This is a genomic window from Candidatus Villigracilis proximus, from assembly GCF_016717045.1.
In the GTDB taxonomy this organism is placed as follows: domain Bacteria; phylum Chloroflexota; class Anaerolineae; order Anaerolineales; family Villigracilaceae; genus Villigracilis; species Villigracilis proximus.
The window spans coordinates 1-115,343 of sequence record NZ_JADJUO010000011.1 but is presented as its reverse complement, the minus strand read 5'-3'; the positions used below and the strand labels follow the sequence as shown (position 1 = coordinate 115,343).

The 115,343-nt window shown below is 48.1% G+C and carries 116 protein-coding genes, 1 tRNA gene, 5 pseudogenes and 2 riboswitches (1 of these 124 running past the window's edge); of the genes and pseudogenes, 66 read left to right on the top strand and 56 right to left on the bottom strand.

Translation table 11 applies throughout. The features are described 5' to 3' along the window. Positions 1–295, top strand: partial view of an SET domain-containing protein gene (locus tag IPL71_RS13835; RefSeq protein ID WP_345322515.1) — the 3' portion only. Its footprint begins 296 nt before the window's first position; the window shows 295 of its 591 coding nt (coding positions 297–591); the start codon falls outside the window, past its left edge; the stop codon is at positions 293–295. A gap of 39 nt (positions 296–334) precedes the next feature. On the opposite strand, the pseudogene pckA reads toward IPL71_RS13835, so the two are convergent. From pckA to rpmF, 6 genes and pseudogenes are all read right to left on the bottom strand, one after another. Next, positions 335–1,798 (bottom strand): annotated as a pseudogene (gene pckA, locus IPL71_RS13830) (phosphoenolpyruvate carboxykinase (ATP)); the annotation flags it as partial. 24 nt (positions 1,799–1,822) lie between these two features. Continuing rightward, a complete protein-coding gene (locus IPL71_RS13825; RefSeq protein ID WP_345322513.1) occupies positions 1,823–1,981 on the bottom strand; it encodes a hypothetical protein in 159 nt (52 codons plus the stop codon). Between the two features lie 18 nt (positions 1,982–1,999). Beyond that, positions 2,000–3,217: a pyridoxal phosphate-dependent aminotransferase gene (locus IPL71_RS13820; protein WP_345322511.1), complete on the bottom strand. Its 1,218-nt coding sequence runs from the start codon at positions 3,215–3,217 to the stop codon at positions 2,000–2,002. Between the two features lie 216 nt (positions 3,218–3,433). Then, a complete protein-coding gene (locus tag IPL71_RS13815) occupies positions 3,434–4,681 on the bottom strand; it encodes a phospholipase D-like domain-containing protein (protein WP_345322508.1) in 1,248 nt (415 codons plus the stop codon). 59 nt (positions 4,682–4,740) lie between these two features. Continuing rightward, positions 4,741–5,691, bottom strand: coding sequence for an ACP S-malonyltransferase (gene fabD, locus IPL71_RS13810; RefSeq protein WP_345322506.1), 951 nt, complete (start codon positions 5,689–5,691; stop codon positions 4,741–4,743). Positions 5,692–5,754: 63 nt separating this feature from the next. After that, positions 5,755–5,955: a 50S ribosomal protein L32 gene (gene rpmF / locus IPL71_RS13805; protein ID WP_345322504.1), complete on the bottom strand. Its 201-nt coding sequence runs from the start codon at positions 5,953–5,955 to the stop codon at positions 5,755–5,757. Positions 5,956–6,159: 204 nt separating this feature from the next. Between rpmF and IPL71_RS13800 the strand changes: the two genes are divergently transcribed. The 9 genes from IPL71_RS13800 (at position 6,160) to IPL71_RS13760 (ending at position 12,808) form a co-directional block, all read left to right on the top strand. Beyond that, a complete protein-coding gene (locus IPL71_RS13800; protein WP_345322502.1) occupies positions 6,160–6,867 on the top strand; it encodes a SpoIIE family protein phosphatase in 708 nt (235 codons plus the stop codon). After that, entirely contained in the window at positions 6,860–7,909 is a 1,050-nt protein-coding gene (locus IPL71_RS13795; protein WP_345322501.1) for a potassium channel family protein, read from the top strand. Before IPL71_RS13800 ends, IPL71_RS13795 begins: the two co-directional genes overlap by 8 nt. A 9-nt stretch (positions 7,910–7,918) precedes the next feature. Next, entirely contained in the window at positions 7,919–8,050 is a 132-nt protein-coding gene (locus IPL71_RS13790) for a hypothetical protein (RefSeq protein ID WP_345322499.1), read from the top strand. After that, positions 8,047–8,283, top strand: coding sequence for a hypothetical protein (locus IPL71_RS13785; RefSeq protein WP_345322497.1), 237 nt, complete (start codon positions 8,047–8,049; stop codon positions 8,281–8,283). The genes IPL71_RS13790 and IPL71_RS13785 overlap by 4 nt, the downstream gene beginning before the upstream one ends. Continuing rightward, positions 8,280–8,558: a hypothetical protein gene (locus tag IPL71_RS13780; protein ID WP_345322495.1), complete on the top strand. Its 279-nt coding sequence runs from the start codon at positions 8,280–8,282 to the stop codon at positions 8,556–8,558. The genes IPL71_RS13785 and IPL71_RS13780 overlap by 4 nt, the downstream gene beginning before the upstream one ends. Beyond that, complete coding sequence (locus tag IPL71_RS13775) at positions 8,555–9,748, top strand: M1 family metallopeptidase (RefSeq protein WP_345322494.1); 1,194 nt, start codon at positions 8,555–8,557, stop codon at positions 9,746–9,748. The genes IPL71_RS13780 and IPL71_RS13775 overlap by 4 nt, the downstream gene beginning before the upstream one ends. Before the next feature lie 71 nt (positions 9,749–9,819). After that, positions 9,820–11,169 (top strand): protein translocase subunit SecD, encoded by a 1,350-nt coding sequence (secD, locus tag IPL71_RS13770; protein ID WP_345322492.1) that lies wholly within the window; start codon positions 9,820–9,822, stop codon positions 11,167–11,169. 11 nt (positions 11,170–11,180) lie between these two features. Next, on the top strand, positions 11,181–12,134 hold the full coding sequence (secF, locus tag IPL71_RS13765) for a protein translocase subunit SecF (protein WP_345322490.1): 954 nt from the start codon (positions 11,181–11,183) through the stop codon (positions 12,132–12,134). A 65-nt stretch (positions 12,135–12,199) separates the two neighbouring features. Then, positions 12,200–12,808, top strand: a complete 609-nt coding sequence (locus tag IPL71_RS13760; RefSeq protein ID WP_345322488.1) for a LysE family translocator — start codon at positions 12,200–12,202, stop codon at positions 12,806–12,808. Between the two features lie 140 nt (positions 12,809–12,948). Here the strand turns inward: IPL71_RS13760 and IPL71_RS13755 are convergent, their stop codons facing one another. Continuing rightward, the gene (locus IPL71_RS13755; RefSeq protein WP_345322745.1) at positions 12,949–14,094 is read right to left on the bottom strand and encodes a glycerate kinase type-2 family protein; all 1,146 of its coding nucleotides are present in this window, start codon (positions 14,092–14,094) and stop codon (positions 12,949–12,951) included. Positions 14,095–14,340: 246 nt separating this feature from the next. On the opposite strand from IPL71_RS13755, the gene IPL71_RS13750 reads away from it, so the two are divergent. The 5 genes from IPL71_RS13750 to IPL71_RS13730 all read left to right on the top strand — a co-directional run bounded on the left by IPL71_RS13750 (position 14,341) and on the right by IPL71_RS13730 (position 21,247). After that, the gene (locus IPL71_RS13750) at positions 14,341–17,094 is read left to right on the top strand and encodes a PAS domain S-box protein (protein WP_345322486.1); all 2,754 of its coding nucleotides are present in this window, start codon (positions 14,341–14,343) and stop codon (positions 17,092–17,094) included. A gap of 29 nt (positions 17,095–17,123) precedes the next feature. Next, the gene (locus IPL71_RS13745; RefSeq protein WP_345322484.1) at positions 17,124–18,476 is read left to right on the top strand and encodes an ATP-binding response regulator; all 1,353 of its coding nucleotides are present in this window, start codon (positions 17,124–17,126) and stop codon (positions 18,474–18,476) included. A 1-nt stretch (position 18,477) separates the two neighbouring features. Beyond that, entirely contained in the window at positions 18,478–19,545 is a 1,068-nt protein-coding gene (locus tag IPL71_RS13740) for an ATP-binding response regulator (protein ID WP_345322483.1), read from the top strand. Further along, positions 19,542–20,192 (top strand): response regulator transcription factor, encoded by a 651-nt coding sequence (locus tag IPL71_RS13735; protein ID WP_345322481.1) that lies wholly within the window; start codon positions 19,542–19,544, stop codon positions 20,190–20,192. The genes IPL71_RS13740 and IPL71_RS13735 overlap by 4 nt, the downstream gene beginning before the upstream one ends. Before the next feature lie 74 nt (positions 20,193–20,266). Then, positions 20,267–21,247: an HD-GYP domain-containing protein gene (locus tag IPL71_RS13730; protein ID WP_345322479.1), complete on the top strand. Its 981-nt coding sequence runs from the start codon at positions 20,267–20,269 to the stop codon at positions 21,245–21,247. A 94-nt stretch (positions 21,248–21,341) separates the two neighbouring features. On the opposite strand, the gene IPL71_RS13725 is transcribed toward IPL71_RS13730, so the two are convergent. From IPL71_RS13725 to IPL71_RS13715, 3 genes are read right to left on the bottom strand one after another with little or no spacing between them, the layout of a single operon-like run. Next, positions 21,342–21,638, bottom strand: a complete 297-nt coding sequence (locus tag IPL71_RS13725) for a diguanylate cyclase (RefSeq protein ID WP_345322478.1) — start codon at positions 21,636–21,638, stop codon at positions 21,342–21,344. After that, on the bottom strand, positions 21,610–21,903 hold the full coding sequence (locus IPL71_RS13720; protein ID WP_345322476.1) for a GGDEF domain-containing protein: 294 nt from the start codon (positions 21,901–21,903) through the stop codon (positions 21,610–21,612). Before IPL71_RS13720 ends, IPL71_RS13725 begins: the two co-directional genes overlap by 29 nt. Before the next feature lie 38 nt (positions 21,904–21,941). Beyond that, entirely contained in the window at positions 21,942–22,766 is an 825-nt protein-coding gene (locus IPL71_RS13715; RefSeq protein ID WP_345322475.1) for a PAS domain-containing protein, read from the bottom strand. 226 nt (positions 22,767–22,992) lie between these two features. Between IPL71_RS13715 and IPL71_RS13710 the strand changes: the two genes are divergently transcribed. From IPL71_RS13710 to IPL71_RS13690, 5 genes are all read left to right on the top strand, one after another. Beyond that, a complete protein-coding gene (locus IPL71_RS13710; protein WP_345322473.1) occupies positions 22,993–23,613 on the top strand; it encodes a TetR/AcrR family transcriptional regulator in 621 nt (206 codons plus the stop codon). A gap of 28 nt (positions 23,614–23,641) precedes the next feature. Next, a complete protein-coding gene (locus tag IPL71_RS13705; protein WP_345322471.1) occupies positions 23,642–24,436 on the top strand; it encodes an ABC transporter substrate-binding protein in 795 nt (264 codons plus the stop codon). Between the two features lie 32 nt (positions 24,437–24,468). After that, the gene (locus IPL71_RS13700) at positions 24,469–24,651 is read left to right on the top strand and encodes a hypothetical protein (protein WP_345322469.1); all 183 of its coding nucleotides are present in this window, start codon (positions 24,469–24,471) and stop codon (positions 24,649–24,651) included. A 70-nt stretch (positions 24,652–24,721) separates the two neighbouring features. Beyond that, positions 24,722–25,477, top strand: coding sequence for an ABC transporter ATP-binding protein (locus tag IPL71_RS13695; protein WP_345322467.1), 756 nt, complete (start codon positions 24,722–24,724; stop codon positions 25,475–25,477). Next, a complete protein-coding gene (locus tag IPL71_RS13690; RefSeq protein ID WP_345322465.1) occupies positions 25,464–26,204 on the top strand; it encodes an ABC transporter permease in 741 nt (246 codons plus the stop codon). Before IPL71_RS13695 ends, IPL71_RS13690 begins: the two co-directional genes overlap by 14 nt. Before the next feature lie 6 nt (positions 26,205–26,210). On the opposite strand, the gene IPL71_RS13685 is transcribed toward IPL71_RS13690, so the two are convergent. Beyond that, positions 26,211–27,113, bottom strand: coding sequence for a 1,4-dihydroxy-2-naphthoate polyprenyltransferase (locus IPL71_RS13685; protein WP_345322464.1), 903 nt, complete (start codon positions 27,111–27,113; stop codon positions 26,211–26,213). A gap of 89 nt (positions 27,114–27,202) precedes the next feature. On the opposite strand from IPL71_RS13685, the gene IPL71_RS13680 reads away from it, so the two are divergent. Further along, positions 27,203–27,898, top strand: coding sequence for a ubiquinone/menaquinone biosynthesis methyltransferase (locus tag IPL71_RS13680; RefSeq protein ID WP_345322462.1), 696 nt, complete (start codon positions 27,203–27,205; stop codon positions 27,896–27,898). A 68-nt stretch (positions 27,899–27,966) separates the two neighbouring features. Here IPL71_RS13680 and IPL71_RS13675 read toward each other — a convergent pair whose 3' ends face one another. Beyond that, positions 27,967–30,873 (bottom strand): DPP IV N-terminal domain-containing protein, encoded by a 2,907-nt coding sequence (locus IPL71_RS13675; RefSeq protein ID WP_345322460.1) that lies wholly within the window; start codon positions 30,871–30,873, stop codon positions 27,967–27,969. Positions 30,874–31,406: 533 nt separating this feature from the next. On the opposite strand from IPL71_RS13675, the gene IPL71_RS13670 reads away from it, so the two are divergent. Next, complete coding sequence (locus IPL71_RS13670) at positions 31,407–32,192, top strand: ABC transporter substrate-binding protein (RefSeq protein ID WP_345322458.1); 786 nt, start codon at positions 31,407–31,409, stop codon at positions 32,190–32,192. A gap of 127 nt (positions 32,193–32,319) precedes the next feature. Here the strand turns inward: IPL71_RS13670 and IPL71_RS13665 are convergent. Both IPL71_RS13665 and IPL71_RS13660 read right to left on the bottom strand, forming a co-directional pair. Continuing rightward, a tRNA-Gln gene (locus tag IPL71_RS13665) sits at positions 32,320–32,390 on the bottom strand. Between the two features lie 80 nt (positions 32,391–32,470). Beyond that, complete coding sequence (locus IPL71_RS13660; RefSeq protein WP_345322456.1) at positions 32,471–32,809, bottom strand: hypothetical protein; 339 nt, start codon at positions 32,807–32,809, stop codon at positions 32,471–32,473. A 175-nt stretch (positions 32,810–32,984) separates the two neighbouring features. On the opposite strand from IPL71_RS13660, the gene IPL71_RS13655 reads away from it, so the two are divergent. From IPL71_RS13655 to IPL71_RS13635, 5 genes are all read left to right on the top strand, one after another. Further along, positions 32,985–34,655 carry a glutamine--tRNA ligase/YqeY domain fusion protein gene (locus tag IPL71_RS13655; RefSeq protein ID WP_345322455.1) on the top strand — a complete coding sequence of 557 codons (1,671 nt, stop codon included), beginning with the start codon at positions 32,985–32,987 and terminating at the stop codon, positions 34,653–34,655. Positions 34,656–34,915: 260 nt separating this feature from the next. Next, complete coding sequence (locus IPL71_RS13650; protein ID WP_345322453.1) at positions 34,916–36,667, top strand: ABC transporter ATP-binding protein; 1,752 nt, start codon at positions 34,916–34,918, stop codon at positions 36,665–36,667. Positions 36,668–36,761: 94 nt separating this feature from the next. Next, entirely contained in the window at positions 36,762–38,558 is a 1,797-nt protein-coding gene (locus tag IPL71_RS13645; protein ID WP_345322451.1) for an ATP-binding cassette domain-containing protein, read from the top strand. 193 nt (positions 38,559–38,751) lie between these two features. Next, on the top strand, positions 38,752–40,053 hold the full coding sequence (locus tag IPL71_RS13640) for an RtcB family protein (protein WP_345322449.1): 1,302 nt from the start codon (positions 38,752–38,754) through the stop codon (positions 40,051–40,053). A 113-nt stretch (positions 40,054–40,166) separates the two neighbouring features. Further along, on the top strand, positions 40,167–40,787 hold the full coding sequence (locus IPL71_RS13635; protein WP_345322447.1) for an adenylate/guanylate cyclase domain-containing protein: 621 nt from the start codon (positions 40,167–40,169) through the stop codon (positions 40,785–40,787). A 49-nt stretch (positions 40,788–40,836) separates the two neighbouring features. Here the strand turns inward: IPL71_RS13635 and gltX are convergent, their stop codons facing one another. From gltX to IPL71_RS13585, 10 genes and pseudogenes are all read right to left on the bottom strand, one after another. Further along, positions 40,837–42,336 (bottom strand): glutamate--tRNA ligase, encoded by a 1,500-nt coding sequence (gene gltX, locus IPL71_RS13630; RefSeq protein WP_345322743.1) that lies wholly within the window; start codon positions 42,334–42,336, stop codon positions 40,837–40,839. Continuing rightward, positions 42,330–42,605 carry an FtsW/RodA/SpoVE family cell cycle protein gene (locus IPL71_RS13625; RefSeq protein WP_345322445.1) on the bottom strand — a complete coding sequence of 92 codons (276 nt, stop codon included), beginning with the start codon at positions 42,603–42,605 and terminating at the stop codon, positions 42,330–42,332. Before IPL71_RS13625 ends, gltX begins: the two co-directional genes overlap by 7 nt. Then, positions 42,538–43,458, bottom strand: a complete 921-nt coding sequence (locus IPL71_RS13620) for an FtsW/RodA/SpoVE family cell cycle protein (RefSeq protein WP_345322443.1) — start codon at positions 43,456–43,458, stop codon at positions 42,538–42,540. The genes IPL71_RS13625 and IPL71_RS13620 overlap by 68 nt, the downstream gene beginning before the upstream one ends. Positions 43,459–43,530: 72 nt before the next feature. Then, on the bottom strand, positions 43,531–43,782 hold the full coding sequence (gene minE, locus IPL71_RS13615; RefSeq protein WP_345322439.1) for a cell division topological specificity factor MinE: 252 nt from the start codon (positions 43,780–43,782) through the stop codon (positions 43,531–43,533). Position 43,783: 1 nt separating this feature from the next. Next, positions 43,784–44,580, bottom strand: a pseudogene (gene minD / locus IPL71_RS13610) (septum site-determining protein MinD). A 20-nt stretch (positions 44,581–44,600) separates the two neighbouring features. Beyond that, positions 44,601–45,278 (bottom strand): septum site-determining protein MinC, encoded by a 678-nt coding sequence (minC, locus tag IPL71_RS13605; protein ID WP_345322438.1) that lies wholly within the window; start codon positions 45,276–45,278, stop codon positions 44,601–44,603. A gap of 90 nt (positions 45,279–45,368) precedes the next feature. Next, positions 45,369–47,570, bottom strand: a complete 2,202-nt coding sequence (locus IPL71_RS13600; RefSeq protein ID WP_345322437.1) for a penicillin-binding transpeptidase domain-containing protein — start codon at positions 47,568–47,570, stop codon at positions 45,369–45,371. Next, a complete protein-coding gene (locus tag IPL71_RS13595; protein ID WP_345322435.1) occupies positions 47,567–47,965 on the bottom strand; it encodes a hypothetical protein in 399 nt (132 codons plus the stop codon). The genes IPL71_RS13600 and IPL71_RS13595 overlap by 4 nt, the downstream gene beginning before the upstream one ends. Before the next feature lie 124 nt (positions 47,966–48,089). Then, a complete protein-coding gene (gene mreC / locus IPL71_RS13590; protein WP_345322433.1) occupies positions 48,090–48,914 on the bottom strand; it encodes a rod shape-determining protein MreC in 825 nt (274 codons plus the stop codon). Positions 48,915–48,951: 37 nt separating this feature from the next. Next, the gene (locus IPL71_RS13585; RefSeq protein ID WP_345322431.1) at positions 48,952–50,025 is read right to left on the bottom strand and encodes a rod shape-determining protein; all 1,074 of its coding nucleotides are present in this window, start codon (positions 50,023–50,025) and stop codon (positions 48,952–48,954) included. A gap of 147 nt (positions 50,026–50,172) precedes the next feature. On the opposite strand from IPL71_RS13585, the gene IPL71_RS13580 reads away from it, so the two are divergent. The 11 genes from IPL71_RS13580 to IPL71_RS13535 all read left to right on the top strand — a co-directional run bounded on the left by IPL71_RS13580 (position 50,173) and on the right by IPL71_RS13535 (position 56,596). Continuing rightward, on the top strand, positions 50,173–50,607 hold the full coding sequence (locus IPL71_RS13580) for a DegV family protein (RefSeq protein WP_345322429.1): 435 nt from the start codon (positions 50,173–50,175) through the stop codon (positions 50,605–50,607). An 11-nt stretch (positions 50,608–50,618) separates the two neighbouring features. Next, positions 50,619–51,023 carry a DegV family protein gene (locus IPL71_RS13575; protein WP_345322741.1) on the top strand — a complete coding sequence of 135 codons (405 nt, stop codon included), beginning with the start codon at positions 50,619–50,621 and terminating at the stop codon, positions 51,021–51,023. Positions 51,024–51,044: 21 nt separating this feature from the next. After that, a complete protein-coding gene (locus IPL71_RS13570) occupies positions 51,045–51,719 on the top strand; it encodes a Crp/Fnr family transcriptional regulator (protein ID WP_345322427.1) in 675 nt (224 codons plus the stop codon). An 81-nt stretch (positions 51,720–51,800) separates the two neighbouring features. Further along, a complete protein-coding gene (locus tag IPL71_RS13565; RefSeq protein ID WP_345322425.1) occupies positions 51,801–51,998 on the top strand; it encodes a YgaP family membrane protein in 198 nt (65 codons plus the stop codon). A 51-nt stretch (positions 51,999–52,049) separates the two neighbouring features. Then, positions 52,050–52,142, top strand: coding sequence for a thioredoxin family protein (locus IPL71_RS25980; protein WP_514130785.1), 93 nt, complete (start codon positions 52,050–52,052; stop codon positions 52,140–52,142). 31 nt (positions 52,143–52,173) lie between these two features. Next, positions 52,174–52,548 (top strand): thioredoxin family protein, encoded by a 375-nt coding sequence (locus IPL71_RS13560; RefSeq protein ID WP_345322740.1) that lies wholly within the window; start codon positions 52,174–52,176, stop codon positions 52,546–52,548. Positions 52,549–52,623: 75 nt separating this feature from the next. Beyond that, a complete protein-coding gene (gene udk, locus IPL71_RS13555; RefSeq protein WP_345322423.1) occupies positions 52,624–53,247 on the top strand; it encodes a uridine kinase in 624 nt (207 codons plus the stop codon). 75 nt (positions 53,248–53,322) lie between these two features. Continuing rightward, positions 53,323–53,832, top strand: a complete 510-nt coding sequence (locus tag IPL71_RS13550) for a peptidylprolyl isomerase (protein ID WP_345322422.1) — start codon at positions 53,323–53,325, stop codon at positions 53,830–53,832. Between the two features lie 83 nt (positions 53,833–53,915). Further along, on the top strand, positions 53,916–54,479 hold the full coding sequence (locus IPL71_RS13545; protein WP_345322419.1) for a VTT domain-containing protein: 564 nt from the start codon (positions 53,916–53,918) through the stop codon (positions 54,477–54,479). A gap of 10 nt (positions 54,480–54,489) precedes the next feature. After that, positions 54,490–55,848: a M20/M25/M40 family metallo-hydrolase gene (locus IPL71_RS13540; RefSeq protein ID WP_345322417.1), complete on the top strand. Its 1,359-nt coding sequence runs from the start codon at positions 54,490–54,492 to the stop codon at positions 55,846–55,848. Positions 55,849–55,954: 106 nt separating this feature from the next. Further along, positions 55,955–56,596, top strand: coding sequence for a CBS and ACT domain-containing protein (locus IPL71_RS13535; protein ID WP_345322415.1), 642 nt, complete (start codon positions 55,955–55,957; stop codon positions 56,594–56,596). A 68-nt stretch (positions 56,597–56,664) separates the two neighbouring features. Here IPL71_RS13535 and IPL71_RS13530 read toward each other — a convergent pair whose 3' ends face one another. Together IPL71_RS13530 and scpB are read right to left on the bottom strand one after the other, a co-directional pair. After that, positions 56,665–57,747 carry a pseudouridine synthase gene (locus IPL71_RS13530; RefSeq protein WP_345322413.1) on the bottom strand — a complete coding sequence of 361 codons (1,083 nt, stop codon included), beginning with the start codon at positions 57,745–57,747 and terminating at the stop codon, positions 56,665–56,667. Positions 57,748–57,872: 125 nt separating this feature from the next. After that, positions 57,873–58,457, bottom strand: a complete 585-nt coding sequence (gene scpB, locus IPL71_RS13525; protein ID WP_345322411.1) for an SMC-Scp complex subunit ScpB — start codon at positions 58,455–58,457, stop codon at positions 57,873–57,875. Between the two features lie 49 nt (positions 58,458–58,506). Here scpB and IPL71_RS13520 point away from each other — a divergent pair, with 49 nt between their 5' ends. From IPL71_RS13520 to rsmD, 13 genes are all read left to right on the top strand, one after another. Continuing rightward, positions 58,507–59,079 (top strand): hypothetical protein, encoded by a 573-nt coding sequence (locus tag IPL71_RS13520; RefSeq protein WP_345322410.1) that lies wholly within the window; start codon positions 58,507–58,509, stop codon positions 59,077–59,079. A 19-nt stretch (positions 59,080–59,098) separates the two neighbouring features. Further along, entirely contained in the window at positions 59,099–60,685 is a 1,587-nt protein-coding gene (locus IPL71_RS13515; protein WP_345322409.1) for a G5 domain-containing protein, read from the top strand. A gap of 22 nt (positions 60,686–60,707) precedes the next feature. Next, on the top strand, positions 60,708–61,664 hold the full coding sequence (locus IPL71_RS13510; RefSeq protein ID WP_345322407.1) for a UDP-glucuronic acid decarboxylase family protein: 957 nt from the start codon (positions 60,708–60,710) through the stop codon (positions 61,662–61,664). A gap of 112 nt (positions 61,665–61,776) precedes the next feature. Further along, on the top strand, positions 61,777–62,124 hold the full coding sequence (locus IPL71_RS13505; RefSeq protein WP_345322405.1) for a GtrA family protein: 348 nt from the start codon (positions 61,777–61,779) through the stop codon (positions 62,122–62,124). Positions 62,125–62,133: 9 nt separating this feature from the next. Continuing rightward, positions 62,134–62,520, top strand: coding sequence for a 4-fold beta flower protein (locus IPL71_RS13500; RefSeq protein WP_345322403.1), 387 nt, complete (start codon positions 62,134–62,136; stop codon positions 62,518–62,520). Between the two features lie 63 nt (positions 62,521–62,583). After that, positions 62,584–62,997 carry an acyl-CoA thioesterase gene (locus tag IPL71_RS13495; protein ID WP_345322401.1) on the top strand — a complete coding sequence of 138 codons (414 nt, stop codon included), beginning with the start codon at positions 62,584–62,586 and terminating at the stop codon, positions 62,995–62,997. A gap of 8 nt (positions 62,998–63,005) precedes the next feature. Continuing rightward, positions 63,006–64,550, top strand: coding sequence for an ArnT family glycosyltransferase (locus IPL71_RS13490; protein WP_345322399.1), 1,545 nt, complete (start codon positions 63,006–63,008; stop codon positions 64,548–64,550). A 193-nt stretch (positions 64,551–64,743) separates the two neighbouring features. Beyond that, positions 64,744–66,735, top strand: coding sequence for a tetratricopeptide repeat protein (locus IPL71_RS13485; RefSeq protein ID WP_345322397.1), 1,992 nt, complete (start codon positions 64,744–64,746; stop codon positions 66,733–66,735). Positions 66,736–66,778: 43 nt separating this feature from the next. Further along, complete coding sequence (locus tag IPL71_RS13480; protein ID WP_345322395.1) at positions 66,779–67,630, top strand: polysaccharide deacetylase family protein; 852 nt, start codon at positions 66,779–66,781, stop codon at positions 67,628–67,630. After that, positions 67,611–68,633 carry a GNAT family N-acetyltransferase gene (locus IPL71_RS13475; RefSeq protein ID WP_345322393.1) on the top strand — a complete coding sequence of 341 codons (1,023 nt, stop codon included), beginning with the start codon at positions 67,611–67,613 and terminating at the stop codon, positions 68,631–68,633. Before IPL71_RS13480 ends, IPL71_RS13475 begins: the two co-directional genes overlap by 20 nt. Before the next feature lie 120 nt (positions 68,634–68,753). After that, positions 68,754–69,356: a GNAT family N-acetyltransferase gene (locus IPL71_RS13470; RefSeq protein WP_345322391.1), complete on the top strand. Its 603-nt coding sequence runs from the start codon at positions 68,754–68,756 to the stop codon at positions 69,354–69,356. Beyond that, the gene (locus tag IPL71_RS13465) at positions 69,353–70,330 is read left to right on the top strand and encodes a uroporphyrinogen decarboxylase family protein (RefSeq protein ID WP_345322389.1); all 978 of its coding nucleotides are present in this window, start codon (positions 69,353–69,355) and stop codon (positions 70,328–70,330) included. Before IPL71_RS13470 ends, IPL71_RS13465 begins: the two co-directional genes overlap by 4 nt. Next, complete coding sequence (rsmD, locus tag IPL71_RS13460; protein ID WP_345322388.1) at positions 70,327–70,881, top strand: 16S rRNA (guanine(966)-N(2))-methyltransferase RsmD; 555 nt, start codon at positions 70,327–70,329, stop codon at positions 70,879–70,881. Before IPL71_RS13465 ends, rsmD begins: the two co-directional genes overlap by 4 nt. Before the next feature lie 116 nt (positions 70,882–70,997). On the opposite strand, the gene IPL71_RS13455 is transcribed toward rsmD, so the two are convergent. After that, entirely contained in the window at positions 70,998–72,386 is a 1,389-nt protein-coding gene (locus tag IPL71_RS13455; protein WP_345322386.1) for a GAF domain-containing protein, read from the bottom strand. A gap of 120 nt (positions 72,387–72,506) precedes the next feature. Between IPL71_RS13455 and IPL71_RS13450 the strand changes: the two genes are divergently transcribed. Both IPL71_RS13450 and IPL71_RS13445 read left to right on the top strand, forming a co-directional pair. Continuing rightward, positions 72,507–72,800: a hypothetical protein gene (locus IPL71_RS13450; protein WP_345322384.1), complete on the top strand. Its 294-nt coding sequence runs from the start codon at positions 72,507–72,509 to the stop codon at positions 72,798–72,800. 39 nt (positions 72,801–72,839) lie between these two features. Further along, positions 72,840–73,059 (top strand): annotated as a pseudogene (locus tag IPL71_RS13445) (YdbC family protein). 68 nt (positions 73,060–73,127) lie between these two features. Here the strand turns inward: IPL71_RS13445 and IPL71_RS13440 are convergent. Then, positions 73,128–74,150 (bottom strand): alkaline phosphatase family protein, encoded by a 1,023-nt coding sequence (locus IPL71_RS13440; protein ID WP_345322382.1) that lies wholly within the window; start codon positions 74,148–74,150, stop codon positions 73,128–73,130. Between the two features lie 176 nt (positions 74,151–74,326). Between IPL71_RS13440 and IPL71_RS13435 the strand changes: the two genes are divergently transcribed. Together IPL71_RS13435 and IPL71_RS13430 are read left to right on the top strand one after the other, a co-directional pair. Further along, positions 74,327–75,421, top strand: a complete 1,095-nt coding sequence (locus IPL71_RS13435) for an ATP-binding protein (protein WP_345322380.1) — start codon at positions 74,327–74,329, stop codon at positions 75,419–75,421. 59 nt (positions 75,422–75,480) lie between these two features. Next, entirely contained in the window at positions 75,481–76,278 is a 798-nt protein-coding gene (locus IPL71_RS13430) for a hypothetical protein (RefSeq protein WP_345322378.1), read from the top strand. On the opposite strand, the gene IPL71_RS13425 is transcribed toward IPL71_RS13430, so the two are convergent. Next, positions 76,275–76,583, bottom strand: coding sequence for an NUDIX domain-containing protein (locus IPL71_RS13425; RefSeq protein ID WP_345322376.1), 309 nt, complete (start codon positions 76,581–76,583; stop codon positions 76,275–76,277). The two genes, IPL71_RS13430 and IPL71_RS13425, sit on opposite strands and share 4 nt — an antisense overlap. Before the next feature lie 197 nt (positions 76,584–76,780). Then, the gene (locus IPL71_RS13420; RefSeq protein WP_345322374.1) at positions 76,781–78,103 is read right to left on the bottom strand and encodes a class II fructose-bisphosphate aldolase; all 1,323 of its coding nucleotides are present in this window, start codon (positions 78,101–78,103) and stop codon (positions 76,781–76,783) included. Positions 78,104–78,216: 113 nt separating this feature from the next. On the opposite strand from IPL71_RS13420, the gene IPL71_RS13415 reads away from it, so the two are divergent. The 11 genes and pseudogenes from IPL71_RS13415 (at position 78,217) to IPL71_RS13365 (ending at position 88,179) form a co-directional block, all read left to right on the top strand. Then, complete coding sequence (locus IPL71_RS13415; RefSeq protein ID WP_345322372.1) at positions 78,217–78,741, top strand: hypothetical protein; 525 nt, start codon at positions 78,217–78,219, stop codon at positions 78,739–78,741. 49 nt (positions 78,742–78,790) lie between these two features. After that, positions 78,791–79,834, top strand: a complete 1,044-nt coding sequence (locus IPL71_RS13410) for an FAD binding domain-containing protein (protein ID WP_345322370.1) — start codon at positions 78,791–78,793, stop codon at positions 79,832–79,834. After that, positions 79,801–80,199 carry a (2Fe-2S)-binding protein gene (locus IPL71_RS13405; protein ID WP_345322368.1) on the top strand — a complete coding sequence of 133 codons (399 nt, stop codon included), beginning with the start codon at positions 79,801–79,803 and terminating at the stop codon, positions 80,197–80,199. Before IPL71_RS13410 ends, IPL71_RS13405 begins: the two co-directional genes overlap by 34 nt. 10 nt (positions 80,200–80,209) lie before the next feature. Beyond that, a complete protein-coding gene (locus IPL71_RS13400) occupies positions 80,210–80,632 on the top strand; it encodes a hypothetical protein (RefSeq protein WP_345322367.1) in 423 nt (140 codons plus the stop codon). A 158-nt stretch (positions 80,633–80,790) separates the two neighbouring features. Continuing rightward, positions 80,791–82,827 carry a xanthine dehydrogenase family protein molybdopterin-binding subunit gene (locus IPL71_RS13395; protein WP_345322738.1) on the top strand — a complete coding sequence of 679 codons (2,037 nt, stop codon included), beginning with the start codon at positions 80,791–80,793 and terminating at the stop codon, positions 82,825–82,827. A 66-nt stretch (positions 82,828–82,893) separates the two neighbouring features. Further along, positions 82,894–83,769, top strand: coding sequence for an alpha/beta fold hydrolase (locus IPL71_RS13390; RefSeq protein ID WP_345322366.1), 876 nt, complete (start codon positions 82,894–82,896; stop codon positions 83,767–83,769). Positions 83,770–83,856: 87 nt separating this feature from the next. Continuing rightward, positions 83,857–84,318 (top strand): annotated as a pseudogene (locus IPL71_RS13385) (DinB family protein); the annotation flags it as partial. A 45-nt stretch (positions 84,319–84,363) separates the two neighbouring features. Continuing rightward, complete coding sequence (locus tag IPL71_RS13380; protein ID WP_345322364.1) at positions 84,364–85,065, top strand: DUF1361 domain-containing protein; 702 nt, start codon at positions 84,364–84,366, stop codon at positions 85,063–85,065. Positions 85,066–85,155: 90 nt separating this feature from the next. Further along, entirely contained in the window at positions 85,156–86,499 is a 1,344-nt protein-coding gene (locus IPL71_RS13375) for a DUF1361 domain-containing protein (RefSeq protein ID WP_345322362.1), read from the top strand. Continuing rightward, a complete protein-coding gene (locus tag IPL71_RS13370) occupies positions 86,468–86,698 on the top strand; it encodes a hypothetical protein (protein ID WP_345322361.1) in 231 nt (76 codons plus the stop codon). The genes IPL71_RS13375 and IPL71_RS13370 overlap by 32 nt, the downstream gene beginning before the upstream one ends. Positions 86,699–86,934: 236 nt before the next feature. Then, complete coding sequence (locus IPL71_RS13365) at positions 86,935–88,179, top strand: class I SAM-dependent rRNA methyltransferase (RefSeq protein WP_345322359.1); 1,245 nt, start codon at positions 86,935–86,937, stop codon at positions 88,177–88,179. Positions 88,180–88,187: 8 nt separating this feature from the next. Here the strand turns inward: IPL71_RS13365 and IPL71_RS13360 are convergent, their stop codons facing one another. The 26 genes and pseudogenes from IPL71_RS13360 to IPL71_RS13235 all read right to left on the bottom strand — a co-directional run. Next, positions 88,188–89,891 (bottom strand): S-layer homology domain-containing protein, encoded by a 1,704-nt coding sequence (locus tag IPL71_RS13360; RefSeq protein ID WP_345322357.1) that lies wholly within the window; start codon positions 89,889–89,891, stop codon positions 88,188–88,190. A 53-nt stretch (positions 89,892–89,944) separates the two neighbouring features. Then, positions 89,945–90,034: riboswitch (cyclic di-GMP riboswitch) on the bottom strand. An 82-nt stretch (positions 90,035–90,116) separates the two neighbouring features. After that, positions 90,117–90,209, bottom strand: a riboswitch (cyclic di-GMP riboswitch). Positions 90,210–90,445: 236 nt separating this feature from the next. Beyond that, the gene (locus IPL71_RS13355) at positions 90,446–91,138 is read right to left on the bottom strand and encodes an S-layer homology domain-containing protein (RefSeq protein ID WP_345322355.1); all 693 of its coding nucleotides are present in this window, start codon (positions 91,136–91,138) and stop codon (positions 90,446–90,448) included. Beyond that, entirely contained in the window at positions 91,135–92,052 is a 918-nt protein-coding gene (locus IPL71_RS13350) for an Ig-like domain-containing protein (protein ID WP_345322736.1), read from the bottom strand. The genes IPL71_RS13355 and IPL71_RS13350 overlap by 4 nt, the downstream gene beginning before the upstream one ends. After that, a complete protein-coding gene (locus IPL71_RS13345; protein WP_345322354.1) occupies positions 92,019–94,901 on the bottom strand; it encodes an Ig-like domain-containing protein in 2,883 nt (960 codons plus the stop codon). Before IPL71_RS13345 ends, IPL71_RS13350 begins: the two co-directional genes overlap by 34 nt. A 142-nt stretch (positions 94,902–95,043) precedes the next feature. Continuing rightward, a complete protein-coding gene (locus IPL71_RS13340) occupies positions 95,044–98,868 on the bottom strand; it encodes an MBG domain-containing protein (RefSeq protein ID WP_345322352.1) in 3,825 nt (1,274 codons plus the stop codon). A 73-nt stretch (positions 98,869–98,941) separates the two neighbouring features. Beyond that, entirely contained in the window at positions 98,942–100,651 is a 1,710-nt protein-coding gene (locus IPL71_RS13335) for a right-handed parallel beta-helix repeat-containing protein (RefSeq protein ID WP_345322734.1), read from the bottom strand. A 104-nt stretch (positions 100,652–100,755) separates the two neighbouring features. Continuing rightward, positions 100,756–101,595, bottom strand: coding sequence for a hypothetical protein (locus IPL71_RS13330; protein WP_345322350.1), 840 nt, complete (start codon positions 101,593–101,595; stop codon positions 100,756–100,758). Positions 101,596–101,660: 65 nt separating this feature from the next. After that, entirely contained in the window at positions 101,661–102,647 is a 987-nt protein-coding gene (locus IPL71_RS13325; RefSeq protein ID WP_345322348.1) for a hypothetical protein, read from the bottom strand. A gap of 283 nt (positions 102,648–102,930) precedes the next feature. After that, complete coding sequence (locus tag IPL71_RS13320; RefSeq protein ID WP_345322346.1) at positions 102,931–103,155, bottom strand: hypothetical protein; 225 nt, start codon at positions 103,153–103,155, stop codon at positions 102,931–102,933. A gap of 383 nt (positions 103,156–103,538) precedes the next feature. Beyond that, a complete protein-coding gene (locus IPL71_RS13315) occupies positions 103,539–105,362 on the bottom strand; it encodes a polysaccharide biosynthesis tyrosine autokinase (RefSeq protein ID WP_345322344.1) in 1,824 nt (607 codons plus the stop codon). Then, the gene (locus tag IPL71_RS13310; protein ID WP_345322342.1) at positions 105,319–105,705 is read right to left on the bottom strand and encodes a DegT/DnrJ/EryC1/StrS family aminotransferase; all 387 of its coding nucleotides are present in this window, start codon (positions 105,703–105,705) and stop codon (positions 105,319–105,321) included. Before IPL71_RS13310 ends, IPL71_RS13315 begins: the two co-directional genes overlap by 44 nt. Continuing rightward, on the bottom strand, positions 105,687–106,319 hold the full coding sequence (locus tag IPL71_RS13305; protein WP_345322340.1) for a DegT/DnrJ/EryC1/StrS family aminotransferase: 633 nt from the start codon (positions 106,317–106,319) through the stop codon (positions 105,687–105,689). The genes IPL71_RS13310 and IPL71_RS13305 overlap by 19 nt, the downstream gene beginning before the upstream one ends. Before the next feature lie 5 nt (positions 106,320–106,324). Beyond that, entirely contained in the window at positions 106,325–107,044 is a 720-nt protein-coding gene (locus IPL71_RS13300) for a sugar phosphate nucleotidyltransferase (protein WP_345322338.1), read from the bottom strand. 14 nt (positions 107,045–107,058) lie between these two features. Then, positions 107,059–107,998 (bottom strand): annotated as a pseudogene (locus tag IPL71_RS13295) (GDP-mannose 4,6-dehydratase). A 121-nt stretch (positions 107,999–108,119) separates the two neighbouring features. Continuing rightward, positions 108,120–108,488 carry a nucleoside-diphosphate sugar epimerase/dehydratase gene (locus IPL71_RS13290; RefSeq protein WP_345322336.1) on the bottom strand — a complete coding sequence of 123 codons (369 nt, stop codon included), beginning with the start codon at positions 108,486–108,488 and terminating at the stop codon, positions 108,120–108,122. A gap of 166 nt (positions 108,489–108,654) precedes the next feature. After that, a complete protein-coding gene (locus tag IPL71_RS13285) occupies positions 108,655–109,053 on the bottom strand; it encodes a hypothetical protein (RefSeq protein WP_345322334.1) in 399 nt (132 codons plus the stop codon). An 89-nt stretch (positions 109,054–109,142) separates the two neighbouring features. Beyond that, a complete protein-coding gene (locus IPL71_RS13280) occupies positions 109,143–109,403 on the bottom strand; it encodes a sugar transferase (RefSeq protein WP_345322332.1) in 261 nt (86 codons plus the stop codon). Continuing rightward, positions 109,400–109,693 carry a sugar transferase gene (locus IPL71_RS13275; protein WP_345322330.1) on the bottom strand — a complete coding sequence of 98 codons (294 nt, stop codon included), beginning with the start codon at positions 109,691–109,693 and terminating at the stop codon, positions 109,400–109,402. The genes IPL71_RS13280 and IPL71_RS13275 overlap by 4 nt, the downstream gene beginning before the upstream one ends. A 50-nt stretch (positions 109,694–109,743) precedes the next feature. Further along, positions 109,744–110,190, bottom strand: coding sequence for a hypothetical protein (locus tag IPL71_RS13270; protein WP_345322328.1), 447 nt, complete (start codon positions 110,188–110,190; stop codon positions 109,744–109,746). Between the two features lie 96 nt (positions 110,191–110,286). Next, a complete protein-coding gene (locus tag IPL71_RS13265) occupies positions 110,287–110,577 on the bottom strand; it encodes a hypothetical protein (RefSeq protein WP_345322326.1) in 291 nt (96 codons plus the stop codon). Between the two features lie 12 nt (positions 110,578–110,589). Further along, positions 110,590–111,225 (bottom strand): hypothetical protein, encoded by a 636-nt coding sequence (locus tag IPL71_RS13260; protein WP_345322324.1) that lies wholly within the window; start codon positions 111,223–111,225, stop codon positions 110,590–110,592. After that, entirely contained in the window at positions 111,222–112,487 is a 1,266-nt protein-coding gene (locus IPL71_RS13255) for a glycosyltransferase family 4 protein (RefSeq protein WP_345322322.1), read from the bottom strand. The genes IPL71_RS13260 and IPL71_RS13255 overlap by 4 nt, the downstream gene beginning before the upstream one ends. Positions 112,488–112,759: 272 nt before the next feature. After that, complete coding sequence (locus IPL71_RS13250; RefSeq protein ID WP_345322320.1) at positions 112,760–112,948, bottom strand: hypothetical protein; 189 nt, start codon at positions 112,946–112,948, stop codon at positions 112,760–112,762. 77 nt (positions 112,949–113,025) lie between these two features. Beyond that, on the bottom strand, positions 113,026–113,631 hold the full coding sequence (locus tag IPL71_RS13245) for a glycosyltransferase family protein (protein WP_345322318.1): 606 nt from the start codon (positions 113,629–113,631) through the stop codon (positions 113,026–113,028). Between the two features lie 21 nt (positions 113,632–113,652). Further along, complete coding sequence (locus IPL71_RS13240) at positions 113,653–115,140, bottom strand: pectate lyase family protein (protein ID WP_345322316.1); 1,488 nt, start codon at positions 115,138–115,140, stop codon at positions 113,653–113,655. After that, the coding region (locus IPL71_RS13235; RefSeq protein ID WP_345322315.1) for a hypothetical protein at positions 115,140–115,343 on the bottom strand (204 nt) is incomplete at its 5' end. The genes IPL71_RS13240 and IPL71_RS13235, both read right to left, overlap by 1 nt.

Below are 115,343 nucleotides of genomic sequence, written 5' to 3'. Positions count from 1 at the left end.
TGCGATGCGAGACATCAAGATTGGTGAAGAAGTATGTTTTGATTATGCCATGAGCGACACCATGCCCTACGATGAATTTAATTGCGGGTGTGGGAGCTCAAATTGCCGCGGGTTGGTAGGCGGCAGCGATTGGCAGAAGCCAGAGCTTCAAAAACGTTATGCAGGTTTCTTTGCTCCGCATGTTCAGCGCAAGATCGACGCGCAGCACGCTGAGAGACGCAACTTTGAACACGCGATGCAATTGGGCAAAACTGCAAAACTTGCCTCACCGGCAACAACTCCTGTGTACAAATAGAAATAAAAAATCCGAGTGCAAGCACTCGGATTTTTTTATTTAAACTTTAGGGCCTGCGTCAATCACATCCTGCGGGGTGCCAACTTCAAACTTGCCAAAGTTTTGTTTAAATCTCATCGCCAGGTCTTTGTATCTTCGATCATATTCCTTTTGATCATGCCATGAAGAGGCGGGATTTAAAACCTCGTCGGGGACATCCGGGCATTGGGTTGGGACTTCAAAGCCGAAGATCGGATCTTTCTTAAATTTGACCTGATCCAGTTTCCCATTGAGTGCGGCATTTAATAGGGCTCTTGTGTATCGAATCGAGATGCGCTTCCCAACACCGTACGGTCCGCCCACCCAGCCAGTGTTGACCAGCCAACAAGTGACGCCGTAGCGCTCGATCTTGTTCTTGAGCAGCTCTGCATATTTATATGGATGATGCACCATAAACGGTCCGCCGAAACAGGCGCTGAAGGTGATCTCCGGTTCCTTGCCAAGCCCTACTTCTGTCCCTGCGATTTTGGATGTATAACCGGAGATAAATTGATACAAGGCTTGATCGGGTGTTAACCGCGCGATCGGGGGCATGACTCCGCTGGCGTCACAAGTGAGCAGAATGATGTTTTTTGGATGCCCGGCTTTCTTTTCGGGCATGGCGTTATTAATAAATTCAAGCGGATACGAAGCGCGCGTGTTCTCGGTCAACGAATCATCTTCAAGATCGATCATGCGCGTGATGGGGTCAAAAGTCACATTTTCAAGGATGGTACCGAAGCGTTTGGTGGTGGCGTAAATTTCAGGCTCGGCAGACTCTGAAAGCCCGATGACTTTGGCGTAGCATCCGCCTTCGAAGTTGAAAACACCGTTATCGCTCCAGCCGTGTTCGTCGTCACCGATCAGGCGGCGGGTAGGATCAGCCGAGAGTGTAGTTTTGCCTGTGCCGCTTAATCCAAAGAATAAGGCAACATCGTCTGAATTATTTGGATTTACATTTGCAGAGCAGTGCATGGAAAGTACACCTTCCAATGGCAACAGGTAATTCAAAATAGTGAAGACAGATTTTTTGATCTCGCCCGCATAAGCAGTGTTGCCAATGATGGCGAGTTTCTTTTCAAAGGACAGACAAATAAATGTGTCGCTATTTGTGCTGTCCACTGCGGGTGCGCCTTTGAAAGACGGCATGGCAATGATCGTAAATTCAGGAATGAAGCGTTTATATTCTTCAAGGGACTGCGGCAGGATAAACATATTGCGCACGAAATGACTGTGCCACGCCAGTTCTGTCACAATGCGGACAGGCAGCCGATAGGACTCATCCGCACCGCCGTAGACATCCTGCACAAAGACATCCCTGCCCTGCATGAATCCCAGCAGCCGGTCATACAGGACTTCAAACTTGTCTGCTGCAAATGGACGGTTATACACGCCCCACCAGATATTATTTTCCGAGTCTGTATGGCGCACAACAAATTTATCGTTCGCACTGCGAGCAGTGTGCTTGCCGGTATTTGCAACAAAGGGTCCGCCGGAACCAGAGAACCTTCATTGCGAAAAAGTTGCTTCTTCCACCAATGCTTCAGTAGTTAAATTCCAGTAGGCCAAACGCAAATTGATGACGCCTTGATTCGAGAGGTTAAAGTCCGCTTTGCGTGATTGCGCAATGGATTCGGCGGGAGTTTTGATATTAAGTATATTGTTCATAATATTTTCTCCGATTCCCTACATCCAATCCCGAATCATTTTCTTGTCACCAATATAAATTTCATTGGGAGAAGTTGGGTCAAGGGCCCACTTGATGCGGGCGATGCCTTCGGTAATATCTTTCACCGAGCCCGCAAATGAAATGCGGATGTGACCTTCCATGCCAAACTCTTTGCCGGGGACAGTCACCACCATGGCCTTCTTAAGCAGGAATCTGGAAACCTCCACAGAATTTCCATTGAAAGCACGCAGGTCAGGCAGGGCATAGAAGGTTCCTTTTGGTTCGATCAAACGTACTCCATTGAAAGTCCGCATTTCCTGTAAAACCACATCACGATTATTTTGAATTTGCAAACGCAGCGCATCCACAATGGACTGCAAACCATTCAGTGCCCCTTCCGCAGCCGCTTGTGCAAGAGGCGAAACACAGGAAGTTGTTTGCGCGAGGACATTGGTCATCACTTTGACCAGTTCACGCGGAGCGACCACCCAACCAATGCGAAAACCTGTCATACCGTATAACTTCGCCACGCCGTTGACAACGATCACGTGAGAGTTATCAATATCTTTATTTGTAAACGAATATGCCGGCGGAGCGACATTTCGATCAAAGGTCAGTTTGTGATAGATATCATCACAGATCATGAAGATGCCTTTACGCTCACACATATTGACGATCTTCTCGATCAACTCAGCTGGGTATATTGCGCCTGAAGGATTATTCGGGCTATTAACAATGATCGCCCGCGTGGATGATGTCACTGCACGTTCAATATCTTCGAAGCGTGGTGTAAATGTCCCATCTTCGGGAGTGACAACTACAGGAACTCCCAAACACATCTTGATCATTTCAGTATATGAAACCCAATAGGGTGCAATCACGATCACTTCATCCTGTGGATTCAAAACTGAATAAAAAATATTGAAGAGTGACTGCTTTGCACCGTTGGTAATGATCACATTTTCAGGCGCAGCCAAACGGCTATAGTTTTCTTCGGTGTAACGAATCACGGCCTTCTTCATTGCAGGCAGGCCGTCTGGCGGTGCATATTTTATGTCCCCGCTCGTCAGTTTTGCGCCCGAAGCCAAAACAGCGGAAATGGGGGTTTTATTCTTCGGCTCCCCAATTCCTAAATTGATCACGGCCTCGCCACGCTCACGCAACAAGCGGGCTTCTTCATTCAAGGCAAAGGTTGGGGATTCGGCGATGTCACTTGCGAGTTTGCTAAGTTTCATGTTTCTCCTTGCGTAAAAACTTCCGAAGTCTGGATTAAAAAAAAATCTGGTCAGGCAAACTGCACTGACCAGATATGGTTCCACAACCGCAAAATGAAGCGGCGCTGACAATCAAATTGCCAGACAAAGCATTCATATTTTCATTATACTACTCACAGCCAACAAGGTTCAATATGGAGGTAATGATTTCCTCATTATGAATGTAACCTGTTCCATTTACTGACAGGCAAAGGTACCCGGCTCCACATCACGCGCCTGCCCCCAAAGCTTTTCGAATTCCTGTAAGTACAACGACGCGATCTCGGCGTTATCCAAAATCACTATATTTTCATCGTTTGCTTCGTCCGCATTCGTGGAGTAATTTAAAGAACCTGTCACCACAATGCTGTTGTCAATAATGATGATCTTATCGTGCAGGAAACTGCTTGAATTCCCATCCTGCCGCGCCGGAACCTGCGCACACCAAAAATTCATTAACTCTGAATTGATGCTTTCACTGCCGGTGGTTTCAAACACACCTTTCACATCCACGCCGGCTTTTGAACGGTCGATCATCGCTTGAGCGAGCGGATAATCGGTGAAACTAAAAGCCAGAAACCGAACACTGATCTTTGCATCATTTACCAATGCGATTATGTTGCTTAACGCATGATCTTCTGCAGAAAACACAACTTGAATTGGAGTGCCATCCAAAATAGCCCATTGATTACTCATTGTTGAAGGCGCACGCGGACCGAACTGTCCGCTCCACATTTCCTGAAATTCACGTTCATAAATAAATGCAATTTCAGGGGAATGAATTACCAGCACATTATTGTTCTGTTTATAAACCCCATTGACCGTAATATTCGTGGACCCAGTCCAGGTGATCTGCTGATCGAAGATCCAGAATTTATTATGCATCAAAGCAGACCGCCCCGCATCATCCTTGACCTCGATGCCTGCTGCGGTTAAAAGGGCAAATTGTCCACGTTCGGGTTCGCGATCAAACTCCAGGCCATATTTATTATCCGTAAGCCACTTCACATCCACGCCGCGATTCTTGGCCGCGATCAGCGCTTCTGCAACGGGAGTCAGGTTAAATTCAAAAGATGCAATGTGGATACTGGTCTGTGCGTTATTAATAAACTCAATTAATTTTGCTGCGACTGAACCCTCGATCACATTGGGATTGTTCGTCACCAACGGGTCAGTGAAATACACTTCCCACCATTTTGATGTTGGAAGAAACGGTGTTGGCGTTTCAGTATCAGGCAAAGGGATGACAAAGGCCGGTGTATCTGTAACAGGCGGAGGGACGATTATTGGCGTATCAGTAACCGGGACAATAAAAGGAGCAGGCGTGTCTGACGCGTAAAACGGGATTTGCGTGACAGGCACAGGATACGCCGTGGATGGAGTATCCACCGGGGCGCAAGCCGTGAGGATGAAGAATATCGTGAGGAAGCAAAGTTTACGGGTCATTGAAAATTCTTCTTTTTATATGGAATCAAAAATGCAGGAGTAAACTCCTGCATTTTATCTTATTCGGCGAGCGCCGCAAAATCCTGTGGATTTCCCAAAGGCAAAATGGTCATCCCATCTGCGATGCGTTTGACGAGACCACCAAGCACGGTGCCAGTGCCCACTTCTACAAACGTGTTGATTCCATTTGAAATCATATATTGCACCGACTCTGTCCAGCGGACGCGGGATTGCATCTGCGCGATAATGTCGGCGCGGATCGAGCGTTCATCACTCAATGGCAAAGCGTGGACATTGCCAATCACGGGAATCTGCAAGGCAGATAGATGAGCAGCAACCACCACTTCATTCCACTCTTGCTGAATGGAGGCCATCAAAGAAGAGTGTGCAGCAATCGACACAGCCAATGGCAGGGCACGTTTTGCACCGGCTGCTTTTGCGCCAGCCATGGCACGCTCCACGGCCGCTCTTGAACCGGAGATAACAACCTGACCAGGGCAATTGTCATTGGCAACTTGCACAGACTCTTCATGTGTGCTGGCATCGTCACAGACCTGATCGAGCAGATGAATATCCAGACCTAGGATGGCGGCCATACTTCCGGGGGCAAGTTCGCCGGCGTGTTTCATTAATTCAGCACGTTTGCGAATGAGGCGCAAACCGTCCTCGAAAGATAATGCTCCGGATGCGGTGAGGGCAGATAACTCTCCCAGCGAATGACCAGCCAACATGGCAGGGCCAGTTGTCAGATTGGGATAAAGATGCGAGAAGGCGCGGTAGGAAGCCAGTGAATGGACGAACAGGGCAGGCTGGGTGTTGATGGTGTCGTTGAGTTCATCCGCAGCACCTTCCATCATTAATTTGGAGAGTGCAAACCCGAGGATCGAATCTGCTTCTTCAAAGGTTTGTTTCGCCACAGGATATTGCATGGCGAGGTCTTTGCCCATACCCACTGCTTGGGAACCTTGACCCGGGAAGATAAAAGCTGTGCTTTGTAAATTAATTTTCATAGTGTCTCCGTAGTCATTAAAACACAAACGGGTCGTGATAGTCACGACCCGTTTTGCAGATTCCTACTCGCTGGCTTTCTTTTCTTTCTTGACCTGAATAACTTCACGGCCATTGTAGAAGCCGCAATTCGAGCAGACGGTGTGTGGCAGGCGCTTGGAACCGCAGTTGGAACAGGCAACGGTATTTACGGCGGTCAACGCGTCATGCGCGCGACGGCGGTCACGACGGCCTTTGGAATGCTTGCGTTTTGGATGTGGGGTCATTTCTTACTTTCTCCTTTTACATACATCAGACGGGCCTAGTGCGCCCGTCTGGTTGGTTTTGAATGAAGCGGGCTGATTATAGCGGTAGGCGGTGGATGCGTCAAGTAAAAACATTGAAGAAAGAGGGGCAAGAAACAATTTGATAATCAGCCTGCGCTTTTTTTCCTGTTTACGGTTTTACCTGCCTGCATGTATACTTATCGAATGGAAATTCAAATCGCTGTTGCAAAGATCAATAAGTACGCTGTTTCTGAAAGCGGAGATACGCTCGAAGTCGTGGAGCGCCCCACCGGCGGACTCTCAGTTGTGCTGGCAGACGGCCAGACCAGCGGACGCGGTGCGAAGGCGGTTTCGCAGTTGGTGGTGCGCAAAGTGATTGGCTTGCTGGCAGACGGCGTACGAGACGGAGCCGCCGCACGTGCCGCTTCAGATACTTTATTTGCCGACAAGACCGGCAAAGTGACCTGCACGCTCAATATCGCATCAGTAGATTTACATAGCAAAACCATTGTACTCACCCGCAACAATCCAGCGCCGCTTTTCATTTGTCGCGGCGAACAGATCGACGCGCATAACGAAGATAGCGTTTCATTAGGTACATCGCGCAACGTAAGGCCGGTCATCACTGAAATTGGGGTTGAATCCGGGTTGACCATTGTGATCTTTTCAGACGGCATCAGCCACGCAGGCGAGCGCCGTGGACAACCGATGAACGTCGGGGAAACCATCCGCTCATTGATCGAGGATCAAGACCCGGCGCCGCAACAACTCGCCGACGCGCTCCTCGCACACGCGGTCAGCCTGGACGATAACCGCCCCGCAGACGATATCAGCGTGGTTGTGTTAAAAGTCTCATCACGCGCCGGAGACGAAGTAAGGAGAATGACCGTCAGGCTTCCGATCAATGGCTAAAAAACGCAGACACAAACCAGACACACGCGCACACCGTTGGCAGCATCTACGAGCGTCCATTCGTGATACAAGCATATTGTTGAGCGAATTCCGCTCTGCAATCGTATGGTTTTCCATTGCGATTTTGGGCGGCGGCATAATTTATTATTTTCTATCAAATCTACTTAATGAACCGATCAATAGTCTGACCGAAGCCATTTACATCGTTCTGACCATCACATTTTTACAACCGCCCAATCGTGATTTTCCAACTCATATCGTTTTACAATTATTTCACTTTTTAATGCCCGTCATTGGGATCGTTATGCTCGCGCAGGGATTGGCAGATTTTGGAAGCCTGCTCTTCAATCGCCGCGCACGCACAAAGGAATGGGAAATGGCAGTCGCATCTACATTAAACAAACACGTTATCCTCGTTGGGCTGGGACATCTCGGCTATCGCGTCGCGCTTAAATTACATGAAATGGGCGAACAGATCGCAGCGATCGAATTCAACGCAGATACAGACACACTCAGCGTTGTGCGTAATCTCGGCATCCCGGTCATTCACGAAGATGCCACACGCCCATCCTCACTGGAAGCCGCAAATATCAAAGACGCGCGCACCATCATCATGGCAAGCCAAAACGATGCCATGAACTTGCAGATCGCGCTCAAAGCCCGCAGCATCAATCCTAAAATAAAAGTTGTCGTCCGCATTTTTGATGAAGACTTCGCGCACGCACTCCAGGATCAATTTGGCTTCATTGCCTTGAGCGCCACAGAAATGGCCGCACCTGTTTTCGCCGCCGCCGCTTCTGGCGTGGATGTTACCAATCCCATTTCCATTGAAGGCCAGCTGCTTAGTCTTGCGCGTCTGGTCGTATCGGAAGATGCGTCCTTTGCAGAAAAAACAGTCGGCTATGTGGAGGATAATTTTCATCTAAACGTTGTCCTGCTCCGGCGTGACCATCAATCTGAAATGCACCCACCGACAGCAGTCCCATTCACGCGGGCGATACCCTCGCCGTACTCGGCGGCCCCGATGAATTGCATCGCCTGATGCACGACAATGAATGACCTTGAAAAAAATCTTCTCATCGGCCTCGTCGGGCCGTGCGGCTCGGGCAAATCCACGCTGATGGCCGGGCTTGAAAAAACGGCTATCGCTGCCGGCACATCGCGCAGGAGCATTCCTACGTGAAACACATGTGGCAGGCGATCACCACACCTGACGTCCTTATTTTTTTACAATGCTCGTTTCACAACTCCACAACCCGTCGAAATTTAAATTGGAACATCGCCGATTACGAAGAACAACAACGCAGACTTTCCCACGCGCACGAGCACGCCCACCTTATCATTGACACCGAAGGCATACCAGCGGAAGAAGTCCTCGCCCGCGCATTAACCTTCTTAAAGGAAAATTACCCGTGAAAAATATTTTCCTGTTCTCAATCACGCTTCTTTTTTTAACCTCATGCCTGCTCTTACTACCCCAAGCAGACTCCACCCCCGAACCGACTCCACCAGCCATCTCGCCCACAGATCGTTCTGTCTACAAAGATGGACTCATCCCCGAATATCAAAACATACTCAATAAACTGCCCTACGCCAGCATGTATGATATTAAATTCATATTGCCGATGACCTGTATCACATCACCGGCCAGGAAACTGTACTTTACACCAACGCCGAAGATATCGAATTGAAGGAAATAAAGTTCCGCTTGTTTGGAAACATCCTCGGCGGCGAAATGCATGTGGCTGAAGTCAATGTAAATGGCGAAGTCATTACGCCCAATTATTCGCTAAACGACAGCCTGTTGACCGTGCCGCTCAAAAATCCGCTGCAACCGAAAGATACCATCACCCTTAGCATGGACTTTGAGCTTGAGGTGCCGCAATCTGTTGAATTAAATTACGGTGTGCAAGCCTATTACGATGATGTACTTGCGCTGGCACATGCCTACCCGATGATCGCAGTCTACGATGACGAAGGCTGGAATGCAGAAATCCCGCCGCAATCTGGCGATGTGACTTATGCAGACATGTCTTTTTTCATTGTCACAGTGGAAGCGCCGAAAGGAGTCACTCTGGTCGGCTCGGGGCGCGAGATCAACCACAACGAAAGCGGGAACAGGCAAACGGTCAGATATGAAGCGGGGCCGGTGCGTGATTTCTATCTGGCGGCGAGTCCGGAGTATGAAGTCTTCACGAAAGAAGTGGATGGAGTCACATTAAGATTTTATACGCGTGATTATTTGCAGGCAGGCGCAGAATCTGCATTGGATGTTGCGGCACGCGCAATTGAAGTCTACGGAAAAAGATATGCGCCTTATCCATACACCGAATTGGATTTTGTCTCCACGCCCACTTACGCCTTGGGAATTGAATATCCCGGCATGATCGCCATCACCGAATGGATCGTTGAGCCGGATCAATTTTATCTGGAAGGAACCGTGGCGCATGAAGTGGGTCATCAATGGTTTTACAATCTGGTCGGCAATGACCAGCTCGATGACCCGTGGCTGGATGAATCATTAACACAGTTTGCCACCCTGCAATATTTTACTGACACGTACGGGCAATCAGGCAGCGCAGGGTTCCGTCAGGATCTGGAAGGACGTTGGAACAGCATTGGGCAGGAGGAAATCCCTGTCGGTTTGCCGGTCAAAGAATATAGCAACGAAGAATACAGTGGAATTGTCTACGGTCGCGGCGGTTTGTTCTTTGAAGCTCTGCGTGAAGAGATGGGTGAAGAAAATTTTGATGTATTTATAAAAAACTATGTAAAAAATAATGCGTGGGATATTGCCACGCCCGAAAAATTACAAACAGCAGCAGAAGCCCAATGTGGGTGCAATTTGACCCCGATTTTTGAAAAATGGATATTCCCGTAAACCTTTTAACCGGAGTATAATGGCTTCCGCGCCAGCCTTAGGCTGGCATTTTTGTGGATGGAGTGAGAAATATGCGTAATAAAAATAGTTGGTTGGTTCTAATTGTTCTATTGGTCGCTTTTTCGCTTTGGGTTGACCTGAGTAAAACCCTCCTGGTTTACAACCCATTTAACGATCAGCCTCTCATTGAACGGGATGTGGATACAAAATTAGGTCTCGATTTGCGCGGCGGCCTTCAGGCTTTGCTTGAAGCTGACGTCCCTGCTGAGACCGAAGTCACTGCTGAAGATTTACTCAATGCCAAGAACATTCTGCAGAACCGTGCAAATGCCCTTGGCGTCAGCGAAGTTGTAATGCAGACCGCTGGTGATCGCCGCATTGTGGCAGAGTTCCCCGGCGTGACAAACCCTGAAGAAGTAGTTGCTGCCTTAAAGCAAACCGCTTTGCTTGAATTTGTAGATATGGGCACAACCCCGGTGTTGGAGGGAACAATCGTTCAAACCGACTTTGGGATTGAAAATGCGCCTGCTGTCAATGAAGCTGGTGAAACCATTTATCATACAGTGATGACGGGTGCCGCGCTCCAGACCGCTTCGGTTTCGCGCAGTGACACAGGACAATATGCGATCTCATTTGTTCTGAAATCTGATGCAACAGATATTTTCGGTGAGTATACAACCTCTCATCAAGGTCAATATCTGGCAATTGTTTTGGATAAACAGGTCATTTCTGCACCGGTCATTCAAAGCCCGATTACAAGCGGTGAAGGTCAGATTTCCGGCAGTTTCACACAAGATGCCGCTCAAACGCTTGCCGTACAACTGCGCTCGGGTGCATTACCCATCCCGATCAAAGTTGTGGAAAGCCGCACCGTTGGCCCAACCCTCGGTGAAGAAAGTCTACGCAAGAGCGTGCTGGCCGGACTCATTGGTCTGGCAGTTGTAATTCTCTTCATGGGAATTTACTATCGCGTACCCGGTGTCGTTGCGGATCTTGCCTTGATCTGTTACGCCATATTCACTTTGATGTTATTCAAACTGATCCCGGTGGTACTCACTCTGCCCGGCATCGCCGGTTTCATCTTGAGTGTAGGTATGGCCGTGGATGCAAACGTGCTGATCTTTGAACGCCTTAAAGAAGAACTCCGCAACGGACGCAATCTGCGTCAGGCCATTGACCTGGCTTGGAGCCGCGCATGGCCTTCGATCCGTGACTCAAACACCTCAACTTTGATCACCTGCGTCATCCTCTTTTTCCTTGGCAGCAGATTCGGAGCTGGTATGGTAAAAGGCTTTTCGATCACGTTGGCATTGGGTGTGGGTGTAAGTTTATTCACAGCCATCATCGTTACACGTACGTTTTTACATACACTGCTTGACAGAGTCAAACTCGAAGACCACCCGAATTGGTTTGGTCTTTAGGAGCGCGCGCAATGAACATCATTAAGAATCGTTACGTTTACTTTTTCATCTCCCTGCTTATCATCATCCCTGGGATCATATTTATGGGAATTAATTGGGTCCAGTCAAAAACAGGCCCGTTCCCTCTCGGGATCGATTTCCGCGGCGGCTCATTACTTGAAGTGCAGTTTGAAGGCACACGCCCAGCGGTTGAAGAAATTACAGCGCTTTACAAGGAATTCTCTACAACGGACGAACAGATCTCCGAACCCGTTGTTCAGCCATTGGGCGAAGACTCTTTAGCGGTTCGCTCAAAGTCTATGACAGATGAGACCAAAGGCGCGATTGTAGCCGAAATGGAAACCCGCTTTGGCTCGAAAGTGACTGTCTTAAACTTCACCTCTGTCAGCCCCTCCATCGGCGCGGAAGTTACTGTCGCGGCTGGCTGGGCAATATTTTTTGCCGCCGCCGCCATTCTGCTTTATATCTGGTGGGCTTTCCGCGGTGTTGAACATGCCTATCGCTACGGTACTGCCGCCATTCTCGCCATGCTGCACGATGTGCTCGTTGTGGTCGGCGTGGAAGCCATCCTCGGATATTTCCTCGGCTGGGAAGCAGACGCCCTCTTCCTGACCGCCCTGTTGACCGTCATCGGCTTTTCGGTGCATGACACCATCGTGGTATTCGACCGCGTGCGCGAAAACTCAAACATCCTGCGCCGCATCGACTACGAAACCATGGTCAATCATTCCATCGTGCAAACTTTGGATCGCTCCATCACCACCCAGTTGACCGTCATGCTGACACTTTTCGCTCTGGTCTTATTCGGCGGCGACAGCACCCGTCACTTTGTGATCATTTTGCTTGTGGGTATTTTCAGCGGAACATACTCCTCCATTTTTAACGCGGCTCCCATTTTCGTTGTTTGGGAAAATCGCGAATGGACAACCTGGTTCAAGCGCAAAGAAGAAGCAGCAACAATCTAACTCATTTCAAAAAGGGACATCAGCAATGATGTCCCTTTTTGATTTAACAAAGAGGATGAAATTTTATGACCGAAAACCTAGCTCTATTCTTCACCAGTTTTTTGATCGGCATTTCCATCGCAGCTCCCGTTGGGCCGATTGGTGTGTTGTGCATTCGGCGCACGCTTTCTCATGGAAAACTGATTGGCTTTCTATCTGGCATGGGTGCCGCCAGCGCAGACACAGTCTATGGTGCGGTCGCAGCATTTGGGTTGACGGTCGTTACAAATCTGTTGACTGAAAACACTTTCTGGCTGCGCATCATCGGCGGATGTTTTCTCTTGTATCTTGGCATAAAGACATTTCTTGAAAAGCCCGCCGACCACGCGGCAAAAGCCAGTCAAAGCGGATATTTGAGCGCGTATCTTTCGACCTTTTTCCTGACCATTACCAACCCAATGACCATTCTTTCATTCGCGGCGATCTTCACCGGCCCCTGGTTTATCAACAAAACCGGTTCGCCGCTCGCAATGGTAGCCGGAGTATTTGCAGGTTCTGCGGTCTGGTGGCTGACTCTTAGTTTTGGCGTTGGTCTATTTCGTGAGCGCCTCACGGCAAATCACATGGCCTGGATCAATCGTATTTCAGGCGCGATCATTGTTATCTTTGCTGTCACAGCACTAGTAACAAAATAAGCTAGCCACCAGACAGTTTTAAAATGGGACGCAGATGAACGCTGAAAACGCTGACAAAAACTATTTTTTCTCACGTTTTCCAAAAAATCTGCGCTTATCAGCGTCCAAAAACAAAGCGTCAGGTGGTTAGAAAATAAACATTAATACGCAAAGCAGATTACCAGATCGTTGACATTGGTACCGCTCGGACCGATTCGGATTAGATCATTCAACGCGTCAAAATAAGAATACGCATCATTCCTCGACAGATAGCCTGCCGCGAACATCCCAAGCAACTCAGCCCTGTGAGCCGATTCGCCCGTCACAATGGCTCCAGCCGCGTCTGTGGGGCCGTCTTCGCCATCAGTAGCAAGTGAGATCAGCATCACATCTTGCAGACCAGACAATACATCTACGGCGGCAAGAGCAAGCTCCTGATTTCTGCCGCCCTTCCCATTCCCTTTTAACTTAACTGTGGTTTCGCCGCCGGCCAGTAAACAAAACGGGCGTTTCATTGTCTGTGTTGATTCTTTTAACTGCAAAGCGATCTGACGCCCAATGTCACTGGCTTCGCCCTGCATTCCACGGCGAATGATCACGGTTTCAAAAGATTCTTTTTGTGCCTGTGCTTCCGCGGCGCGTAAAGCAATCTCATTACTGGCCATTATTGTATTTTCTACATATTCAAAAACAGGGTCACTCGGCTTTAATGTTTCAACAAAAGCAGGAATAATGGAAGCGGGGATTCTATCCTTCAGATCATATTTTGCGATCACACTCAAAGCATCAGCACAAGTTGACGGGTCTGGCGCAGTTGGGCCGGAGGCAATGGCTTCCATCGAATCGTTGACCACATCTGAAAGCAGCAGGCTGACAACGCGCGCGCCATTTGCCATCCGAATCAATCCCCCGCCCTTTAGTTCATCGAGATGACGGCGCAATATATTGATCTCATCAATGCGCGCTCCACACGCCAACAATGCGGATGTGAGTATTTGCAAATCGGCGAGCGGTACACGCGGTGCAGTCATCAAAGCAGAGCCGCCGCCTGAGATCAGACAGATCAGCAGGTCATCCTGTGTAAGTTGTGACACAAACTTCAACGCAGCAGCGCCCGCTTTCAAGCTGGAACTGCCCGGGACTGGATGATCTCCCTCGATAACCGTAACAGGTTCAATGTTAAGAGGCGAAGCGTGTTTGGTAATGATGAGGCTGTTGGTCAGGCTGGTTGAGTCAGCTAATGCCGAGGTCATGGCGCAGGCCGCTTTTCCCAATCCAAAAGAAAAATACGTTTTGCTTTTGGCAATGGATTTTCAAGCACATATTTTTTTACCGCCGCGCCCGGCTCCACGGCAGAAAACATGGCCGAAAGTATATGTATAACAGAGATTCTGCGGGCATGGTTTTCAAGAAATTTTTGTGAAGAAAACATGGTTTAAGTATACACGGGAAATTTTGCGATGATATTGTAGGGTGTTTCCCGATGGGTTCAGGCGTATAATGATGTAAAAATGGGATATTAATACCGTTCATGCATGTTGATGGAGTTTAATATGACCGAAAAAAAGAGTAAACCAGCGGCGGAACAAGATATTCATAAAACTCAACTTCAGAGACCTGTTTTGAAGAAAAAAACCAAAGCTGCAAGGACTCAAAAAGAAAAGAGCGGGAAAAACGAACTCGCCTTTCAAATGCTTTTTCAAAATCACCCAATGCCCATGTGGGTCATTGATATTAAGACGCATGCATTTTTACGAGTTAACAAGGCGGCGATCGAGAAGTACGGCTATTCGCAGACTGATTTTCAAAAACTAACCCTTAAGGATATTCATCCTGAAGAACGTATTACGGGGCAGTGGCATCACAAATTAAAAAGTGGGAAGTTGATCGATGTGGAAGTTACATCATGCACTTTTGATTTTCAAGGGCACGAATCAATACTAATGACCGCGCAGGATATTACTGCGTGCAAGCAGACAGGGGATTCACTGCGCGCAAGTGAAATTTTCAATCAGGCAATTTTAGATTCTGTAACTGCTGAAATCGCCGTACTGGATCACAGCGGAATCATCATTGCTGTAAACCAGACCTGGGAAAAATTTGCGTTGGAAAATAGCGCAGAGGCTGGCATTCCGGCGCCGCGGACTGGGATCGGAGTTAATTATCTGGAGATCTGTAAAGCTGAAAACGGCCTGGAAACAGGCACAGAGGGAATGAATGGCTGTGATGGCATTCGAGCGGTAATGAGCGGCAAGTTGACCAGATTTAGCATGGAATATGCCTGTCATTCGCCGGAACAACAGCGCTGGTACACGCTGACGGCTACTCCGTTCGGTGAGGGCGTCGCGGGGGTGGTGGTAACACATAACAACATTACCGAGCGTAAACTGGTGGAGGAATCGCTGCATGAAAGCCAATCCACATTGCAGGGGATTCTACAATCCACTGCAGATGGAATTCTGGCTGTCAATCTGGAAAACAAAGTACTTTTTGCAAACGAGCAGTTTTATAAAATGTGGAAAATTCCGCGTGAGATCGCCTTGAATCAAGACGAGACCGTATTGCTTAATTTTGTACTTGAACAATTGATCGAGCCGCAAATTTTTCTGCAAAAAGTGCAGGAGCTTTATCAATCAAAGCAGAAAAGTTTTGACACGCTCTATTTTAAAGATGGCAGAATTTTTGAGCGCCAATCAAAACCCATTGTGAATGGTGAAAATCTGGAGGGGCGCGTCTGGTCATTTCACGACATCACGGAAACGAAAACAATTGAAGCGGCGCTGATTCAATCTGAAGGCAGATACCGCAATCTGTATGACACAATGACAGATGGCTTTGTAAGAGTGAATATGCAGGGCTTTGTTCAAGAGTCGAACAAGTCGTATCAGAAGATGACCGGGTATAACACCAATGAACTTGCCCATCTGACCTATGAAGAGATCACGCCTAAAAAGTGGCATGAGTTTGAGCAAAATATCGTCGAAACACAGATATTCCCCGAAGGCTCCTCCAATTTTTACGAAAAGGAATATATAAAGAAAGATGGAACGATCTTTCCGATCGAAATTCATTCTTTCCTGATCAAAAACGATGAAGGCGAAATCGAGGGAATTTGGGCAATTGTGCGAGATATTACCGAGCGCAAACAGGCCGAAGAGGCATTGCATCAGCGCATTATGGAATTGGAATTGCTCTACGAAAGCGGATTATCATTCAGTCAGCTATTAAATCCAAAGCAGATCGCGCAACAAATCATTAAGTTATTGGACCAAAAAATGGATTGGCACCATACCGCCATTCGTTTACTTAACCCAAAAAACAATACGCTGGAACTGCTGGCTTTCAATCAAGCGAACTTAAGCAGTCAGAAGGAACGCAATGCGGCTGAGGAAAAATTAAAAACAAGCGTGGCGTACCTCGACCAGGGGTTAAGCGGCTGGGCTGTCCAACACGGCACAATTGTGCATTCAAATGATCTAGCAAACGACCCGCGCTATCAGGAAACTTTTTCGGGTTTGCAATCCGGTCTATATGTCCCCATTAAAACCGGCAAACAGGTAATCGGAGTGATCAGCATTGAAAGCGAAAAGGCAAACGCCTTTAGGAAACCAGATGAGTTATTGACCACAACTCTGGCCGCACAGGCAGCCAGTATGTTTGAGAATGCGCGTCTGTATGAAGAAACCACCCGCCATGCAGACGAACTGGAAAACCGCGTAAAAGAACGCACTGCTCAGATCGAATCGACAAAACATCGTCTGGAGCTCGCCACTCATGCCGGTCAGATCGGCGTATGGGAATACAATCCCAGAGAAAACAAGGTCATCTGGGACGAACGTATGTACATACTTCACCATATCCCCGATGGCAGTTTCGACGGTACGTATCAATCCTGGGTGAAATTGATCCACCCCGACGACATAGATAAATCGCAGCTCAACATTCAACTCGCGGTAACAAAATACCTGCTTTTAAATAATGAGCACCGCATTATCTGGCCTGACGGCACGATACGGAATATAGCCGCGAGCGCCGTCACCGTTTTTGAAAATGACGGCAGGCCGGAACGCATCATCGGCATCAACATGGATATTACGGATCGCAAACGCACCGAGCAGTCTTTACACGAAAGTGAAACCTATGCCCGTCTGTTATTTAACGCCGTGCCAGACCCGATCTCCGTAACAGATATTCACGGGGAAATTATAGATATCAATCAGGCGTTTGAACAGCATTACAATTTTTTACGCGATGAAATTCTGAAAAAAACATATCAGAGATCGGTCTGTATCCAAAGGCAGATCTGATAAAAAGGGAAAAATACCTGATGGAGATCGTGAAAAATCAACCAGGAAATTCCCGGCAACACTCCATTCAGCTTAATGTATCCTCAACAAATGAAAGCATCCAAACTGTTGAATTGCATTCCTATTCAATCGAAGTAAAGGGCAGGCAATTGATCATCAGTGCCGGGCGCGACATCACCGCCTATAAAAAAGCCGAGGATACACTGCAGCTTGCCAACATGGAAATGAAACACGCCCTGCGTATTAAAGATGAATTTCTTGCAAACATGAGCCATGAACTGCGGACTCCGCTTAATGCCATTTTGGGGATCTCTGAAAGCCTGGAAGAGCAGATCATCGGCGCTCTGAATGAGAAACAACTAAAATATATCCGCATCATCAACGAAAGCGGACGCCACCTGCTGGAACTCATCAATGACATCCTCGATCTTTCCAAGATCGAAGCTGGAAAACTGGAACTCAATCTTCAGGGTATTTCAGTCAAAACTCTGTGCGATTCAAGCCTGCGTTTGGTGAAGGAACTTGCACAAAAAAAATCCTTAAAAGTATCCCTTAAAATTGACGAAATGGAGATCACTTTGCTGGGCGATGAACGCCGCCTGAAACAATCCCTGGTTAACCTGCTGAGTAATGCCGTCAAATTTACCCAGGAAGGAAAAGAAATCGGTCTTCAAGTACAGACCAATACGATCGACCACGAAATTACCTTTACAGTCTGGGATCAAGGCATTGGCATTGAGCAAAGTGATATCAAACGTCTCTTTAAACCATTTGTGCAATTGGATGCGGGGCTGGCCCGTGAATACCCCGGTACCGGACTGGGCCTGGCAATCGTCTCGCAAATGGTGCGTTTGCACGGCGGACACATCAATCTGGAAAGTGAGCCTGGAAAAGGCAGCCGCTTTATCGTCACATTACCCTGGGCTGAAAAACAGCAAACTGCACAAATTGAAATCGAATCTCAAATCACGCCGACCAGCCCAAAGTCGGCTGCGAAGTGCAGCGTCAAAGTCCTGCTTGTGGAAGACACCGAGGTAGTCATCACACTGACGAGTGATTATCTGCACTACAAAGGATATGAAGTATTTATCGCCCGCAATGGCATGGAAGGTGTACTTCTTGCAAAGGAAAAAAAACCGGATGTGATTCTTATGGATATTATGATGCCGGTCATGGATGGCATGGAAGCCGCCCGCCGCATCCGTGCTGATAACATGCAGAAAGACACGATCATCATTGCGCTCACAGCACTCGCCATGCCCGGTGACCGTGAACAGTGTCTGGCTGCCGGCATGGATGATTACATGAGCAAACCAATTCAAATGCATGATCTTACAAAGATTATCGAAAAACATTTAAGCGCCCGGCAGGAAAAAAAATAAAATGGCAGGCAGCGTATTGATCGTTGATGATGACCAAACCAGTCTCGCCGCACTTGAATCGATTCTCGATGGGCAGGGCTACAATATCATCAGGGCATCCAACGGGTCAGACGCCCTGCAAAAAGCGGATGCGCTCATCCCAGACCTGATTCTAGTGGACGTGATGATGCCCGTCATGGATGGCTTTGAAGTATGTAAACGCATCCGTGCCACGCCGAAACTTGCTGAAATGCCGATCATCATTCTCACCGCCCTGGATGACCGCGCCTCACGCCTGCTGGGAATTGAATCTGGCGCCGACGATTTTCTCACCAAACCAGTTGACCGGCAGGAATTACGTCTGCGGGTACATACGATCATCAGACTCAATCGATATCGCACCCTGCTTACCCAGCGTGAAAATTTACACCGTCTGGCAGAAAGTGTGATCACCGCACAGGAAGAGGAACGGAAAAGGCTCTCACGTGAACTTCATGACGATCTCGGACAGGCATTGATCGCTCACATTCTAAATCTGCACAATTTGCAAAAAGACCTGCCGCTGGAAGTTGATCTATTAAATAAAAGAATCGATGCGCTGACAACCGATACCAATCAAACCCTAAATAAAATGCGTTTCCTGGCTCAAAATATCCGCCCGACCCTGCTGGATACTCTTGGGTTGCGCACAGCATTGGAAACATACAGCTACGAATTCGGCCTGCGAACCGGGCTGCGTGTTTTATTTGAAGCCGATCCTGAAATCCCCGAAATCCCCGATGCGCACGCCATAACGCTCTATCGCATTCTACAAGAGACACTCACGAATGTCCTCAAACACTCCAAAGCCAATCAAGTTTGGGTGGAGTTAAACATTGATGAGCACAGCATTGTTTTAACGGTGCAGGATAATGGAATCGGTTTCACGCTGACACAGACGTCACCCAATTCGGGAATCGGCATCACCAGCATCCGTGAACGTCTGACACTCGTCGGTGGAAAATTAGTCATCAGCACATCAGCCTCCAAAGGCACTGTGATCTCTGCACACATTCCACTGGCGCAAACACAGGATACAGGAACCGCATGATCCGAATCCTCCTGGCAGAAGATCACATAATGGTTCGCGCCGGACTGCGAGCTTTGCTGGAACGCGCAAAAGAAATCACCATCATAGGCGAAGCATCCAACGGGCAGGAAGCCATTACCATGGCCGCAGATCTAAAACCGGATGTACTCGTGATGGACATCATGATGCCGCGTCTAAATGGAATTCAAGCCGCCGAACAGATCCGCAGCATGAAACTGCCAGTCCATATCCTTTTGCTTTCCATGTATTCAGACGCAGGCCTGGTACACCAGGCGCTGCAAAGCGGTGTCAAAGGATATGTACTCAAGACCTCAGTCAGCGAAGAGTTACTATGGGGCATTCATGCGGTTTCACGCGGCGAAACCTATTTGAGCTCGGTCATCTCATCCATCGTTACGGAAAACACATTGCATCCAAACACAGCGCAAACCGCAAACCTGCTGGATGTCCTTTCTCCACGTGAAAAAGAAATATTGCAATTAATTGCAGAAGAAAACACCAGCGGCGAGATCGGAAAAATCTTATATATTAGTGAAAAGACCGTGAAAAAGCATCGCACAAATTTAATGGAAAAATTACATGTCCGCAATCTGGCCGGGCTGGTGCGGCTGGCGATCAAATATGGATTAATTGACAAAAACTGGTAGGACAAAATAAGGGAATACCAGTATGGTGATAATAAAAATGTAAAAATATAATATCCGTGAAACAAGGAGAAACTATGACCAGTACCATTTTGATCGTGGATGACGACCCCGCAGGCCGGCAAACTCTCGAATCCATTCTGGATGAACAGGGATATCAACTTGAATTCGCCGAAAACGGCGCTCAAGCCCTGCAAATGATCCGCAAAATTCTGCCGGATGTGATCCTGCTGGATGTAATGATGCCAGGCATGGATGGATTTGAAGTATGTCGGCAAGTCAGAAGTGACCCGGCCATTGCCGAAATTCCGATCATCATGCTGACGGCACTCGATGATAGACGATCCTTTCTAAATGGTCTGGAGAGCGGCGCAGATGATTACCTGACAAAACCCTACGACCGCCACGAACTACGCGCACGCCTGTTGGGCATTACGCGCCTCAATCGGTATCGAAAATTACAGGATGACCGCACCAATATTGAACAGGCTCACTCGCAATTATTATCAGCCTATGATGCAACCATTGAAGGCTGGTCACGAGCAATGGATCTGCGCGACAAAGAAACCGAAGGCCATACACAACGGGTAACACAACTCTCTGAAAAACTTGCAAAAATCGCCGGCATCCGTCAGGATGAATTGATCCAAATACGGCGCGGCTCACTGCTGCACGATATTGGAAAACTTGGCGTACCAGACTCCATCCTGCTCACCCCAAATAAATTAACGGACGGAGAGTGGGAGGTCATGCGCAAGCACCCGCAATACGCCTATGAAATGATCCAGCCGATTGAATATTTACGCCCTGCATTGGACATCCCCTATTGCCACCATGAAAAATGGGACGGCACGGGTTATCCGCGTGGCTTGAAAGGCGAAGAGATTCCACTCTCTGCAAGAATATTTGCCATCGTGGATGTCTGGGATGCCCTCACTTCAGATCGTCCCTACCGCGCAGCCTGGGATAAACAAAAAACGCTGCAATATATCAACGAGCAATCTGGAAAACATTTTGACCCCCACATCGTGGAACTCTTTAATATCATGATGGCTTAATATCCCGCCTTGAACAGGTAGATCAAGCGCGCGATTTAATTCCACGATTCAAAAGACTCTCCGATTGGAGAGTCTTTTTGAATTGTTCAGGTGATCAGTCATCTTTGCGGCGTTGTTTTAGGTCACTTTTGTAACGATACATCGTATCATCGGCCATATTGATCACTTTTTCCAGCGTCATATCCGGTTTGCTGGTGGCTGCTCCGAGTGAAATACTCAACTCGGGTTCACGATAATATTTATTATTTAATTTGATCAGAGCGTGAATCTGTTTTATATATTCCACGGCAACTTCCCCTGTGGTATCCGGCAAAATCATCACAAATTCGTCACCGCCTATGCGTGCCACAATTTGATCCGGATTAAAGCGGCGGTAAAACCTCAGCCGCACGGCGGATTAATTTATCTCCGGCCTGATGACCCAGTGAATCGTTCGTTCGTTTCAAATTGTTTAAGTCCGCAATAATGACACTCACCGGCTCCTTGCGCTCTTTTTCAAGTTTGACCAGCATCTCTTCAAAATAACCACGATTATATAACCCTGTCATTACATCTCGTGTGCCAAGATAACGCAAATACTCTTCAGCCTTTTTGCGTGCTGTAATATCCTGAATGGAAACCAACACCCAGCCAAAATTTTCTTCATATCCGGGCATCACTCGAAAATCAAGTTGAATGTTGATCGGCTCACCGTTTAATGAGTAATTAATCCCTCACGCTCGTAGGCCAGCTTTCCATTCCACAAGTCCACGAGTTCATGGGCAAAGTGGTCACTCATCTCATCCCGAAAGACCTGATCCAGATTTGATAATAAATGTTCCTTGGATCTGGCCTCAAAAAGTTCAAGCGTCTTTTGATTCACATTCAGCACCTTGATCAGGCTGGTGCAATGTGTAACGGTTTCTGGATGATGATTCAAATAATCCTGAAGATCGGTCACTCCCTGAGCGCGGAGTAAATCAAAATGGGACTTCAATGCACTGTAATCCTCTTCCCAGAGCGAGATCGGCGAGGATTCAAATAAGTTTTGGAAACGGCGTTCGGCCACTTTCCGGGTGGTGATATTTTCTATCGAAACAAGAACCTGTTTCCATGTCTGCTCGTGACCGGGGAGAATGCGCCAGTGCATAAGAATATCCAGCGGAGCGCCCGTAAGCGTGTAATTGACGCCTTCTCCTGACCAGTTCAAATCCCCATTCCACAAGGCAAGTACTTCGCTTCGAAAATGATGACTCATTCCATCACGGAAGACATCGTTTAAATTAGAGATCAACTCTTCCTTTGATTTAGCTTCAAGCATAGTCAGAGTCTGCTGATTAACATCCAGCACTTTCATTTGCTTTACACATTCTTCAATAAATGAGGGGTTTTGATCAAGGTACGAATCCAACGATCGAATCCCCTGCTGACGCAGTTCATCAAACAGGCGTTTGATGCCGCTGTAATCTTCTTCCCAAAGTGAAATCGGTGCGTGTTCAAACAATGTTTTGAAATGCTCCTCGTCAATATTATTTTTCATGCGGGCCGGCCCTCCACACTGTGGTCTAAAAAGAAAACTTAAGTCATTATACTATTTGCTCAATCATTTACAGGTCAAGGCAAATATGGGTTTAGTTACAAATTCAAACCAGTGGCTACACGAATAAAACATGCTTTTACAGTATTCTTCGTGAATTCTTGCCTTTGATTGCTGTTTGTGCTACTATACGCCCCAATAGACTGACCAGTCGGTTTGTAAGGATAAAATGACAGAAATATTCCCCACCACCTCACAAGAAACGCGCACACGCATATTGGAAGCAGCGGTGAAGGTCTTTGCCACTAAGGGCTATCACGACACCAAAGTAGACGATATTGTCAGCGAGTCGCATTCTTCAAAAGGCGCTTTTTATTTTTACTTCCCGAGCAAACAGGATATTTTTCTTGCGTTGAGCGATACGTTTGCAGAATTACTTGAAAGCCGTTTGACTCAAGCCATGGAAAATGAGACGCGTGGTTTACAGCAAATGGACGCCGCACTGATAGCCAGTCTCGGGTTGTTCAGTCAATATCGCGGACTTGCAAAGATCGCATTAGTTCAAGCTGTGGGATTGGGTGCAATTTTTGAAGAACGCCGCCGCCTCATCAATGATCGTTTGACTCGTATCATTCAAATGCGGCTTGAGTGTGCCATACAGGAAGGCAGCATTCCAGAACAACAAACCGAGATCGCTGCGCGTGCCTGGGTTGGCACGTTGAATGAGATCGTCACACATTGGATCTATACAGGCACACCATCATTGGAAGAGTCACTTCCGTCACTGCGAAAATTTCTGGCGCGTTCCATCGGGATATCAGAAGAACGTATTCAAGCCGGTGATTCCTAAAATAAAAAATCAAAGGAGATTCATTTTCATGCGTTTGTTACGTCCACTATTCATTTTTGTTTTTGCATTCAGCCTCATCTTGAGCGCGTGCGCACCAACCGTCCCGGCGGAAAATGTTGGTGACGCTGAATCAGCTACACAGGTCCAGAGTGATGCGGGTGCTGTTGAACAGGTCACACTAAAAATTGCGGTACTGCCGATCATTGATACACTTCCAATGTATGTTGCTCAACAGGAAGGTTTGTTTGCGAAGTATGGAGTCAATGTTGAGTTTGTGCCTGTCGCTTCTGCGCCCGAGCGCGATCAATTACTTGCTGCGGGGCAGGCTGATGGAACCATCAACGAAACTTTGTCTGTGATGTTGTTCAACAAAGATCAGGTGCAAATGCAAGCCGTGCGTTATGCGCTGCGCCCAACCGAAGGCTATGGTCACTTTTTTATTCTGGCGTCTGCCAAGAGCGGCATTACAACGCCCGATGGATTGAAGGGTGTTGAGATCGGCGTTTCGCAAGGCACAGTGATCGAGTATGTCACCGAACGACTTTTGCAAGCCGAAGGTTTTAACACTGACGATATAAAAACTATCGCAGTGCCGAAGATTCCTGACCGCATGGCTTTGCTTGCGTCAGGCGAACTCAACGCGGGCGTGCTGCCTGATCCGCTTGCTTCGCTTGCTGTTTCGCAGGGTGCTGTGATTGTTGCGGATGATTCTGCGCACCCTGAATATGGCTTCAGTGTGATTTCATTTCGCAAGGAAGTTATTGATGCAAATCCTGATGCGGTGCGCGCATTTTTGGCCGCCGTTGAAGAAGCCAGTGACTAATAAATCTTGATCCCAAAAAATATACAAACGTGTTGAGCGAACAAAAACTTGTTCCGCCGCCGCTGCTGGAAACTTACAAAGTGCCGCCCTTCCCCGATCAGGGTGTGCCTACCGAAGCCGAGTGGATGGATGCCCTGGCCTGGGCAAAGGAAAAAGGAATGTTGACCACTGACATTTCCTATGCGGACTCTGTAAACGGCTCGCTTCTTCCTTAACTGAAAACTGACTCCGTTATAATCGGCAGGAGTTTGCCCCAGGCAGACTCCTGCTAACTTTTTCAAATTTATGATTCAAGTCAACTCGCTTTCATTTGGTTATTCACGCACCGTGCCGATCTTCCAGAATTTCAACTGGGAGATTCAACGCGGAGAAACCTGGGCCATCCTTGGTTCTTCAGGCTGTGGAAAAACAACACTGCTGTATTTGCTTGCCGGATTGCGAATGCCGGTCAGCGGAACGATCACCATAGACGGCGAGCAGATCACCCGTCCGCGCCCGCGTAGTGGATTAATCCTACAAGATTACGGATTGCTGCCCTGGGCCACAGTCCGCGAGAATGCAGAACTGGGATTACGCGTGCGCGATTTCTACGGGCAGGATGGCAAACACACGCCAAAAAATTTTCAACCAGAAAATAGCGTAGAACATTGGCTTGAGCGGCTTGGATTAAAAGAAGTCGCTGATAAATTCCCATCTCAAATTTCAGGCGGCCAACGCCAGCGGACGGCCATTGCACGCACTTTGGCCGTAGCACCCGATCTGCTCTTAATGGACGAACCTTTTTCATCTCTCGATGCGATCACGCGCGAAGACCTGCAAAACTTAACTCTGTCTTTATGCGAAGAACAGAATCTAACGCTGGTCATTGTGACTCACGCCATCGAAGAAGCCGCGGCACTGGGAAAGAAAATCCTTATGCTTGATTCAACACCGCGCGTGTTTGAAAATCCGCGGGCGGGGGAAATCAGCTATCGCAGCAGTCAGGCTTATCACGACTTGTGCGATTTGCTGTGGAAGGAACTGCGCCATGAAACGGCGTGATATTTTATTCTCAGCCATCGGACTGATCATTTTGTGGCAGTTTTCTGCCATGCTGGTCAATCGTCCCATTTTGCCGGCGCCGTGGGAAGTATTCGTTGTTTTCTTTCAGGAAATGCAAAACGAACTGCTGATCCATTTTGGGGTCAGCTTGTGGCGCGTCACGGCAGGCATGGCACTTTCAGTAATTATCGCGGCTCCGGCTGGCTTGGCAATTGGCGGATCAAGAACCTTGAACCGCATCTTCTCCCCCATTATCTATTTGTTGTATCCCATTCCAAAAGTTGTCTTTGTGCCGATTGTGTTTTTATTTTTAGGCATTGGAGATACAGCGAAGATCTTTATTATCTTTCTGATTTTGTTCTTTCAGATCATTGTCCTCGTGCGCGATCAGGCAGCAGGTTTACCCGTGCAACTGCTTCAAAGTCTGCGCAGCCTCGGCGCAGGCAGGCGGGCAATTTTCCGCTTTGTTTATCTGCCCGCCAGTTTGCCCGCCATTTTGACAGCGCTTCGTCAGTCCATTGGGACAGCGGTTGCGGTGTTGTATATCACCGAGTTGTTCGCCACAAAGTACGGACTTGGCTATTATATTTACTATAACGGCAGCACACTGTTTAATTATCCAGCCATGTACGCGGGCGTGATCGCCATGAGTCTGCTCGGGCTGGGCATGTATTTCGTTGTGGATTGGGCCGAACGAAAATTATGTAAGTGGAAGTTTGTAAGCTAGAAAAAGTTACGAAAGAAGAATCCCAACCCAAAATAAAATGCTATACACGAATGCTGTTTGCCCCGTCCCAGCCAGCGCGACATTAAGCGCCTGACCCTGTTGCGTGCGGACAACGCGCAACACCTTCAAAGCCAGCGGAATTGAGACCCAGGCCAGCATGGAAAATGTGGGGATGATCTTCAAAAAGACAAGCATAGGCAGAAGCAAATATGCCGCCGCCATGCAAAACAGATACTCAGTCCGCGTGCCTTTTGCGCCAAGCCTGACCGCCAGTGTATGCTTGCCAGCCTTTTTATCATTCTCAAGATCACGCAAGTTATTGACAACCAAAATGGCGGTGATCATCAAGCCCACGGGAACCGCCATCCACCAGGCGGCTGCGCTGATCGAACCGACTTGCACAAAATATGTTCCGGTTACAGCAACGAGGCCGAAGAAAATAAAAACGAAGAGATCCCCGAGCCCGTAATATCCAAGCGGAAAAGGTCCGCCGGTATAAGCGATCGCAGAAATGATCGCGAACATACCAACGAGGATGATCTCCCATCCGCGCAGATATGCCAGATACAAACCAAACACAGCCGCCAGAAAAAATATGATCCACATACCGCTTTTGACCTGCGAAGGCGTAAGCAGACGGGCTTGCGTCACGCGCAGCGGCCCCTGTCTTTCGGCTGTATCCGCGCCGCGCTCAAAATCATAAACATCGTTTGCCACATTGCTTCCAATTTGCAAAAGCAATGCTACGAACAAAGCCGCCAGTGCAGGCAAAATTTGAAATGAATGATCTGCCCAGGCCAGCGCACTTCCCATCACCACACCGGAAGCGGCTGCGGGTAAAGTCCGCGGGCGAATGGCCAGCCACCAGATCTGAAAATTATTTAATTTACGCTGTTCCTTAGCAGACATTTGATCTCCAAACAAGCTATAAAATTTATTGCGAAGCGCAGTATAACATGCGTTTATAATACGGCCTCACAACACACCAAGGAGTTACAATGACAAACTTAAGCGGGCAGGAACGCGCCCAATACGTACAGTCCATGTTTACCAAAATCGCACGCCGCTACGATATGATGAATCGATTAATGACCGGATATCAGGATGTGCGCTGGCGCAAACAAGTGATCAAACTGGCGGGATTAAAACCCAACGCATCCCTTCTGGACCTGGGAACGGGCACAGGCGATCTGGCACGGGAGGCGCTTTCAGAGTTTCCGAATGCCAAAGTAACCGCAGCAGACTTCACGTTAGAGATGATGCGGGTGGGCGCGCAGCAAGTCGGTCCGCTGGATTTTTCGGCCGCCGATGCGCTTCGTCTGCCTTTTGAAAATGAATCCTTTGATGCCGTTACTTCAGGATTTCTGATGCGCAATGTCATCGACTTGAAGCAGGCAATTCAGGAACAATATCGTGTGTTAAGATCAGGCGGGCGGATCGTGATTTTAGACACCACGCGCCCAAAGCGCAATCTGCTTTCGCCTTTTATCTGGATCCACATGCATGTAATCATTCCAACACTGGGCGGGCTACTCTCCGGCGTGCGTGAAGCGTACACATATCTGCCCGACACCACCGAGGGATTTGTCACAGCCGAACAATTAGCAGAGAGATTAAGTGAAGCCGGATTCAAGAATGTTGGTTATCAACGTTTGATGTTTGGAACCATTGCGATTCACCACGCGGAAAAATAATTAACAATTGATGCAAAAAATCCCTGACAGTTGAACTGTCAGGGATTTTTTAGATTACGGTGAAGAGATTAGTACCCTACACTCGATACGTCGTTCGAAGGCCGCCACTGTGACCACTTATCCGTGGAAGGATCAATGGTCATATTCCCTGCGGGGCCGCCCTGCCAGAATACCTGGAAGATATTTGCATCTTCATCGCGATTGGACGTGAAAGCCAGGTTCGAGCCGCCGCAGTCCCATGTGGGGCCTGAGTCAAGGCCGGCGTAATCGGTTACCCGATATTCAATGCCTGTCTTTAGGTCGTAACTATAGATATCAAGATTTCCGTTTCGTTCAGATTGATAAGCAATGCGGAAACCTTCAGGTGACCAGGCAAGATTGTTGGTCTTGCCATCTGTGGTAATGCGCTTGATGTTTTTGCCATCGACGTCCATCACATACAAGTCTGTGGCGCCTTTATCATTAACCAGGAAAGCGATTTGCTTGCCATTCGGCGACCAGGCCGGGAAGACTTCGTCTGTTGCACCGGTGGTCAACGGGGTATCGTTACCGGTTTCAACGTCAAGGATAAAAATATCCCAGTTGCCATTACGATTGCTTTGGAAGACGATCCATTTCAAATCAGGTGAATAGAATGGATTGATATCGTCAGCCAGATCATTGGTAATTTGACGTTCCTTGCCTGTATTTTCATCAAGCGTAAACAGATCAATGTTACCGTTGCGGTCACTTTGGTAAATGATCGTCCGGGCATCCGGGCCATACATCGGGTTGGTATTGTTGGAAGTAGTGGTGGTCAAACGAGTTGGGACACCGCTGCCTAATAGATCCGTGGAATATAGTTCAACGTTACCGTCGCGGTTACTCTGGAAGACCACTTTTGAGTCATCTGGAGCGCGGCTTGGCCGGCTGTCTATCGCTTCGCCTTGTGAAAGGTTGTAAAGCTTGGCATCCGGTTGACCTTCAACTCCATCCAAACGGTAGACTTCAAGATTACCGTCTCGGAAAGTATGGAAAATCAAACACTGAATACAAGGTTCCGATTTCGCCGGAGAAACTTGAGCAAGCGGAGTAGGTGTAGGCTCAGGAGATTTAATACAGGTACTCATATCTGCAATTGCCTTCACACTACCATCTTCCACCAAAGTCAGGGTTAAGAGATCGGTGGAAACAGCGCCAACGTTAATGGTTATGGTCTGACCAGTGGTCAAAGTGAAAGCGCCGGTATCAACCACAACACCACTGCTGTTTGTCACAACAAAGGTATAAGGCGTGTCCATGTCACCGCCGTTATTGGTGATGGTAAATGTCGCCTGAGTCGCAGAGTCTGAACAGACACCCGTTACAGTTAAACTTGGCGGAAGCTGTGTATTGGTCGGCGTACTGCTGGGTGTATTAGTCGGCGTATTGGTTGGTGTATTGGTAGCCGTGCTTGTTGCAGTATTGGTTGGTGTATTGGTAGCCGTGCTGGTTGCAGTATTGGTCGGTGTATTGGAAGGTACGCTGGTGGCCGTACTCGTCGGCGTATTTGTTGGTGTACTGGTGGCGGTATGTGTCGCTGTTGCCTCAGGAGTATAAGTCGGCGTGTTTGCCGGGCGTTTCGTACATGACCCATCGCTACGCAGTGTTACAGAAGACAATTTTGATGTCTGATATGTAACAACCATGGTTGCATAGCCAGCGCCCTTGATGGAGATGGAATCACCTGCCCCAAGATTTAATGCGCCTCCTTGAGATGGATCAGATAGTGAGTAAGATCCATTAGAGACTGCGCCAGAAACATTGCTAATAATAAAAGTGGCTGACAGATCAGAATTACAGAACACCTGCAAATCTAATTGTCCATCCGCAACATCAATCGTCGCGGTTACCGATGGAGTAACTGTCACCGTCGGTGTATTGGTGATGGTGGGAGTGACAGACGCAGTCGGGGTAGAGGAAGGCGTCTTTGTAGGCTTGGGTGTGTTACTGGCAGTCGGTGTTGGAGACGGCCCAGCGGTATTCGTAGCTGTAGGCGTAGGGGTTGGGTTGGGAGTTCGGCTGGCAGTCGGTGTTGGGGATGGTCCAGCGGTATTCGTAGCCGTAGGCGTATTGGTTGGCTTGGGAGTTCGGCTGGCAGTCGGTGTTGGGGATGGTCCAGCAGTGTTCGTAGCCGTAGGCGTATTGGTTGGCTTGGGGGTTTGGCTGGCAGTCGGCGTTGGAGATGGCCCAACGGTTTTTGTAGCCGTAGGCGTATTGGTCGGCTTGGGAGTATTTGACGGAGTAACAGTCGGTAAAGGCAGACAAGTCCCCGTTGCAGAAAGATTTACACTATCCAGCTCAGAGGTTGAATAATTCACCGTAATCGTTGCGTTACCAGCGACATTATTAAATGCAAGACTGTCACCATTCGCAAGGCTAAAAGAAGCTGAAGTTGTCCCCTTGCCAGGCTCAACGATTGTATATGTGCCGCCGCTTAAATCTCCACCTATATTTCTAATTCTAAAGGTGGCTGTTAAATCATTGTTACATGCAACGCTCAAACCCAGATACGGATCAAAAACCGGCACCGGAGTTTCTGTTGGGAGTGGCGTATTGGTCGCTGTAGCCGTAAAAGTTGCGGTTGGGGTAGCAGATGGTGGAACCATTGCTGCCGCACCCGACTGGGCCGTAGGAGTACTGGTTAAGGTCGGCGTATAAGTCAGTGTGGGGGTAATAACTTCCAGCACAGGCGTATCACTAGCAACTACGACTGGCGCAGCCTCGGGAGTATTACTTGCTTGTGGCTCTGCCGGGGGCACATCAGTCGGAGGCACGTCTGCAGGAGGTTCGGTTGCAGCCGGAGGCTCTTCCGCAGGAGGTTCGGTTGCAGCCGGGGGCTCTTCCACGGGGGGTTCGGTTGCAGCCGGAGGTTCTTCCACTGGAGGCTGAGTTGCATCCAGACCACCAGTTCCAGCCAGTTGATTACCAGCAGGTGCGCAAGACACCAGTAGCATGGAAACAATAACCAGCAGAGAAATAGCTTTTAATAAACTTAAGTGTTTTTTGTTTTCATTACGGCCTCTACTTTTCTCTCTTTTTTGACTTTAAACTGAAGAAATACTTTTATAATTATCCAAATAAAATCTATTATACCGAATAGAAGCTCAAAAATCTGATCGTATTCGGCTACACACAATTTCTGCCACAAAGTTGCCATAATCTAGATATGGAAAATCTTTGGTGCTCTTTAGCATTAGTCGGGATTAATGACAAAAAAGGGTTGACAAAGAACACTCAACCGGAAAAGGGATTGGCTGGCCAGTTGGACAGTCCGCGCCTGAAAACGCATCAAACTCCCTGACTCCTGATTCGGCAATCCGAACAGGCGAGTCAGCAATCAGGCAGATTTTGGCATAGCAATCTGTATAACAGCTATAATTACCTGTACAGAGCCACCAAAATTGTTTTCTTATCCCCGAATAAAATAAAATGGGCTAGAATATATATGTTGGATATTTCTAATGAAACAAGGAATGGCAAACAAATTATGAAACCTCATACAATTACAACCCGTATCTACACCCTTTTATTGTCAGGTCTGATTTTACTAACTGGATGTCAACCCAATAGCACGGCAACGGAGCCAGCGCTAACTCAAGTTGCAACCTCCGAGCCATCTATTGTGCAGGAAGAAAATATACTTGTGATCAGTAAAAATATATTTCTTGATCCTGCTCTGGCCGAAGATGAAGATTCGTTAAGAATTAGCCAGTATCTATATGAAGGCCTGGTACGCCTGGATTCAAATGGAGAAGTGCAGCCGGCACTAGCTGAATCATGGATCATTTCAGATGACCAGCTAGACTACATCTTCACTCTGCGCCCAGGAATTACGTTTAGCGACGGCGCACCGATCACACCAGATGTAATCGAGTCCAATTTCAATCGTTGGTTTGATCCAGAGAACCCATTACGCGGTGACGGAAATTTCCCGGCATGGAAACGAATATTTCTGGGTTTTCATAACGAGAAAGACGCAGACCAACGCGCCATATCCACCGTGGACGGCATTCAAAAAGTGGACGTAAACACCATACTCGTTCATCTCAACCGCCCGGTGCCAGATTTGCTTACCTATCTGGCAGACCCAGCCTTTGTCATTCTCAGCACAGAAGCGCTATCCGCTGGCGGATATGGAAAACGCGAAAACGCAATCATCTCCAGCGGCCCGTATCTACTCTCGGCCTGGACGGATGAAGGATTAACTCTTAGCCCAAATCCCAAATATTGGGGTGATGCACCCGTGGATGACTTAAACTTTACATGGAAATAATTTTTAAATAAAATTCAAAAAAGGATAAAAAACAAGGCAATGCGAAAGCGTGCCTTGTTTTTTATCCCATCAGCAAGGACAGAGCTTTAAACAAGAAAAGAGTTCCCTCTTTCAAGGGAACTCTAAGCTGGGGAACCTGGATTCGAACCAAGATACCATCCTCCAGAGGGACGTGTACTGCCGTTGTACGATTCCCCAAGACGGCGGTTATTTTACCATTGTTTTCTTTCTTTGTGGGTAATTTTACGCCGGCATTTACTGCAATGAATTTAAGGGATTTATTTACGTGCAGCGCGGCGGGTGTTATCTTCGATGTCCATGAAAATCAACAGGATTTTCCCAACCGCTTGCAGACCGATGAAATTCCACAGGCCGGGCAATGCGGGTTGAAAGATCCAGAGGACTTGCTGCGCGAGGTCGGTAAAACCGGGCAGGACGACGAATCCGCGTAAAACCTGAAGAATAAAGGATGTCAGAGTTACGATAACTTGCACGACATAATAAATTAATGAAATCCAGGCGAAGATACTTGCAAGACGGTCAAGGCGCAGGATTGCGTCACGTTCAAAGTAAGTGCCGGCAAAATTGGTTTTTGAATGGGGGGTGGAGTCAGTCACGAGTTCCTCCGTTTTCTGTTTCAATTATAAATCATTGACGCTGTTTGTTATAATTGCAGGCGTTAACACACCAACCATCAGGGAAGGGAATCTTCCTCTTTAGCGTGGCAAATCAACCGTTAAGAATGAGGCGGTTCCACATCCCCCTGAAATCCATAGTAAAGGCAATCCATCCATGAGTGACGAAGAAACAAAAAACAGCGATTTTATCCGTGAGGCAGTGGCGGAAGATCTAAAAAGCGGAAGATTTAATTATGTGCGCACGCGCCTGCCTCCTGAGCCGAATGGCTATTTGCACATTGGGCATGTAAAAGCGTGGATGATCGACTATCTGATCGCGAAAGAAAATAACGGCGAGTTGATCTTGCGCTTTGATGATACGAATCCGGCGAAGGAAGAAACAGAATTTGTGGAAGCCATCGAAGATGATACGCGCTGGCTGGGCGTTGAGTGGGCAAAGGTGACTTTCGCTTCTGATTATTTCGATGAGTTATATGCGTGGGCGCAGAAGTTGATTCTGGCGGGCAAGGCCTATGTGGACGATCAGACTCCGGAAGAAGTCAGCGCGAATCGCGGCACATTGACCACGCCCGGAAAGAACTCTCCATTTCGTGACCGCGATGTGGAAGAGAACATGGATCTGCTTGAACGCATGAAAAACGGCGAGTTCCCCGACGGCTCACGGATTTTGCGCGCCAAGATCGATATGGCCCACCCCAATATTAATATGCGTGACCCGGCAATGTATCGTATTGTTCACAAGCCGCATCATCGCACTGGTGAGCAATGGAAAATTTATCCCATGTACGATTGGTCTCATGGGCAGAACGACTCAATGGAAGGCATTACGCATTCATTGTGTTCGCTGGAATACGAAGACCATCGTCCGTTGTATGAATGGTTTTTAGAGCAGCTCGGTGTTTTCAAACCACGCCAGATTGAATTTGCCCGCTTGAATATAAATTACACGGTCATGAGCAAACGCAAACTGCGCCGACTCGTGGAAGAGAAACTTGTCTCCGGCTGGGACGATCCGCGCATGCCGACCTTGCGTGCCATGCGCCGGCGCGGATACACGCCTGAAGCGATTCGAGATTTCATTGATCGCGTGGGTGTTGCAAAAAACTATAGCGTTAATGATGTAGCTTTGCTTGAGTCATGTGTACGCGAAGACCTCAACAAACGCGCATTGCGCCGCATGGCTGTGCTTAAGCCGTTGAAAGTCATCATTGATAATTATCCTGATTCACAAACTGAAGAAATGGACGCGGTGAACAATCCCGAAGACCCATCTGCTGGCACGCGCAAGATTCCATTTTCAAAAGTGATCTATATCGAACAGGATGATTTCCGCGAAGTGCCTCCGCCAAAATATTATCGCTTCTTCCCGGGCAACGAAGTCCGCTTGCGCTATGCGTATTTCATCAAATGCACGCATGTGGTGAAAGATGAAAACGGCGAAGTGATCGAAGTCCATGCGACCTATGATCCCTCCACGCGCGGCGGAGATTCAGCCGACGGGCGCAAGGTAAAATCCACGATCCATTGGGTTTCCGCCGAACACGCCAAAGAAGCCGAAATCCGCATGTATGACCGGCTCTTTACCAAAGAAGATCCAGAAGAAGGCGACGAGGGATTCCTTGCCTGCCTCAACCCGAATTCGCTGGTCATCTCCACTGGATATGTGGAACCGGCTCTTTCCGCGCCGAAAGCTGGTGACCGCTTCCAGTTTGAACGCCAAGGCTACTTCTGCGCCGACATTGAAACCTCGCCCGAGAAACCTGTTTTCAATCTGACAGTGAATCTTAAGGACGCCTGGTCGAAGATCGAGAAGAAAGCCAAATAAACTTGACAACCCATCTATTTTTGATGTAAACTGACACTGTAATAAAATCTAACGAAAGGAGCGCGCTTCACATGCAGAAACATTTCATAGCATCACGTAAACGAAATTTTATGTTTCCTCGAAGTGCGCCCATAGACCGTTAAAGGTCTTCTTCTGTGTCTTTTTAGCCACGGTGCGCTTCTGCACCGTGGCTTTTTTATTGTCTAATTGCAAACACAAGGGCAACCATAAAGGTCGCCCCTACAAAACGGAACAACATCATGAACTTATCATTCAAATCCTACTGGAACTTACTTTCCGAACACATCCGCCCGCAAAAGGGACGGTTCATCCTGCTCGCATTTTTGATGTTTGGCAGTATTGGACTGCGTATTTTTGCTCCGCAGATCATTCGCAAGTTTATCGATTCCGCGCTGGCCGGTGAAGCCTTGCAAACACTGACGTGGACCGCGATCGCCTTTATTGGAATCGCCATCATCCAACAAGTGGTTGCCGTAAGCGTGACTTATCTCGGCGAAAACGTCGCATGGACAGCTACCAACGACCTGCGCGCCGAACTTGCAGAACACGCTCTTCACCTGGATATGAAATTCCACAACGATCACACACCCGGTGAATTGATCGAGCGCATTGACGGTGACGTAACCGAGCTGGCAACTTTCTTCTCACAATTCGCGTTGAATTTAGTCGCAAATGGTCTGCTGTTGATCGGCATTCTGGCCGCCTTGTTTATCGAAGATTGGCGCGCGGGTCTGGGCTTTACCGTGTATTCAGTGCTGACCATCGCCATCCTTGGCAAAGTTAAAGATATTGCTGTGCCGCATCAAAAAGCAAGGCGTGAAGCAGAAGCACAAATCTACGGCTTCATCGAAGAACAACTGGCTGGCACAGAAGACATCCGTTCCAACGGCGCAGTGGACTTTTCGATCCGTGAATTATTCCGTTTGCAAGGTGTCAAACTCGTTCATGATCGCAAGTCACATTTCAAACGCTGGATCATTGAAAATGCAATGGGCTTCGCGTTGACTTTGGGGAGTCTGCTCGCCATCACCAGCGGATACTGGTTATTCTCCGCCGGGCTGATCACCATCGGCACAGTTTACTTATTTGTGCATTACATCAATTTGCTTGAAGAACCGTTCTGGGCAATGACTCACGAAATAGAAAGTTTCCAAACCATAGGCGCGTGCGTTGAGCGATTGACCGAGTTCCGCAATTTCAAAGCGGAAGTGGTCAACAGCACTGGCGTGGAGATTCTGTCGCAACCGAAAGGGCTTGCTCTGAAATTTGAAGATGTAGGATTTTCCTACAACGGAAATGATTCAGTATTAAGCGATCTTTCCTTTGACCTGCAACCCGGCGCCATTCTTGGGCTGCTCGGCCGCACAGGCAGCGGCAAGACCACACTCGGACGCTTGATCTTCCGGCTTTACGATGTGAACTCTGGCAGTATCAAGATCAACAACTCAGATCTACGGGAAACGCATCTTGAAACATTAAGGCGCAACATCGCCATCGTCACGCAGGATGTGCAATTATTCCGCGCCAACATCCGTGATAATTTAACTTTCTTTGACCGTTCAATATCAGACGAAAAAATTATGGCGACCCTAGAAGAACTCGAACTCGGCGACTGGCTGCAGAGTCAACCCAAAGGCCTGGATACTGAACTCGAAACTGGATCCAGATCACTGTCCGCGGGTGAAGCGCAATTGCTGGCATTCACGCGAGTCTTTCTACGAAATCCGGGGCTGGTGATTCTCGACGAAGCATCCTCCCGACTTGACCCCGCCACCGAGCAGCGACTCGAACGTGCGATAGACAAATTACTAAAAAACCGAACCGCCATCATCATCGCGCATCGGCTGGACACAGTGCATCGCGCAGACGAGATCATGATCTTAGATAAAGGCATCGTCAGCGAATATGGCAACCGCAAACAATTGGCCGCTGACCCAGCCTCACGATTTCATCAACTGCTGCAAACTGGCATGGAAGAAGTATTGGCGTAGCCAGCAGACAATAGACCGTGGACAGTAGACCGTCGAACGGCACAATATCGTCCACGGTCTACCGTCCATCGTCCGCCGTCTAAGGAATTTTATTATGACCGAAACAACCTTCACACAAAAAATACCCGCGCTGCCCGCATGGAAAGTCATCTGGGAAATGCTGCGTTTTCGCCCGTGGTTATGGTTTGTCGATTTGATCAGCGTTGCCCTCATCCGCTTTTGCTGGCAGGTCGCGCCTGCGCTAATTATCAAAGCCTTCTTTGACATGATCACCGGCGAAGCAAAACTGACCTTCGGCATTTGGGCCATCGTCGCTTTTTTGGCCGCCACATGGATTGGGCGCGTCGTCGCAAGTTACGGCTTTTATTATGCAGATGTACCCATCTTCGCAGACATGTCCACGCTGTTGCGCAAGAATCTTTTGAAATATATTCTGCGCCGTCCGGGTGCATCGCAACTGCCTGACTCACCCGGTGAAGCCGTCAGCCGTTTCAAAACGGACGTTAACGAAATTCCGCTCTTTGTGATTTTGATCAACGATGTTTTCGTTGGGCTGATCATCGTTGCTGTAGCGATCATTTTAATGACACAGATTAGCCCCTCGGTGACTGTGATGGCGTTGATTCCGCTTGTTGTCGTTGGCGTCATCGCAAATATCGCCACAGGCCGCATCGAACATTATCGCCGCACATCGCGTCAGGCAGGCGGCAAAGTGACAGGTTTCATCGGCGAATTTTTCGGAGCGGTGCAGGCTGTCAAAGTAGCAACAGCCGAAAAGAACGTCATTAATTATTTTCACAAGCTTAATGACGAACGCCGCATCTTAACCATCCGCGAAAAACTTTTTGACGAAGTGCTCGGCTCGATCTATCGCAACACATCCACGCTGGGCACGGGCGTTATTCTTGTGCTCGTCGGCCAATCTATGCGCACGGGCAATTTCACGCTCGGTGATTTTTCGCTCTTCGTGTATCTCCTGCAAAGCATGGGCGATCTCACAACTTTTGGCGGCATGCTCGCGGCGCGCTACAAACAGCTTAACGTCTCCGTTCAGCGCATGTATCACCTGATGGAAAATGCGCCATTGGATGCCCTAGTCGAGCACAGCCCCATTAATTTAGATGGTCCACTGCCCGAAGTGATCTACCCGACAAAAAGCGCATCAGACCGACTGAGTGAACTGGTCGCTGAACAATTGACATTTCACTACCCTGAATCAACGAACGGCATCGAAAACATATCGCTCAAAATAAAACGCAACACGCTGACGATAATCACTGGAAGAATCGGCTCAGGCAAAACGACAGTACTGCGCGCGCTGCTGGGATTACTTCCGCTTGAATCAGGTGAGATACGCTGGAACGAAACCATACTCACATCGCCCGGAGATTTCCTCATCCCGCCGCGCTGCGCCTACACTGCACAAGTACCACGCTTGTTTAGCAACACCCTGCGAAATAATATTTTGCTCGGCATGAATCGCAGTGACGATGAAATATATAAAGCCACAAAACTAGCCGTCATGGATCGTGACCTTGAGCAAATGGATGAAAAACTCGAAACTCTGGTTGGGGCGCGCGGCGTAAAACTTTCGGGTGGACAGGCGCAGAGAGCCGCAGCGGCGCGCATGTTCATCCGTGAACCCGAACTCATTGTTTTCGATGATCTCTCCAGTGCGCTGGATGTTGAAACCGAGCAGCAATTATGGGAACGAATTTTTGAGCAGCAAAATACAACCTGTCTCGTCGTCTCTCACCGCCGTCCGCTTTTGCGGCGCGCAGATCACATCATCGTCCTCAAGGATGGTCGGATTGAATCCGAAGGCACACTGGATGAATTGCTCGAAATCAGCCCCGAAATGCGCGAACTATGGAAGTTGGAAGAAAATTAAGTATGGAGTCAGGGAGCTTGCTCCCGTAATTCGCCAGCAAGCTGGCTGACTCCATAAAAGGCAAAATAAAAAATGGACATTATCACTGGCAAGATCCTAAAAATTAAATAACTGGCCCGATGGAAAAATTATCGGGTTGGCAAAAATTATTTCGACGCAGTTATCAGCTCAAGGTTAAGTCGCGAAGCGGTTCTTGAGTCAACTGGAAGCTGTTCGGCAAGACCCGGGTCCATTTCTCGCTGATCCATTAATGGCAGACCTCGCACGTGAGTGTATTCGGCTTACGCAAAAAGATGAGCCTTCACCTGATATATTGCATGAAGCACCAATCCCATATCCAATTTGGGGACGGGATCAAATTGACGATGGCGCGGTTGCCCAAATGGACAATGCCATGCGCCTGCCTGTCACTGTGGCGGGCGCACTCATGCCCGACGCCCACGTTGGCTACGGACTGCCCATCGGCGGCGTGCTGGCTACAGACAACACCGTCATCCCCTACGCCGTGGGCGTGGATATTGCCTGCCGCATGAGACTCTCGCTTTATGAAGTTTCGCCGCATTTGCTCGGACAAAAGAAAGGCATGTTCGAAGAATCACTTTGGAACGAAACCGCCTTCGGTATGGGCGCCAAGTGGACAGGCAGCAAGAAGGCGCAACATGCTGTATTAGATGATGATGCGTGGTATGCGACACCTCAACTCAAAATGTTGAAGGATACCGCTATGAATCAACTTGGCACAAGCGGCACAGGGAACCACTTTGTTGAATGGGGTTCTTTTCACCTGACCGATCCCATGTTTGGGTTGGAGCCTGGCATTTATCTTGCGCTGCTTTCACATAGCGGTTCACGCGGTGTGGGCGCAAAGATCGCGGACCGCTACAGCAAACTTGCCAGAGAGAAGCACCCCGATCTTGATGCAAGCGTTAAGTATCTGGCGTGGCTCTCGCTTGATTCAGAAGAGGGTCAGGAATACTGGCTTTCGATGGAACTCGCGGGCAGATTCGCATCTGCGAATCATTACATCATTCACCAACGTGTCGCCGCGTCGGTTGGACTCAAGGAAGTTGCGGTGGTTGAGAATCACCACAACTTCGCATGGAAGGAAAAACTGCCGGATGGCAGAACTGTCATTGTGCATCGCAAGGGTGCAACTCCAGCGGGTGAAGGTGTGTTGGGAATTATTCCCGGCTCAATGGGAGATGCCGGCTATCTCGTGCGTGGCAAGGGAGTCGCTTCGGCTTTGCAATCTGCATCGCACGGCGCCGGCAGACTAATGAGCCGTAGAACCGCATTGAACTCGATCAGCAAGGCAGACCGGAAGGAGTATCTAAAAAAGAATGATGTCACTCTGCTCGGCGGCGGCATGGACGAATCACCGCAAGCCTACAAGCCGATCGAAAGCGTGATAAACGCTCAGACAGAACTTGTGGACGTGCTTGGAAAGTTCACACCGCGCATTGTACGCATGGCTGACGAGCCGGGTGATATATAATAATAGGCGGGCATGCCCGCCTATTATTAAGTTCTACAGAAAGCGATTTTTGGACTCCGCACAACGTACACTTTCACTGTCAAATTACTTTATAGCGATATGGACATAAACCGATGAACAAAAAACAATCCAAGCAATTTCAAGATTTGATCCTCCGTTTTTCACAGGAAACTGAAGTCTCTGCCCGAAAAAAGATCGAGGAACAATTATGGCAAAACTACGGCTCAGAACAGGTTGTCTTTGTATTGGATATGTCTGGCTTCTCTTTGTTAACTCGTAAATATGGGATCATTCATTATCTTTCAATGGTACGTCGTATGCAGCTCATATCCGAGCCGATCATCAAAACCTACGGGGGCAGCTTGATCAAATTTGAAGCGGACAATTGTTTCGCGGTTTTCCCCGAAACACTATCAGCCATTCATGCGGCCATCGCACTGCAACTTGCCTTCGATGCATCCAACTTGCTCACTCCTGATGATTTCGATGTTCACATATCCTGTGGAATAGACTATGGAAAAATCCTGATCATCGGAGATGAAGATTGCTTCGGAGACGCAGTCAACCGTGCCTGTAAACTGGGTGAAGATATCGCCGCTGCCGGTGAAATATTCGTTACCAAAAATGCGATCAAAACCATCACCACTGAGTTGGATTTCAAAATGCGCGAAGTCTCCATATCTGTCTCGGGACTCAACATCCCCGCCTACTCAATTGCCTATCGCACAAATTAAATAAAAATTCCCGCGTTATCAGCGCGGGAATTTTTATTGGGTGTCAAATCTATACTTTCTCTAAAACCTCAATCGCATTCTTAATTCGAGCAAGGCATTTCTCCCTGCCAATAATTTCCATAGACTCAAACAATGGAGGGCTGACTTTCTGCCCGGTTGTTGCCACGCGCAAAATACCGAAGACTTGATTTGCGTTCAGTCCGCTCTCTTCGACGTAGGCCCGCAAAGGCGGCTCGCATCTTTCATGACTGATAGTTGGTTGCTCGACTAGAATCTGATACGCCCTTTGAGCGATCTGCGCCGATTGCTTTGCATCCAGTCCCTTGGCGATCAAGTCCTCGGGGTTGGGGGTCACATCTTCTTTGAAGAAGAAACTGCCAAACGCCAGACAATCATCCAACGTGACAAGTCTCTCGCGGATGAGCGGAATGATCTTGAGCAAAGTATCATCGTTAACGTTGAGTCCCTCACGGGTAAAGTAAGGCTTGAGACGGGCTGCCAGGTCTTCGGTAGTAAAGAGGCGGATGTGCGTCGCGTTGAAGTGATCCAGTTTTTGGAAATTGATCGCGGCGGGCGAAGGAGTCAAACTATCAATACTGAATCGTTCAACCATTTGCTCCAGATTCATCACATCACCTTCCGGCACACCCCACCCCATCAAAGCGCCCCAATTCAATACGCCTTCGGGAGTAAAGCCCAAGTCCTGCATATCTTTTATAAAAACTGAATACCCATCTTTGTTGGCATCGACACTGTCGCGTTTGCTCAGCTTGCCTTTTCCGCTGGGCTTGAGAAACACTGAAAGATGAACCCAGGTTGGTTCCTCCCAGCCAAAAGCGCGGACGATATTCACATGTAATGGGAATGTGCCCAACCATTCAGAACCGCGCACCACATGCGTGATGCCCATCTCATGATCGTCCACCATGGCGGCGAGATGATAAGTCGGAAGGCCGTCAGTTTTTAAGAGCACCTGATCGTTGAGTTGTTTATTTTCCAATGTAATATCGCCGCGCAAATGATCGTGCGCAACGGTCACGCCTTCCTGAGCCATCTTAAAGCGGACGACGTGCTTCTCGCCATTGGCGATACGGCGCGCAGCTTCATCTGGAGCAAGCACACGGCAGGTACCGTCGTAATGCGGATTCACCTTAAGTTTTTGCTGCTCCTGTCTTACGGCGTCCAATCTTTCAGGTGTGCAAAAACACGGGTAGGCATGTCCGCTTTTTACGAGTATGTCAATATACTTGTGATAGATCTCACGGCGCTCTGTTTGACGATACGGTCCATACGGGCCGCCGATGTCGGGACCTTCGTCGTAATTCAAACCCAGCCAGCGCAAGCCATCAAAAATTTCCTGTTCCGCGCCGGGCACAGTACGTGAGACATCGGTATCTTCAATACGTAAAAGGAATTGTCCACCAGTTTTTTTTGCGAGCAGATAAGCATACAATGCGGTACGTGCGCCGCCAAGATGCAAATGTCCTGTTGGCGAGGGGCAAAGCGAGTACGTGCAGGTTTGACAGACAAGATAAACACTCCTTAGAATTCCATTTGTTGGTGACGCATTACGACGCTTTCGACCAATCCAATTCCCAACATCAGCGCCGTTAAACCACTGCCGCCATAACTAATAAAAGGCAGCGGAAGCCCCGAAACGGGAAGTACATTTAAATTCATGCCGATATTCACCGCGGCTTGAAAAAATATCAGAGTAGCGACTCCCATGGCGATCATTGAACCAGCCACATCACGCGCCTTTTGCGCAGCACGAATACAGCGCCAGACGATCACGCCGAGCGTGACAATGATCAGCACACCCGCCTACCATGCCAAATTCCTCAGCGCTTGCGGCAAAAATAAAATCTGTATGGCGTACTTTAAGAAAGCGTAATTGGGTCTGCGTTCCGTGACCATATCCCTGCCCAAAAACTCCGCCTGTGCCCACCGCGATCAACGCCTGCTGCACGTTATAGCGATTTCCATACGTATCGTTTGGGTCAGGCACAACAAAGTTGACAATACGTTCCTGTTGATAAGCCTGTAAAAATGGAATTTTCACTCCCAATACAGAAAGCGACACCAAGCTTACTACAGCAATCACGCCGATCAAAACAGAAGCGAGAACATGTTTAATTTGCACACCATTTACCCACAACATCACAGCGAGAATAACAGAAAGTAAAAGCACATTACTTAAATTAGGCTGCAGAAGAATCATAATGATAATGCCCGAAGCCCAAAGAATGGCACCGATTGCCCATTTTAAGTCGCGGGGTTGATTCCGAACAACTTCAAAATAACGCGCCAATATAATGATCGCAACAATCTTTGCAAACTCGGTCGGTTGAAGGAAAAGAACACCCACTTGAAACCAGCGCTGGGCTCCAAAAGCGGACTGTCCAAAGCCAGTCAACGTTACCAAAAAAATCATGATTCCAAAATAGATCGGGCGGTATAAAGCCAGCCAATACCGATAGTCAACGGAGGCAACCAAAAAGATTAGAAATACGCCAAGCAAGGCAAAGTACACCTGACGGGTAATCAGCGGCTGCAAGACTTCATTTCCCGCAACTGCAGAACGGATCATGGCTGTGCCAAAAGAAGATGCAAGCACGATCGCGCCCAGTAAAATAAAATCGAAGTTACGCCAGGAAAGTCCACGGGTCATAATAAAAAAACACGGATGCAACCAATGCGATTAAAGCATCTGGTTGATCCGTGCCTCCAAGTAAAAAAGGGATCAACCTGCGCGATGACGCGACACACTCCGCAAGGGAATATCAGCCACCAACTTCTGAGAGCGGCCATCACGTTCAAGTCCGATCTGAACTGCTTCAGGATCAATTTCAATATAATGCGAAATCGCCTCTAATAATTCATTCTTCAGTGATTCCAATTGAGCAGGCGTCAAGTCGGTACGATCATGTACCAGAACAAGCTGCAATCGTTCTTTTGCGCTTTCTGCGCTGCGTTTGCGTGTAAAGAAGCCCATCCTACTTCCTCCCCGTTAATTTTTGGATCGCGCCCCACAAACCGCCCTGTTGTTCAAGATCCATAAATGGGATTTCCTGCCCTTGAAGGCGTTTGGCAATATTTCGGAAAGCCTGTCCGGCACGGCTTTTGGCATCCGTTACAACCGGCGCACCGCGATTCGAGCCAATGATCACAGACTCATCCTCGGGCACAATTCCGATCAACTGAATGCCGAGCAAATCCAGCACATCCTCGGCAGAAAGCATGTCATTATTTCTGACCAATGTTGGATTTAACCGATTAAGGATCAGCGACGGGCTGCCTTTTTCTTCCGCTTCCAACATACCGACTACGCGATCCGCATCACGCACCGCGCTGACCTCCGGGTTGGTCACGACCAAAACGCGATCTGCTGGCGCGATGGCATTTCGAAAACCACGCTCAATGCCTGCAGGCGAGTCAATGATGACGAAATCAGCATCAGGCCTGAGGTCGTTACAGATGCGCGTCATATCTGACGGAGAAACTGCATTCTTGTCACGTGTTTGCGCGGCAGGGATCAAATACAAATCAGGGTAATGTTTGTCGCGGATCATCGCCTGCTTTAGTTTGCAGCGTCCTTCGATCACATCGACAATATCGTACACGATGCGATTTCCAATCCCATGATCACATCAAGATTACGCAAACCGATGTCGCCATCCATGCAAACAACTTTTTTACCATCAGCGGCAAGCGCTGTGGCAAGATTTGCAACGGCGGTGGTTTTGCCAACGCCGCCTTTTCCAGATGTAACGGTGATCACTTGAGCTGTCATATAAATTCCTGTAAATAAGATTAGCCGGTATGCCAGAGTTCTGCTTGTAAACGTCCTTCACTATTAATGCTGGCAATTTCGGGCTTTGGGTCTTTTTGCGGTTTTAGCATCGCTGAAACTTCATCTGCAATACGAAGTTGATTGGCTGAAAGATCAAGAGCACAGATAAACGCCGAGCGATTGCCCTTTGCTCCAGCATGGATCATGCCGCGTACGCGCCCCCAAACAATAACATTGCCCTCCGCAACGATCTCAGCACCGGGGTTTACATCTCCCATCACAACAATATTTCCGGGAAATTCGATCCGCGTACCGGAGCGTAACGTTTTATTGACGAATAGAGCGGTGTCATCAGAGGCCGCGTCAACATGTGCTTTTTCTTGAGGACGTGGCTTTGAGATGCGCGTCGCGAGCCCAAGTAGTTGTGATGTATGCTCAGTGGTCGGCGATTCACTAATCACTGCCCAAAGTGTTATGTTACGTTCTGAAAGATGGTCACGCAGATCAACCAGATCATTGACCTTTAATATCTGCGAGCCAACATCTATCGCGAGCCGCGCTCCTTGAAAAAATGCGGGACGCTCTCCTATTTGAGCAAGCAGGGAAAGATATTGGTCTTCCCACGGCGCATCTGAAAATGTTGCGAGAAGTCCATCACGTATACCCTTTATCTGAACCAGCGAAGTAATTTGTTCCATAAGATTAACTAAACAACATATTGAATTATACCTGACGCCATATACAAAATGGAATTATTGTTTTGACAATGCAATTCCAGGAGGGCAAATTTAAGGCTCCGTCACCGGGCTGCCCTGTGCAATATCAATCGCCTTCAACTCAAAATAAGCCTGGATCACACGCGAGACAATGGGTGCGGCCACACTGGCACCTTCTCCGCCGTTATAAGCAAACGCAACCACGATAATCTCCGGGTCTTCAAACGGGGCGTAGGCCAATGTCCACGAGTGTGTGGGCCATGCGCCAAAGTTACAGCGATTTGCTGCACGCGCCACATCATCGCAGTATTCAGCAGTTCCGGTCTTGCCTGCTACTGCAATGGGAAAATCATTAAATACATCATACAAAGTGCCAAACAATGGGTCGGTAACCGCTAAACGAGTCCCTGCACGCACTGCGGCGATAGACTCAGGGCGAATGGTTTTCAGCTCATCTTCATTCAAACTACAGAAACCATTTTCGCAGGAATAGCCTTCGATAATGGGGGTAACTGTTACATCCCACTTTAAGTTGGGGGTAAATGGGGATATTTGGTAGCTTCCCTCGGTTTGAAAATCTGTGACGTTGAAAATTTCAGGGTCAGGATTAAACCAGGCTTCCACCGGGTTTCCGTCGCCATCTGTTATTTCGCGAACGATCGTCGGCTGCATCAGTTTTCCGCTATTTGCAATCGTTGCACCGGACATTAAAATTTGCAGGGGAGTAGCAAGCACATACCCCTGACCCACACTCGCGATATAGGTATCGCCTGTGGACCAGTTTTCGCCAGTATTAATGCGCTTCCACTGCGGATCTGGAATCAATCCATCCTGTTCGCCTTTTAATTCAATTCCCGAAAGCTCATCATACCCAAGCGCGCGCGCGTATTGTCTTAAACGGTCAATGCCCAACCCCTGCTCGATTTCATCACCATATCCGCCGCCCAGTTTATAAAAACAAACGTTGCTGGAGTAGGCAATACAGCGTAGAAAATCAATCGGGCCAAAGCCTTCAGGTTTCTTTTCAAAAATATGATCTACAAATGGCCTGGTATTACTATCGGTACACACGTCATTTGGATTAAATTTTTCACATAACAATAATTGACCGGGAGCATCCACAATGGTGCTCAAGTCCACGATGTTCTCATTGAAAGCGCCTGTCGCTGTGGATAATTTGAACACAGAACCGGGCGGAAATTCTGCAGAGATCGCATTATTCAATAAAGGCTTGCGCGGATCCTGATTCAACTGTTCGAAATAATACGAAGGAATCAAACGTGCGAAGCGATTATTTTCATACGTTGGGTAGGAAACCATCGCCAGAATTTCGCCTGTTTTCGGATTCATGGCAATTACCACGCCGCTTGAAATACGAACTTTCCCAAAATAGGTATTCCAAAAATTAACTTCCTGGATCAAAGAGGCTTCTGCCGCCGCCTGCAAACGGGTATCAATCGTTAAATACACATTGTTTCCCGGCACTGTTGGAATGGGCGGCTCAAGGTTGCGAAGTTCCTGTCCGGCCACATCAATTTGCACAACACGCAAACCATTTCTGCCGGCCAGAATGTCCTGTAAAGAATCTTCAACCCCAGCGTAACCAATTTTGTCACGGTTGGGAATAAATCCCTGAGCACGATATTCTTCTTCAAGTGATGCGGGAATAGGGCCAAGAAAGCCAACCAACGCAGAGGTCAATGAGCCGGTGGGATAATCGCGAATCGGCTCAATATCCACAGTGACGCCAGGCCAGTCCACCGAATTCTCTTCAACGATCCGTGCCACTTCGGTGGAGACATTACATTTAATTTTTACAGCGCTATAAGGGGCAAGCGTATCCTGTAATGCGACAAGCTGGGAAATACCCGGGCCGGGCACACAAGCCGCAAACAATTTAGCCTCTTCGAGAGATTCATCTGTCACGGGTCCGCCTACAGGAACTTCGATCAACGCTGAAAGTTCACGGTAAATACGCTGAATATCAGATTCGTCATCGGGCAGACCGGCGGGGGTAATGACTACGTTATATGAGGCAAGATTGCGTGCCAAAATGTTGCCATTTCGATCATAGATGATGCCGCGCGGAGCAGGCACACTCACATCATTAGTGTAATTGTCGACGGCGCGTGTGGTCCAATCGGCATTTTGAACCACCTGGAGATTAATTAGCCTGAAAAGCAAACCGGTAAAGACCAGAAATACTGCGATGTAAATTGTAGCAAGCCGCCATGTCTCAAAGCGGACAGGGCGCGGCATGGAATTAGAACTCATTCATACTCCTCTAAAGGATAGACCCAACGCGATAATTCACGCATAAACGCATAGATCAGGATCGAGAACAACATGTTAAGCAACAGGCTGGGCAGGACAATTAATCCTATCACATCTGCAAAAGAGAAGGGTGTGCCCAAAATGCGCAAAACAGCAAAAGATAAGATGTTGATAAACAAGGTGCCGGTAAAAGTGACGCTAAACATTGCCAGCAAGGGCGCCTGCCAGACACGTCTTTGCAGGGCTTGTGCAATAAAAACAACTGAAAAGTATCCAATGAACAGGACGGGCCAGGGCATACTGGAAACAAAGCTAACCATGATATAGGCAAGCGCAGTCCAATGCCAGGCCGATTTTACACGTTCCTGTAATGCCCACGCAGCCAGCACAAGCAAGGCAAGTCGGCATAGCCGGAAAGTAACTTTATCTGACTAATCACAGAGGATTGAAGAATCACGGCCAATCCAAGCAAAGGAAAAGCAACAAGATTTCGCATATTAAATCGTTTAAGGGGAAGGGTTAAGGCTCAAGCGGTGAAATATCTACCGGACGGAAATTCGTAATCACCAGCACGATCTCAAGACGGGTGAAATCCACAGCAGACTGGACTGTGGCTTGTTGAAAGAGTTCAAACTCAAGGGTGCGGAGCGTAACCACCTGCCCGAGGGGCAAATCAGACGGATACCCGCCGCCCAGACCGGAGGTCAAAATAAGATCGCCAGCTTCCACCGGTGTATCCTGCGAGATCATATCCAAAGAAACATCGCCGGTAACCGACCCGAAGAGTACGGCATCTGTCTCTGCATTTTGCAAATAAACATTGATGGCTGATGCGGGGTCGGTAATTAGCTGCACACGCGCCGCATCAGCAATAACTGCATCTACGCGACCTACCAAACCTTGATTGGTAACAACAGGCATACCACGCCGAATATCATCGTTCGAACCGCGATTAATAATAATGTAATGTAAAAATGGACTTGGGTCGCGGCCAATTACAGCAGCAGCTTTATATGTACTTTCAGGATTTGAACGGGAAAAATCAACAAGCGCGGCAAGGATTTCTGTCTCATTTACACGCTGCTGTAATTCGATGACCTGAGCCTGTAACTGCGACACCTGTGATTCCAATTCGACATTGCGGGCACGCAAAGAAACAATATCACGCGGCGCCTTAACAAAGTCCTGAAAGCCAAGATAACGGGAAGATATCCACATTTGCAATTCGATCAAAACGGAATTAAATTGTCTTGAAGTGGAACCAAAAAAGCCGCCGAGGGCCAGGGCCAGAATCCCCCCCACCACAAGAAAAATTATTGTTGTTTGTAAAGAACGGGAGTTCATATTTTAGTTTGCCTCAGGCAAAAAAGCCAAAAAGCAATTATCCAGGAATGTGACGCGTACTACCGCGCTCCAAACCAACCAAATAACGGCCAAGTGTTGGCAGGTCTTCAAAGATCATCGCAGCGCCACGCGCAACACAAGTGAGCGAATCTTCAGCAACCCAGACACGTAATTTCAATTCATCGGTCAGGCGCTCTGCAAGTCCTTGTAAAAGTGCGCCGCCGCCTGCCAGACAAATGCCAATATCCATCAGGTCGGCTACGATCTCCGGCGGAATTTCATCCAAAGCATCGCGGACGGTGTCGATAATTACCTGCACAGAACCGGCAAGGGCTTCACGTATTTCAATGGAAGAAACCTCAACCGTCTCAGGCAAACCAGTGACAAGATTTCGACCACGCACTTCCATTGTTTTTTCGGGCTGTAACGGATAAGCTGAGCCAATTTGCCATTTGATCTGCTCAGCATTGCCTTCACCGATCAACAGATTATATTTATTGCGAAGATATTGAACAACATCCTGATCCATCTCGTCGCCTGCAACACGCAGAGAACGGGAAGCAACCACACCGCTCATGGATAACACAGCGACTTCAGTGGTACCACCGCCGATGTCCACAACCATTGAGCCGCGAATCTCCCCGACTGGCAGACCAGCTCCCAGCGCGGCCGCGATCGGTTCTTCGATCAACATCGCCTGACGCGCGCCAGAGGCCATCACTGCATCATAGACCGCGCGCTTTTCCACTTCGGTCACGCCTGTAGGCAGCCCAACGATCACGCGCGGACGCGGCAATGGAACCATGCTTTGTTCATGGACCTTGCCAATAAAATATTCAAGCATAACCTGGGTTACATCGAATTCGGCAATTACCCCATCTCGAATAGGGCGCACAACCACAACATTACTAGGGGTACGTCCGACCATTTCCTTGGCTTCGAGGCCGATCGCCAACGGCTGCCGCAATTTCTTGTCGACAGTTACCCATGACGGCTCGTTAATAACAATCCCTTTACCGCGAACATGAACCAGTGTATTCGCAGTGCCAAGGTCTATGGCAATATCAAGAGAGAAAAGGCCTAGCAGCCAGTTAATAGGGTTGAAGGCCAAAATAGGCTCCTAAATAAAAATCTTTGTATTTCATTACGTTTAAATACAATTATACCATGAGCAATGAAAACTTATTTTTCATATACGCAATCCCCCACTGGGGGTAAAATTGCGGTCATTCATTCCAAAACCGACCTGGAGAAAAATATGTCAAAAATTGCAATTGTCACAGACAGTACTTCATTTTTACCCGCAGACATTATTAAGAAACACAACATTACCGTTGCACCGCAGATCCTCATTTGGGGTGAACAGGAATTTCGAGACGGAATAGATATTCAACCGACAGAGTTTTATATTCGTTTAAAAACTGCCAAAACGATGCCGTCTTCATCACAAGTTTCTCCGTCCACCATGCAAGCTACTTTTCAAAACCTTATAGATCAGGGATTTGAGATCCTCGGGCTTTTTGTTTCATCAAAACTCTCAGGCACCATGCAATCTGCACTGCAAGCAAAAGAGACGATGGGAACCGCCGGCGAAAAAGTTGCCATTGTGGATAGCTTCGCCACCTCAATGAGTTCTGGGTTGATCGTACTGCTGGCCGCTACGCGCCGCCGAAAGCGGATCCAGTTTAAGTAGGTGTATCGCCGCTGTGGAAGGACAAAAAGAATTCAGGCCTTTTCTTCGCAGTAGACACCCTCGAATTCCTACATCGCGGCGGACGCATTGGCGGCGCACAGCGTTTTATTGGATCTGCTCTGAACCTGAAACCAATCCTTGCACTCAAAGAAGGCAAAGTGGAAGGCGTGGAAAGAATCCGCACAAAATCAAAAGCGCACGACCGCGTATTGGAATTGGTTGCCGAACAGGTAAAAGGCAAATCAAATATTCGACTGGCAACATTACATGCAAATGCAGTTGATGATGCAAAAACACTGCTTGATCGTGCCGCGCAGCAACTTAATCCAATAGAAACCATTTTTGCAGAAGTCAGCCCTGTAGTTGGAACCCACACCGGCCCGGGGACCGTGGGTCTTGCCTTTAGTTTTGAATAATTCACAGCACGTGATTGCCCGATGATCGATAACGCTCAATTCAATCGCATTGCACTATTACTGCCCATCCTTCAGCAAGCGGATGCGGCCTTCGCGCGTGAATTTCAGCAAGCAGCTTTTTTTGCGCGCATCCCTGCCGGCCATGATGTGTTTCTCGAAGGCGACCGGGTTGAATCCATTGCGTTATTAATCTCGGGTGTGGTGCGTGTTTACAAGATCGGCGAGACGGGCCGTGAAATTACTTTATATCGTTTTGGAAACGGCTCGTCTTGTATTTTGACCGCCAATGCCATTTTGAGTCAAAAGACGTTTCCAGCTGTGGCAACAGTTGAACAGGATGCCGAAGCAGTGATGATCCCAGCGGACGTTTTTCGTGATTGGGTAAAACGGCATGACTTGTGGCGCGAGTTTATTTTTGATCTGCTATCTCAAAGACTGTTCACAGTAATGGCGATCATTGATGAAGTCGCTTTTCGCCGCATGGATCGCCGTGTTGCTTCGTTATTATTGAGTCAGGCTAGAAAACAAAACCCGCTACGCATTACACATCAGGAAATCGCTTCGGAATTGGGAAGTTCGCGTGAAGTGATCAGCCGCTTACTCGAAGATTTCGTCAGCGATGGCAGTATTCGCTCAGGACGCGGCACCGTGGAAGTATTGGATTTCGAGTTACTCGAATCCCGTTCGCTTATGTGACATTGTCACCGACAGAAAGCGGCAAGTCTCCTATACTGTTGATATCAAACTAATCAACTAATCAACCAAAGGAGATTTACCATGAAACGCAATATGTCTAATACTGATCGCATCGTCCGTGTCGTGCTCGCCGCCTTGTTCGCCTATTTATATTTCGGCGGAATTGTCACCGGAACTCTCGGCATCGTGCTCGTCGTGCTCGGCGCGGTGTTCCTGCTCACATCCGTGATCGCCTTCTGCCCGTTGTATGCGCCTTTCAAGCTCAGCACATATAAATAATCAACACCTATCGGAGCGGATGAGAAATCATCCGCTCCAAAATTATCAGCCATGAATAAAACAGAATTTCAACAAAAAATTTCGGAATCGGAAAAACCAGTCATCATTGATTTTTGGGCGCCGTGGTGCGGGCGTACAAGATGACCAAACCCATTCTTGATAAACTCGCAAAAGAATATGCCGAAAAGTTGAGTTCATGCCGATCAACGCAGATGACTCGCGTGAAGTGCTCGAACAATTTCGCGTCTTTGGCATTCCAACGGTCATTACACTGCGTAATGGAAAAGAAGTTGGGCGTGTAACCGGCGCACAAACTGAAGAAAATTACCGAACCATGTTTGAAGCGTTGGCGGAAGGCAAAGAAGTAAAAGTTCCGCTCACACAATTTGACCGCATGTTACGTCTCGGCGCTGGCGGACTATTTATCATGGTCGGGATTTCAACCAGCAGCTGGTTGATCGCGGGCGTCGGCGGGATTCTCGCTTTTATGGGGATTTATGATCGTTGTCCGATCTGGCAGGCGTTGACGGGAATCTTCAAGCGCAAATAAATGTTCATCGTCGCACGAAACAGGCTCCAGGTCCGCCCGGAGCCGTTTTTTCATTCATGGGCTATAATCAAAAATATGAGTCCTAATCATCCCTTGGTCATTGGCATCGCCGGTGGATCAGGCTCCGGCAAAACAACGGTCGCCCAGGAAATTCTCAATCGCGTTGGGGCGGATCGAATTGCATACCTTCAGCATGATTCATATTACAAAGATCTAACCGGACTGCCTCCCATCCTGCGCAGAGATGTCAACTTTGACCACCCGAATTCCCTCGAAACTGAATTATTGATCAAACACGTCGAATCATTGCGTAACCTGCAACCTGTTGAAGTCCCGATCTACGATTTCTCCACCGACAGCCGCACCGGCCAGACCTTTACCGTTGCGCCGCGCGGAGTAATCATTGTGGAAGGCGTGCTGATCTTTGTGGAGCCTGAACTGCGAAAATTGTTCGATGTAAAAATTTTTGTCGATGCCGATGCAGATGTCCGTTTCATTCGCCGTTTACGGCGCGACATCACCGAGCGCGGACGCACAGCAGAATCGGTCATCAAACAATATGAGGCAACGGTCCGCCCGATGCATCTTGAATTCGTTGAACTATCCAAACGATACGCAGATGTGATCATCCCCGAAGGCGGACATAACGTTGCCGCTCTGGATATGGTAGTAGCAAGAATAGAAACACTATTAAAATAAGGTTTCAACAAAGTTTCTGTTCTTGATAAATTTTGTTACTCACAACTTCAAAACGTAAATATAGGAGATTTAAAAATGGCAAAACAATGGAACACTCCCCCCGCAATGTTGATCGACCCGAAGAAGCAATACAAAGCACACATGGAAACCGACAACGGCATCATGGTGATTGAATTATTCGCAGAAAAAACACCGATCACCGTCAACAATTTCGTCTTCCTTTCACGTGAAGGATATTATGACGGTGTCATCTTCCATCGTGTGATCGACAATTTCATGGTGCAGGGCGGCGACCCAACCGGCACCGGCCGCGGCGGCCCCGGCTACAAATTTGGCGATGAATTCGATGCCAGCTTGAAACATGACAAGCGCGGAATCCTCTCCATGGCAAACGCCGGTCCCAGCACCAATGGCTCGCAATTCTTCATCACTCACGGCCCCACTCCCCATTTGAACGGCAAACACACTGTCTTTGGACAGGTCGTGGAAGGGCTGGATGTGTTGATGTCCATTCCTGCGCGTGACCCGGGCAATGTCAATGCGCCAGCGGTGAAGATCATCCGTGTCACCATTGAAGAAAGCTAACCAAAAAAGAACAAGCAGTAAAAACTGAAACAACGCCAATTCAAGATCATAAAAAATCTGGGGTTGGCGTTGTCATTTTACGCGTGCTTGCATTGGCCGCCGTCATTGGCATCACGGTCTATATTTATAGTATCCGCGACCATGTGGATGAATTTACGGCTTATGGATATCCGGGCATCTTTCTGATTATGTTAATGGCAAACGCCACTGTCATTTTGCCCGCGCCGGGTGTGGCTGTGGTCTTCGCCATGGGCAGTGTACTTAATCCACTTGCGGTTGCATTTGCAGCCGGAGCAGGCGGAGCCATCGGCGAGTTGACCGGTTACCTCGCAGGCTTTAGCGGACAGGCAATTGTGGAAAACACAAAAATCTACAATCGGGTTTTGCCGTGGGTGAAATATGGCGCATGGGTAATTTTTGTGCTTTCGGCATTTCCAAATCCATTTTTCGATATGGCAGGTATCGCCGCAGGGATTGCAAAAATTCCACTTTGGCAGTTTCTGCTGGCCTGCTGGGTTGGGCAAACGATTAAGATGGCAATGTTTGCCTACGCCGGCGCGTATTCCATTGACTGGATCGCAGGTTTTTATAAAACCGTACCTAAATGCCAAACCTCGGACTCGAAGTCCGCGCTTCCTAACAATTAAGGAGAAATTTATGAGCGACTATAAAAAGATAGATTCATACATTGAAAAAAATCTTGATCAAAGTCTTTCCGAACTTTCAACCTATGTGGCGCAGCCCAGCATCAGCGCGCAAAATATCGGACTAAAAGAATGCGCTCAACTGGTAAAGTCCATGCTTGAAAAACGCGGATTCACAGCCGAAGTGATGGCGACTGACGGCGCGCCGGTTGTGTTTGCAGAACGAAAAGGAAAAAGCGACAAGTCTCTGTTGATCTACAATCATTACGATGTGCAGCCGCCCGAGCCATTGGATCTGTGGCTGTCTCCGCCCTTTGAGCCGGAGATACGCGATGGAAAAATGTATGGCCGCGGCGTAAGCGATGACAAGAGTCACCTCACTGCGCGTTTGTTCGCCATTGATTCAATCCTCGAACAAGACGGTGAACTTCCGTGCAATATCAAATTCATCATCGAAGGCGAGGAAGAAACCGCCAGCGAACATCTGCATGAATTCATCAAACAGAACATGGATAAATTAAAAGCCGATGCCTGCATCTGGGAATTCGGCGGCGTGGATCATCGTGAAGTACCGATGCAATATCTCGGCTTGCGCGGTATTTGCTATGTTGAACTTTCGGTTGAGTCACTCGGCACGGATGTCCACTCGGGGTTGGGTGGCAGTATCCTGCCTAATGCGGCGTGGCGACTCACTTGGGCACTGGCCAGTTTGAAGGGCGTCGATGAGCGGATCCTCATCCCCGGTTTTTATGATGATGTGATTCAACCCACAGCCAGAGACCGTGAGTTAATGGAGAAACTTCCAAATTTTGAAAATGAATATAAATCACGCTATGGCGCAAAGAGTTTTATCAAAGGCATCACTGGCGGCATTGATCTAAAAATGGAAGAGGTCTTCACGCCCACCTGTACCATTTGCGGAATCACAAGCGGCTATCAGGGTGTTGGGCAAAAAACTGTCCAGCCGGCGCGCGCTTCTGCCAAAGTGGATTTCAGACTCGTGCCGAATCAAAAGCCAACAGACATTCTCAAAAAACTCCGTGCCCATCTTGATGCGCAGGGTTTTGAAGATGTGCAAATTCAATATCACGGCGGCGAGCCTGCCGCGCGCACTGACCCTGATGATCCGTTTATCAAGATCGTTGTGGATGCCGCAACTGACGCCTTTGGCGTGCCAATGGAAATTGTGCCCATGATCGGCGGCTCCGGCCCCAACTACCCGTTCGTCCATGACCTGAACCTGCCCGTTGCGACGATGGGCCACGGCTACCCTGATACAAAGGCCCACGCCCCTAATGAAAATATCCGTTTGGATTTGTATCTCAAACACGCAAAGCACATGGCGCGTGTAATAAAAGAATTCGCAAAGTGACCTTATACACTCCAATTTAGTGACTTCTTTTCCGTGAATACCACGTATAATGTGTTTGTAACAATTTTCACAGATTATTTTCAGCAAAACATATTTGGAGGCAAAAATGTTTGTAGGCGAAAGAATGTCCCACCCGGTTATTTCAGTTACACCAGAAATGTCAATTCACGATGTGCTGGCCATGTTCAAGAAAGAACACATCCGCCGCGCACCGGTCATCAAGAACGGAAAATTAGTCGGCATGGTATCTCAGGGTGATTTGCTTAACGCATCCCCTTCCCCTGTGACCAGCTTAAGCGTTTGGGAAATGAATTACCTGCTCAGCAAAGTGACCGTCAGCCAGGTAATGAGCAAAAAAGTAAAAACCGTTGACGATACCACCCCCATCGAAGAAGCTGCGCGCATGATGGCTGATTCAAAAATTGGTGGTATGCCCGTTATGCGTTCCGGCAAAGTAGTCGGCATGATCACAGAAACCGATCTCTTCAAAGTCTTCCTTGAATTGATGGGAGCACGCACCAAAGGCATTCGCGTAACAGCAGTCATTGACGATGCGGCCGGACAGCTCGCCAAGATCACGAAAGCCATTGCAGATGCAGGCGGCAACTTTATTTCCTTCGGTCAATTCTCTGGTGACGACCCCACAACAAAAGTACTCACCTTCAAAGTCGCTGGCATCAAGAAAGATGATGTAAAAAAAGTTTTATCAAAAGTTGTACAAAAATTCTGGGATGTAAGACAGAGTTAATCAGAAACAAATTAAAAACAAAAAGTGTGCAGAAAAAAATTCTGCACACTCTTTTTGTTTTCACAAGATCAACGACGTGAGGTTCGGGGTTTGGTATTACTGCGGGTACGATCACTACGACCACCGCGTTCCGTCCGTCCGCCGGGACTACGCTTAGGGCGATCCGTTGTGGTTGGCTGGCTGGCCGGTCCGCGCTTCGGGCGGTCTGATGTTGAGACGATCAGCGGAGCGCGTTTCGGGCGCTCTGATGTTGCAGGCCTTTCATTGGGACCAAGTTTCGGGCGCACTGTTTTACGTGAGCGATCAATAGGAGCACGCTTGGGTTTATCTTTTGGATTGCGTTTTGCATCCTCAGACGAAACAGCCCGCTCTTTCGGTGCGCGGTCGCTGCGATCTGAACGGCTGCGTTCAAAACGCCGTTCCATCGTTGGCACTTTGTCACCTTTTAATTCTTCCACTTCATTTTCGGTCAAATGCCGCCATTGACGAGGTTTCAAACTGCCAAGTTTTAAGGTGCCAATCCGCAAGCGGATGATCTTCACGACAGGCAAGCCAAGCATTCTGCCCACTTCGCGGATCTGACGTTTTTTACCTTCCCCCATCACCACCCGAATCCATGCGCCTTTACCAGACGTGGAAAGAAAACTTACATCGGCAGGCAGAGTCTTATCGCCATCGTCAAGCACCACGCCACGGCGCCATGCTTCCATTTGTTTTTCATCAGGCTTACGCGCAAGAAGCACACGGTATTCTTTTTCATGCCCATAACGCGGATGTGTTAATTTGTTCGTCAATTCGCCGTCATTGGTCATCAGGATCAAGCCTTCCGAATCCCAATCCAAACGGCCAACGGGATATAAATGTCCGCTCAACGGAATCAGATCACGGACGGTCTGCCTGTCATCCTGTCCTTCCGCGGCGGAAAGCACATTACGTGGTTTATATAAGGCAACGTAGGTCATTGTCAGCGCTTCGGTCTTTGGCAGTAACTTTCCATCCAAAGTGACTTTATCAATGGAAGGGTCGGCCTTCTCACCAAGTGTCGCGGTCTTTCCATTAACACGCACACGTCCTGCGATAATATATTCTTCACAAGAGCGGCGCGAGCCGTAACCGGCCTGGGCGAGTAATTTTTGTAATCTTTCCTGCATGGTTAATTAATTCCTATGTTAAAAATCTGGTAAAGGAGAAAAGTAGAAAAGTAGATAAAGTACACAAGTGGAAAAACTAAAGCGCCTACGTGTTTACCTTGCTTACTATTTACATCTCTACAACCCTACCCCTTCAACAAAACACTATGCTCATCATCTGTTTCAACAACAGGCACAGCCAGCGGAGGCAATTCAATGATCGAGCTTAAGCCAAAATGCTGTAAAAATTCCGGTGTGGTCGAATACAAGATCGGACGTCCCGGGCCATCTGCGCGGCCGGATTCCTGAACCAGCCCCTTGCTCAGCAAACTTTTCATCATACCGTCACTATTCACACCGCGGATCGAATCCACTTGCGGACGGGTACAGGGCTGTTGATAGGCAATGATCGCCAAAGTTTCGAGCGCCGCACGGCTCAAGTGCGAGATCGATTCCAAACCGAGGAAAAGCTCAACCAGTTCGGCCAGTTCGGGCGCAGTGGTCAATTGCACGCGCCCAGCATTTCGTTGTAGACGCAGGCCGCGGGTTACGAGGGCTTCGTCCAGTTCTTTTAATCCGCGCTCAATGACAGAGGCAGTGACATCCAACGCTGTTGAAAGCTGCGCCACCGGCACAGGTTCCGCTGAAACGAACAACATCGCTTCGATTTTTGCCGCAAGTGACAGTTCCGTATTGGAAACAGCCGCTGAAGTGGATTGAGAGTCGCTCATGCTATAATTGCTCCGCTTAATAAATTTACTTGCAAAACACAAAAAAACTATGAAAACAAAAAACAATTTCCTTACTTTTTTCTTTAGCGCCCTGATGCTTACATCACTGGCCTGCACGATCTTTGTCGGCGGCCCTGAATACACCACCACAACTGTTCCAGTTTCAACGGACGAAGTGCAATCCATGCAATCTCAGGTCGAACAGGCATTGGTTGCAGGCGCCGAAACCGGCACGGTTACATTGCAGATCACTGAAAGCCAGCTGACTTCTTACATTGCGCTCAAAATGCAGGAACAAACCAGCCCGCCATTCACCGAGCCGCAGGTTTTGCTTCGCAATGGTCAAATGCAATTGTACGGAAAAATTGACCGTGGCATGTTCGCCGCCAATATGCTCATCACTATGAATGTCAGCATTGACCCGGCAACCGGCCTGCCAAAGATCGAGATCGCCTCGGCAGATTTTGGTCCCTTCCCCGCGCCTGAAGGTTTGAATACTGCCATCAACGCAATTATCGGAGAAGCATTTACCGGCTCACTCGGACCTGTAGCCTTGGGCTTTCGTCTTGAATCGATCTCCATTGCAGATGGAATTATGACGATGACCGGCCGTATCAAATAGCGGCTGGATTATACCCGACATGCTTCGCATCCGACCCCGCCTCAGTCTGCTTCTGTTTCTATTTACATTTGTTACACTGATCGTTTCCTGCCGCTCCCCGCAACTCGGCGAGGAGATGATCGTTACCATTACAGCAGACGGTTCGACTCGCGACATAACCGTCAGCGCCGGAAGCACAGTCACACAGGCACTGCAAACCGCGGGCATTGCACCGGGTAATTTGGATCGCACAGAGCCGCCCTTTTATACAATACTCAGCCAGGGTGACACGATCACGTTGACACGCGTCTCAGAAGTATTTGAAACCGAACAAGTGGTGATCGCATTCGAACGGCAGATCGTACGCAATGAAACACTCCCCGAAGGCGAAACCAGACTCGTTCAAGCGGGCGTCAACGGGTTGGAAGAAGTTACCTATCGCAGAATTCTTGAAGATAATATTGAGATCAGCAAATCATCGGTCAAGACCGTTATTTTAAATGAAGCATTGCCTGAGATCGTCATGGTCGGCGCGCAATCATCCTTTACACCATTGAACATCCCCGGCACCATTGTTTATCTTGCCGGCGGCAACGCATGGATCATGGAAGACTCCACCGCGAATCGCCGCATCATCGTCAGCACCGGTGACCTTGACGGGCGCATCTTCAAACTCTCGCCCAATGGCGAATATTTGATCTTTACCCGTAAATCCAAAAAACCGGCCAGCGAAGAGATCAACACGCTTTGGGCCGTACGGGTTAAGAATGTTGAGCCCAAACCGATCTGGTTACAGGCTTATAATGTTGTGCATTTTGCCGAATGGATTCCCGGCACGAACTCAGTCGCGTATTCAACAGTGGAACCGCGCAGCACAGCCCCCGGCTGGCAGGCGAATAACGATCTGTATCGTGTCAGCCTCACGGGTGGAAGTCCGCGCAAGATGTTGGATGCAAACAGCGGCGGCGTGTATGGCTGGTGGGGAATGTCGTTTGCCTATTCAGCAGATGGCAGGCTGGCATATTCACGCCCCGATGGCATCGGACTTGTCGATCAGGATGGCGGTTATCTAAAACCGATGTTGAATATCACGCCGCTCAACACACACAGTGACTGGGCCTGGATTCCGCCCATCGCCTGGGGCGCAGATGGAAAGACCTTATATTACGTGACTCACTCGCCCGCGCCTGCACCCATTACCAGCGAAGAGTCTCCCTTTTTTGACCTCTCAGCCGTCTCGTTCAGTAGTGAAGCGGTTGCATCCATTGTCGACTCAGCCGGCATGTTCGCTTATCCATCCGCATCTCCGATCCGATCAGATGGCAGGGAAAAAATTTATCAGGTAGCGTATTTACAATCCATTTTTATTGAGCAAAGTGAAACCAGTCGTTATCGTTTAATTGTCATGGATCGTGACGGGTCCAACAGCAAGACTCTCTTCCCGCCCACAGACGCAAGCGGAATTGAACCACAGACACCGATCTGGGCACCCGAATCGCTTGAGGGGCAGACGGACAATTTTATTGCGATCATGTATCAAGGCAATTTATGGTTGATCGATAGCGGAAGCAGCGAAGCTTATCAGGTCACTGGCGACGGATTGATCAACGCCATTGACTGGAAATAATTTTTTAAAAGAGGATAAAAAAATGAGAATACTGATCACAGGCGCAGCTGGATTTCTCGGCTCCCATCTCAGCGACCGATTACTATCTGATGGACATGAAGTTATCGGCATGGATAATTTCGTCACAGGCAGCCCGGATAATATCGCCCACCTCGCGGATAATGAAAACTTTTCCTTTTATAAACGCGATGTATCGAATTATATTTTCGTGCCCGGCAAAGTGGATGCGATTCTGCATTTCGCTTCGCCCGCCAGCCCCAACCCGCAATCAAAGTCTGGATATTTTAATTTGCCGATCCAAACCATGAAGGCCGGTGCACTTGGCACTCATAACTGTCTCGGTCTGGCCCGCGCACAGAATGCAAAATTTTTACTGGCCTCCACCAGTGAAATTTACGGTGACCCTGAAGTACATCCACAACCTGAAACTTACGCCGGGAACGTAGACCCCGTTGGAACACGCGCCGTATATGATGAAGCCAAACGCTTCGCAGAATCATTGACCATGGCTTACCACCGTTTTCATAATGTAAATACAAGCATCGTGCGCATCTTCAATACCTATGGTCCACGCATGGACATGGAAGATGGTCGCGCCCTGCCCAATCTGCTCAAACAGGCTTTGCTCGGCGAACCGTTGACCGTATACGGTGACGGAGCGCAAACCCGTTCCTTCTGTTACGTGGATGATCTTGTAAACGGAATTGTCAAATTGCTCTATTCAGAAGAACACTATCCAGTCAATATTGGCAATCCAACTGAGATGAGCGTGCTTCAATTTGCGGAAGCCATCAACAAGATCACCGAAAATAAAGCGGGGATTACCTATGTCGATGCACGCAGCGCACGTGACCCACAGCGCCGCCGCCCCGATATCACCCGCGCCCACGATATTCTACAATGGGAGCCAAAGATAGAGATCGAAGAAGGCATCAGACGCACCATTCCTTTCTTTAAACAAAAACTGGGACTTGCATGATCATCACGGACACAAAAGAACGAAATCGCTTTTTTAAATTTGCGCTGGTTGGGCGCGATTGGCGCAGCAATTGACTTTGGGGTCATGAATCTGCTCCTCGCACTTTACAACCATGCCCTTGGTCTATGCAGGGACAATCTCATTTACCTGCGCGGTGATCAGTAACTTTATCTGGAATCGCTTTTGGACATATCCCGAATCGCGCTCACGTACACTATTTAGTCAACTGGGAATGTTCTTTCTAGTCAATTTAGCGGGAGTCGCGATCCGTATTCCCACCCTGCATTATCTTGAGCCGCCCGTGCTCAATTTTTTCGAAGGCGTATTTCACACCTCACACAAAATTGCAGAGTTCTACGCAAACAACCTGACCCTCGCCGCCGCTGTTGGCGTTGTAATGATCTGGAACTTTTTTGTGAACAGGTATTGGACGTATAATGACATTGATAAAACTGAATGAGGTGCATCCATGTCAACTGGCACAACTCAACCTTCATTAATCCCCGTTTACACAACAAAAGGTGATGCAGAAGCGTTCCTGGTGTATCCATATTTATACAATCGAAATGGTGACTGGGTCGGCTTCGTGAGCCCAAAACGGGAAGTTTATTCTGTCATCGGATATTATGTCGGCACGATCACCAACGATCCGCGCATTATCCGAAAACGGGCAACCAGCACCCTCATGCAGCGCTTACAGCCGCCGCCAAAGCCCAAAAAGATCAGCCTGCCCGCTACAATTCCGCTCGCGCCATTAATGGGTGACCTCAGCCCATCTTTTATTGACGTACTACTCGACGAACCCGAACGCCTGCACACTACAGACTCAGGCGAATATCGCGAAGACCTGGATTAATTTAATGACCGATCCACACGCACAAAAACACACGCGCCTTCACACGTTACTCTCCCGCAATTGATGCACCCCGAACACGCCAACCTGCTCGGTAATGTCCACGGCGGCTGGATCATGAAACTGGTAGACGAAGCCGGCGCACTGGCCTGTATGCGCCATGCCCAAAAGAAAGTCGTCACCGTGGCAATTGACTCGATGACCTTTCGCCAGCCCATCCGCATCGGCGACCTGATCGTGCTTAACGCAGAAGTCACCTACACCGGCCACACCTCCATGGAAGCCGAAGTGCAAGTCATTGCCGAGAATCCGATTACTGGCGAACGCACGCACACCAACACAGCCTACCTAGTCTACGTGGCACTCGATGACGAAGGACACCCGACAACCGTCCCCGCGCTTGTTCTTGAAACCGAAGAAGAGATCAAACGCATGGAACAGGCAAAGAAACGTCAGGCGCATCGCATCTCACAAAAATAAATCCCATCGTGCAAAAAATACGTCAACACCCCATTCTTATTTTGCTGATCATCAACATCGTGATCGGTCTTTTCACCTTTCGTGATTACGGCCTCTCGTGGGATGAGCCGCTTTACTACGATTACGGTCAGGCATCCGAAACTGCCTACTCCATCCCTGCCAGATTAAACGGCACCTTCGACCTCGAAAAAACTTTCGGCGCATCGGCCAGTGACCACGTCACACGCGGACCAGCTTATCTGGTCATCGCCGGTCAGTTTCAAAATCTGCTTGAATTCTTCGGGTTGGACATGGTCTCCGCCTGGCATTTGACCAACTTCCTGACATTTCAGATCGGGTTGTTTTTTCTTTATCTACTAACCCGCCGCTGGCTCGACCGTTGGCCTGCCACTGTTTCGACAGCTTTTTTCGCCACTCAACCAGTCTTCTGGAACCATGCGTTCATGAATCCAAAAGACATGCCCTTCGCCGTCTTTTTCTTAATCAGCATCTACTTCGGCCTGCGCATGATCGACTCGTGGACAGCATCCCCGCAAAGCGCAAAGACCATCATCCGCGCTGCGATCTTGCCCGGCATTCTACTCGGCATCACCACCGCGATCCGTTTTATAGGGCCTTATGCGGTTGTATTAATATTTTTATTTTTCATCTCCACCAAAAACTGGAAAGCCATCTGGGGATTTATTCCTTACGGAATCACCGCCCTCGTCACCATGTATATCTTCTGGCCTTTCCTCTGGCCTGACCCGATCGGGAGATTTATCTTCGTACTACAAGCTATGTCCAACGCGCCCGCTGACTTGAAGATTCTCTTCATGGGCAAGTTGTATCCGGCTTATGAACTGCCGCGCAGATACTTTCCCACTCTGCTAACCTACACGTTGACAGAACCCACATGGCCGCTGTTCATTGCCGGCACAGTCATCGCAATAAAAAAGGCACTTCAAGAATCAAAAGACCGCACACGCCTCGGCGTCACCTTCCTCTGGTTCGGACTTGTCATCTCAGCCCTCGTCATTACCAATCCGCCAAACTCAGACGGCTACCGTCATTATCTTTTCATGTTCCCGCCGGTTTTCATCTTCGCTGGATTCGCCATCAACGAAATATTTAACCGCATTCAACACAATGGAATAAAAGCCGCAGCGGCTTTTGCCCTGCTTCTTCCCGCCATCATCGCCAATGTGACTTTACATCCATATCAATACGCATACTACAACACCTTCACCGGCGGCACAGACAAAGCCTTCAGACAATACGAAACAGATTACTGGCTCACCTGTTACCGTGAAGCCGTTTTGGAGTTTGAAAAAGAAGCGCCGCAAAACTCACAACTTTTCGTCAAACGCGAGCCATATATCGCGGAATATTACGCGAGTTCAAACATCACCATTCGTGATTATCGAACTGAACTAAAAGATATACAGCCGGGTGATTTCGTCCTCATCAACACCCGCACCAACGACGATGAAAAGATTCTAAAAGATACGCCTGTATTTATGGATGTCCATCGCGGAAACGCCATCTTCTGCGTCATCAAACAAGCTCAGTAAAGAGTTTCTTAATTCTGTGTTTAAAAAAGAATTGAACTCTTGCATAAGTAAAGCGTTGTAGACCACAAAGTCACAAAGCACAAGTCACAAGTTTTTTTGAGTCTGAGACTTTGTGCCTTTGTGGTAAAAAGGACTTATGCAAGAGGTCTAATTAAGAAACGGACTCCAAATCAAGCAACGAGTGAAAAGCCTCATGAAAAATCTTAGACTTAAATCGGGAAACATTCCCTTTCTTTTTCTCATCACCACCGTCCTCGCCTATGGATTGCTCATTCCATCCATAGGCTTTTACTGGGACGACTGGCCGTTTGCTTGGATCGCAAAATTTATGGGACCCGCCGAATTCAACCCGGCGTTTGCTCCCTTCCGCCCGTTTCTGGGACCGATCTTTTATTTCACCACCAGTCTTCTGCCGCCCCTGCCGATCTACTGGCAGGGATTCGCTCTATTCATCCGCTTCATAATGGGCTTCGGCACCTGGTGGATGTTACGCCAGGCATGGCCTGAACGTCCGCGCATTGCGTTGACAGCGGCGCTTTTGCTGATCGTCTTTCCGGGTTACAGTCAGCACTACATCGCGTTGACACACATAAATCAGGAATTAATTCCCTTTATCTTTTATCTGTTTTCATTCGGCTATACATTCAAAGCCTTACGCGCCGAACGCCCACTGACCTATATCATCATCGCCGTCTTACTGCAAATTTGCGGCATCTTCCCCACTGAATATTTTTTTGGTCTGGAAGGAATGCGCGCGCTCTTTTTATTTTTCTTCTTCAGCGGCAGCCTCTTCTCGCGAGTGCGCGAGACGCTCAAGCATTGGTGGCCGTATCTGGTCGTCTGGATTCTCAACGCGCTCTGGCTGGTCTATTACTATAGATTTGGTCCCTACAACTCCTACGAAGTGACTTCGGTCAACAACGCCACGCCGCTTTCACTTTTCATGGACGTACTCGACACACTCTGGAAAGCCTGTTTATATATCTGGATTCAAGTGCTGTTGCTGGTCTCCACACATTTAACAGCGCCTTCATCTATTTTGACTTTGGGCCTGATCGCTGTTTTCTTTGTCTTTATCAGCTATTTTTACATTCAGCACTTCGAAGGGACAGGCGAAAGCCGGAGCTTCTCACTCTCGTTAATGCTCATCGGCGTGGTCGGCATTCTGCTCGGGCGTTTGCCTTCTCTCGCCGCAGAATTACCGCTCAGGTTACAAACCGGCTACGACCGTTTTATGATCTCGATGATGATCGGTTCCGTCCTCTTTGCCATCGGGCTGATCGAATTGATATTTAAAGACAGCCATTTCAGAATGTATGTTGTGACTGCAATGATCGCGCTCGGCGTCGGCCAGCAATTTTATAACGCCAACATCTTCCGCCGTGACTGGGAAAAGCAAAGCGAAATTTACTGGCAATTATCATGGCGCATTCCTGCGCTAAAACCCAACACTGTTTTGTTGACTCATCAACTGCCCACCGAATACGAACCTGATTTATCCTTCACCGGCCCGATCAATTGGATGTATGCACCGGATTACACGTCAGACGCTAATTTACCTTATGCATTGATCTTCAGCGAAAAACGCATCGGCGGACCTACCCTCCCGTCGCTTGATCCTGACACGAAAATCTCATTCGCCTACCGGACAGTGAACTTTCGCGGCTCCACGACAGATACGGTTGTGATCTACATGCCGGTCAACGGCTGTTTGCGTGTGCTTGACCCCAATCGTGGTGACGCGGATATTTATTCACGTCTTCCGGATACGCTGGTCAACACCATTCCGCTTTCGAATCTTTCGCGCATCATCACTGATCCCGAAAAACCTGCCGTGCCTGAGTTCCTGTCTACGGAGCCGGAGCATACGTGGTGCTATTACTTCACGAAGGCCGAGCTCGCAATGCAAATGAATGATACAGACAAAGTCATTGCCCTCGAAGCAGAAGCAGTTTCAAAGGGGTATGAACCGGAAGATCCCAACGAGTGGTTGATCTTCATTGAGGCGCACGCGCTCAAAGGTGAGATCAAGGCTGCGGAGAAGTTATCCGAAAAAATAATAAAAGAAGATCCGACAATGCGCAGAGGCGTGTGCATTGTATGGAGAAATTTATTCATCAAGCAAAACAACATGAACGCAAGACAGATCGGAATTTTTATGAACGAAATAAAATGTTCTGAGTAATCTGCGTTCTCCATTTTTATCGCCATGCTATAATTCGCGCCCTATGAGTCCTTCTCCACGCTTGTTGCTGACAATTGACTATGAATCATGGTTTGCGCCTTCACGCAAATATGATTTTCTTTCTCCGCAGGAACGCCGCACTTTAGATAATGGGTTTGCAAATGACGCGCTCGACCCGATCCTTGAAAAATTAAAAGATGTGCAGGCCAGTTTTTATCTGGTTGGTGAATTGGTGGAATGGTACCCAAGCCTGCCGAAAAAAATAGCAGACGCCGGACACGAAGTTGGCTTTCACTGTCAGGTGCATCGCCCATTGACGGTGCTCGAAGATATCGAACATGATCTGCGTTCTTCGGCGGGATGGCGCGAGCAATACAAGGTGCGCGGGTTTCGCGCTCCGATGATCAACACGATCGAAGATGTGTACCCACTGCTTGAAAAAGATAACTTTAGTTACAGCTCATCACTGTATGCGCCAACCGGCACGATATTACAAAAAGGTGACATTTGGGAATTACCCGTCAGCACGTATCCTTTATTTGGGCGGCCTGCACAATTTCAGGCGCCGCGCAATATGAATTTGCCGCTGGTGATGGGCGGTGAATTTCCCTACGGCTCAAGCATGATGAGCGGACTTTTCCCCCGTATGGTTTTCAAGATCATCGAAAAACAATTGAAGGCAGGCTTAAGCCCGGTGATCTTCCTGCACCCGTATGAAATTGTTTCACCAAAAAAATGGCCGACCGAATTCATGCGCGGACTTTCAGTAATCCACTTTTGTATGTGTTCACACTTGATAAATCAGCATTTCTGCACGACCTGCTGCGCTCCTTCCCGATTTCCACAATTGACCAATTCATCCAAGAGAGTACTCAATGAAAGCACAACGCGTTGACAAAATAAATTCGCCTGACCTGGAACCGCAGTTAAGTTTTTCCGGTCTGGATAGCTGGTCTGATTTTGTGAATGAAGTTTACGATTACAAGGTTCACCGCTTTACTGTGACCGAAGATTCGCAGACCCTGTCCGCGCTGACATTGATCGAAGTGAAGCATCCTGTCTTCGGTCATTATCTTGTAACATCGCCCTTCGGCAGTTACGGCGGATTCGCATACAAGAATTCCGCTGCGCGTGATCTTTTATTGGATGAAGCCCGCCGCCTCGCCGAAGAAACCAAAGTGGAATACGCCGCCATTCGTTTTGACGAAGGCGAATCAACTCCACCCGAAAACTGGGTGCAACATCCCGCTTATTACACCTACCTGCTTGATCTTCCCGCCACGCCAGATGAAATGCTAAAGAAATTTTCATCCGATCATCGCAACCATGTACGCAAATCTCTCAAAAAGGGATTCTCTGTCCGCTATGGTCATCTTGATATTCTGGATGATATTTACGAAGCGCTGGCACGCAGTATGCATGAGTTAGGTTCGCCATATCACACAAAAAATTATCTGAGAAGCATGGCACAGCATTTAGGTGACACACTTGAATTTGCAGTGTTATATGATCCGCAGGGAAAAATTGCGGGCGGTGGAGTCTTTATTTATCAGGACGATACGATGTTTAATTTACATGCCAATATTCTGCGTTATGTCCGCTCGAATTATGCGGGTGAATTTTTATACTGGAGCGTGATCGAACGCGGCATCCAAAAGGGACTTAAAACCTTCGACCTCGGGCGCAGTCTGGTTGGTTCGGGAAATGAGATCTTCAAAATGAAATGGGCGCCGCGCAAAAAGCTGCTTGCCTATTGGCACTGGCTCGCACCCGGCCATCCATTGCCGGTGTTAAACCAAAAGAATCCAAAATTCCAGATCGCCATCGCAGTCTGGAAACGCACGCCCGCATTTCTAGTGCGGATGATGGGTCCGCATTTGGTGCGTGGCCTGGCGTAGTTTTTAACCGGAGATGAACAAAGATAAACAGAGATAGGTCCTTTTATTCTTAAACATTAATATAAAAATCTTTGTTCATCTCTGTTTATCCTAGTTAATTTAGCCCTTTAAAGAGAAGCGATGAAATATACCATTCATAATTTACACGAGATCGCACCCGAGTTGCTGCCCAAACTGGCCGAGATCCACATGGGAGATCACGGCTTGCTTTCCGAGTTGGGCTATCCATTTGTGGAAAGATATTTTGAGATCGTATATAAAAACAAACAAGTCGTGGCAGTGTATGCACAAAATGACGAAACCGGTGAATTGATCGGCTATAACATCGCCGCACCGGAACCCGCCGCGCTGACCGGTCAACTCACGAGCGACCGCGCATGGTTCATCAAGCAAATCATCAAAGCGGCCTTCACTCGTCCGCTGGCGATCTTGCAGTTGGTGGTTTCCAGTTTAACGATACGAACGCAAATGCAAAACGAAGCTGACGCGATCGAAAGCCTGTACCTGACCATCAATCCAAACTATCGCGGCATGGGCATGGGCGGCACCCTGCAGCGCGGATTGTTCGAAGCGGTCCGCGCCGCCGGCTACAAACGCATCGTCGGCAGTGTTGAGATCAGCAATCAGGCCAGCCTCAAAATGTGCCTCTCAAACGGATTTACCATCACCAAAACTTTCCGCGAAGGAAAGTACACCAGACATCGAATCGAGAAGATACTATGACCACACATCGTGAACGTATTCAAGCCTGCCTCAATGGCGAAAAGACCGACCGCACGCCCATCGCCCTCTGGCGTCACTTCCCTGTTGACGATCAGAATCCCGAAACCCTCGCGGCTTCGACTCTGCATTTTCAAGAGACCTATGATTTTGACATTGTCAAAGTCACGCCTGCTTCATCGTTTGCTGTCAAAGGCTGGGGCGTGGAAGATAAGTGGATGGATGACACAGAAGGTTCAAGGAGATATACCAAACGTGTCATCACTGAGCCGGCGGATTGGGAAAAACTGTCCGTGCTAGAGCCGAGTTCCCCGCATCTTTCTGGACAGTTAGCCTGTCTCCGTCTCATTCGGCAGAATCTCAGCCCGGAGACTCCTCTGATCCAAACGATATTCAATCCGCTTTCACAGGCCAAGAATTTGGCAGGCAATGATCTGCTGCTAAAACATTTACGTGAACATCCCGAAGCTGTTTTAAAGGGACTGGACACCATCGCAAAGACCACAGCAAAATTCATCGAAGCCGCAACCGAGATCGGCATAGACGGTATCTTCTACGCAGTGCAACATGCCCAGTCTGATATTCTCACACTGGATGAATATAAAAACTTCGGCCTGCCGTTTGATCAAATGGTGCTCGAACCTACACAAAACTTGTGGTGCAATATGCTGCACCTGCACGGCAAGGAAGTTTATTTCTCATTACTCAGACTGATGAATTTTCAGATCGTCAACTGGCATGACCGTGAGACGTATCCATCCCTGGCAGAGGCGCAGAGTCTCTTCCGCGGCGCGTTGTGCGGCGGCTTGAGACAAGGTTCTCTCGTTTTTGAGGATCAGGCTACAGTTAAGGAAGAAGCGGCAGATGCCATTAAGCAGACGAGAGGTCAACGCTTCATCCTCGGCACGGGATGTGTGGTGCCGGTTACGGCGTCTCATGGGAATCTGGTCGCGGCACGCGGGAGTGTGGAATTATGAGTCTGCGTGTGATCGCTGGAACGGCCAGAGGGAAAAAATTATTGTCGGTGCCGGGGGATACAACCCGCCCGGTAATGGATCGTGTGAAAGAGGCATTGTTCAATATTCTGCAAGGGGATGTGGTCGACTCAAAATGGTGGGATCTGTTTGGCGGCACAGGCGCGATCGGAATCGAAGCATTGAGTCGCGGCGCGGCCTATGTGCGTTTTTCTGATCTGAACCGTGAACCAGTGGAGACCATCTTAAAGAATATTGCGAATTGCCGTTTCACCAATCAAACAGAAGTGCGCAAAGGCGATGCGTTCAGTATGCTGGCGGCGCAACCTGATAAACAATTTGAATATATTTACATCGCGCCGCCGCAATATAAAGAGATGTGGGTGCAAGCCTTGAAATTAATTGACGACCACATGGGCTGGCTGACCGATGATGGAACCGTGATCGTGCAGATCGACCCAACTGAATATGAAGAAATGGATTTAAAGAATTTGGTGGAAGGCGAACAAAGAAAATACGGAAGTACGTTGTTGATCTTTTACGATCAGAAGTAACAAGAAGTGAGAAGTGAAGTCACGAAAATAATTCTGGGCAAAATTTAGCTTCAAGCCATCAGCTTGCTGATGGACTCCAAAATTATGAAAAAAGCCGCCTTGTCAGGCGGCTTTTGTTATTCTTCGGGTTGATCTTTTTTAGACTCCCGCATTTGTTGCGCTTTTTCCTTCAGGTTTTTAAAGTAGCTATTATCTGTGATCTCTGCCACCTGTCTCTCACGTTTGACCTGATCAATTTCAATCCGCAATTCCTGAATCTCTTTACGCAGACTTTGTTCGAGAATATATCCTTCCAAAGCGGCAGCAGCAAGTGAGGAAAAAGATTCCATTAACTGCTGCAAGTTGTTGTCAAAAGAAACATATTGTTTTCTTGAATCTAATGCGTTTAACAATTGCAGCACACCTTGTACTTCGCCAATGCTATTTTTTAGCGGAATGGTCAAAAAGGACACGGAAGCATAGTTATATTTTTTATCAAACTCTCTTGCACCGGAAAAATCAAATTGTTTGTTTTCATAAGAATCATCAATGTTGACTGTTTTACCGGTCAATGCGACATAACAAGCGAGATTGCGGTGATTGGGTTTTTCTCCTTCGAGATACAACTGCAACGGCGGAAGAGTGATCTGCGTTCCGCTTGCACCGCCCATCGCAATGTTGAGAGATTCGTTGCGCTCAACAGTAAACTCCAGCATGTTGCCTTTTCGCAGATAAAGTGTGCCGCCATCAGCGCCGCAAAAGGATTTGGCTTCGATCACCATGCTTTCGAGTAGTTTCTGAAAATTTTTCTCACTAGCCAATTGCACGCCGATCGGAATCACGATCTCAAGCAGTGTGTCAGCGCGGCGTTTTTCAATGCCAAGGCGGATCAACACACTACGAAGTTGACCCGTAATGTAGAGGCCGATCAACGTAACGCCGCCAATTCCAAATGAAAGCGGCAGGATGTCACCGCCGACCTTTTGGATCACAAGATAATTAAAAAGCACAATGTACCCAATACTCGCGCCCAATCCGCTGAGTAAAGTGATTCCACGTTGAACGCGATGCTTGAAGTAGAACTGGGTCATTACCACGCCTACGATCCCCGAGGCAGTAGCTAAAACAAGGACAGTGGAGAGCGTGGACAACACACCTTGAAGATTATCCTCAGGATGATTGAGGGAATACTCAAGCGTTCTGCCCATCGCATACCCAAGTCCACTGGCGAAACCGTAGACAGAACCGTCCACCAGATTGTCAAATTTCTCCCAGTGGACAACTGCCAAAACGCCAAGTGATGCGAGGATTTGCTGAATAATAGGCAGAACGAGAATAAGCATCACAGCCGGATTCAATCCTGCCGCAATGGATTGTTGATCAAGCAAATAGGAAAGACCAAATCCGATTCCACCCCAGATCAGGCTAAGCAGCACCCAGCGAAAGTTGCGTCTGGTGTACAAACCAAAGCTATACATGACGATCAAGATAATAAAAGAAAAGCTGGCGCTGATGAGTGTTGCCATAAGGGAATACCTTTGTAAAAGAGATGGCGGGATTATACCTATCATTATGAAAAAGACCCAGAATATTTTTCTGGAATCTCTCGGGTATACTGGACAATAATACTAAAAGGAGAATATGCCATGCCCGTAAATAGAAACCAAGGGGTGAAGATCCTTGTGCAGGAAGTACTTGCGATCATGCCCAAGCCATACGGCGAGGATGTAATTCTGGATGTGTGTATGGCGATTGAACACAATCCAGATTGGCGGCGGCGCTACGATCAATTATGCGACGAACTGCGCGACACAGTGGTGAACCCGGCGATCAGTCAATATATAAAAGAGGAAACCGGATTAAGTGTCCTGCGGGAAGTTTCAACCAAGGGGATGAGTCACATTCTCAGGAAATATGCGAAGCTGGGAAGTGTCAAATAAAGATCGTTTATTATCTTGTATAAATAGGAGACCCAAACCATGTCTGAGATCAAATATGAAATTGTAAAAAAGATCGGCGAGCTATCCAAGTCTGCTTCGGGTTGGGAGAGAAGTCAACTTGATCAGTTGGAATGACCGGGATGCAAAGTATGACATCCGGGATTGGTCAGCGGATCATGAGAAGATGGGCAAGGGCGTCACTTTGTCGAAGGAAGAATTACTGGCTTTGAAGGCTTTGCTAAACAGTATAGAGATTTAATTTTTTTTCTCTCTCTACCAACAGTCAGCAACACAAGAGACTCTCACTTCAGCGCGCGGTTAAGTTAATTACTTCCACGGGGCGGTAATGAGTGTGGTCTCTGCATCTGCGGCGTGACCGAGATATGGCAGCCCCCATGCTTCGGATATTGTTTTCAAGATGGAATAATGCGAATAGGGAGTGTTATCTTGAAAATTTTCCCTGACTTGAGGAGAGATAAAAACCGTGGCGACACGTCCACCGGCGAGTTCGGGGAGGCCGCAACAGGAGTGATTGCCTTGACCTTCGTCCCAGGTGAGGATGATGAGATAAGGCTCGCCAGTAGACTCAAGCGCCGGATAGAGTTTATCCATTTGCTCCTTTAACCAGCCGTCGGCCAGATCAAGTGTGCAATCATGGGCGGAGTAGCAAATATCGGGTGTGATGAAAATAAAATTGGGCAGGTCATTTGCGGCAAGGTCTACATCCATTTGAGTAAGCGGGACGATACTGCGCTCACAGCGTTCTGTATCTGTGCGGATGGGATCAAAGAAAATAAACGGATTATGCTTGCGGACATAGCGCAGGGTATTGCCAGTAAAACACGGTTCCGGCATATCATCTTGATAGGTCTTCCAGGTACGTCCACTGGCTTCGATCAGGTCGGGCAGACTAGGAGCATTGATATAACAATCTGAGTAATCGCAATTATCCGTGATACCAAAAGTGTCACCGCCGATCAGGGAAATATAATTAGGCAGGCTGGGATGTGCCGGGGTGTAATGTTGATTGAGCAGTGTATAGGAGCTGGCAAGCAAATTAAAGTAGGCCATGGAGCCATTCCCGATAACTGAGCCGTATTCCTTGTTCTCAAAGATGATGATCACAATATGGGAGAAATCCGGCACCAGTGGAATGGGCGTGGGGGTTGCAGCCAGCGTGGATGTTGGGTCAGGTGTGGGTGTTGAAAGAGGTTGAAGCGTGGAACTGGGTAAAACAGGCTCGGGTGTGGATAATGTCAAAGCGGGCTGGCAGGCCTGAGTTAAGAAAGAAACGAGGGTTGTCATCCACAGGACACGTATCACCAGAAAGCGCAATGTAAATTTAATCATGAGTTGAATCCTTTTTTCAGATTATAGAGCAAAATTCGGGAATAGCCCAAATGGGTGAAAACTGATTTTTTGGCATGATAGAATTGAAGAAATATTATGACAACCATACGCACCCCCGCAAAAATCATTCCTCGCGCTTTCCCCGGATCAAACCTGAAGAAGTTCAGGAAATTATTATGAACAGCCGCATTAAGACATATCCGCCGCAAACTGTGATATGCCGTGAAAATGAGGTTGAGTATGTTTTCTATATGATCCTTGAAGGGGATTTTGAAGTTACAAAGACCATCAATAATTCAGAAACCCGTTTGCTGAAATCATTAACCGCTGGTGATTTTTTCGGAGAGATGGCGTTGATCCATAACGCGCCGCGCGCGGCAACAGTTCGTTCAAAGACCAATGTGATCGTGCTTGAACTCGATAAAGATGGATTCAATCGTGTGCTAAAACGCAGTCCTTCGATCGCAATGGCAATGGTAAGCGAGATCAGCAACCGACTCAGGCAAAACGATCAAATGGCGATTGAAGATCTGCGTTTGCGTGCTTCAGAATTGGCAGATGCCTATCAAAGACTCGCGGAACAGGACCTGGCCTGCCGCGAATTTCTGACCATTGTGGCGCATGAGCTGCGCAGACCATTGATGGTGGCAGGCGGATATTTACAGGTTCTTCAAAAGGGAATGGTGACCGGCGACGACCTTGATTCCAAGATAAATACGATTGCGCGCAACATTGACCAGATCACTACACTGGTGAATGATATTCTTTTTCTGCAAGAGATCGAGCTGGTTCTGCCTGAGTTCGATGCTGTGAATATGGTGAAGATCGCGGAAGTTGTTGTTAGAAAATATGAGGGTAAGGCAGAGACACGGCATGTAACTGTACAGGTTAAGATAGATCACAACATACCCGATGCCAAAGGCGATGCGCGTTCTTTGGAACGCGCGCTGACTGCGCTCGTAGACAACGCCATAAAATATAGCCCGCCAAACGGCATGGTTGAAATCCGCTTAACGACCCAGGCAGACCGTGTGCTGATTACCGTGGAAGATCATGGAATTGGAATCGCACCGGATATTCTTCCACGCATTTTTGACCGCTTCTTCCATGTGGATAAAAACGGCGATGAACTATACGGCGGGCTTGGCATCGGGCTTTCGATCACACGTCAGGTTATTCAACAGCACAAAGGCTCGCTGGATGTGGAAAGCGAACCGGGGAAAGGCAGCACCTTCACCATGTCTTTGTTAAAGTGGCAGCCATTAAATTAATAATGCCGCTCATTGTCAGATGCAAAAAGCATCAGGCATATTATTTTATGGAGAACAACATGCTATTCAAGTTTCGACCTGCAATTATTATTTTTATTATTTTTTCATTAAGCATCGCGGCCTGCGGCTCAGGAAGTGAGAATAGCCCAGCCGTTGTTTTTCCCACGCTTCAAGGTTCCAATTCAGACACATCCGCTGCATCAAATGAAATCTGCGAAAACGCACTCTACCCCACTGTGCAAAACGCCGCATGGGTATACACCAGCACCGGCGGCCCGAACGGTTCATTCAATTACACAAACTCGATCACAGAAATCCGTGCTGATGGTTTTACGCTCACCTCACAATTTACAGACCACACCCGCACCCAGGAATGGGCATGTCAACCTGATGGAATCAAAGCACTCCAACTCGGCGGCGGCAGCGCGGCGGGCATCTCAATTCAGGAAATGACCGCCAACTTAAATACATCAAATGTGACCGGAATCAGTCTGCCCAGAGAAGTCACAGCAAGCATGCAATGGCAATATAGTCTTGCACTTGAAGGCACAATCCCTATGCTCGGCGATCCACTGTCACCAGCGCATGGCACCTACTCGGTTACCCTGCAGGAAATCGGCAGCGAAACTATCACTGTCCCGGCCGGCACATTTGAAGCGATCAAGATCCAAGCCAACTCAACAGTTGATATTGTTACCGTTTTCGCGGGAAACGAAGTTCCGATAAAATTCAGCGGAACAACGATCACCCGAACGCGCAGCAAAAGGCAGGTCGCCGCGCTGCATGTTATGGATTCGTTCAAGCAGAATGGGCAGATCTTCAACCATTGGAAGATGAAGAACCGCATCTTTCTTTAACCATTCAACTGCCCCCTCCTCACTGGCTTTGATCTCCCCCGCGCATTTTCTCCACAAAACAAAAACAGACAGATCCCCGTCTCCCCTGCATCCACCAAAACCGTGCCGCACAACCACAAATCTGCCGTGAGACCGGTTTCTTCAAGCAACTCACGCCGAGCAGAAGAAAGCAAATCCTCGCCGCGCTCCACGTGACCGCCAATACCGTTATATTTGCCAGCCCATAAACGTTTTGTAGGCGCGCCTTTCATTAATAAATATTCATCCCCGCGCCGGACAAAAATCGCCGTGCGGGGAATGAACATATATCTATCTTTGGTAATACCTTGATCGGATTGGGGCATTTATTGCATCTAAAACTGACGACCAGGAAAACCATAAGCCATCCGCTTCACTTTTTTTACAGACTAATCCGCCAGGTCGCTGACATCTTCAGCGGCAACATCAGCCTTGACATAGTAAGCAAGTTCGGGAGCAACCTTGGCCGATGTGATGTATTTTGTCACATATTCTTTGTATCTTTCACGCCGAGCAAATTAAAGAGCATGTCAAATTGTGCTTCCCATGCAGCAATCAATTTGGCTTTGGCTTCTTCAGGGAGAGCATAGGATTTTGCTTTGAAAGGACCTACCGCATTCTTGCGCGTCTTGTAATAGAACTGCTCATCGGTCATGCCGGGTTTACGATCACCCGCTGAGTTGACATCCAGCCACGCATACATTTCCTTTTTGAAATCAGCGGGAACGTTATCGAAGAACATGGTAGTGAAGTTGGTGGCAAGGTGTACTTCAATCGCTTCGTTCTGAACGAATTTGTTGAAGTTTTCTTCAGCCACGGTGGAAGCACCGTGCTGCACAGTGCCGCCCATGCCATATTCATTGCGGGCAACACGGCTCAGGTCACGCAGCACATCAAAGGCAATGGTCACTTCAGCGAGTGAACCATCCGCGAGAACAGTGCCGCCATGCGAAGTGCCTGTCAGCACGCTGATCTTGCTCAAGCCAGGCTTGCCTGGAGCAAGTTTCTTCATTTCGGCATTGTAGCCGTCCATATAAGCGCGCAATTCCGGCTCGGTAGAGTTGACAGTACCCACTTCACCGATCTCACCGCCAATGGAAATGGTCACGCCGGCCGGTTCATTCTCACGAATAAACGCGGAAAGTTCCGAAGATAATTTGCAGTTCAATGCCTGCTGTTCAGCGACAGTCGGCAAATGAATGTCTACAAGTGTGGATGTATCCACATCAATGTTGTAGAAACCCGCAGCCATGGCTTCGATGGACAAGTCACGCACGGCCTGCAATTCAGCCTGTGCATCGGTTGCATACTTTTTGGCAGAAACCTGAAAGTGATCGCCTTGAATGAAGACCGGCCCGACAAATCCTTCAGCCACAGCAGCGGCCAGAATATTGGTCGCATATTCAGAAGGACGCTGCGCAGTGTAGCTCATCTCCGAGCGTGCGAGTTCAAAGATGAATGCGCCGCCATTGATCTTATTCGCCGCACGAAACATGGCGCTCGCCGCATGAAAGGACAAGGCGCGCAAGTTGAAAGCGGGTGTGGTAAAGGTCATGGGTACTTCACCGCGTCCACGGGCGAGATAAAGCTCATGAATGGATGCGGCGTACACGCCCAATTCCAAAGCGGCGGCACGGATAAGGTAACGGGACCAGCCAGCGGATGAGTCTGAAGCGGTTGCAGAACGTTCCACCAATTTTCCGATGTTCTTTCTGAATTTCGCCGCATCCAGCACTTTCACGGTTGCACCGTCAACAGATAAACTGTTGTCAACGAGGTTAAGTAATTCTTGAATCTGATCTGACATTGTAAGCTCCTGAGAAATAATGATAATCTCATTATAACTGGAATTAAACGATATAATGTAAACATCATGAGACGATTTGGACAAATACACGTATATTATGGCAGGAGGCTCACATGAGTGATTTTTTTGAAAAAGTAAGTGGACAGATCGACCCGTTCAAAAAACTACTTTCGTACATTCCCGGTTTCAGCGGCTACATTGAAAGACAAAACCGCCGCGACGCAGACAAAGTTCTGCGTGAAACAGTAGCGCGCCGCTTTGAAGAATATTGGGGACGCGCATCCAACCTACAGGTTGAGCTTGTCAACAATGGCATGATCAAATATGTCGATGATATGGAAAAGGCCGCACTCGCTTTGCGCACTTTTATTGACAAGATCACCACAGCCGCGCGCGGATACTCCGGCTTGTTCGATGCCGTGAAGATCAACGAAAAGGAACTCGAAGCGATCTATCAGTTCGATGTTACATTCTTCACCCTCGGTGAACAGGTCAGCAGCGCGCTTGATAATGTGGAAGCCAGCCTGAGCGACGAAGCAGCATTACCAGCCGCCATTCGCAACCTGACCACCCTTGCCCGTCTTGCTGTGGAAACTTTTGAGCGCCGCTCCGAAGTTGTTACCGGAAGCGGACAATAAAATGAAAAACCCTAAAGGCCTTAAAGGCCTTTAGGGTTTTATGTATCCTATGTGGCAAAACTATATCAATGCAACATCCATAGATGAAGTTATTAAAAATTTTAGGGAAAAGAAAGAACGCGCCCGCATCGTAGCAGGCGGCACAGACCTCATCCTCGGACTCGAACGCGGCGTAAAAAAGGGCATCGATACCCTGATCGACGTTTCGCGCATCCCAACCCTTGACCAGATCATTATTGATGAAGACAATATCATTCATCTTGGCCCCCTTGTCACTCACAACGACTGCGCCGCATCCAAGCTCATCCGCAAAAGCGCCTATCCACTGGCACGCGCGGCATGGGAAGTCGGCGCACCGCAGATCCGCAACCGTGGCACCATCGCGGGTAATCTGATCACCGCCTCGCCGGCCAACGACACGATCACTCCGTTAATGGCACTCGGCGCAAGTGTGACCCTGCTCTCCACGCGCGGCGAACGAACCGTCCCATTAAATGAATTTTATACCGGCGTCCGCAGATCGGTGATGCAAGCCGATGAAATGCTGGTCGATATTTCCTTCCCGGCCATGAAGAAATCCCAGCGTGGAACCTTCATCAAACTGGCCTTACGCCGCGCCCAGGCCATTTCCCTCGTCAATGTCGCGATCATTCTTAATCTGAAAGAGGGCACTGTCAAATCGGCAGTCATCACTCTGGGAGCCGTCACCCCGGTCATCGGTCACGCAGAAGAAGCGGAAAAATTCCTCGCACAGAAAAAACTCAATAGAAAAAATATCGCCCAGGCCGCAGAACTCGCCATGCAAGCCGCGCATCCGATTGACGATGTGCGCGGTTCCGCAGCCTACCGCCTTGAAATGGTCAAAGTCATTACCGCCCGCGCTCTGACCACGATCCTCAACGAAACCGAACAGGATGGAATGCCAAAGAAGCCGGTTCTGTTACAGTCAAAAGAGACCACAGAGCACGAGCTCAGACCACGAGTGACTTTCCATCCTCGCCAATTGAAACGACCATTAATGGAAAGAACTATTCCTTCACCAGCGGACATAATAAAACATTGCTGCGTCTGCTGCGCGAAGAAGGCATGTTAACCGGCACCAAAGAAGGCTGCGCCGAGGGCGAATGCGGCGCGTGTACTGTCTTCATGGACGGCAAGGCGGTCATGTCCTGCCTTGTGCCTGCACCCCGCGCGCACGGCGCACAGATCACCACCATTGAAGGGCTGGCCAATGGCGAAGAACTGCATCCTGTACAGGAAGCCTTTGTCAAACATGGCGCCGTCCAATGCGGATATTGCACACCGGGCTTTTTGATGTCTGGCGCAAAATTAATGGAAGAAAAATCCAAACCCACACATAATGAGATCGAGCAAGCCATCACTGGAAATCTCTGCCGCTGCACAGGCTATTACAAGATCGTAAAAGCCATTGAAGACGCAAGCAAAACGAAAAAATAAGAGGTATTTAATGGGAAAGTACAGAAGCTCGTCACGCATTAGAACTGCGCCCAAGAATGAAGGTCCGCACGCGATCTGGCGTGGTATTGGTTGTTTCATGATGCTGATTATCCCTGCCATTTCAATTGCGGCCGGGGTTGAAACCATCAACTACGGGGTTGAACACAACTGGCCCATCCCCTATCAATTAATGGGCAAGCCCGGTCTGCCGGATTTCTTCTACAAATCCAGTGGACTTATGGCTATTTTTGGACCCATCGTCAGCATAAAAAACTTTTACGCCATGGCAGTCGCCAGCATCATTTTCATGGTCTTCCTTGGCGGTATCATATCACTGGTCTACGCATTGATCTATAGCTTCACCGGCCCTTCACGCTATGGCCCCACCGATGCACCTCCGCCCAATATCAAAACAAAGAAATACACACGATAGGAAATTATGTCAGAACAATCTGTCGGTAAATCACTGCCCCGCATTGACGCGCGCGGAAAAGTAACAGGCAGCACGCTTTACTCTGGTGACCTTACCATGAGGGGCATGCTGCATATGAAAATCCTTTTGCCGAGCGTCCGCACGCCCGCGTCAAAAACATCCGCACAGACAAAGCGGAAGCCGCGCCGGGCGTTGCCGCAGTTTATACAGCAAAAGATATCCCGGTCAATGAATATGGATTGCAAATTCCCGACCAACCCGTTCTATGCGGACCCGGATCAAGCAAACCATACACAGACATCGTCCGCTTTATTGGCGATCAGGTAGCCGTCGTTGTAGCGCAGACGGAAGCCCAGGCAGAAGCCGCCGTCAAACTGATCGAAGTGGACTATGAAGACCTCCCGATTCTTGCGGACCCGAAAGCTGCTCTGCGCTCCGATGCGCCCATCCTCCACCCTGACAGAGGCGATACTAACGTCTGCGTGCATTACAAGATTCGCAAGGGCGATGTGGACGCAGCCTTTGCAAAAGCAGATGTGATCGTCGAAGGTCAATATTACACGCCGGTACAGGAACACGCCTATCTTCAACCTGAAGCAGGACTGGCCTATATTGACGAAGAAGGCCGCGTCACAATTGAGTCTGGCGGCCAATGGACTCACGCCGACCGCGAAACCATCGCGCACGCACTAGGCTTGCCTGATGAAATGATCCGCATCATTTATCCCGCCATCGGCGGCGCATTCGGCGGACGTGAAGACATGTCGGTGCAAATTGTGATCGCACTGGCCGCCTGGAAACTGCAACAACCTGTCAAGATCATTTGGTCTCGCCGCGAGTCGATGATCGGACATGGCAAACGTCACCCGATCACCATCAACGCAAAATGGGGCGCGACCAAAGACGGCAAGTTGATCGCCATGGAAAATGAATTGATCGGTGACGGCGGCGCGTACATGTATACCACCAACAAAGTACTTGGCAACGCAGCCATTACATCCACCGGACCATATTTTGTACCCAACGTAAAAACAGACGTCTACGGCTTATATACAAACAATGTTCCCAGCGCCGCCTTTCGCGGCTTTGGCGCACCACAAGCCCTGTTCATGGCCGAGCTGCAAATGAACAAACTCGCTGAAAAACTCGGCATAGACCCGGTTGAGTTTAGATTAAAGAACGCACTGCGCGATGGCGACACTATGGGAGTTGGCACACCCGTCCCGGCTACGGTGAGCATTGTGGAATGTATTGAAGCCGCACGTGATAAATTCGGCTGGAAGAAATTAAAAACAAAAAAGAAAAAAACCGATTCTCACATCGTCCGTGGGCAGGGGTTTGCGACTGGATTTAAAAATGTAGGCTTCTCTTTTGGCTATCAGGAAAACTGCTGGGCGAAAGTGGAAATCCACGGCAACGGAAAAATGGATCGCGTCGTGGTACATCATGCCGGAGCAGAAGTTGGTCAGGGTACACATACGGTCATGATCCAAATGGCAGCGCAGGTACTCGGAATTTCGGAAGATAAAGTGGAGCTCAAAACTTCCGACTCTGCCACACAGGGTAATCCCGGCTCGGCATCGGCATCCCGTTTAACCTTTATGGCTGGCAACTCGATCAAAGGCGCGGCAGAAGCAGCGTTAAAGAAATGGGATCTGGAAGAGCGCCCCGCCATTGCAGAATTTAAATATCTCGCACCGCGCACCACCCCATTCGATCACGATACTGGATATTCCATGCCGAATTTTTCGTATTCTTATGTGGCCCAAGCCGCCGAAGTGAAAGTAGACACACAGACCGGCCATATACGCGTGATTCGCATCGTCTCTGCAGATGATGTTGGCAAGGCGATCAACCCTGATCTCGTTGTCGGTCAGATTGAAGGTGCCGTCGTACAAGCACATGGCTATGCGATACTCGAAGATTACAAAACAAAAGATGGCCGCGTGCTGACCGATCAATTTAGCACCTATCTCATCCCGACCATCTTGGATATTCCCGAATCTGTCGAGTCGGTTCTTGTGGAGGTTCCTGATCCCAATGGCCCCTGGGGTGCGCGTGGACTTGGCGAATTGCCCCTGCTGCCAGTTGCGCCAGCCATCGCCGCCGCCATTCACGATGCAATTGGCATCTGGATCGATGCATTCCCATTCACCCCTGAACGTGTTTTGCGGGCGCTTGGAACAATAAGATAGGCTTTTTTGTAAGGGGTACAAAAACAGGGGCAGACGCAAAGTCTGCCCCCGTGATAAAAAAAGATTATGTCATTTCCCTATTTTGATGAAACAAAAATACTCGATGAAACCGCACGCCAAACAGCGCATGGTTCGTTTATTCCGCTTACAGATGGAGTCACCCACTATCAATTAAGCGGGCCGCAAGATGGGCCGCCCGTTGTGCTTGTGCATGGATTCTCCGTCCCATATTTTATTTTCGACAACACTTTCGATTTTCTGGTCAATTCAGGTTTTCGCGTATTACGGTATGATCTTATAGGCCGTGGATATTCAGACAAGCCCAATGTCAACTATGACATTCACCTTTTTGTGCGGCAGCTCAAAGACTTGCTCGATGCACTGAGACTTAAACAAGTTAACTTGATCGGGCTTTCAATGGGCGGAGTAATCACAACATCGTTTGTCTACGAATACCCCGAGTACGTCCGCAAACAGGTGTTGATCGCCCCGGCGGGTGCAAGGCGCGTGTCATTGGCTTGGTTTCTAAAAGCAATGAAACTGCCCATTTTGGGCGAGCTGGCGCTTGGTCTGTTTGGAAGCATGAGTATGGTAAAAGCAATCGCATCTGATCTGTTTGACCCTGAGTCGGTGGAACATTTTCAATCGCAATATAAGATACAGATGCAATTCAAGGGATTTAAGCGTGCGATCTTATCCACGATGCGGAATGGGATGCTTGATTCTTTTTACGAAACTTATACGCGCGCTGGAAATCTGCAAAAGCCCACTTTGCTATTTTGGGGCATAAACGACAAGACCGTACCCTTTGAATACAGCCGGTCTGTGATGCAGGCCATGCCACACGCAGAGTTTCATGCAATCGAGAACTGTGGACATATTCCGCATTACGAAAAACCTGAAGTTGTAAACCCGATCCTGCTGGATTTTCTATCCAGATAGATCTTTACAGCACAGGAACATAGAAAGTTTATAAAGAGATTGGAGGTTCATCAAAATGAATAAACAAGATATTCAAGTCTTTGCCAATACAATAACTGGGCGAACAAACGTATTCTGGATACTGCCGCACAGGTAACCGCAGAACAATTTCTGGCACCCGCTTCATATCCACATGGCGGGCTGCGAAGCACATTGACACATACGCTTTTTGCAGAATGGATCTGGCGCAAGCGCTGGCTGGGAGAATCACCGTCCCAACGGATGAAACCGGAGGACTTCCCGACATGCGCGTCACTGCAAGCACGCTGGCTGGAAGAAGAAACTGCGCTCAACGCATTTGTGGAAAGCCTAAGCGATGAGAAATTGAATGCACCTTTTTACTTCAAGACCACACAAGGCAATGAAATGGAAAGTATCCTCTGGCACGCGATGGTGCATGTAGTTAATCATGGCACACAGCACAGAAGCGAAGCCGCGGTAATGCTGACGGATTTCGATCATTCGCCGGGCGAAATCGATATGATTGGATTCTTCCGCGAGATGAAATAGATTGCGATGGTTTTCCTTTGGCTTCGCTCCGGATGAATATAAAATATGATAAACACAACTCAAAATTTTATTAAACGCAATCGCTATAAGTTGTCGATGTTTGGACTGATGTTATCGGCTTCGGTGATTTGCGTACTGCTGGTAGCAGCGCGCATTACATACAGTGATACAGGACGGTACACAGGATTGGTATGGAATCTTTTTCTGGCCTGGATTCCCTTTGTGCTGGCTTATCTGGCGTATGCCCTATCCTGGAAAAAACCGCTTTTATATTTTGTACTGCCTTTCACCGCGTTTCTCTGGCTGCTCTTCTTCCCCAATGCTCCCTATATTTTGACAGATTTACAACATCTTGCCAAAGAGACATCCGGCGCGCCGGTTTGGTATGACGTGATTGTGATGGTCTGGTTTTCGTGGACAGGTCTGCTGCTCGGCCTTGTTTCACTCTACCTAATGCACGATATCGTCCAGCGCACTTTTGGACGCTGGTTCGGCTGGGCTTTTGTTCTCTTCGTTTCAGGCTTGAGCAGTTTTGGCGTATATCTGGGACGTTTTGTACGCTTTAATTCATGGGATTTACTAGACGACCCAACTGAGATCGTGGTCACAATTCTTGGCCTGGCGATTGACCCCTCCAAACGACTGGTGGCATTTACGATCTTATTTGCGGCATTTTATTTGTTTGTATATCTCACCTTGTATTCCTTTGCGCATTTATTGCAGGAGCAGAATGTGAGTGTAAAGTAAAAAATAACAGCGGGAATTTTGCGAGGTTTTGAGAGGCATTGAAGGCTGGGCTGACTACAATTGGCGAAAAACAATTTGGAGATGTATTTCATGAAAAAACTTTATACTCACCTACAGCCCTATAAATTTCGGATGACAGTCTTTGCTTTGCTATGCGGGGCGACATTACTTTCACTGGTATTATTCCGCGTGCGGACTTTGATCAGCGGATCGCTGGATTACGCATTTTTGATCTGGAATATTTTTCTGGCATGGATTCCGCTTGGACTGGCCTACACAGCTTCGATCTTTTCATGGAAACGCAGGTTTCTGATATTTACCGTACCTGTGGTGGCTGTCTTATGGATGCTTTTCTTTCCAAATGCGCCTTATATTCTGACAGACCTGCAACATTTGGGGTATCCCAAGCCTGATGTGCCGCTATGGTTCGACACACTCTTATTGATCTGGTTCGCATGGACAGGCCTGCTGCTCGGCGTGGTTTCGATGTTTCTAATGCATGATATTGTACGCCGTCAGTTTGGGCGCGCGGCAGGCTGGATATTTGTTTTCACCGCGGGTGTACTATGCAGCCTCGGAATTTACATCGGGCGTTTTCTACGCTGGAATTCATGGGACATGTTCTTTCATCCACTTGAGCGTTTACGTGATTTCATGTATTATGCATCTCATCCGAGTATGCAGTCCATTATTTTCATCAGCGTATTCTCAACTTTCTTTATTTTCTTTTATGTAACTCTTTACGCGTTTGGTCTTTTACTTCAAGAACAGGCGCCTCGCATGATCCCCACAGGAGATACCATGAGCAATTTAATCGTTTTACGCGGCGGGGGCGACCTTGCAAGCGGCGTAGCTCTACGTTTACACCGCGCCGGTTTTCAACTGGTCATCATTGAGTTGGAAAAACCTTTGGCTGTTCGCCGGACTGTTTCATTTTCTGAGGCTGTTTATGAGGGAGCACAAACTGTTGAAGGGACGACCGCGCGTCTAGTATCGCCAGATCAGTTTCAGGTTACGTTGGAAGCGGGTGAAATTCCAGTATTGGTTGATCCGCAGGCAAATATTCTCCGCAATCAATTTTTGACAAGTCCACAATCAACTTTTGTGGTGGATGCGCGGCTATTAAAAGTTCCGCCTGAACATCTGGATGTAAACATTCCGCTTCATATCGGACTGGGGCCTGGATTCTGCGCCGGTGAGAATTGCCACGCTGTAATAGAAACCCGCCGCGGACATACCTTGGGGCGCGTGTATTGGAGCGGGTCGGCACAGGAAGATAGCGGTGAACCTGATGGAGACAGAAGACGCGTGCTGAGAGCGTCACACGATGGCGTATTAATCTCTTCAGTGAATATCGGAGAACATTTGGAAGAAGGCCAATTTATTGGCGAAATCGAACCGGATGATGAAAGCGAAAATTTCTTCGATCTTTAGCCCATTTACAGGTGTGCTGCGCGGATTAATCCGCCCCGGCCATCATGTGACACGCGGAATGAAGATCGGTGATGTAGATCGACGTAATGACCCCGCGCTTTGTACGCTGGTCTCTGATAAAGCGCTGGCAGTCGGCGGTGGTGTTTTGGAAGCAGTATTAACATTTGGCGCAAGAAAAAAAGATGAAGGTTTTCTGTAACAAAAAACCCTCAAAAAATTAACTGCAAAAATATAAAAATTTCTCTTCAGACTGATTCAAAAAACTTAGTCCGCTAAAATCAGGAAATATCACGATGATGCTTGTAAGTAATTTCGGATAATGTCTAATAGACATTATCCGAAATTAAATCGGGGCAATGATCGCTTCGTGCGCAGAAAATGAAGATTTTCTTTTTTATCAATAAAATCAGAACCATACTTCAAACAAAAAAAGCCATGACAAACTCCCTGCTATCTCAACTTCCAAGTCCGGCGTCAAAGCGCATCGCATTGCGAGTCAGCGCGCCGGCAGAACGCGCCCTGCGCCAAAACCACCCCTGGGTCTTCGATCAAGCCATTATCGAACAAAGTCACCAGGGTGCCCCCGGCGATCTCGCGGTCATCTTCGACAACAAACGCCGCTTCCTTGCCATCGGCTTATATGATCCAACCTCATCCATTCGCGTGCGCATCCTTCAACATCGGCAGCCCGCCATAATTGACAAAAACTGGTTTCAAACAAAGATCATGGCAGCCAGCCAGATTCGAAAACCACTCACACAACAACTCACCGATGGCTACAGACTCATCCATGGCGAAAATGACGGCCTGCCCGGATTGGTCATTGATCGTTATGCAGAGACTCTTGTCTTAAAAATTTACAGCCCAAGTTGGATCCCCCATCTTAAAGAATTTTGTTCCGCGCTCGCTCAGGTCCATCCCTCCAAAAGATTGATATTGCGGCTTAGCCGCTCATTAAATAAACAAAGCGGATTCTTATATGGACTCGAAGATGGGATGACGCTCACGGGTCACCCGTCCGAAGGCCTGCTTCTGTTTCAAGAAAATGGACTAACCTTTGAGTGTGACCCGATCCACGGGCAAAAGACGGGCTTCTTTCTCGACCAACGTGAAAACCGTGCTCGTGTTGAAAAATTATCCAAGGGGAAATCTGTGCTAAATGTATTCGCTTACACTGGCGGATTCTCAGTTTATGCCGCTCGCGGCGGCGCAAAAGAAATCGTCAGCGTAGATATCAGTGCGCCCGCCATACAAGCTGCAATCAATAACTTTTCACATAACCTGCATATCCCCACAGTAAAATCTGCTGTACACGAAACCATTGCCGAAGATGCCTTTGAAGTTCTTGCCCGCATGGAATCACAAAAGAGGTTCTTCGACCTTGTCATCATCGACCCGCCCATGTTCGCGCAGAATCAGAGTCAAGTTGCAGCGGGGCTGGCTGCTTATAGAAAGCTGACCAGGCTCGGGTTAAGTGTGCTGCGCTCTGGCGGGGTGTTGGTGCAGGCTTCCTGTTCCAGCCGCATTGATGCTCAATCCTTTTTTGATGCCATCCACCAATCCGCCAGAGAATCCAACCGCCGATTGATAGAGATTGAACGCACCAGCCACGCGCTTGACCATCCGATTGGATTTGAAGAAGGGGCGTACCTCAAGTGCCTGTTTGCCACAGCGGCATAAAAAATTTTCTAGGGAATAAGATCAAAGGCTCTGGTTAGAAAGACGGCCATTTGCGCACGTGTTACAGGCTCGTCAGGACAATAATTTCCATTGCCGCAGCCGCTTGTAATTCCATCCGTGCTGAATTGCTCAACCCAAGCCGCGGCCCAATAATCGGAGGGTACATCCTGAAACAAAAGACCGGAAGGAGCAGATGGGGCATAATCAGCACCATGTTTGGCACGCAATAAAAATACCGCCATTTGAGCACGAGTCACCGGGCTATCAGGGCAATAATTTCCATTTCCACAGCCGCTTGTCACTCCATCAACCGCAAGAACTTCGATCCAATAACGTGCCCAATGATCAGCTGTATCATTGAAGCTAAGCATACCAACAGAAGGAGAAAAACCGGAGCCTTTCATACTGCGCTCAAGAAAAACCGCCATTTGTCCGCGAGTGACGATATCGTTTGGACAATAGAGCAAAGGCGAAAGTGAACAGCCGCCAGTGATCTCGGCATTATATAACTGTTCAATGGACGACGATGCGAAGGCATTCACGTCCACATCCTCAAAAGTAGATGTAGATGGCGGGTTTGCATCAACTACGCCTAACTGAATTGTGATGGTCAAAAAGTCATTCCCGTTGACCAGTTTCTCAATATCCGCGTCAAATATGGAAAAATATCTGGCTGAAGCAACATAACCTTCTTTATATACTTTGATCAGGCGTAAAAAATCATAACTATTATGCGGATTGCTCAAACCACCCCAACTAAAGCCAATCTCTCCATTTTCGTTTGTAAGATCATCCACCATTAATTGTGTAGAGTATGGAGAACCACCAAAAACGCTCCACACATCAACTTTGGCTTCATTCAGAGGCTGTCCATCAGTGGAAACTACCTTAATGTTAATTTGTGAAAGGTCTATTGTGGGAGATCCGTTACGATAATCACTGCTAATGATCTTCGCTGTCAATTTTGAATATTCAACATAATCGAGCAGATTTGCGCGATTGGCCGGTTGCCCGGCGATCATGGCTTGTGCCGCGTTCTTCAATAACGGATCGGTCATGAAATCGGGTTTGTCGCTCCAGAATGCATCGTTTTGGTTAAGGATGTTTATATTAAGCAGAGGAGCAACTCCGGTTGCATCTTGAATGGTGGTAAGTTTATAGTATTCTCCATACCCCGCTCCGAATACATGCGCCAACTCATGGAGCATATTGTTGATCTGTGTCCAATAATCGACCACCTCATCCGCAGAAAGTGAATTGGGGTCATAGAGTTTTGTCCATTTTAAACCTGCAAGAACTCCGGCGCCGCCATCGTCAATACCGGCGTATCCACCGTAAGAGATTGAATAGTCCGTGCGAATCGCATGTACCCAGATCTCAAAATCTTCCACAGGCAAAGGAGGGGTTGCTTGATTTGAGTGAGGCTGTGTATTCGTGAGAATAATACCTGTTTCAGGGTTAAATATCAGGCGACGGGATGTGTTCTTTGCCAGAATAACATTCATATCATGCACATATTCACCAAGAACTGCTTTTGCAAAGTTCACATCAGGCACAAGAGCAGGGTCAAGATAAAATTTAATGACGTGCTCTTTTACGGCAACAGATTCAATGCGGCTTGATGCAGCAAAAACAGGCGCAGGAACTGCAGTCAGACAAAGTGTCAAAATGATGGCAAGGCAGATGGAGTTAGAAAAATATTTGGGTACCATTGTTTCTCTCCTGACAAGGGCACCCGGAACGCAAAAACTCGCGCTGATTCGTTTTCGGAGGCCTGGCAATCATGGCCACATCAGTGGCGGTAGACCCGTTGGCTTTGCGTCCCCGGCTTTCGCCGGGTTTGCCCTTATCGATACAAACTTTGTAAAGTTCAAAAATAACAAAAAAAGCGAACCTGGATTCATTCAGGTCCGCCAAGGAATAACCATATATAAAGTTCTGGCGGCCTGGCAATCATGACCACATTTGCTGTGGCGGTAGACCCGTTGGCTTTGCGTCCCCAGTTTTCACTGGGTTTGCCTTTATCAATTTCTTATTACAAAATCATTATACAGATATTTCCTCTTAATTAACCTAACAATTATGAAATTCAACGTTACAATTTTGTATACAGTAAAAAAACAAGCAAACAAAAATATGCTCCAGTCACTGCTCAAAAAGAATCGCTCATCTTTGGAAATCTGAAAATCAAATCTGCCAAAATAAAACACCCCTACAGTTTTTAACTGTAGGGGTGTTTTATGAAAATTATCTTATTGCCGGATGACTACGGCAGAGGTAGATTGAAAACTTTTTGAAGGAATACCGCCATCTGGGCACGTGTCACGGAACTCTCGGGGCAATATAGTCCTGCTGCACAACCACTGGTAATCCCTTCAGCCGCCAACTCTTCGACCCAGGCGACTGCCCAATGACTTTGTGGAACATCTGTAAAGACTGTGCCACTGGAGGCCGGCGGAGTGTAAGCTGACCCATGCTTGGCCTTTAGCAGGAAGACGGCCATCTGCGCACGTGTTACTTCCGCATCCGGGCAGTAAACGCCTGCTCCACATCCACCAGTGATGCCATCGGCTGCCAGTTGTTCGATCCAGGCGGCTGCCCAGTACCCTTGTGGAACATCTGTAAAGACTGTGCCAGTTGCGGCAGGAGGAGTAAATCCGGAACCGCGCATTCCCTTTTCGATGAAGATCGCCATCTGCGCCCGGGTGACAGAAGCATCAGGGCAATAGTTTAATGGGTTGGTTGTACAACCGCTCGTGATTCCAGCTTCATAGATCGCTTGAATATAACGAGCTGCCCAGAAACCTTGAGGCACATCCATAAAGGTTTGCGTGTCCAGAAGATTATTGACAGTAATCACAAACGTTCTGGTAACGCTAAGTGTGGCGGCGTCTGTACTGCGGACACAGATGCTGTAAGTATTTTTAGTTTCGTAATCAAAAAGCACAGCAGTCTTCAAGCTATCACCGTTGATTGTGAAAGAAGCATCATCAGTACCCCGCAGAATTCATAAGTGAAGGTGTCACTCATGTCAGAATCTGTAGTGGAGAATGTTCCAACCAACGTACCTACAGCTTGATTTTCGTTGAAATTACTCTTTGATATAGAGATATCTGTTGGTGGATTGTTGACGGCGGTCACGGTAATGTTGACCGTGGCAGGAGCACTGTCCACGGTTCCGTCATTGACCTTGAAGGTGAAACTATCTGCACCGTTGTAGTTCGCGGCGGGAGTGTAAGTCCGATTCGCGCCGGTTCCAGTTAATGTTCCATGTGCTGGATTGGTCACGATCACATAGGTCAATGTGTCGCCGTCCGCATCGGTACCAGCCAGAGTAATGGCCTTGGCTGTATCTTCATTGGTGCTAACAGACTGCGGGCTCGCGACCGGGGCAACATTTGCGAATGTGATATTGATACTCACTGTTGCAACAGTGCTGTCCACCGTTCCATCGTTGACCTTGAAGGTAAAGCTGTCCGTGCCTGTGTAATTCGTGTTCGGTGTGTAGGTTCGGCTTGCGCCAGTGCCGCTAAGAGTGCCATGTGACGGAGTTGCCACAATAATATAAGTTAAGGAATTGCCGTCTATGTCTGAGCCAGTCAGTGTAATAGCTTTGGGTGTGTTCCTCGTTGTGCTGACAGACTGGTCGTTGGCAACCGGCACATCATTGACGGCGGTCACGGTGATACTAACAGTGGCAGGAGCACTGTCCACAGTTCCGTCGTTGACCTTGAAGGTGAAACTATCTGCACCGTTGTAGTTTACGGCGGGAGTGTAAGTCCGATTCGCGCCGGTTCCAGTTAATGTTCCATGTGCAGGGTTGGTCACGATCACATAGGTCAATGTGTCGCCGTCCGCATCGGTGCCAGCCAGAGTAATTGCCTTGGCTGTATCTTCATTGGTGCTAACAGACTGCCCCCCCCTCCGGCCGCCCTGCTCGCGCCCCCCCCCGCCCGCGCCGCGCCCCTGCCCCGCGGCCGCGCCTGCCCCCCGCCCCCCCCCCCCCCCCCCCCCGCGGCGGCCCGGTGCCCCGCGGCCCCCCCCCCCCGGCCCCGCCGTGCCCGGGGCCCGCCCCGTTGGGCGGCGGGCCCCCCCCCCCCCGCCCTCCCGCCCGGGCCGCCCGCCCCCCCCCCCCCCCGCCCCCCGCCGGCTCTTCGGCCTGGGCTCGCGACCGGCACATCATTGACGGCGGTCACGGTGATGCTGACAGTGGCGGGAGTACTGTCCACGGTTCCGTCGTTGACCTTGAAGGTGAAACTATCTGCACCGTTGTAGTTCGCGGCGGGAGTGTAAGTCCGATTCGCACCGGTTCCAGTTAATGTTCCATGTGCAGGATCGGTCACGATCACATAAGTCAATGTGTCGCCGTCCGCATCGGTACCAGCCAAAGTAATGGCCTTGACTGTGTCTTCATTGGTACTAACAGATTGAGGGCTCGCTACCGGGGCTACATTTGAGAATGTGATATTGATACTCACTGTTGCAACAGCGCTATCCACCGTTCCGTCGTTAACCTTGAAAGTGAAGCTGTCTGCGCCTGTGTAATTCGTGTTCGGCGTGTAGGTTCGGCTTGCGCCAGTGCCGCTAAGAGTGCCATGTGACGGAGTGGATACAATAATATAAGTTAAGGAATTGCCGTCTATATCTGAGCCAGTCAATGTAATAGCTTTTGGCGTGTTCCTGGTTGTGCTGACAGACTGGTCATTGGCAACCGGCACATCATTGACGGCGGTCACGGTGATGCTGATAGTAGCGGGAGCACTGTCCACGGTTCCGTCGTTGACCTTGAAGGTGAAACTATCTGCACCATTGTAGTTCGCGGCAGGAGTGTAAGTCTGATTCACACCGGTTCCAGTTAATGTTCCATGTACTGGGGCGGTCACGATCACATAAGTCAATGTGTCGCCGTCTGAATCTGTGCCAGCTAAAGTAATGGCCTTGGCTGTGTCTTCATTGGTGCTAACAGATTGAGGACTCGCTACCGGCACATCATTGACGGCGGTCACGGTGATACTAACAGTAGCGGGAGCACTGTCCACGGTTCCGTCGTTGACCTTGAATGTGAAACTATCTGCACCATTGTAGTTGGCGGCGGGAGTGTAGGTCTGATTCGCGCCGGTTCCAGTTAATGTTCCATGTGCTGGGGCGGTCACGATCACATAAGTCAATGTGTCGCCGTCCACATCAGTACCAGCCAGAGTAATGGCCTTGGCTGTGTCTTCATTGGTGCTAACAGATTGAGGGCTAGTAGCTACCGGGGCATTATTAACGGCTGTCACGGTAATACTGACAGTGGCAGGAGCACTGTCCACGGTTCCATCGTTGACCTTGAATGTGAAACTATCTACACCGTTGTAGTTCGCGGCGGGAGTGTAAGTCCGATTCACACTGGTTCCAGTTAATGTTCCATGTGCTGGGGCGGTCACGATCACATAAGTCAATGTGTCGCCGTCCGCATCGGTGCCAGCCAGAGTAATGGCCTTGGCTGTATCTTCATTGGTACTAACAGATTGAGGACTCGCTACCGGCACATCATTGACGGCGGTCACGGTGATACTGACAGTGGCGGGAGCACTGTCCACGGTTCCGTCGTTAACCTTGAATGTGAAACTATCTGCACCGTTGTAGTTCGCGGCGGGAGTGTAGGTCCGATTCACACCGGTTCCAGTTAATGTTCCATGTGCTGGGGCGGTCACGATCACATAAGTCAATATGTCGCCGTCCGCATCGGTGCCAGCCAGAGTAATGGCCTTGGCCGTATCTTCATTGGTGCTAACAGACTGCGGGCTCGCGACCGGGGCAACATTTGTGAATGTGATATTGATACTCACTGTTGCAACAGCGCTGTCGATGGTTCCGTCATTGACCTTGAAGGTGAAACTATCTGCACCGTTGTAATTGGCAGCGGGAGTGTAAGTCCGATTCGCGCCGGTTCCAGTTAATGTTCCATGTGCAGGATCGGTCACGATTATATAAGTCAATATGCTGCCTTCAATATCTGAGCCAGTTAATGTGACAGCCTTCGAAGTGTTTCTGGTTGTGTCAATAGACTGATCATTCGCAACCGGCACATCATTGACAGCGGCCACAGTGATGCTGACAGTGGCAGGGGCACTATCCACGGTTCCGTCGTTGACCTTGAAGGTGAAACTATCTGCACCGTTGTAGTTGGCGGCGGGAGTGTAGGTCTGATTCGCGCCGGTTCCAGTTAATGTTCCATGTGCAGGGTCGGTCACGATCACATAGGTCAATGTGTCGCCGTCCGCATCTGTGCCTGTCAAAGTAATAGTCTTGGCCGCATCTTCATCTGCGCTAATGGGTTGCGCATTGGCCACTGGAGCGTGGTTTGTCGACCCTGTTAAATTTAGCAAGACATTCGGCCCGCTTACCCATGAACCGGTCTGATCAGCCACATAACCACCGATATAGAAGGCCACGGTATCCCCTGAGACCCCGCCTTCAATATCCGAAGTTGCAGGATCATCACCCGGCACCTTTACGAGATAATACGCATCCCCGCTTATCGTAACAGTAGTTGTAGCATACTGAATGCCATTGATGCGAGCCGAGATGACAGTCCCCGCTGGCGCAATTGCTCCATCCAACTTCACCGTTCCCCAAAAAGAAGAAGGTAAGGGAGGTTGGGCAAATACTGTTGAAACATTACTAAGTACGAGAGTGATAGCTAGAAACAGAGCACTGAAAACGCGTTGAATTTTCATTTTGTACCTCTTGTTAGACCCGTCTAATTTGGTTACGATTTATTCCATATCTTTTCTGCACAAATCCATGCTGATCCATTAATCTTTCGGGTAAGGTCAGGAATGGATAAAGATTATTTCCTGACCTTACCGATCGATGTAACTACTCTGCCAGATAAGTCACACTCCAGGTGCAATCCGCATTGACCCAGATCCAATACCCCGACCCGGGCGCCATCTCACTTAGATCATTCAAGAAGGGCGGCAGACTTAGATCAAACAACTTCCACGGAGCAGCATCGTTCGCCAGATACGCATACACCACTGAGAAATCGGTACAGCCGTTTTCATTCAATACTTCAGGCAGCGGGCGATTTGTCATGGATGGATAAGCCACCAGGTTCCAACCTTCATACAAATCAATATCGGTTGTTACAGGTTCAGTGCCAACTACCTCCAATACATCAGCAGCCGACATGTGAACCCAGAAACCTATGGTCTCATCAAGATGAGTTAAGTTATTTAAGAATGGCGGCACATTTGGATCATACATTTGCCAGTTATCACCAGCGCTCGTCGCATCCCAGGCGTAGACCAGATCGTAATTTCCATCAATACTAAAGAGTACCGTCGCAATCTCTGTATTTGCCGGGTGTACATTGAACGAGATCAGATTCCAGCCGATAGACAATGGAATGCTATGAGTTGAAACTGCCTGTACGATGATCAATGTATTAACAGTCGTGCCGCTGTAATTTGGATCGTTAATTGTGGCAACCACATCATAGCTACCCGGTAATGTTGGCGGAGTCTGCAAGCCGGCATAGGTTACTTCAACCGGGAGACCGGAAGGAATGGTTGCAATCGTCACTGACTTTGGCGTGCCGTCGTAAGTCTGATTAAGACCGCCAAGGGTTATGACTGCCGCGGCCTTCGCAACATAGAGTGTGCCACTTGCGCTGCCTGCGTAGTTCAGATCATTGATCGTTCCAATCACAGCATACAAACCGGAATTGATTGGAGCAACAGCAGCGCCATCGTAGGTAAAGTCAACGGTTAAATCAGCAGGGTTGGTTGTGGCTGTCACCAAATTGGGCGCGCCGTCATAGGTTTGGCTGAGATCCGCAAGAGAGACTACAGCCAACGCCTTGGCAATAACTAGTGTGCCACTATCTGAAGTGGAGTTGTAATTAGGATCATTGATCGTCCCGACTACTTCATAAGAACCAGCGTCGGTTGGAGCGGCGATCAAACCATCGTAGGTAAAGTCAACTGTCAGGTTAGCCGGTTCCGTGACCGCAGTCACAGATCTGGGGGTGCCATCATAAGTCTGTCCCAGACTGCCAAGGACTATGGCGGCCGTCGCTTTATTTACGGTTACGCTTTGTTGGTCACTGCTTGTAAAGAAATTTGGATCTCCCGCATACGCGGCGGTAATCAAATGCGCGCCATTGCCCACAGCGTTGGGAGTGTAAGTTACAGAGCAGGTTGAAATTCCATCGACTCCCGAGAGAGTACATGGACTGGCGGAAAAATTACCGCTGCCATTCGTAGTCCAGTTAACATTTCCTGTGGGTGTCTTGGGGCCGGAGCCGCGCGCTACGGTAGCAACACAAGTGATGCTTGATCCATAAGTAACGAGCGGAGTACCCGAGCCGCAGCTAACGGTCGTGTTCGAACCAACCATTGTTACTGTATAGGTTACAGAGATGCGTACATAATCTACATATGCAATTCGATTGACATCACTGATGACTGAGAGAGCCACACCAAAATTGTTGGCATTGATTTCCGCGGGAGTCCAAGTCGTCCCCCAAAGATCAGCAGTTGTTCCGTATGTAGCAGGGGCAGCTATTTCTATTGGCCACTCCGTCCCAGTTGCTGCTTTATTATTCCCAACCAGAGTGCCGGCTTTGAGTAATTTAACAGTGCCATCCCGCACATCAAAATAGCCAACTCTGGTCCCGCTTTCATGACGACCAATGGTGACCGTAATCCCATTAATAGCGGCATCTAAAGGAATATCAAAGCCATAGTTGGTGCCTTCCAAATAACCAGACTGCAGAACACTGCCGGTGAGGGTGACGCTTGCATAACTATTATCATCAGCAGTGATATAGTCTGGGTTAGCCCAGTCAGCTGACCCGGCAATTGGTATATTGATACCTGTTCCAGGGTTTGTGTTCGGAGTGGTGGTTCCGGTAGTCGATGGAAGAGTGGTAAAACTAACATCCTCTCCATAAACGGTACCAACTGCGTTGGTGGCGTAAGCACGGACATGATACAGCATCCCCGGCGTAAGGCCGGTAATACTGCTTGTGAATGCGCCGGTTATGGTTACATCGCCATCCGTAGTTTTATTATTCGCGAGAGTGGGATCAGCGGAGGTGCTCCAGACAACCCCATGTTGGGTTGGATTGGGCACACCAAGCGTAATGACATTACCATTTCCCAAGGCCGTAGTGGTGCCGATGGACGAGACAGGCAGCGTGGTAATGGTGGGCGCAATCAAAGTGGTGAAAGATAACTCTTCGCCATACGAAGTACCTGCTTCGTTCGCAGCATATGCGCGGACATAATATAAAGTCCCAGGAGTCAGACCAGTCATAGTGCTGGTGAAAGAGCCTGTCTCATCAACCTCACCTTCCATTGTCTTGAAATTTTCTATGGTGGGGTTGGCAGTGGTTGCCCAGACAACACCATGTTCAGTCGGATTAAAGGTGCCTAGAACTGTGATGTTACCGTTGCCCAGGGCGGTCACAGTTGTAATATTGGTGACAGATTGAGTGGTAACTGTAGGCGCAAGGAGAGTAGTAAAAGTGACTTCCTCGCCGTAGACAGTGCCTGCCATATTTGTGGCATAAGCACGAACATGATAAAGTGTTCCAGGCATTAGGCCAGTCATTGAGGTGGTAAAGGTGCCCGCTACAGCCGCTACACCATTCATGGTTTTGCTATCCGCGATGGTAGGTTCACCAGCGGTATTCCATACAACGCCATGTTGGCTGGGATTGGGCACACCAAGATCAGTCACATTGCCATTCCCGGTAGCTGTCATTGTGGTGATGTTGCTTACAGGCAAAGTAGAAACTGCGGGCAAATCGTGGGTAGTGAAGGTAACATCCTCGCCATAGAAGGTACCGGCAGCATTGGTAGCATAAGCACGAACATGGTAGAGCATACCTGCTGTCAAACCAGTGATATCGCTCGTATAAGCGCCCGTTGCACTAACTGTGCCATCTGTAGTCTTGTTATCTCCTATCGTTGGATTAAATGAGGTGCTCCATACAACACCATGCTGAGTAGGATTGGGGACACCCAAAGCTGTGATATTTCCATTTCCTGTAGCAGTTGAAGTCGTGATCTCCGTGACGGCCAAAGTGGCAACTGTCGGCATAATATGGGTGGTGAAGATAACTTCATCACCATACACTGTACCCATGGCATTGGTAACATAAGCGCGGACGTAATACAGTACCCCAGGTGTCAGACCACTCATAGAACTTGCATAGGGACCGGTTGCGCTGACCGCCCCATCCATGGTTTTACTATCTGCTGTCGTAGGCCCACCTGTTGTATTCCAAACAACGCCATGCTGGCTGGGATTTGGCTCACCCGTTGCGGTGACTGTGCCGTTCCCGGCGGCTGTTGTTGTTGAAATTGAAGTAACCGCCTGGGTGGTGACAATAGGCAGTGACTGTCCTAACGGCAGGAACTCATATGCGCCACGATCATCAAAATCCCGCACGCCAACACCATTATTCGGTGTCGCCGGGTCATCCACCCGGGAATTTCCGTCAATATCGGAGATTGGCTGGCTGGGAGCATCTGCATTAGCACTATCAATTGCTGGTGACCCTGGACTCAAGTAATAATTACCCAGTAATTCAGAGCCTACATAAGGCACTCCGCTTTGCCTTAAGGCCGAAGGAACCGGATCCACAAAGAGCGGATCGCCTTCCCGCCCATGCACTTCCTGGTTAATCACAGCTGCCTGAAATGCGGCCAAAGAGGCATAGTTAATATCATTCCAGATAATCTGAACAACAGCAGATTCGCGGTTAAAGAGGTTGTAATCGATGGTTGTCCCAGCCAGAGAAGCAGAGTCGACACGAAGATTGCCGCCAAAGGAACCTTACTGGAGGAGTAAACCCATTGCCCGCACTAATATTATTAACAATCGTCGTAGTATGCGAACCTGTACTTGCTTCACCTTCAACGTTAATCCCAACCGTGCCATTCCCATGAACTGTATTGCCTACAATTGTATTGTTCGGTGAATTGTTAACATCAATACCATGATCTCCATTTTCGTAGCTAAGATTTCCAATGATCAGGTTGTTGATGGAAGGCACTCCATTGCCATCCACATACACATTGATGCCGCTATCTTCATTGCTATAAGTAGTGTTATTAATTACGATGTTATTACTAGCGCCAGTCAAATCAATACCAGCTGCATCTGACACCACCACTACTGGATAGGCAATTGATGATAAATTGGCAAATGAAATATTGTTACTGACCAGGTTGTAATCGCTGTTATTAATCAACCGAATACCGATGCATGAGTTGTGATCGGTGACATTTCCAGTAATCGTAGAGTAAGTGGTGTTCCTCAAAAAGATCCCCTGCATATGTGTATCTGGACCTGAATTAACACCCGCATAAGTAACGTGATTATTTGAAATGGTAATATGATTTGAACTATCTACATAGATGCCTCTGTACTTCGTTTGAGTGATGTTGAAGCCATCAATCACCAAATAGCTTTTGGAACCTAAAGCGAAGGCACTTCCAAATCCGGCTGAGTTTCCAGTCACTGTAACACCGGGATCAGCCCAATAGGTAATCGGACTCCCTGCAGTGCCGTTGTTCAACGGAAAGACCGTCTCTGCATATATGCCATGGATGACATGCACGATCTGACCAGGAACTGCCAGATATGCTCCTCTCCCTATGGTACAGAATGGAACCGCAAGCGAACCAACCGTACCGCTGTCTGCAAGCTGGATCTGTATTATCAACATAATAAACCCGGCCAGTGTATTCGTAATGTAATCCTGAGCGAACTGGTTGGAAGTCAGATTGGAATACGTATGAGTAGCAGGTCTAAATCCATAACCAGACAAGGAAGGCGTCACCATGCCTGACCAATTATAGGGAACTTCAATGCTATACAGGCCGTCCTCATCGGCAATGGCAGTCTTGGACGTACCATCCATGTAACTAAGCGTTACTCCTGCCATACCGGCGTTACCAGAGATGGTATAGGTAACCCCTGTAGTTGTATAGTTTTGCGCCGTTTGATCAGCAAGTACGTTGACATAGATCATACTTGTAGGCGAGAAAGTGTAGCCAGCCTTGGAAGGTGTTACCGTTCCAGACCAATCAGCTGGAACCTGAAACGTGTACAAACCGGCTCCATCCGCAGTGACAGTCCTGGACGAACCATCTACATAACTTAGAATCGCGCCTGCGACTCCTGCGTCACCAGAAATGGTGTAGGCTGTTACTATGATGTTAACCACACCAGACGCGCTGTCTATAGTGCCGTCATTGACCTTAAAGGTGAAACTATCTGCACCCGAGTATCCAGTGGTTGGCGTGTAAGTCCAATTCTCCTCGCTACCGCTCAAACTGCCATGCGCCGGATCACCCACGATACTGTAAGTTAAGGAACTACCTTCTACATCTGTCCACGTCAACGTAATATCGATGGACGTATTCCATGACAGGCTAACAGACTGGAACCTCGGCAACCGGCGCATCATTAACCGGGTCGACGGTCAAGAGAAAAGTATCGCTGGCGGTAATCGTTCCATCATTGACAAAAACTGTGATGGTGGCATTCCCACCTGATTGGAAGCAGGTGTTAGATTAACTGTGCGGTTTGCTCCGCGCCACCCAGAAAAATATTTCCGTTTGGCACCAAAGTTGTATTCGAAGAAGTCGCTGTGACGGTCAGGTAATCCACAGAACTTTCCACATCACCAACTGTGAAGGAAATATTTCCAGTAGCCGTATCTTCATCTGTGGTCTTGTCAGTTATATCGCTAATTGTCGGCGCTGTATTTAATTTTGAAAAAGTATGCGACCAGACTGGCTGTGCTATCCCAACCTTGTACATATTATATGTAAACGAGAGGCCATCAACACTGATAGTTGCAAAGCCCTGTGAATTTTCCATGTCCGGATACACATAGTCCACTCTATCCGGAAAAAGATAACTAAAATATGAAGCGCCGCCGGAAGGGGAAGTTATAAATTGCTCGTAACTGCGGGTTAATCCAGCCACCCGCGTATTATCCATATGCGTCCAGCTTAAAACATGTTCATGGCCGTGAATGGTTGCAGAGACAATAGGGTGATTGTTAATGATGGTCATCAAGGCTGGAGGCGTGCAGTTTGAGTCTGTCCTGCTTGAACAAATACAATGGACGCCTTCCACACAATATTCTGGCCCATGAAAGAATATGAAGGCATGCGTTAATCCTTGAGATTCTGCATACGTTAAGCGAGAATCGAGAAAGTCTATTTCGTCTGAAGTCAAATAATTAACGTCACCTGGAACATCCAGGCCAATAAAGATGGAATTCCCGTATTCAAAGCTGTAGGTCAAATGATCCGAATCTGAATTAAGCGCCACTTTATTGGTTACGTATGGCGGCAGCACCTTAATGTTTGGGGCTGTTTCAAAATAATTTTCCCACAAGGCCGCACTGTTGCTAATATGATTATCTGCATTACCTCTTACTAAAAAAGTTTTATTAAATAAATTTACATTTTTAGCGCATTGATCATCGGGTTTATTTCAGTCAACGCAAACCCGGTATCCTCCAAATCGCCATTGAAAAGAACAAGTGCAGGGTTGAGGGTTGAAATCTGATTGACAGTCGTGGAGAAATAGGCTGTCTCTGCATGTCCATCAGCCATCGATGCAAAAGTGAATGCAGTTGGTCTTGCGATGTAGTCCTGCGCTGTCTGAGCCGAAACCACATTGCTATAAGACATATTGCCAGGCACAAAGGAAAAGCCAACCTTGGAAGGCGTGACCATGCCGGACCAGTTATTGGAAACCTGGAAGCTATACAAACCAGAACTATTCGCCGTGACAGTCTTGGGCGTACCGTCTGTATAGCTTAGTGTCGCACCGCCAACACCTGCATTACCAGAGATGACCGGCATATCCGATACAGCAGTGTAATTCTGATTGCTTTGATTGGATGTCACATTCGGGTAATTTCGGGTAGCGGGCGTAAAGATATAGCCAGCCTTGGTAGGTGTAACCAAACCTGACCAACCAGAAGGGACGGTAAACGAGTAGTTCCCGGTCGTACCATTTGCGGTGGTTGATCCGCCTGTATAAGTGATGGTTGCACCAGCACCAGCCGGCCCAGTACTACCACTGATTGTATAAGTAACTAACGTGGCTGTGTAATTCTGATTGGTCTGATTGGAATTGATCCAGATATAACTCCTGCTGGTAGGCGAAAACGTATAACCTCGTTTTTTGGAGGGCGTCACGGAGCCGGACCAGTAGCGATCACGGACAAATGAGTAATTTCCTGTTGCATCTGCGGTGGTCGATCCGCCAGAGTAGGTAATCGTTGCCCCTGCCACCCCGGCATTGCCACTGATCGTATAAGTAGGTGCTGCGCTGACCGGGTGAACCCCAACCCCAGCCAGAAGCATGGACAGGATCATTAAACTATAAAAGGCCCGAAGGCTGATCGTGAATAAAGATTTGGTGATTTTGGTTTGCATATCGTTCCTCCAACGGAATGTATTCATCAGGCGAATCGTGGGTATCCTGATTCGTTGTATCTGGAATAACGAGGTTGTATTATTTTTTGCCGCAAAGACACCACACCTGCCCCACTCGTTTCACTTCGGAGACTGTAGTGGCGGGCAGTGACAGGGAGTCACGGAGACACCAAGAGAAAAAAATTTACAGCTTTGAGACTTTGTGGTTAAGTTTTCAGATGCTCTCTTAGATTTCATAAGTACCCAATCCTGACTGTAATAAGCAGGTTCCTGCCTATATTTATTATTTTGGCAAAAGCCTTCCCGTCCCTACCTTTAAGACATCAGCCGCCTTGCGAAGATTACTTAACGACATATCGTTATCACTGAAACTGTTAAAATTTTCGTACTCGCCACGCCATATTTTTATTGCAGTCGGCTCGCTGCAACCACGCTTCCGCATCTCCCCAACAAATTCGTCGAATGACATATTTATCTTTTCAGCCAACTGTTGAACAACGCTGTCCATACGGCTCCCTGTATATTCTTTTACAAAAGGCGCTGGGGATATAGTCCGAATGAAAATCGCAGCGCCGAAAGAAATACCTATTAATTTTCATTTCAAAAGCAATTTGAAAGTTAAGATAACCATACTTTACCCACATAAATCTTTTTTATTCTTTGACATTTATTTGAATTATTTTGAGACAAACTTGAGCAGTTCTGTCAGATATATTCAACTCCCCCGTTTTATAAAAATCGTCGTTTTACTGGATTTCATTCCCAGATCAATGGATAAAGCACCTGCATCTTCCAGAAAACCTGCCGGAAAGAATTGGATATCCGCCTTCCAGCCAATCAATAAAGACTCGCACAAAAAATTTATTGTTACTACGGCAACATCAACAGCAATCAGAATGGCAAAACATTTGCATTTTCGGCTTCAGCATTAACGTCACGAGAATCTTTATTGCCATACAGTTTGGTTTTGAGCAAAGATAAAATCCGCGTCTTTATCTTCTGGTGCTGTGTCTTTTGATTTAATACAATACCTGCAGTATGAGCGCCAACCAATTGAAGTCTTCTCAAGGCAGTCTGTGCAGCATCCACCGGGGTGTACCCTGGCCTGATCACCAAAAGAACCGCGCTTATTTTCGAAGCCAGGATCTGGGCATCAGCAACCTCTGCAGAAGGACCATTAATAATTATTAAATCAGCCTGTCTTTGTAGCTGAATCAATAATTGTCCCCATTTTTCAGCATCGAGCCATGCTGCCGATTCTTTATCTTTCACCCCGCCAGTTATCAATGTCAATCCTTTAACGCCGCTCACAGCTTGACACGCTCGATTTAAATCCAATTTCGTACTGAGAAGTTCAGCAAATCCATTTTGGTTTTCGATCTCGAAAAGAGTATGTAAGCGAGGGCGATCCATATCTCCATCTAAAAGAATAACCTTCTTCCCACGCAAAGCATTTACGACAGCCAAATTTGCGGCTATGGTTGTCTCTGTATCTGCGGATTCCACATTAAGAACCAGCAATGTGCAGATATTCTTTTCCGCGCTGATCATCTCCACACTTGCCCCCAAAGTACGAAATGCTTCCGCCTCCAATGAAAAAAGATTGTGCGATGTAATCAATCCGCTGCTAACAGGCTTGTAATCTGAAACGGACCCTAAAACGGGCAGTCCAAGTAGTTCTTCCATTTGCTTTACTGACTTCAAAGAATCGTCCAGGTGATCGATCAACAAAATAGTCGAGACAACCAACGCCAACCCAACAACACCACCCAGTAAAAAATAAAGAACCGGCATGGGACGAATCGGGTCTTTAGGCGGTGTGGCCAAAACAATTTGCATAATATTCTGCGCGCCCTGCATACGTGCCAAACGCACGTTCTCACGGCTATTGATCAAAGACACATTAATCTGTTGATAAATACCCAATGTGGATAAAAGAGTTGCAAACTCCGGATCTTCCAGGCGAGAACCATTTTGCCCGGGTTGACCAATATAAATTAGGTTGGTTTGGATCTGCTGATAAAGCGTCATCAAAGAATGAAGCTGATCCAACTGCGCTTGTTTTTCAGCAAGCGTAATCCGCTCAAGCGGGGAAGGCGTATATGGAAAACTGGCAACCTCTTCTTCAAGACTGGCTATTTCCATTTTCAACTGCTCAATCTGTTGGTTTACCTGTACCAGTTGCTCCTGAACACCCGCCTCATTTACCTGATCGATCTGAGTTTGCAAAGCATCAATCTGTTTCTGCACCTGATCGGCCTGTTCATTTATGGCACTTTCAAAAGCGGCATACCGTCCGGATAAAAGTATGTCATTTTGTTGAATAAGGGTCTGCACAAGTAAATTGGCAGTCATTGCAGCCCGTTGCGGATCGTCATCCTGGGCTTTGATTTGAATAATAAGCGTATTGGGAATCGCTCCAGCTTGAATGGTATCCACCTCAACCCTGCTGCCCAATTGAGAAGAGACATCATCCAAAACAGACTGTGATTGTGCCAGTTGAAGGTTAATTGCCAGCAATTGCTCATCACTCAGCGACAACATATCTGTATTGCCCTGCTGACGTACACGACTGACAAAAAATTTGGCTGTTGCTTCATAAACGGGAGGTTGAATTTTAGACACAAAAAGCCCAACCCCTGCGCCTAACACAAGTCCAAAAATAATATATTTAACATTCCGCCACATCAGCCGAATTAAATCTTTTAGTTCCATGGGTTATTCCTCTCAACGGGAAATTTATTATTACTGCAATTTCTTCAGTATTCGGCAGAAAATATTTCTCTTTTCCGCCACGGAACGCCGCGAATGTATGAATAGGCGGATAGTGCAGACTGGTTTGAATCCCCTGCGACTTCATGCCTTCCATGAAACTCGACCGGTTTACACCGGCAGGTAAAAGCACCGGCATCAAATGAGCCGCTGAAACACCCGCATGGCGAACAAAAGGAACAACCACTTGCGGGGTTAACTCCTGTAATAAATTCCGATAAACCTGCGTAAAGTGGCGGCGACGCTCATTATTTGCCTCCAACTTTTTTAGTTGAACCTTTCCCAACGCAGCACGGATCTCATCAATACGATAGTTGTATCCCAGATCCACAACATCGTAACTCCAGGCATGTCCCTTAAAAAAGCTAAAACATCCAAGATCACCCCAAACACCAAGCTTAACGCCGCCAAGCTCGATCCAACTGCGTGTGCGGCATCCTCGATCACTTTCAAACCGCGTTCGCGCGCCAGTTCCATAATACTGGGCATATCACAGGCGTAACCGCCATAATGCACAACAAGGATGGCGCGTGTCCGTGCGGTAATTGCTCTCTCAATGGAATGATATGAAATATTTAGATCATCCTCACTAGCGACATCTGCAAATACAGGTGTAGCGCCTGTATAGCGGACAGCATTAGCCGTAGCAACAAACGTCAACGAAGGGACAATCGCTTCATCACCTGCGCCCAAACCTGCCACAACACAAGAGAGATGCAGCGCCGCTGTTGCATTCGTCACTGCAATTGCGTACTTCGCGCCAATATACGATGCAAAAGCCTGCTCAAACTCCTCTGTCATGGAACCCATTGTCAGCCACTTGCTGCGCAGAACATCATCCACAGCAGCCATTTCCTCCGGGCCAAAATCAATATCAGAAAGCGGAATTTTCCATTGCATGATATTTATCCTCCACAATAGGCCGGCAAAAATTGCTCACGCATGTTTTCAAAATCCTTTGCAGCGCGGGCATAATCATCGGGCCTTCCAAGGTCTTCCCAATAACCGTTGAATTCATATCCGACGACTCTTTCACCGGAATTAATTAATTTCTTTATCAGATCAGGAAAATCAAGATATTCATTACGGGTGATGTAAGGCAAAACAGCCGGTTCAAATACATAAACCCCCATACTGACCATAAAATCATAAACCGGCTTCTCAATGTACCCCGTAATGCGAAAATCTCCATCTTTTTGAATCACACCCAAATCAATTTTTGATTGACGATGATGACTCGCAATTGTGGCGATCGCTTTCTGTTCGTGATGAAACTGAATAAGCTCACGCAAGTTTAATGTTGTAAGCACATCGCCGTTCGTCACCAGAAAAGTATCGGTCAGTCCATCCACCAGCGCAATCGGACCAGCCGTTCCCAATGGACATTTCTCATAACTATAAGAGATATCAATTCCAAACTGGCTGCCATCCTTAAAAAATGCGCGCAACAATTCTGATAAATGCCCAACTGTTAAAATAACCTGCTCAATTCCCGCCTCTTTCATTTGAAGCAGCATCACTTCAAGAATGGGCATATCCCCAATCGGCATCAATGGTTTGGGTAGGATCGTAGTATAGGGTGCAAGGCGGGCACCCTTCCCGCCAGCTAAAACAACAGCTTTCATGTTTTCCTCCTTCACTAAAGTTCGTAGATGCCAACACGATAATGATTTAGATTCTCTTTGATCCAGAAAATGGTTTTATCAAGACCATCATCCAGACTCACAACCGGATTCCAACCTAGTTTTTCACGCGCCAAGGAATTATCAGACAGCAGACGCTTCACCTCCGATTTGCGTGGACGCAGACGAGCCGCATCCGCCTTAACTTTTACATGAGTGCCCACCTTTTGAATGATCTTCGCTGACAGATCACCAATACTGACAGCCTCTCCTGTACCAAGATTAAAAGTACAACCCTCCACATTCCCAGCCATCGCAGCACATAGAAAACCATTCACTGTATCATCTACATAGGTAAAGTCACGTATGGTATCAAGGCTCCCCAGGCGAATCGTACTCCCTGCGATTGCCTGAGTGATAATCGTGGGGATTACAGCACGCGCAGATTGACGCGGCCCATAAGTATTGAAAGGCCGAACAGTTACAACCGGCAGATCATAAGTACAATGAAAACTTTCAGCCAGTTTATCGGCGCCGATCTTACTTGCAGAATACGGCGATTGACCTTGCAACGGATGAGACTCGTCGATCATAGGCTTCAACGCAGTGCCATATACTTCACTTGTTGAAGTGTGTACAAGCCGCTCCACCTCAAAATCACGGCAAGCCATCAACACATTCAATGTCCCCATAAAATTAGATTCGACAACCTCAGCCGGGTGCAGATATGAATATGGAATCGAGATCAGCGCACCCAGATGAAAAACAAATTGCCGGCCTTCACCGCCGCACGAATGGCATCTGCATCTCTCAAATCACCGCCAACAAGCTCAACTCTGGAAAGGTTCTCAGGAACAGCCATGCCAAGCAAACCAGGGTCGGCGCGCGGTTATAGTGAACAAACGCCCGAACTGACGCGCCAGCCTCCACCAGCCTCTCAACAAGGTGGCTGCCAATAAATCCGCCGGCTCCGGTTACGAGGACTTTCTTCTTTTTCCAGAAATTTTTCGTTTTCCTGCCCGCTGCATTGCGGCATCAAGTCTTAACAACACGATCTTCAAATCAAAATTAAAATAGTTTATTCCTGAATCTTTTGCTGGGCGTATCGGGCTAAACAATGTTGACACTGAAAATTATTTAAATTATCCTCAGCTTCATTGTTTACTGTCACGCCATCCAGCCCGCTCAGCGAACCAAAAATATCCGGCGCAACGACAATTCGTGCGGGGCTAAAGTTGGCTGTATCGCGAAACTCTCTGTATTTATTCAAAGCCATCTGGTTATCTGCAAGAATAATCAAACCAATATCATGACATTGAATGATCTTCTGGATATCTTTAACACTGCCAATAACTTTCGATCCATAGATCTTCATTCCCTGCGAGAAGGGATCATCATCGATAAAACCTGCGATCTGGAATTTTTCTGAATACGTTGGATGCCCCATTAACCAGGCAATGTTTTCCGCTGTCCGCCCGAGCCAACGATCAAAACCCGCTCGCGGATTACACTTGCATTTAGCCTGTGAGTTAATACCCAACTACAAACCACTTATTAATTGCCCACGGTAACGAATAATAAGTACGCCGAAAAGGATAGGAAGGCCCCAAGAATTACGCCATAAAAGCGAAGACCCTAATTCCCGAATAAAAATGATAACCAACCAGGATGATCGTCGCAACAAACCAGCTCATCCACAGGCGTCCCGATTCCCAGGAAGAAGCTTTGGCCCAGTTTATTCGATTTGTATTCAATAAAAGCCCGGTCGCGCTATATAACAATGAGCATCCTAATGCCATTTTTACAGCCATCAGCCAACCGATATTCAAGGGGCCAAAAATACGCACAAAAGCCCCGGTAAAAACAATGGAGCAAAAAACGATCAGAAAATCCCAAATAAACCAAATAACATAGCGCTGTATCAAACGAGTTACCGGCCCCACAAACAACATTTGTTCCGGCGGCGAATAAGATCTGATCTTTGGCATCAGCAGCAATGCGGTCCAGAGCATAACATCCAGATCAACCAGAAGGAGCGATAGCGGACATGGAGCTGATCCAGCCGCATTTTATCCGGGCTTAACTCATGTAGGCACACGTATCACCTCTCTCCGGCCTGCAACATACTTTCTTCATCCCTGTATAAAACAGAAGCCGGGCTTGTAACTCCGGGCCGCACAGAAAGGATTTCGCTCGCAATTTTTGCCGGCCACGTCCTCGCAATGGACGGATCCTCAGGTCTTGGGCCTACCAGACTCATCTCACCGATCAGCACATTCCAGAGCTGTGGCAGCTCATTCAGCTTGGTATCACGCAGCCAGGCGCCGAGTGGTGTAATACGGTCATCTTCCTTGCTTGTCACACGCAGACCTTGATAACTTTTTGAGTCTCATACATGGTGCGAAATTTGAGCATCTTAAAAATGACGCCTCGCAGCCCAAAACGCGGACCCCAGTAAAACACAGGGCCTGGAGAATCCTGCTTGATCAATATGGCGATAAACACAAAAAAAGGCGACAGAAGGATCAACCCGATCAATGCAACAGCGATATCAAAAACGCGCTTCATTAATCCAGACAGCATTATGCGAAAGGAAATATTAACCAGCTCAATATTCTTCGATTGCTTTAAAAGTGGTCTAAAACGAATCATTCATCCTCCACCAGCATTAATATAATTACACAATCTGAGTCGTCACGCATCTACTTTGTAATTTTTTCAAGCCATTCCTCCCGCCAAAACAAAAAACAACATCGGTCACATTCGCCAAACGCGGGAGTTCCATTGCAAATTATGTTTTCGAGCAAAATAACGCCGCGTGCTTTCTTAAGTTTATAATCACGCTCGTCCATAAAATGCCGCATGGACCTAAGGACACGCTGCTCTGTTCCGCAGTATTGATACATGTCCGGGAGAAAGGCGCAGCCTTTTAATTCCTTAAATGGGTCAAGCGTGGAAAAAATCTCCTCACGTGAACGCACACGCACCAAATCACCTTGTACAAACGGAATTGCAGGAGCAAGATCCTTTGCGGCTGTTAATTGAGCCGAATCTCCGCGCAAACGATTGGAGATGTAATAAGCCTGTTTCAATCCTTTTTTGACATGACGATTCCACGGAACCGCCAAGAGACGCTTAACACTCCCCATCAATGTTTTCCTGACCGGGCTGGCTGCTCCAGTTGAAAATTTTGGAACACACGGAAGCTGGCAGCCATCAAAGCTTTCTGCATTTGATTCTCCTGGTTAACTTTTATGCATACCCGAAACATGTTGTGTCGTCAGACATTCGGGCCAGGCTTGTTCAACAATGCGACGCTTGCCTTCCACATGGAACCGCAGCATACCCTCTGCTTTCGCAAGCTGAGGATTAGACGGGTCGCGCTGAAGCAGTTTCCGGGTCAAGGTATGAATCGTTGGGGTGGCAAAGGGATTCAGGAAAGGATGAAAATCCACACGTTGACGCACAGCTCTGGGTTCAAATCCCATCCGAAACTTAAATTCATCCACATTCGCCGGCGCATCCAAAGACTGCACTGTAAAAATATCTCACTCACCTTCTCGTCCCAGTATTTCGCGGCTCACCGAAAAGAAAACTGCGTTATTTACATGATCGGCTAAAAAGCGGCTGTGACTCATGGCATAAGGCACATTGAAGACATCGGCAATACGGCAAATAATGACCGCACCGGCAAGTTCATCATTTGAGATCGCCGCCCAGGCTTCAAAGCCTGGTAAATCGGCTGCCGACCGGCAGATACGTTCCCATTCTTTCTGCGTCATACTTCGCAAGCGGTCCTGCCTTGCCAAAGTATCCTGCTGCAAAACCCAACCTTCAGTAGCCAATCTTTCAAATGAAATCTGCTGCACTTTAAAATGATCCAACCCGCGCCGCACCCCATTACGCGCCTGCGATCTCAGCATTTCAAGTTCATAAGGTTTTCGCAGCGTAACGTGATAACTCACCATTCCGTTTTGAAAATCCAGCGGCGTTGAATAACGCAGCGCAACGATTCCATGCCCCAGCATCAAATCTCGTATTTCCTGTTCATCCGGCGTTATCAACCAGTGATACGGAAAAGCCTGAAGCACGCGCGGACCGGCATCATACCAATAGCTGCTAGCTGTATGAAATACCCGATGTCCCTGTCGGCGCATCCATTCTGCAAAAATCTCTTCGTTCATAATACTTCTCCTGCATGGGTGGTCTTCTCCAAGCGAGTCTGATTACATAAACCGTTCAACATTTTTTCGTAAGCATCCACACAATGCGTGCGGGAATAATTCTTTTCCAAACAAGCACGTCCATTTTGACCCGCTTGAATAAGCCGGGATTCACGGCCCTGTAATTGGATTATGACCTCTGCCAGTTTTTCAGGCGATTGCGGCGGAACATTCCACCCGCAGCCTGCCTCTTCGACAATTTGCATGATCTCACTTTCAGGCGGGGAGACTGCCAAAATCGGCCGCGCGCTCGCCATTACATTAAATATCTTGCTCGGCAATGAAGAAAGCGCTGCGCTTGCATTGAGTGTTACCAGACCAAGATCGGCAGCAGCAAGCATTCCTGAAAATTTTGCTCTTGGCTGAAACGGCAAAAATAGAACATTTGTCAATTGTCTTGATCGTGACTCTGCTTCAAGCGACTCTTTTTTAACGCCCTCTCCAATGATCACAAATTGAATATCTTTTTGTTCCCGCAAAATTTCCGCCGCGCAAATCACATCTTCCAGACAGGAAGTAATACCAATGTTGCCTGCATACATCACAACAAACTTATCTACAAGCCCGTGCTCAAAACGAAATTCATTTTCCTTCTGCATTGGCCGCACTTCATCAGGGTCAGCCCAAACTGGAATGATGTCGATCTTTGCATCCGGAACGCCTTTTCTAAGCAACGACTGTCTAAAATTCTTTGAGATGACCGAGATGTGCTGTGAATGTTGATAAAGAAATTTTTCCATCCCTAAAAAAAAGTTGACGATTCTTTTATTTTTCATCACACCCGCGGCTATTGCAGCATCAGGATACAGATCTTCCAGTTGAAGCACCCAGGGGACGCGAAAGATTCGGCTGAGCAACCAGGCTGAAAGTCCAAGAGGAAGCGGGGGGGAATAACTGACGATCACATCCGGGCGGCCCGCAAATAATCCGCCATAAAAAGCTGTCAGGCTGTAAGTCCCGTAATGTAGCAATCTCGGCCAAAATTTTTTGGAGGGGGAAATATAACTCCAGGTACGAATGACTCGCACGCCATTCAGCATCTCAAGCGCACAAACCCTGTTATGGTATCCCTCAAACACATGCCCCTGCGGATAGCTTGGCGCCCCAGTGACAATACTCACATCATGTCCGCGCTTAACAAGATCAACAGCCAACTCGGTGATCAGGATCGCGGCACTAACATCTTCCGGAGCATAACACTGCGCCATAAATAAAATTTTCATTCATACTGCCTTGCTTATAAATGCATCTGGAAATATGATTTTTAATAATTGACCTACAACAGCATCTGCGCGAAACTCACGCCCTTTTATGCGATTCGCTTCTCCCATTTTTTCTCAAGTCTGAGTCCACTGCGAGTAATAAAATGGCTTCAGCTAAAAAAATAACTATCCTGAGTTGGTACCAGAAATCCGTTAACTCCATTCACAACCAATTCAGGAAAAGTCCTGACTTGGAGTGGCAATTACTGGAACTCCGGCGTGCATCGCTTCTATCAAAACACCGGATGACCCTCAGTTTCAAAATAAGTAGGCAGCACAAGCACATCATAATTTGCGATCAATTGCGGCCCCGTACCAGCTTCTGCAACACCGCAATAACGAGCACCTGGGATCAATTTCAAACTGCTCAAGAATTCATCCCGTACTTCATCATGAATGGGGCCAAAAAAATCACAAGTCACTCGCTCTTCACATAACTCCGAAACCACCTTAAGTGCATTCAGCAAAACAAGCGGACCTTTCAGTCGTGTAATATGCCCTAAAAAATAAGGTGAAGTTCAGATGAATATTGTTTGGAAGCCTGAGTGAATGCCGGCAGCGGCCGGCATCCTGGTAGATAATGAACCCTTGTACAACCCATTTTGTTGAGATCATCTTTTAGCAGGCGGGTCTGAGTCAAAATGCCATCTGTGGAACGCAGCACATACAACAAGTATTCCCGCAGAGGTTTTTTCTGGGCGTTGATGAACAAGTCCAATCCTGCGCCCACCGGTTTGAGGTAAAAAGGTTTGTGAAAAATTTTTGACAAAAACAAAAGCAAAGGTGCAAGTGTGATGGCAAACAGGTCATTTGCAAACACCAAAACTGCATCACAATATGGAATTTCAAGCATAAATCTTGGCAGGACAAACAAAGATCGTTTAACTTTTTCAAAATTAAAACCTGTCATCTTTTTTCTAACATCCAAACCGGGAGAGGTATTGATCAATTGAACATGCACGGAAGGGTATAAAGCCAGTTCTTCCAGCATGGCCTGAACGGTTAATGGCGAACCGCCAATAGGTGGTGGTTTTGGCCCAACAAACAGAAGCCTCCTGGATTTGAGGGTCGTTTGTAACTCCATACTGTGATTGGATTTGGTCATTTGCATTGAATAGTCTCTCTATTAATGAAGCGGTCTTGTATTGTTTAAAAACTCTTCAATATTTGTATATCCATCCCCATCTGCATCCTGCGAGCCATCTGCCGGATGAATGGGATCAAAGCCATATTTTTGTTCCCATTCATCCGGCATACCATCATGATCCGAATCTACACAGGGAATACCAGAAAGAACTGCCAGCCAACCGCCCACCTCGGAAGGGTCATCAATGATTCCCCCCGTTCCATCGCGAACATTTTTGACAATGCGCGTGTCTATATCATCTCTTCTTAAAAATAATGTTCCGTCGCAATTCAGTCCTATATTTGCCCCGGCGCCACTTAATACCTGCTCATAAGCCTGAAGAGCTGTCGTTGTTGTGATCATATCGGCAGGAAAAGGCGTGGACATAACAAACTGTCTTGAAGCAGGGTCAACTATACTATTCTCAGGCAGGCTATCACGCTCACGGTTAGGTCCGATATTGTTTTGAACAAAAATCCCTGTTTCAGCGGCTCCAGAGTTAAGGACTCTAATCCCATATTTCACTTCAGTATTTGGGCCGGGTTTATAGATATTCCCAATATAATTTGTCAAACTCGGGGTCAATTGATAAATCATATCTATATGACTAAAAGTTCCAAAAGGGTTGTACGCCACATTATTAACAACATCAACAACACCGCTGGCTTCAATATATGGATTGCGTTCTCCATTATGTGCCATTAAGTTGTGATGAAAGGAAATATTGTAAGCACCGGGTTTATCTTTATTCTCATCACTGGCATAGCCTCCGATCAAAACCCCTTTACTATGACAGCCCTTGGGGTGAATACTGCAGTTTAACCCTTCAGAGAAAATATTCCATTGAATGGAAATATCATGAACATCGTACCAGGTTGCCAAATTGCGATTGACAGCCCAACTGAGAGAATTATGATCCACAACAATGTTATATGTATCGTGTCTGTCAGAGGCGAATATCTCCATTGCATCACCAGCTGACGGCGGACCAGCGCGCAATGTAAGGAATCGAATCACAACATCATGGGTCTGGATATTAATCAAGGCAGTAATTCGCGAGTTAACACCACGCAATGTGATCCCCCCGCCCGGAGCAGTCTGTCCCGCAATGGTCAGATACGGCTCCATAATTACCAGGTCAGATTCAAGCTCAATCACGCCTGCCACACGAAAAACAATAAACCGCGGCCCCTTCGCTTCAATTGCGGCACGCAATGATGCCTCACCTGCATCATTCAGATTGGTTACTTCAATTACCCTGCCCTCACGACCACCGGCCGCCATAGCACCAAACCCTTCAGCGCCAGGAAAAGCAGGCGGCAGCCCGGAAGATGAAACAAATACATCTGTTAGACCTGTATTCGATGTATTTGTAAGTGCAGGGATCTCAACTGGGCTTGGAGCCAATAAACAATCTGTTAGATTTATCAAAACCCAAAAAAGAAACCCAGCAATCAGAAACAAACCGATGCCTGAGTCTTTTTTCATCAACCTGCCCCGGTATTAATTCCAGTTTTCTTGATGTTTACAAATCGCGCCATATTTTTTGGAAATCTTTCTTTGATCTCGCCGGGGAGAAATTTTTCATAAGTAAAACTTCCTTCAATGATAATAAAATTAAGGAATATCCAGGTAAGTTTTCTAAACTCCCAGGAAAGTGAACAAACACCTATCACCCATGTTAGAAAAGT

What these genes read in the sequence shown, in the direction of transcription:
- IPL71_RS13730 (WP_345322479.1), top strand. Translation starts at nt 20,267, where the DNA reads ATGACCAGTACCATTTTGATCGTGGATGACGACCCCGCAGGCCGGCAA.
- IPL71_RS13550 (WP_345322422.1), top strand. Translation starts at nt 53,323, where the DNA reads ATGGCAAAACAATGGAACACTCCCCCCGCAATGTTGATCGACCCGAAG.
- secF (WP_345322490.1), top strand. Translation starts at nt 11,181, where the DNA reads ATGAACATCATTAAGAATCGTTACGTTTACTTTTTCATCTCCCTGCTT.
- IPL71_RS13325 (WP_345322348.1), bottom strand. Translation starts at nt 102,647, where the DNA reads ATGCAAACCAAAATCACCAAATCTTTATTCACGATCAGCCTTCGGGCC.
- IPL71_RS13305 (WP_345322340.1), bottom strand. Translation starts at nt 106,319, where the DNA reads ATGCAATGGAAAATTCCGCTTTCTGATATTGATTTTGGCCCGGAGGAA.
- IPL71_RS13480 (WP_345322395.1), top strand. Translation starts at nt 66,779, where the DNA reads ATGAGTCCTTCTCCACGCTTGTTGCTGACAATTGACTATGAATCATGG.
- IPL71_RS13820 (WP_345322511.1), bottom strand. Translation starts at nt 3,217, where the DNA reads ATGAAACTTAGCAAACTCGCAAGTGACATCGCCGAATCCCCAACCTTT.
- IPL71_RS13390 (WP_345322366.1), top strand. Translation starts at nt 82,894, where the DNA reads ATGTCATTTCCCTATTTTGATGAAACAAAAATACTCGATGAAACCGCA.
- IPL71_RS13790 (WP_345322499.1), top strand. Translation starts at nt 7,919, where the DNA reads ATGAATGACCTTGAAAAAAATCTTCTCATCGGCCTCGTCGGGCCGTGC.
- IPL71_RS13635 (WP_345322447.1), top strand. Translation starts at nt 40,167, where the DNA reads ATGAACAAAAAACAATCCAAGCAATTTCAAGATTTGATCCTCCGTTTT.
- IPL71_RS13760 (WP_345322488.1), top strand. Translation starts at nt 12,200, where the DNA reads ATGACCGAAAACCTAGCTCTATTCTTCACCAGTTTTTTGATCGGCATT.
- IPL71_RS13335 (WP_345322734.1), bottom strand. Translation starts at nt 100,651, where the DNA reads ATGCGCCGGTTGCCGAGGTTCCAGTCTGTTAGCCTGTCATGGAATACG.
- IPL71_RS13380 (WP_345322364.1), top strand. Translation starts at nt 84,364, where the DNA reads ATGATAAACACAACTCAAAATTTTATTAAACGCAATCGCTATAAGTTG.
- IPL71_RS13455 (WP_345322386.1), bottom strand. Translation starts at nt 72,386, where the DNA reads ATGGCAACACTCATCAGCGCCAGCTTTTCTTTTATTATCTTGATCGTC.
- IPL71_RS13375 (WP_345322362.1), top strand. Translation starts at nt 85,156, where the DNA reads ATGAAAAAACTTTATACTCACCTACAGCCCTATAAATTTCGGATGACA.
- IPL71_RS13735 (WP_345322481.1), top strand. Translation starts at nt 19,542, where the DNA reads ATGATCCGAATCCTCCTGGCAGAAGATCACATAATGGTTCGCGCCGGA.
- IPL71_RS13410 (WP_345322370.1), top strand. Translation starts at nt 78,791, where the DNA reads ATGTGGCAAAACTATATCAATGCAACATCCATAGATGAAGTTATTAAA.
- IPL71_RS13740 (WP_345322483.1), top strand. Translation starts at nt 18,478, where the DNA reads ATGGCAGGCAGCGTATTGATCGTTGATGATGACCAAACCAGTCTCGCC.
- IPL71_RS13370 (WP_345322361.1), top strand. Translation starts at nt 86,468, where the DNA reads ATGATGAAAGCGAAAATTTCTTCGATCTTTAGCCCATTTACAGGTGTG.
- IPL71_RS13465 (WP_345322389.1), top strand. Translation starts at nt 69,353, where the DNA reads ATGACCACACATCGTGAACGTATTCAAGCCTGCCTCAATGGCGAAAAG.
- IPL71_RS25980 (WP_514130785.1), top strand. Translation starts at nt 52,050, where the DNA reads ATGAATAAAACAGAATTTCAACAAAAAATTTCGGAATCGGAAAAACCA.
- IPL71_RS13650 (WP_345322453.1), top strand. Translation starts at nt 34,916, where the DNA reads ATGAACTTATCATTCAAATCCTACTGGAACTTACTTTCCGAACACATC.
- IPL71_RS13420 (WP_345322374.1), bottom strand. Translation starts at nt 78,103, where the DNA reads ATGTCAGATCAGATTCAAGAATTACTTAACCTCGTTGACAACAGTTTA.
- minC (WP_345322438.1), bottom strand. Translation starts at nt 45,278, where the DNA reads ATGGAACAAATTACTTCGCTGGTTCAGATAAAGGGTATACGTGATGGA.
- IPL71_RS13685 (WP_345322464.1), bottom strand. Translation starts at nt 27,113, where the DNA reads ATGTCTGCTAAGGAACAGCGTAAATTAAATAATTTTCAGATCTGGTGG.
- IPL71_RS13670 (WP_345322458.1), top strand. Translation starts at nt 31,407, where the DNA reads ATGAAACCTCATACAATTACAACCCGTATCTACACCCTTTTATTGTCA.
- IPL71_RS13580 (WP_345322429.1), top strand. Translation starts at nt 50,173, where the DNA reads ATGTCAAAAATTGCAATTGTCACAGACAGTACTTCATTTTTACCCGCA.
- IPL71_RS13620 (WP_345322443.1), bottom strand. Translation starts at nt 43,458, where the DNA reads ATGACCCGTGGACTTTCCTGGCGTAACTTCGATTTTATTTTACTGGGC.
- IPL71_RS13345 (WP_345322354.1), bottom strand. Translation starts at nt 94,901, where the DNA reads ATGAAAATTCAACGCGTTTTCAGTGCTCTGTTTCTAGCTATCACTCTC.
- IPL71_RS13505 (WP_345322405.1), top strand. Translation starts at nt 61,777, where the DNA reads ATGCCCTTGGTCTATGCAGGGACAATCTCATTTACCTGCGCGGTGATC.
- IPL71_RS13485 (WP_345322397.1), top strand. Translation starts at nt 64,744, where the DNA reads ATGAAAAATCTTAGACTTAAATCGGGAAACATTCCCTTTCTTTTTCTC.
- IPL71_RS13315 (WP_345322344.1), bottom strand. Translation starts at nt 105,362, where the DNA reads ATGGAACTAAAAGATTTAATTCGGCTGATGTGGCGGAATGTTAAATAT.
- udk (WP_345322423.1), top strand. Translation starts at nt 52,624, where the DNA reads ATGAGTCCTAATCATCCCTTGGTCATTGGCATCGCCGGTGGATCAGGC.
- IPL71_RS13675 (WP_345322460.1), bottom strand. Translation starts at nt 30,873, where the DNA reads ATGCTACTGGTGTCTTGCGCACCTGCTGGTAATCAACTGGCTGGAACT.
- IPL71_RS13430 (WP_345322378.1), top strand. Translation starts at nt 75,481, where the DNA reads ATGCTATTCAAGTTTCGACCTGCAATTATTATTTTTATTATTTTTTCA.
- IPL71_RS13360 (WP_345322357.1), bottom strand. Translation starts at nt 89,891, where the DNA reads ATGGTACCCAAATATTTTTCTAACTCCATCTGCCTTGCCATCATTTTG.
- IPL71_RS13320 (WP_345322346.1), bottom strand. Translation starts at nt 103,155, where the DNA reads ATGGACAGCGTTGTTCAACAGTTGGCTGAAAAGATAAATATGTCATTC.
- IPL71_RS13240 (WP_345322316.1), bottom strand. Translation starts at nt 115,140, where the DNA reads ATGAAAAAAGACTCAGGCATCGGTTTGTTTCTGATTGCTGGGTTTCTT.
- IPL71_RS13825 (WP_345322513.1), bottom strand. Translation starts at nt 1,981, where the DNA reads ATGAACAATATACTTAATATCAAAACTCCCGCCGAATCCATTGCGCAA.
- rpmF (WP_345322504.1), bottom strand. Translation starts at nt 5,955, where the DNA reads ATGACCCCACATCCAAAACGCAAGCATTCCAAAGGCCGTCGTGACCGC.
- IPL71_RS13510 (WP_345322407.1), top strand. Translation starts at nt 60,708, where the DNA reads ATGAGAATACTGATCACAGGCGCAGCTGGATTTCTCGGCTCCCATCTC.
- IPL71_RS13275 (WP_345322330.1), bottom strand. Translation starts at nt 109,693, where the DNA reads ATGATTCGTTTTAGACCACTTTTAAAGCAATCGAAGAATATTGAGCTG.
- IPL71_RS13415 (WP_345322372.1), top strand. Translation starts at nt 78,217, where the DNA reads ATGAGTGATTTTTTTGAAAAAGTAAGTGGACAGATCGACCCGTTCAAA.
- IPL71_RS13530 (WP_345322413.1), bottom strand. Translation starts at nt 57,747, where the DNA reads ATGCAGGAAAGATTACAAAAATTACTCGCCCAGGCCGGTTACGGCTCG.
- IPL71_RS13690 (WP_345322465.1), top strand. Translation starts at nt 25,464, where the DNA reads ATGAAACGGCGTGATATTTTATTCTCAGCCATCGGACTGATCATTTTG.
- IPL71_RS13715 (WP_345322475.1), bottom strand. Translation starts at nt 22,766, where the DNA reads ATGAAAAATAATATTGACGAGGAGCATTTCAAAACATTGTTTGAACAC.
- IPL71_RS13655 (WP_345322455.1), top strand. Translation starts at nt 32,985, where the DNA reads ATGAGTGACGAAGAAACAAAAAACAGCGATTTTATCCGTGAGGCAGTG.
- IPL71_RS13495 (WP_345322401.1), top strand. Translation starts at nt 62,584, where the DNA reads ATGCACCCCGAACACGCCAACCTGCTCGGTAATGTCCACGGCGGCTGG.
- IPL71_RS13290 (WP_345322336.1), bottom strand. Translation starts at nt 108,488, where the DNA reads ATGGGGCATCCAACGTATTCAGAAAAATTCCAGATCGCAGGTTTTATC.
- IPL71_RS13515 (WP_345322409.1), top strand. Translation starts at nt 59,099, where the DNA reads ATGCTTCGCATCCGACCCCGCCTCAGTCTGCTTCTGTTTCTATTTACA.
- IPL71_RS13270 (WP_345322328.1), bottom strand. Translation starts at nt 110,190, where the DNA reads ATGGGGAGTGTTAAGCGTCTCTTGGCGGTTCCGTGGAATCGTCATGTC.
- IPL71_RS13255 (WP_345322322.1), bottom strand. Translation starts at nt 112,487, where the DNA reads ATGAAAATTTTATTTATGGCGCAGTGTTATGCTCCGGAAGATGTTAGT.
- IPL71_RS13710 (WP_345322473.1), top strand. Translation starts at nt 22,993, where the DNA reads ATGACAGAAATATTCCCCACCACCTCACAAGAAACGCGCACACGCATA.
- IPL71_RS13300 (WP_345322338.1), bottom strand. Translation starts at nt 107,044, where the DNA reads ATGAAAGCTGTTGTTTTAGCTGGCGGGAAGGGTGCCCGCCTTGCACCC.
- IPL71_RS13245 (WP_345322318.1), bottom strand. Translation starts at nt 113,631, where the DNA reads ATGACCAAATCCAATCACAGTATGGAGTTACAAACGACCCTCAAATCC.
- IPL71_RS13520 (WP_345322410.1), top strand. Translation starts at nt 58,507, where the DNA reads ATGAAAACAAAAAACAATTTCCTTACTTTTTTCTTTAGCGCCCTGATG.
- IPL71_RS13475 (WP_345322393.1), top strand. Translation starts at nt 67,611, where the DNA reads ATGAAAGCACAACGCGTTGACAAAATAAATTCGCCTGACCTGGAACCG.
- IPL71_RS13450 (WP_345322384.1), top strand. Translation starts at nt 72,507, where the DNA reads ATGCCCGTAAATAGAAACCAAGGGGTGAAGATCCTTGTGCAGGAAGTA.
- IPL71_RS13500 (WP_345322403.1), top strand. Translation starts at nt 62,134, where the DNA reads ATGTCAACTGGCACAACTCAACCTTCATTAATCCCCGTTTACACAACA.
- IPL71_RS13540 (WP_345322417.1), top strand. Translation starts at nt 54,490, where the DNA reads ATGAGCGACTATAAAAAGATAGATTCATACATTGAAAAAAATCTTGAT.
- IPL71_RS13645 (WP_345322451.1), top strand. Translation starts at nt 36,762, where the DNA reads ATGACCGAAACAACCTTCACACAAAAAATACCCGCGCTGCCCGCATGG.
- IPL71_RS13470 (WP_345322391.1), top strand. Translation starts at nt 68,754, where the DNA reads ATGAAATATACCATTCATAATTTACACGAGATCGCACCCGAGTTGCTG.
- secD (WP_345322492.1), top strand. Translation starts at nt 9,820, where the DNA reads ATGCGTAATAAAAATAGTTGGTTGGTTCTAATTGTTCTATTGGTCGCT.
- IPL71_RS13435 (WP_345322380.1), top strand. Translation starts at nt 74,327, where the DNA reads ATGAACAGCCGCATTAAGACATATCCGCCGCAAACTGTGATATGCCGT.
- IPL71_RS13425 (WP_345322376.1), bottom strand. Translation starts at nt 76,583, where the DNA reads ATGTTCATTCCCCGCACGGCGATTTTTGTCCGGCGCGGGGATGAATAT.
- IPL71_RS13400 (WP_345322367.1), top strand. Translation starts at nt 80,210, where the DNA reads ATGGGAAAGTACAGAAGCTCGTCACGCATTAGAACTGCGCCCAAGAAT.
- IPL71_RS13260 (WP_345322324.1), bottom strand. Translation starts at nt 111,225, where the DNA reads ATGAACGAAGAGATTTTTGCAGAATGGATGCGCCGACAGGGACATCGG.
- IPL71_RS13440 (WP_345322382.1), bottom strand. Translation starts at nt 74,150, where the DNA reads ATGATTAAATTTACATTGCGCTTTCTGGTGATACGTGTCCTGTGGATG.
- IPL71_RS13365 (WP_345322359.1), top strand. Translation starts at nt 86,935, where the DNA reads ATGACAAACTCCCTGCTATCTCAACTTCCAAGTCCGGCGTCAAAGCGC.
- IPL71_RS13795 (WP_345322501.1), top strand. Translation starts at nt 6,860, where the DNA reads ATGGCTAAAAAACGCAGACACAAACCAGACACACGCGCACACCGTTGG.
- IPL71_RS13570 (WP_345322427.1), top strand. Translation starts at nt 51,045, where the DNA reads ATGATCGATAACGCTCAATTCAATCGCATTGCACTATTACTGCCCATC.
- IPL71_RS13600 (WP_345322437.1), bottom strand. Translation starts at nt 47,570, where the DNA reads ATGAGTTCTAATTCCATGCCGCGCCCTGTCCGCTTTGAGACATGGCGG.
- scpB (WP_345322411.1), bottom strand. Translation starts at nt 58,457, where the DNA reads ATGAGCGACTCTCAATCCACTTCAGCGGCTGTTTCCAATACGGAACTG.
- IPL71_RS13705 (WP_345322471.1), top strand. Translation starts at nt 23,642, where the DNA reads ATGCGTTTGTTACGTCCACTATTCATTTTTGTTTTTGCATTCAGCCTC.
- IPL71_RS13815 (WP_345322508.1), bottom strand. Translation starts at nt 4,681, where the DNA reads ATGACCCGTAAACTTTGCTTCCTCACGATATTCTTCATCCTCACGGCT.
- minE (WP_345322439.1), bottom strand. Translation starts at nt 43,782, where the DNA reads ATGGGCTTCTTTACACGCAAACGCAGCGCAGAAAGCGCAAAAGAACGA.
- IPL71_RS13565 (WP_345322425.1), top strand. Translation starts at nt 51,801, where the DNA reads ATGAAACGCAATATGTCTAATACTGATCGCATCGTCCGTGTCGTGCTC.
- IPL71_RS13680 (WP_345322462.1), top strand. Translation starts at nt 27,203, where the DNA reads ATGACAAACTTAAGCGGGCAGGAACGCGCCCAATACGTACAGTCCATG.
- IPL71_RS13800 (WP_345322502.1), top strand. Translation starts at nt 6,160, where the DNA reads ATGGAAATTCAAATCGCTGTTGCAAAGATCAATAAGTACGCTGTTTCT.
- IPL71_RS13750 (WP_345322486.1), top strand. Translation starts at nt 14,341, where the DNA reads ATGACCGAAAAAAAGAGTAAACCAGCGGCGGAACAAGATATTCATAAA.
- IPL71_RS13535 (WP_345322415.1), top strand. Translation starts at nt 55,955, where the DNA reads ATGTTTGTAGGCGAAAGAATGTCCCACCCGGTTATTTCAGTTACACCA.
- IPL71_RS13720 (WP_345322476.1), bottom strand. Translation starts at nt 21,903, where the DNA reads ATGCCCGGATATGAAGAAAATTTTGGCTGGGTGTTGGTTTCCATTCAG.
- rsmD (WP_345322388.1), top strand. Translation starts at nt 70,327, where the DNA reads ATGAGTCTGCGTGTGATCGCTGGAACGGCCAGAGGGAAAAAATTATTG.
- fabD (WP_345322506.1), bottom strand. Translation starts at nt 5,691, where the DNA reads ATGAAAATTAATTTACAAAGCACAGCTTTTATCTTCCCGGGTCAAGGT.
- IPL71_RS13695 (WP_345322467.1), top strand. Translation starts at nt 24,722, where the DNA reads ATGATTCAAGTCAACTCGCTTTCATTTGGTTATTCACGCACCGTGCCG.
- IPL71_RS13285 (WP_345322334.1), bottom strand. Translation starts at nt 109,053, where the DNA reads ATGCTCTGGACCGCATTGCTGCTGATGCCAAAGATCAGATCTTATTCG.
- mreC (WP_345322433.1), bottom strand. Translation starts at nt 48,914, where the DNA reads ATGAACTCCCGTTCTTTACAAACAACAATAATTTTTCTTGTGGTGGGG.